This is a genomic window from Natranaerobius trueperi, assembly GCF_002216005.1.
Taxonomy (GTDB): Bacteria; Bacillota; Natranaerobiia; order Natranaerobiales; family Natranaerobiaceae; genus Natranaerobius_A; species Natranaerobius_A trueperi.
On sequence record NZ_NIQC01000004.1, the window covers coordinates 1 to 115,343 of the forward strand.

Annotated in this window: 134 protein-coding genes, 5 tRNA genes, 1 pseudogene, 2 riboswitches and 2 other annotated features (1 of these 144 running past the window's edge); of the genes and pseudogenes, 18 read left to right on the forward strand and 122 right to left on the reverse strand. The window is 34.8% G+C overall.

Features of this window, described 5'->3' with window-relative positions; genetic code table 11:
* Window positions 1–418 precede the first annotated feature (418 nt).
* The gene (locus CDO51_RS02655; protein WP_089022755.1) at window positions 419–937 is read right to left on the reverse strand and encodes a ferritin; all 519 of its coding nucleotides are present in this window, start codon (window positions 935–937) and stop codon (window positions 419–421) included.
* A 340-nt stretch (window positions 938–1,277) separates the two neighbouring features.
* On the opposite strand from CDO51_RS02655, the gene CDO51_RS02660 reads away from it, so the two are divergent.
* Window positions 1,278–2,048: an SIMPL domain-containing protein gene (locus CDO51_RS02660; RefSeq protein WP_089022756.1), complete on the forward strand. Its 771-nt coding sequence runs from the start codon at window positions 1,278–1,280 to the stop codon at window positions 2,046–2,048.
* 107 nt (window positions 2,049–2,155) lie between these two features.
* On the opposite strand, the gene CDO51_RS02665 is transcribed toward CDO51_RS02660, so the two are convergent.
* The 4 genes from CDO51_RS02665 to CDO51_RS02680 all read right to left on the reverse strand — a co-directional run bounded on the left by CDO51_RS02665 (window position 2,156) and on the right by CDO51_RS02680 (window position 5,760).
* Window positions 2,156–3,298 carry a THUMP domain-containing class I SAM-dependent RNA methyltransferase gene (locus CDO51_RS02665; protein WP_089022757.1) on the reverse strand — a complete coding sequence of 381 codons (1,143 nt, stop codon included), beginning with the start codon at window positions 3,296–3,298 and terminating at the stop codon, window positions 2,156–2,158.
* Between the two features lie 17 nt (window positions 3,299–3,315).
* Window positions 3,316–3,813, reverse strand: a complete 498-nt coding sequence (locus CDO51_RS02670; protein WP_089022758.1) for a GNAT family N-acetyltransferase — start codon at window positions 3,811–3,813, stop codon at window positions 3,316–3,318.
* A 22-nt stretch (window positions 3,814–3,835) separates the two neighbouring features.
* Window positions 3,836–5,059, reverse strand: coding sequence for a DUF418 domain-containing protein (locus CDO51_RS02675; RefSeq protein WP_089022759.1), 1,224 nt, complete (start codon window positions 5,057–5,059; stop codon window positions 3,836–3,838).
* Between the two features lie 134 nt (window positions 5,060–5,193).
* Window positions 5,194–5,760 carry a biotin transporter BioY gene (locus CDO51_RS02680; protein WP_240503468.1) on the reverse strand — a complete coding sequence of 189 codons (567 nt, stop codon included), beginning with the start codon at window positions 5,758–5,760 and terminating at the stop codon, window positions 5,194–5,196.
* 168 nt (window positions 5,761–5,928) lie between these two features.
* Here CDO51_RS02680 and CDO51_RS02685 point away from each other — a divergent pair, with 168 nt between their 5' ends.
* From CDO51_RS02685 to thiT, 3 genes are all read left to right on the forward strand, one after another.
* The gene (locus CDO51_RS02685) at window positions 5,929–7,179 is read left to right on the forward strand and encodes a Y-family DNA polymerase (protein ID WP_089022760.1); all 1,251 of its coding nucleotides are present in this window, start codon (window positions 5,929–5,931) and stop codon (window positions 7,177–7,179) included.
* 13 nt (window positions 7,180–7,192) lie between these two features.
* Window positions 7,193–7,456: a hypothetical protein gene (locus CDO51_RS02690; protein ID WP_089022761.1), complete on the forward strand. Its 264-nt coding sequence runs from the start codon at window positions 7,193–7,195 to the stop codon at window positions 7,454–7,456.
* A 36-nt stretch (window positions 7,457–7,492) separates the two neighbouring features.
* Window positions 7,493–7,595: riboswitch (TPP riboswitch) on the forward strand.
* A 107-nt stretch (window positions 7,596–7,702) separates the two neighbouring features.
* Entirely contained in the window at window positions 7,703–8,266 is a 564-nt protein-coding gene (thiT, locus tag CDO51_RS02695; protein WP_089022762.1) for an energy-coupled thiamine transporter ThiT, read from the forward strand.
* Here the strand turns inward: thiT and CDO51_RS02700 are convergent.
* Window positions 8,244–8,867 carry an O-methyltransferase gene (locus tag CDO51_RS02700; RefSeq protein WP_089022763.1) on the reverse strand — a complete coding sequence of 208 codons (624 nt, stop codon included), beginning with the start codon at window positions 8,865–8,867 and terminating at the stop codon, window positions 8,244–8,246. The two genes, thiT and CDO51_RS02700, sit on opposite strands and share 23 nt — an antisense overlap.
* Before the next feature lie 654 nt (window positions 8,868–9,521).
* Between CDO51_RS02700 and CDO51_RS02705 the strand changes: the two genes are divergently transcribed.
* Window positions 9,522–10,301: an FMN-binding protein gene (locus CDO51_RS02705; protein ID WP_089022764.1), complete on the forward strand. Its 780-nt coding sequence runs from the start codon at window positions 9,522–9,524 to the stop codon at window positions 10,299–10,301.
* A gap of 560 nt (window positions 10,302–10,861) precedes the next feature.
* On the opposite strand, the gene CDO51_RS02715 is transcribed toward CDO51_RS02705, so the two are convergent.
* The 10 genes and pseudogenes from CDO51_RS02715 to CDO51_RS13710 all read right to left on the reverse strand — a co-directional run bounded on the left by CDO51_RS02715 (window position 10,862) and on the right by CDO51_RS13710 (window position 19,298).
* Entirely contained in the window at window positions 10,862–11,383 is a 522-nt protein-coding gene (locus CDO51_RS02715) for a hypothetical protein (RefSeq protein WP_205842081.1), read from the reverse strand.
* 216 nt (window positions 11,384–11,599) lie between these two features.
* Window positions 11,600–12,187 (reverse strand): hypothetical protein, encoded by a 588-nt coding sequence (locus CDO51_RS02720; protein ID WP_143824668.1) that lies wholly within the window; start codon window positions 12,185–12,187, stop codon window positions 11,600–11,602.
* A gap of 881 nt (window positions 12,188–13,068) precedes the next feature.
* Complete coding sequence (locus CDO51_RS02725) at window positions 13,069–13,989, reverse strand: DUF4179 domain-containing protein (protein WP_089022767.1); 921 nt, start codon at window positions 13,987–13,989, stop codon at window positions 13,069–13,071.
* Window positions 13,979–14,509, reverse strand: a complete 531-nt coding sequence (locus CDO51_RS02730) for a sigma-70 family RNA polymerase sigma factor (RefSeq protein WP_089022768.1) — start codon at window positions 14,507–14,509, stop codon at window positions 13,979–13,981. The genes CDO51_RS02725 and CDO51_RS02730 overlap by 11 nt, the downstream gene beginning before the upstream one ends.
* 419 nt (window positions 14,510–14,928) lie before the next feature.
* Window positions 14,929–16,578 carry a sensor domain-containing diguanylate cyclase gene (locus tag CDO51_RS02735; protein WP_089022769.1) on the reverse strand — a complete coding sequence of 550 codons (1,650 nt, stop codon included), beginning with the start codon at window positions 16,576–16,578 and terminating at the stop codon, window positions 14,929–14,931.
* 969 nt (window positions 16,579–17,547) lie between these two features.
* Window positions 17,548–17,688, reverse strand: coding sequence for a hypothetical protein (locus CDO51_RS13705; protein ID WP_158212286.1), 141 nt, complete (start codon window positions 17,686–17,688; stop codon window positions 17,548–17,550).
* A 283-nt stretch (window positions 17,689–17,971) separates the two neighbouring features.
* Window positions 17,972–18,309: pseudogene (locus tag CDO51_RS13440) on the reverse strand (GGDEF domain-containing protein).
* Window positions 18,310–18,459: 150 nt separating this feature from the next.
* The gene (locus CDO51_RS02745) at window positions 18,460–18,642 is read right to left on the reverse strand and encodes a PAS domain S-box protein (RefSeq protein ID WP_089022771.1); all 183 of its coding nucleotides are present in this window, start codon (window positions 18,640–18,642) and stop codon (window positions 18,460–18,462) included.
* 60 nt (window positions 18,643–18,702) lie between these two features.
* Window positions 18,703–19,116, reverse strand: a complete 414-nt coding sequence (locus CDO51_RS02750) for a hypothetical protein (protein WP_089022772.1) — start codon at window positions 19,114–19,116, stop codon at window positions 18,703–18,705.
* Window positions 19,107–19,298 carry a hypothetical protein gene (locus CDO51_RS13710; protein ID WP_089022773.1) on the reverse strand — a complete coding sequence of 64 codons (192 nt, stop codon included), beginning with the start codon at window positions 19,296–19,298 and terminating at the stop codon, window positions 19,107–19,109. Before CDO51_RS13710 ends, CDO51_RS02750 begins: the two co-directional genes overlap by 10 nt.
* A 43-nt stretch (window positions 19,299–19,341) precedes the next feature.
* On the opposite strand from CDO51_RS13710, the gene CDO51_RS14895 reads away from it, so the two are divergent.
* Entirely contained in the window at window positions 19,342–19,914 is a 573-nt protein-coding gene (locus CDO51_RS14895; RefSeq protein WP_158212287.1) for a DUF5050 domain-containing protein, read from the forward strand.
* Entirely contained in the window at window positions 19,898–20,722 is an 825-nt protein-coding gene (locus CDO51_RS14900; RefSeq protein WP_089022775.1) for a DUF5050 domain-containing protein, read from the forward strand. The genes CDO51_RS14895 and CDO51_RS14900 overlap by 17 nt, the downstream gene beginning before the upstream one ends.
* A 1,847-nt stretch (window positions 20,723–22,569) precedes the next feature.
* Here the strand turns inward: CDO51_RS14900 and glmS are convergent.
* The 9 genes from glmS to CDO51_RS02810 all read right to left on the reverse strand — a co-directional run bounded on the left by glmS (window position 22,570) and on the right by CDO51_RS02810 (window position 32,357).
* Window positions 22,570–24,393, reverse strand: coding sequence for a glutamine--fructose-6-phosphate transaminase (isomerizing) (gene glmS, locus CDO51_RS02770; RefSeq protein ID WP_089022776.1), 1,824 nt, complete (start codon window positions 24,391–24,393; stop codon window positions 22,570–22,572).
* Window positions 24,394–24,630: 237 nt separating this feature from the next.
* Window positions 24,631–25,965, reverse strand: coding sequence for a phosphoglucosamine mutase (gene glmM, locus CDO51_RS02775; protein WP_089022777.1), 1,335 nt, complete (start codon window positions 25,963–25,965; stop codon window positions 24,631–24,633).
* A gap of 36 nt (window positions 25,966–26,001) precedes the next feature.
* Entirely contained in the window at window positions 26,002–27,183 is a 1,182-nt protein-coding gene (locus CDO51_RS02780; RefSeq protein WP_089022778.1) for a CdaR family protein, read from the reverse strand.
* A complete protein-coding gene (gene cdaA / locus CDO51_RS02785; RefSeq protein ID WP_089022779.1) occupies window positions 27,180–28,004 on the reverse strand; it encodes a diadenylate cyclase CdaA in 825 nt (274 codons plus the stop codon). The genes CDO51_RS02780 and cdaA overlap by 4 nt, the downstream gene beginning before the upstream one ends.
* Window positions 28,005–28,097: 93 nt before the next feature.
* Complete coding sequence (gene amrS, locus CDO51_RS02790; RefSeq protein WP_089022780.1) at window positions 28,098–29,123, reverse strand: AmmeMemoRadiSam system radical SAM enzyme; 1,026 nt, start codon at window positions 29,121–29,123, stop codon at window positions 28,098–28,100.
* Window positions 29,124–29,132: 9 nt separating this feature from the next.
* On the reverse strand, window positions 29,133–29,666 hold the full coding sequence (gene amrA / locus CDO51_RS02795) for an AmmeMemoRadiSam system protein A (RefSeq protein WP_089022781.1): 534 nt from the start codon (window positions 29,664–29,666) through the stop codon (window positions 29,133–29,135).
* Window positions 29,667–29,680: 14 nt separating this feature from the next.
* Window positions 29,681–30,484: a class III extradiol dioxygenase subunit B-like domain-containing protein gene (locus CDO51_RS02800; RefSeq protein WP_089022782.1), complete on the reverse strand. Its 804-nt coding sequence runs from the start codon at window positions 30,482–30,484 to the stop codon at window positions 29,681–29,683.
* A gap of 193 nt (window positions 30,485–30,677) precedes the next feature.
* Window positions 30,678–31,571 (reverse strand): arginase, encoded by an 894-nt coding sequence (rocF, locus tag CDO51_RS02805; RefSeq protein WP_089022783.1) that lies wholly within the window; start codon window positions 31,569–31,571, stop codon window positions 30,678–30,680.
* Window positions 31,572–31,592: 21 nt separating this feature from the next.
* Complete coding sequence (locus CDO51_RS02810) at window positions 31,593–32,357, reverse strand: N-acetylmuramoyl-L-alanine amidase (RefSeq protein WP_089022784.1); 765 nt, start codon at window positions 32,355–32,357, stop codon at window positions 31,593–31,595.
* Window positions 32,358–32,474: 117 nt separating this feature from the next.
* Between CDO51_RS02810 and CDO51_RS02815 the strand changes: the two genes are divergently transcribed.
* Both CDO51_RS02815 and CDO51_RS02820 read left to right on the forward strand, forming a co-directional pair.
* The gene (locus CDO51_RS02815) at window positions 32,475–33,023 is read left to right on the forward strand and encodes a chromate transporter (RefSeq protein ID WP_276206985.1); all 549 of its coding nucleotides are present in this window, start codon (window positions 32,475–32,477) and stop codon (window positions 33,021–33,023) included.
* Window position 33,024: 1 nt separating this feature from the next.
* Entirely contained in the window at window positions 33,025–33,543 is a 519-nt protein-coding gene (locus CDO51_RS02820) for a chromate transporter (RefSeq protein WP_089022785.1), read from the forward strand.
* 47 nt (window positions 33,544–33,590) lie between these two features.
* Here the strand turns inward: CDO51_RS02820 and rpsI are convergent, their stop codons facing one another.
* From rpsI to CDO51_RS03170, 70 genes are all read right to left on the reverse strand, one after another.
* Window positions 33,591–33,983, reverse strand: a complete 393-nt coding sequence (gene rpsI / locus CDO51_RS02825; protein ID WP_089022786.1) for a 30S ribosomal protein S9 — start codon at window positions 33,981–33,983, stop codon at window positions 33,591–33,593.
* Between the two features lie 37 nt (window positions 33,984–34,020).
* Window positions 34,021–34,452 (reverse strand): 50S ribosomal protein L13, encoded by a 432-nt coding sequence (gene rplM / locus CDO51_RS02830; protein ID WP_089022787.1) that lies wholly within the window; start codon window positions 34,450–34,452, stop codon window positions 34,021–34,023.
* Between the two features lie 109 nt (window positions 34,453–34,561).
* A complete protein-coding gene (truA, locus tag CDO51_RS02835; RefSeq protein ID WP_089022788.1) occupies window positions 34,562–35,314 on the reverse strand; it encodes a tRNA pseudouridine(38-40) synthase TruA in 753 nt (250 codons plus the stop codon).
* A 12-nt stretch (window positions 35,315–35,326) separates the two neighbouring features.
* Window positions 35,327–36,124: an energy-coupling factor transporter transmembrane component T family protein gene (locus tag CDO51_RS02840; RefSeq protein WP_089022789.1), complete on the reverse strand. Its 798-nt coding sequence runs from the start codon at window positions 36,122–36,124 to the stop codon at window positions 35,327–35,329.
* Window positions 36,117–36,989 (reverse strand): energy-coupling factor transporter ATPase, encoded by an 873-nt coding sequence (locus CDO51_RS02845; RefSeq protein ID WP_089022790.1) that lies wholly within the window; start codon window positions 36,987–36,989, stop codon window positions 36,117–36,119. The genes CDO51_RS02840 and CDO51_RS02845 overlap by 8 nt, the downstream gene beginning before the upstream one ends.
* Window positions 36,983–37,810: an energy-coupling factor transporter ATPase gene (locus tag CDO51_RS02850; protein WP_089022791.1), complete on the reverse strand. Its 828-nt coding sequence runs from the start codon at window positions 37,808–37,810 to the stop codon at window positions 36,983–36,985. Before CDO51_RS02850 ends, CDO51_RS02845 begins: the two co-directional genes overlap by 7 nt.
* 111 nt (window positions 37,811–37,921) lie before the next feature.
* Entirely contained in the window at window positions 37,922–38,263 is a 342-nt protein-coding gene (gene rplQ / locus CDO51_RS02855) for a 50S ribosomal protein L17 (RefSeq protein WP_089022792.1), read from the reverse strand.
* A 17-nt stretch (window positions 38,264–38,280) separates the two neighbouring features.
* Entirely contained in the window at window positions 38,281–39,231 is a 951-nt protein-coding gene (locus CDO51_RS02860; protein WP_205842082.1) for a DNA-directed RNA polymerase subunit alpha, read from the reverse strand.
* Window positions 39,232–39,283: 52 nt separating this feature from the next.
* Window positions 39,284–39,913, reverse strand: coding sequence for a 30S ribosomal protein S4 (rpsD, locus tag CDO51_RS02865; protein ID WP_089022793.1), 630 nt, complete (start codon window positions 39,911–39,913; stop codon window positions 39,284–39,286).
* A 38-nt stretch (window positions 39,914–39,951) separates the two neighbouring features.
* Window positions 39,952–40,347: a 30S ribosomal protein S11 gene (rpsK, locus tag CDO51_RS02870; RefSeq protein WP_089022794.1), complete on the reverse strand. Its 396-nt coding sequence runs from the start codon at window positions 40,345–40,347 to the stop codon at window positions 39,952–39,954.
* Between the two features lie 36 nt (window positions 40,348–40,383).
* Window positions 40,384–40,749, reverse strand: a complete 366-nt coding sequence (gene rpsM / locus CDO51_RS02875; protein WP_089022795.1) for a 30S ribosomal protein S13 — start codon at window positions 40,747–40,749, stop codon at window positions 40,384–40,386.
* Window positions 40,750–40,814: 65 nt separating this feature from the next.
* Window positions 40,815–40,928, reverse strand: coding sequence for a 50S ribosomal protein L36 (rpmJ, locus tag CDO51_RS02880; protein WP_089022796.1), 114 nt, complete (start codon window positions 40,926–40,928; stop codon window positions 40,815–40,817).
* Window positions 40,929–40,969: 41 nt separating this feature from the next.
* Window positions 40,970–41,188, reverse strand: a complete 219-nt coding sequence (gene infA / locus CDO51_RS02885) for a translation initiation factor IF-1 (protein ID WP_089022797.1) — start codon at window positions 41,186–41,188, stop codon at window positions 40,970–40,972.
* A gap of 28 nt (window positions 41,189–41,216) precedes the next feature.
* A complete protein-coding gene (locus CDO51_RS02890; protein WP_205842083.1) occupies window positions 41,217–41,507 on the reverse strand; it encodes a KOW domain-containing RNA-binding protein in 291 nt (96 codons plus the stop codon).
* A gap of 65 nt (window positions 41,508–41,572) precedes the next feature.
* The gene (map, locus tag CDO51_RS02895) at window positions 41,573–42,319 is read right to left on the reverse strand and encodes a type I methionyl aminopeptidase (protein WP_089022799.1); all 747 of its coding nucleotides are present in this window, start codon (window positions 42,317–42,319) and stop codon (window positions 41,573–41,575) included.
* Window positions 42,316–42,960: an adenylate kinase gene (locus tag CDO51_RS02900; protein WP_089022800.1), complete on the reverse strand. Its 645-nt coding sequence runs from the start codon at window positions 42,958–42,960 to the stop codon at window positions 42,316–42,318. The genes map and CDO51_RS02900 overlap by 4 nt, the downstream gene beginning before the upstream one ends.
* Before the next feature lie 20 nt (window positions 42,961–42,980).
* Window positions 42,981–44,240, reverse strand: a complete 1,260-nt coding sequence (gene secY / locus CDO51_RS02905; protein WP_089022801.1) for a preprotein translocase subunit SecY — start codon at window positions 44,238–44,240, stop codon at window positions 42,981–42,983.
* Window positions 44,241–44,681, reverse strand: a complete 441-nt coding sequence (gene rplO, locus CDO51_RS02910; protein ID WP_089022802.1) for a 50S ribosomal protein L15 — start codon at window positions 44,679–44,681, stop codon at window positions 44,241–44,243.
* Window positions 44,682–44,712: 31 nt separating this feature from the next.
* Window positions 44,713–44,898 (reverse strand): 50S ribosomal protein L30, encoded by a 186-nt coding sequence (rpmD, locus tag CDO51_RS02915; protein ID WP_089022803.1) that lies wholly within the window; start codon window positions 44,896–44,898, stop codon window positions 44,713–44,715.
* 13 nt (window positions 44,899–44,911) lie between these two features.
* On the reverse strand, window positions 44,912–45,418 hold the full coding sequence (gene rpsE, locus CDO51_RS02920; RefSeq protein ID WP_089022804.1) for a 30S ribosomal protein S5: 507 nt from the start codon (window positions 45,416–45,418) through the stop codon (window positions 44,912–44,914).
* Between the two features lie 29 nt (window positions 45,419–45,447).
* The gene (rplR, locus tag CDO51_RS02925) at window positions 45,448–45,810 is read right to left on the reverse strand and encodes a 50S ribosomal protein L18 (protein ID WP_089022805.1); all 363 of its coding nucleotides are present in this window, start codon (window positions 45,808–45,810) and stop codon (window positions 45,448–45,450) included.
* A gap of 35 nt (window positions 45,811–45,845) precedes the next feature.
* A complete protein-coding gene (gene rplF, locus CDO51_RS02930) occupies window positions 45,846–46,382 on the reverse strand; it encodes a 50S ribosomal protein L6 (protein WP_089022806.1) in 537 nt (178 codons plus the stop codon).
* Between the two features lie 29 nt (window positions 46,383–46,411).
* Window positions 46,412–46,810 (reverse strand): 30S ribosomal protein S8, encoded by a 399-nt coding sequence (gene rpsH, locus CDO51_RS02935; protein WP_089022807.1) that lies wholly within the window; start codon window positions 46,808–46,810, stop codon window positions 46,412–46,414.
* Between the two features lie 27 nt (window positions 46,811–46,837).
* Complete coding sequence (locus CDO51_RS02940) at window positions 46,838–47,023, reverse strand: type Z 30S ribosomal protein S14 (protein ID WP_089022808.1); 186 nt, start codon at window positions 47,021–47,023, stop codon at window positions 46,838–46,840.
* Window positions 47,024–47,060: 37 nt separating this feature from the next.
* Complete coding sequence (gene rplE, locus CDO51_RS02945; protein WP_089022809.1) at window positions 47,061–47,600, reverse strand: 50S ribosomal protein L5; 540 nt, start codon at window positions 47,598–47,600, stop codon at window positions 47,061–47,063.
* 29 nt (window positions 47,601–47,629) lie between these two features.
* On the reverse strand, window positions 47,630–47,953 hold the full coding sequence (rplX, locus tag CDO51_RS02950) for a 50S ribosomal protein L24 (RefSeq protein ID WP_089022810.1): 324 nt from the start codon (window positions 47,951–47,953) through the stop codon (window positions 47,630–47,632).
* Window positions 47,954–47,973: 20 nt separating this feature from the next.
* Window positions 47,974–48,342, reverse strand: coding sequence for a 50S ribosomal protein L14 (rplN, locus tag CDO51_RS02955; protein WP_089022811.1), 369 nt, complete (start codon window positions 48,340–48,342; stop codon window positions 47,974–47,976).
* 38 nt (window positions 48,343–48,380) lie between these two features.
* Entirely contained in the window at window positions 48,381–48,638 is a 258-nt protein-coding gene (gene rpsQ, locus CDO51_RS02960) for a 30S ribosomal protein S17 (RefSeq protein ID WP_089022812.1), read from the reverse strand.
* Between the two features lie 28 nt (window positions 48,639–48,666).
* Window positions 48,667–48,864, reverse strand: a complete 198-nt coding sequence (rpmC, locus tag CDO51_RS02965; RefSeq protein WP_089022813.1) for a 50S ribosomal protein L29 — start codon at window positions 48,862–48,864, stop codon at window positions 48,667–48,669.
* Window positions 48,854–49,288 (reverse strand): 50S ribosomal protein L16, encoded by a 435-nt coding sequence (rplP, locus tag CDO51_RS02970; RefSeq protein ID WP_089022814.1) that lies wholly within the window; start codon window positions 49,286–49,288, stop codon window positions 48,854–48,856. Before rplP ends, rpmC begins: the two co-directional genes overlap by 11 nt.
* Before the next feature lie 17 nt (window positions 49,289–49,305).
* The gene (gene rpsC / locus CDO51_RS02975) at window positions 49,306–49,968 is read right to left on the reverse strand and encodes a 30S ribosomal protein S3 (protein WP_089022815.1); all 663 of its coding nucleotides are present in this window, start codon (window positions 49,966–49,968) and stop codon (window positions 49,306–49,308) included.
* 4 nt (window positions 49,969–49,972) lie between these two features.
* Window positions 49,973–50,314, reverse strand: coding sequence for a 50S ribosomal protein L22 (rplV, locus tag CDO51_RS02980; protein ID WP_089022816.1), 342 nt, complete (start codon window positions 50,312–50,314; stop codon window positions 49,973–49,975).
* 30 nt (window positions 50,315–50,344) lie between these two features.
* Window positions 50,345–50,629 (reverse strand): 30S ribosomal protein S19, encoded by a 285-nt coding sequence (gene rpsS / locus CDO51_RS02985; protein WP_089022817.1) that lies wholly within the window; start codon window positions 50,627–50,629, stop codon window positions 50,345–50,347.
* A 29-nt stretch (window positions 50,630–50,658) separates the two neighbouring features.
* The gene (gene rplB / locus CDO51_RS02990) at window positions 50,659–51,483 is read right to left on the reverse strand and encodes a 50S ribosomal protein L2 (RefSeq protein WP_089022818.1); all 825 of its coding nucleotides are present in this window, start codon (window positions 51,481–51,483) and stop codon (window positions 50,659–50,661) included.
* A 37-nt stretch (window positions 51,484–51,520) separates the two neighbouring features.
* The gene (rplW, locus tag CDO51_RS02995; protein ID WP_089022819.1) at window positions 51,521–51,802 is read right to left on the reverse strand and encodes a 50S ribosomal protein L23; all 282 of its coding nucleotides are present in this window, start codon (window positions 51,800–51,802) and stop codon (window positions 51,521–51,523) included.
* The gene (gene rplD, locus CDO51_RS03000; protein ID WP_089022820.1) at window positions 51,802–52,425 is read right to left on the reverse strand and encodes a 50S ribosomal protein L4; all 624 of its coding nucleotides are present in this window, start codon (window positions 52,423–52,425) and stop codon (window positions 51,802–51,804) included. The genes rplW and rplD overlap by 1 nt, the downstream gene beginning before the upstream one ends.
* A gap of 48 nt (window positions 52,426–52,473) precedes the next feature.
* Complete coding sequence (rplC, locus tag CDO51_RS03005) at window positions 52,474–53,106, reverse strand: 50S ribosomal protein L3 (RefSeq protein ID WP_089022821.1); 633 nt, start codon at window positions 53,104–53,106, stop codon at window positions 52,474–52,476.
* Window positions 53,107–53,144: 38 nt separating this feature from the next.
* Window positions 53,145–53,456 (reverse strand): 30S ribosomal protein S10, encoded by a 312-nt coding sequence (rpsJ, locus tag CDO51_RS03010; protein WP_089022822.1) that lies wholly within the window; start codon window positions 53,454–53,456, stop codon window positions 53,145–53,147.
* A gap of 97 nt (window positions 53,457–53,553) precedes the next feature.
* Window positions 53,554–54,756 carry an elongation factor Tu gene (gene tuf / locus CDO51_RS03015; RefSeq protein WP_089022823.1) on the reverse strand — a complete coding sequence of 401 codons (1,203 nt, stop codon included), beginning with the start codon at window positions 54,754–54,756 and terminating at the stop codon, window positions 53,554–53,556.
* Between the two features lie 26 nt (window positions 54,757–54,782).
* A complete protein-coding gene (fusA, locus tag CDO51_RS03020) occupies window positions 54,783–56,870 on the reverse strand; it encodes an elongation factor G (protein WP_089022824.1) in 2,088 nt (695 codons plus the stop codon).
* 67 nt (window positions 56,871–56,937) lie between these two features.
* Window positions 56,938–57,408, reverse strand: coding sequence for a 30S ribosomal protein S7 (gene rpsG / locus CDO51_RS03025; RefSeq protein ID WP_089022825.1), 471 nt, complete (start codon window positions 57,406–57,408; stop codon window positions 56,938–56,940).
* 41 nt (window positions 57,409–57,449) lie between these two features.
* Window positions 57,450–57,818 (reverse strand): 30S ribosomal protein S12, encoded by a 369-nt coding sequence (gene rpsL / locus CDO51_RS03030; protein ID WP_089022826.1) that lies wholly within the window; start codon window positions 57,816–57,818, stop codon window positions 57,450–57,452.
* 73 nt (window positions 57,819–57,891) lie between these two features.
* Window positions 57,892–58,140, reverse strand: a complete 249-nt coding sequence (locus CDO51_RS03035) for a L7Ae/L30e/S12e/Gadd45 family ribosomal protein (RefSeq protein ID WP_089022827.1) — start codon at window positions 58,138–58,140, stop codon at window positions 57,892–57,894.
* Window positions 58,141–58,195: 55 nt separating this feature from the next.
* The gene (gene rpoC / locus CDO51_RS03040) at window positions 58,196–61,855 is read right to left on the reverse strand and encodes a DNA-directed RNA polymerase subunit beta' (RefSeq protein WP_089022828.1); all 3,660 of its coding nucleotides are present in this window, start codon (window positions 61,853–61,855) and stop codon (window positions 58,196–58,198) included.
* 66 nt (window positions 61,856–61,921) lie between these two features.
* Complete coding sequence (gene rpoB, locus CDO51_RS03045) at window positions 61,922–65,437, reverse strand: DNA-directed RNA polymerase subunit beta (protein ID WP_089022829.1); 3,516 nt, start codon at window positions 65,435–65,437, stop codon at window positions 61,922–61,924.
* A gap of 238 nt (window positions 65,438–65,675) precedes the next feature.
* The gene (gene rplL / locus CDO51_RS03050) at window positions 65,676–66,053 is read right to left on the reverse strand and encodes a 50S ribosomal protein L7/L12 (protein WP_089022830.1); all 378 of its coding nucleotides are present in this window, start codon (window positions 66,051–66,053) and stop codon (window positions 65,676–65,678) included.
* Between the two features lie 62 nt (window positions 66,054–66,115).
* Window positions 66,116–66,646, reverse strand: a complete 531-nt coding sequence (rplJ, locus tag CDO51_RS03055) for a 50S ribosomal protein L10 (protein ID WP_089022831.1) — start codon at window positions 66,644–66,646, stop codon at window positions 66,116–66,118.
* Window positions 66,647–66,667: 21 nt separating this feature from the next.
* Window positions 66,668–66,815, reverse strand: a sequence feature (ribosomal protein L10 leader region).
* A gap of 65 nt (window positions 66,816–66,880) precedes the next feature.
* Window positions 66,881–67,579: a 50S ribosomal protein L1 gene (rplA, locus tag CDO51_RS03060; RefSeq protein WP_089022832.1), complete on the reverse strand. Its 699-nt coding sequence runs from the start codon at window positions 67,577–67,579 to the stop codon at window positions 66,881–66,883.
* Window positions 67,580–67,650: 71 nt separating this feature from the next.
* Complete coding sequence (rplK, locus tag CDO51_RS03065; RefSeq protein WP_089022833.1) at window positions 67,651–68,076, reverse strand: 50S ribosomal protein L11; 426 nt, start codon at window positions 68,074–68,076, stop codon at window positions 67,651–67,653.
* Window positions 68,077–68,099: 23 nt separating this feature from the next.
* A complete protein-coding gene (gene nusG, locus CDO51_RS03070; protein WP_089022884.1) occupies window positions 68,100–68,624 on the reverse strand; it encodes a transcription termination/antitermination protein NusG in 525 nt (174 codons plus the stop codon).
* 44 nt (window positions 68,625–68,668) lie between these two features.
* Window positions 68,669–68,860 carry a preprotein translocase subunit SecE gene (secE, locus tag CDO51_RS03075; protein WP_089022834.1) on the reverse strand — a complete coding sequence of 64 codons (192 nt, stop codon included), beginning with the start codon at window positions 68,858–68,860 and terminating at the stop codon, window positions 68,669–68,671.
* A gap of 56 nt (window positions 68,861–68,916) precedes the next feature.
* Complete coding sequence (gene rpmG, locus CDO51_RS03080) at window positions 68,917–69,066, reverse strand: 50S ribosomal protein L33 (RefSeq protein WP_089022835.1); 150 nt, start codon at window positions 69,064–69,066, stop codon at window positions 68,917–68,919.
* A gap of 185 nt (window positions 69,067–69,251) precedes the next feature.
* Window positions 69,252–70,454, reverse strand: coding sequence for an elongation factor Tu (tuf, locus tag CDO51_RS03085; protein ID WP_089022823.1), 1,203 nt, complete (start codon window positions 70,452–70,454; stop codon window positions 69,252–69,254).
* A gap of 183 nt (window positions 70,455–70,637) precedes the next feature.
* Window positions 70,638–70,714 (reverse strand) — tRNA-Met (locus CDO51_RS03090).
* A 5-nt stretch (window positions 70,715–70,719) separates the two neighbouring features.
* Window positions 70,720–70,797, reverse strand: a tRNA-Thr gene (locus tag CDO51_RS03095).
* A gap of 19 nt (window positions 70,798–70,816) precedes the next feature.
* Window positions 70,817–70,893 (reverse strand) — tRNA-Met (locus CDO51_RS03100).
* Window positions 70,894–70,901: 8 nt separating this feature from the next.
* Window positions 70,902–70,975: transfer RNA gene (locus CDO51_RS03105), tRNA-Gly, on the reverse strand.
* A 4-nt stretch (window positions 70,976–70,979) separates the two neighbouring features.
* Window positions 70,980–71,067 (reverse strand) — tRNA-Tyr (locus tag CDO51_RS03110).
* Window positions 71,068–71,145: 78 nt separating this feature from the next.
* Window positions 71,146–71,787: an RNA polymerase sporulation sigma factor SigH gene (gene sigH / locus CDO51_RS03115; protein ID WP_169710419.1), complete on the reverse strand. Its 642-nt coding sequence runs from the start codon at window positions 71,785–71,787 to the stop codon at window positions 71,146–71,148.
* Between the two features lie 106 nt (window positions 71,788–71,893).
* Window positions 71,894–72,427 (reverse strand): NYN domain-containing protein, encoded by a 534-nt coding sequence (locus CDO51_RS03120; protein ID WP_158212288.1) that lies wholly within the window; start codon window positions 72,425–72,427, stop codon window positions 71,894–71,896.
* A 10-nt stretch (window positions 72,428–72,437) separates the two neighbouring features.
* Entirely contained in the window at window positions 72,438–73,175 is a 738-nt protein-coding gene (gene rlmB / locus CDO51_RS03125; protein WP_089022838.1) for a 23S rRNA (guanosine(2251)-2'-O)-methyltransferase RlmB, read from the reverse strand.
* The gene (thyX, locus tag CDO51_RS03130) at window positions 73,172–73,852 is read right to left on the reverse strand and encodes an FAD-dependent thymidylate synthase (RefSeq protein ID WP_089022839.1); all 681 of its coding nucleotides are present in this window, start codon (window positions 73,850–73,852) and stop codon (window positions 73,172–73,174) included. Before thyX ends, rlmB begins: the two co-directional genes overlap by 4 nt.
* A complete protein-coding gene (locus CDO51_RS03135; RefSeq protein ID WP_205842084.1) occupies window positions 73,842–74,282 on the reverse strand; it encodes a Mini-ribonuclease 3 in 441 nt (146 codons plus the stop codon). Before CDO51_RS03135 ends, thyX begins: the two co-directional genes overlap by 11 nt.
* A complete protein-coding gene (gene cysS / locus CDO51_RS03140; RefSeq protein ID WP_089022886.1) occupies window positions 74,279–75,676 on the reverse strand; it encodes a cysteine--tRNA ligase in 1,398 nt (465 codons plus the stop codon). The genes CDO51_RS03135 and cysS overlap by 4 nt, the downstream gene beginning before the upstream one ends.
* Window positions 75,663–76,328 carry a serine O-acetyltransferase gene (cysE, locus tag CDO51_RS03145; protein ID WP_089022840.1) on the reverse strand — a complete coding sequence of 222 codons (666 nt, stop codon included), beginning with the start codon at window positions 76,326–76,328 and terminating at the stop codon, window positions 75,663–75,665. Before cysE ends, cysS begins: the two co-directional genes overlap by 14 nt.
* Window positions 76,329–76,369: 41 nt before the next feature.
* Window positions 76,370–76,582: a binding site (T-box leader), on the reverse strand.
* Window positions 76,583–76,648: 66 nt separating this feature from the next.
* A complete protein-coding gene (gene gltX / locus CDO51_RS03150) occupies window positions 76,649–78,115 on the reverse strand; it encodes a glutamate--tRNA ligase (RefSeq protein ID WP_089022841.1) in 1,467 nt (488 codons plus the stop codon).
* A 68-nt stretch (window positions 78,116–78,183) separates the two neighbouring features.
* Window positions 78,184–78,657, reverse strand: a complete 474-nt coding sequence (ispF, locus tag CDO51_RS03155) for a 2-C-methyl-D-erythritol 2,4-cyclodiphosphate synthase (RefSeq protein ID WP_089022842.1) — start codon at window positions 78,655–78,657, stop codon at window positions 78,184–78,186.
* Between the two features lies 1 nt (window position 78,658).
* Entirely contained in the window at window positions 78,659–79,375 is a 717-nt protein-coding gene (gene ispD, locus CDO51_RS03160) for a 2-C-methyl-D-erythritol 4-phosphate cytidylyltransferase (protein WP_205842085.1), read from the reverse strand.
* Window positions 79,376–79,387: 12 nt separating this feature from the next.
* A complete protein-coding gene (locus CDO51_RS03165; protein ID WP_089022843.1) occupies window positions 79,388–80,482 on the reverse strand; it encodes a PIN/TRAM domain-containing protein in 1,095 nt (364 codons plus the stop codon).
* Between the two features lie 114 nt (window positions 80,483–80,596).
* On the reverse strand, window positions 80,597–81,082 hold the full coding sequence (locus CDO51_RS03170) for a CarD family transcriptional regulator (RefSeq protein WP_089022844.1): 486 nt from the start codon (window positions 81,080–81,082) through the stop codon (window positions 80,597–80,599).
* An 827-nt stretch (window positions 81,083–81,909) separates the two neighbouring features.
* Between CDO51_RS03170 and CDO51_RS03175 the strand changes: the two genes are divergently transcribed.
* Window positions 81,910–82,320 (forward strand): nucleoside triphosphate pyrophosphohydrolase family protein, encoded by a 411-nt coding sequence (locus CDO51_RS03175; protein WP_089022845.1) that lies wholly within the window; start codon window positions 81,910–81,912, stop codon window positions 82,318–82,320.
* Between the two features lie 44 nt (window positions 82,321–82,364).
* Here CDO51_RS03175 and pssA read toward each other — a convergent pair whose 3' ends face one another.
* The 7 genes from pssA to mnmM all read right to left on the reverse strand — a co-directional run bounded on the left by pssA (window position 82,365) and on the right by mnmM (window position 88,593).
* The gene (gene pssA / locus CDO51_RS03180) at window positions 82,365–83,018 is read right to left on the reverse strand and encodes a CDP-diacylglycerol--serine O-phosphatidyltransferase (RefSeq protein WP_158212289.1); all 654 of its coding nucleotides are present in this window, start codon (window positions 83,016–83,018) and stop codon (window positions 82,365–82,367) included.
* A 20-nt stretch (window positions 83,019–83,038) separates the two neighbouring features.
* Window positions 83,039–84,136: a DNA integrity scanning diadenylate cyclase DisA gene (disA, locus tag CDO51_RS03185; protein ID WP_089022847.1), complete on the reverse strand. Its 1,098-nt coding sequence runs from the start codon at window positions 84,134–84,136 to the stop codon at window positions 83,039–83,041.
* Window positions 84,108–85,490 (reverse strand): DNA repair protein RadA, encoded by a 1,383-nt coding sequence (gene radA / locus CDO51_RS03190; protein ID WP_089022848.1) that lies wholly within the window; start codon window positions 85,488–85,490, stop codon window positions 84,108–84,110. Before radA ends, disA begins: the two co-directional genes overlap by 29 nt.
* A gap of 172 nt (window positions 85,491–85,662) precedes the next feature.
* A complete protein-coding gene (locus CDO51_RS03195) occupies window positions 85,663–85,845 on the reverse strand; it encodes a small, acid-soluble spore protein, alpha/beta type (RefSeq protein WP_089022849.1) in 183 nt (60 codons plus the stop codon).
* A gap of 149 nt (window positions 85,846–85,994) precedes the next feature.
* Window positions 85,995–87,140, reverse strand: coding sequence for an RtcB family protein (locus CDO51_RS03200; RefSeq protein ID WP_089022850.1), 1,146 nt, complete (start codon window positions 87,138–87,140; stop codon window positions 85,995–85,997).
* A 32-nt stretch (window positions 87,141–87,172) separates the two neighbouring features.
* The gene (locus tag CDO51_RS03205) at window positions 87,173–88,015 is read right to left on the reverse strand and encodes a deoxyribonuclease IV (protein WP_089022851.1); all 843 of its coding nucleotides are present in this window, start codon (window positions 88,013–88,015) and stop codon (window positions 87,173–87,175) included.
* Complete coding sequence (gene mnmM, locus CDO51_RS03210; protein WP_089022852.1) at window positions 88,012–88,593, reverse strand: tRNA 5-(aminomethyl)-2-thiouridylate-methyltransferase MnmM; 582 nt, start codon at window positions 88,591–88,593, stop codon at window positions 88,012–88,014. The genes CDO51_RS03205 and mnmM overlap by 4 nt, the downstream gene beginning before the upstream one ends.
* A 100-nt stretch (window positions 88,594–88,693) precedes the next feature.
* Between mnmM and CDO51_RS03215 the strand changes: the two genes are divergently transcribed.
* Window positions 88,694–89,005, forward strand: coding sequence for an MTH1187 family thiamine-binding protein (locus tag CDO51_RS03215; protein ID WP_089022853.1), 312 nt, complete (start codon window positions 88,694–88,696; stop codon window positions 89,003–89,005).
* On the opposite strand, the gene CDO51_RS03220 is transcribed toward CDO51_RS03215, so the two are convergent.
* Entirely contained in the window at window positions 88,989–89,744 is a 756-nt protein-coding gene (locus CDO51_RS03220; RefSeq protein ID WP_089022854.1) for an NAD-dependent protein deacylase, read from the reverse strand. The two genes, CDO51_RS03215 and CDO51_RS03220, sit on opposite strands and share 17 nt — an antisense overlap.
* A 62-nt stretch (window positions 89,745–89,806) precedes the next feature.
* On the opposite strand from CDO51_RS03220, the gene CDO51_RS03225 reads away from it, so the two are divergent.
* On the forward strand, window positions 89,807–90,565 hold the full coding sequence (locus tag CDO51_RS03225) for an MBL fold metallo-hydrolase (protein ID WP_089022855.1): 759 nt from the start codon (window positions 89,807–89,809) through the stop codon (window positions 90,563–90,565).
* Window positions 90,566–90,604: 39 nt separating this feature from the next.
* On the opposite strand, the gene CDO51_RS03230 is transcribed toward CDO51_RS03225, so the two are convergent.
* Entirely contained in the window at window positions 90,605–92,830 is a 2,226-nt protein-coding gene (locus tag CDO51_RS03230) for a vitamin B12-dependent ribonucleotide reductase (RefSeq protein WP_089022856.1), read from the reverse strand.
* A 192-nt stretch (window positions 92,831–93,022) separates the two neighbouring features.
* Here CDO51_RS03230 and CDO51_RS03235 point away from each other — a divergent pair, with 192 nt between their 5' ends.
* Window positions 93,023–93,346 carry a YlbF/YmcA family competence regulator gene (locus tag CDO51_RS03235; RefSeq protein WP_158212290.1) on the forward strand — a complete coding sequence of 108 codons (324 nt, stop codon included), beginning with the start codon at window positions 93,023–93,025 and terminating at the stop codon, window positions 93,344–93,346.
* 38 nt (window positions 93,347–93,384) lie between these two features.
* On the opposite strand, the gene CDO51_RS03240 is transcribed toward CDO51_RS03235, so the two are convergent.
* The 6 genes from CDO51_RS03240 to CDO51_RS03265 form a co-directional block, all read right to left on the reverse strand.
* Window positions 93,385–94,422, reverse strand: a complete 1,038-nt coding sequence (locus CDO51_RS03240; protein WP_089022858.1) for a 3'-5' exoribonuclease YhaM family protein — start codon at window positions 94,420–94,422, stop codon at window positions 93,385–93,387.
* 103 nt (window positions 94,423–94,525) lie between these two features.
* On the reverse strand, window positions 94,526–96,973 hold the full coding sequence (locus CDO51_RS03245) for an ATP-dependent Clp protease ATP-binding subunit (protein ID WP_089022859.1): 2,448 nt from the start codon (window positions 96,971–96,973) through the stop codon (window positions 94,526–94,528).
* Window positions 96,974–97,002: 29 nt separating this feature from the next.
* Window positions 97,003–98,073: a protein arginine kinase gene (locus CDO51_RS03250; protein WP_089022860.1), complete on the reverse strand. Its 1,071-nt coding sequence runs from the start codon at window positions 98,071–98,073 to the stop codon at window positions 97,003–97,005.
* An 11-nt stretch (window positions 98,074–98,084) separates the two neighbouring features.
* Window positions 98,085–98,591, reverse strand: a complete 507-nt coding sequence (locus CDO51_RS03255) for a protein-arginine kinase activator protein McsA (protein ID WP_089022861.1) — start codon at window positions 98,589–98,591, stop codon at window positions 98,085–98,087.
* Between the two features lie 26 nt (window positions 98,592–98,617).
* Window positions 98,618–99,115 (reverse strand): CtsR family transcriptional regulator, encoded by a 498-nt coding sequence (locus CDO51_RS03260; protein WP_240503473.1) that lies wholly within the window; start codon window positions 99,113–99,115, stop codon window positions 98,618–98,620.
* Between the two features lie 181 nt (window positions 99,116–99,296).
* Window positions 99,297–100,028, reverse strand: coding sequence for an MgtC/SapB family protein (locus tag CDO51_RS03265; protein WP_089022862.1), 732 nt, complete (start codon window positions 100,026–100,028; stop codon window positions 99,297–99,299).
* Between the two features lie 43 nt (window positions 100,029–100,071).
* Between CDO51_RS03265 and CDO51_RS03270 the strand changes: the two genes are divergently transcribed.
* Entirely contained in the window at window positions 100,072–100,263 is a 192-nt protein-coding gene (locus tag CDO51_RS03270; RefSeq protein WP_089022863.1) for a hypothetical protein, read from the forward strand.
* 37 nt (window positions 100,264–100,300) lie between these two features.
* Here the strand turns inward: CDO51_RS03270 and ligD are convergent, their stop codons facing one another.
* On the reverse strand, window positions 100,301–101,194 hold the full coding sequence (ligD, locus tag CDO51_RS03275; RefSeq protein WP_158212291.1) for a non-homologous end-joining DNA ligase: 894 nt from the start codon (window positions 101,192–101,194) through the stop codon (window positions 100,301–100,303).
* Between the two features lie 45 nt (window positions 101,195–101,239).
* Here ligD and CDO51_RS03280 point away from each other — a divergent pair, with 45 nt between their 5' ends.
* Complete coding sequence (locus CDO51_RS03280) at window positions 101,240–102,184, forward strand: ATP-dependent DNA ligase (RefSeq protein ID WP_089022865.1); 945 nt, start codon at window positions 101,240–101,242, stop codon at window positions 102,182–102,184.
* Here CDO51_RS03280 and ku read toward each other — a convergent pair.
* From ku to CDO51_RS03295, 3 genes are all read right to left on the reverse strand, one after another.
* Window positions 102,181–102,972, reverse strand: a complete 792-nt coding sequence (ku, locus tag CDO51_RS03285) for a non-homologous end joining protein Ku (RefSeq protein ID WP_089022866.1) — start codon at window positions 102,970–102,972, stop codon at window positions 102,181–102,183. The genes CDO51_RS03280 and ku overlap by 4 nt on opposite strands.
* A 95-nt stretch (window positions 102,973–103,067) precedes the next feature.
* Window positions 103,068–103,391 (reverse strand): thioredoxin, encoded by a 324-nt coding sequence (gene trxA, locus CDO51_RS03290; protein ID WP_089022867.1) that lies wholly within the window; start codon window positions 103,389–103,391, stop codon window positions 103,068–103,070.
* 125 nt (window positions 103,392–103,516) lie between these two features.
* Complete coding sequence (locus CDO51_RS03295; protein ID WP_089022868.1) at window positions 103,517–104,137, reverse strand: YigZ family protein; 621 nt, start codon at window positions 104,135–104,137, stop codon at window positions 103,517–103,519.
* 131 nt (window positions 104,138–104,268) lie between these two features.
* Here CDO51_RS03295 and CDO51_RS03300 point away from each other — a divergent pair, with 131 nt between their 5' ends.
* The 3 genes from CDO51_RS03300 to CDO51_RS03310 are packed head-to-tail and all read left to right on the forward strand — an operon-like array spanning window position 104,269 to window position 106,611.
* A complete protein-coding gene (locus CDO51_RS03300; RefSeq protein WP_089022869.1) occupies window positions 104,269–104,844 on the forward strand; it encodes a flavodoxin family protein in 576 nt (191 codons plus the stop codon).
* A 46-nt stretch (window positions 104,845–104,890) separates the two neighbouring features.
* Window positions 104,891–105,451, forward strand: coding sequence for an RNA polymerase sigma factor (locus CDO51_RS03305; RefSeq protein WP_158212292.1), 561 nt, complete (start codon window positions 104,891–104,893; stop codon window positions 105,449–105,451).
* Complete coding sequence (locus CDO51_RS03310) at window positions 105,448–106,611, forward strand: hypothetical protein (RefSeq protein WP_089022871.1); 1,164 nt, start codon at window positions 105,448–105,450, stop codon at window positions 106,609–106,611. The genes CDO51_RS03305 and CDO51_RS03310 overlap by 4 nt, the downstream gene beginning before the upstream one ends.
* Window positions 106,612–106,955: 344 nt before the next feature.
* On the opposite strand, the gene CDO51_RS03315 is transcribed toward CDO51_RS03310, so the two are convergent.
* The 8 genes from CDO51_RS03315 to CDO51_RS03350 form a co-directional block, all read right to left on the reverse strand.
* Window positions 106,956–109,151, reverse strand: a complete 2,196-nt coding sequence (locus CDO51_RS03315) for an anaerobic ribonucleoside triphosphate reductase (protein ID WP_169710420.1) — start codon at window positions 109,149–109,151, stop codon at window positions 106,956–106,958.
* 125 nt (window positions 109,152–109,276) lie between these two features.
* Window positions 109,277–109,798, reverse strand: coding sequence for a 4Fe-4S cluster-binding domain-containing protein (locus tag CDO51_RS03320; RefSeq protein ID WP_089022872.1), 522 nt, complete (start codon window positions 109,796–109,798; stop codon window positions 109,277–109,279).
* 257 nt (window positions 109,799–110,055) lie between these two features.
* Window positions 110,056–110,526 (reverse strand): 6,7-dimethyl-8-ribityllumazine synthase, encoded by a 471-nt coding sequence (gene ribH / locus CDO51_RS03325; protein WP_089022873.1) that lies wholly within the window; start codon window positions 110,524–110,526, stop codon window positions 110,056–110,058.
* Between the two features lies 1 nt (window position 110,527).
* Entirely contained in the window at window positions 110,528–111,748 is a 1,221-nt protein-coding gene (locus CDO51_RS03330; protein WP_089022874.1) for a bifunctional 3,4-dihydroxy-2-butanone-4-phosphate synthase/GTP cyclohydrolase II, read from the reverse strand.
* A 19-nt stretch (window positions 111,749–111,767) separates the two neighbouring features.
* Window positions 111,768–112,457, reverse strand: coding sequence for a riboflavin synthase (locus tag CDO51_RS03335; protein ID WP_089022875.1), 690 nt, complete (start codon window positions 112,455–112,457; stop codon window positions 111,768–111,770).
* A complete protein-coding gene (gene ribD / locus CDO51_RS03340) occupies window positions 112,458–113,558 on the reverse strand; it encodes a bifunctional diaminohydroxyphosphoribosylaminopyrimidine deaminase/5-amino-6-(5-phosphoribosylamino)uracil reductase RibD (protein ID WP_089022890.1) in 1,101 nt (366 codons plus the stop codon).
* Window positions 113,559–113,692: 134 nt separating this feature from the next.
* Window positions 113,693–113,815: riboswitch (FMN riboswitch) on the reverse strand.
* A gap of 101 nt (window positions 113,816–113,916) precedes the next feature.
* Window positions 113,917–114,849 carry a glycine betaine ABC transporter substrate-binding protein gene (locus CDO51_RS03345; RefSeq protein WP_158212293.1) on the reverse strand — a complete coding sequence of 311 codons (933 nt, stop codon included), beginning with the start codon at window positions 114,847–114,849 and terminating at the stop codon, window positions 113,917–113,919.
* A 39-nt stretch (window positions 114,850–114,888) separates the two neighbouring features.
* On the reverse strand, window positions 114,889–115,343 hold the 3' portion of the coding sequence (locus CDO51_RS03350; protein ID WP_089022877.1) for an ABC transporter permease. Its footprint extends 364 nt past the window's final position; the window shows 455 of its 819 coding nt (coding positions 365–819); its start codon lies beyond the right edge, outside the window; the stop codon is at window positions 114,889–114,891.

Consider the following 115,343-nt stretch of genomic DNA (forward strand, 5'->3'; position numbering starts at 1 on the left):
CGGTACTATGACCTCGGCTGACTTCTTACGGTTCAACCGTGCATCACTGCACGATTTGTCGCTGTGGGTTGTTGGTTAAACCCTCTTGTCGGCAACCCCCGTAAGACCTCCCCTGTTAAGAACGGTAACTTTCCTCTCATATATCTGCCACATTTACACCGTAGAGCTCGGGTGGTATCGGATTTTGTGTTGTTCAGCACACTTGTCCGCTCTAAATATGCCTTGTATGTGGTTTCTGTTCGTCAGACCGAGATTTTGCATTAGGCTTCCTTCAGACTCCACCTCACGATGGACGCCCTTGCCATTTGCTAACAGTTCCTGCCACCAAGCCTGTAGCGGACTTTCACCGCCTAGCTACCGCCCATGCAGGGCAAACTAAAAAAACCTGTAGTTATATAACTACAGGTTTTAACTAATACTAATTTTGTTCTCCTTCATTAGGTGGAGTAAATGTCCTTTGAGCAAGTTCCTGATCTAGCATTAAAATACCAGAACCATCATTTCCAACACGCTTAACTTTACTTAAAATGTTATCCATAGAAGACTCTTCTTCTACCTGTTCATCTACAAACCACTGTAAAAAGCTAATTGATGCATGGTGTCTTTCTTCTTGAGCAATATCCATTAAGTTATGTATTAGCTTTGTCACATGTTGTTCATGTTTTAATGATAGCTCAAAAACCTCTTGTAATGAAGAAAAGTCATTCTTTGGGTCTTCAAATCCTGTAATAACAGGAGTTTCTCCATGCTCATCAATAAAATTAAAAAACTTCATAGCATGAAATCGTTCTTCTTCAGCTTGCACCATAAAGAAATTAGCAAAACCATCTAAATCCTCTGATTTACAATAAGCAGCCATGGCTAGATAATAATGAGCGGAATAAAATTCATGCTTGATTTGTTCATTTAACTTATCTAAAAGCTTCTCAGGTATCATAAATTAGCCTCCTCATTTTTCATAATATAAATAGTTACTAATATTATACATTACAAATTGATTCTTGGCAACTTTTTCTATAACGATTATATTCTACCTCATTCTATAGAAAAGTCGTATTCTCTCCTATATATAATCTACTATAATGACTGTTCATATATTCGTGCGAACTACTTTTTCTAATACTTGGATCTACTTTTTTCTGACTTCTTTCACTAGTGCGACATGTGATGTAATAGCTATTTTGTATGAAAAATATGTAAAAATACTTTTGTTTTCATTACTTTTAAAGAACAGGTTCGTCCTACAAAATAGAAACTTTTAATGAGAGGTTGATTTAATGTTATCTAAAAAGTCTAGACCTAATTTAACCATGGGAGTTGTTATGGCTATTGGATTAATGTTAGCTTTCTCACCTGTAACTTCTTATGCTATCGAAGAAGAAGTATTAGATCTTAACGGAGAAACCAGTATAGTAACTGTCAAGGGTGAGGGGATTGTAGAAGTTGAACCTGATTTAGCTTATCTAACACTTGGTGTTGAAACTAGTTCTGAAAGTGTAAGAAATGCTCAAGAAGAGAATATTGATAAAATGGAATTGGTTGTAGATACCTTACACGATATAGGATTAGATGAACAAGATATTAAAGTTGGACAATATAGTATCGGTCAACAATATGTACATCCTGAAGATGATGAAGACCCTGAATACGAAGTCTCAAACCAAATTGATGTCACTGTAACAGATTTAGAACAAGTAGGACCTATTTTAGAAGCTGGTGTAGAAAAAGGCGTAAACAATGTTATATCCCTCGAATACGGAGTTGAGAGTGAAAAAGAGTATGAACTAAAAGCACTAGATAAAGCTATGGAAAAGGCAAAGAATAAAGCAAAAAGAATTGCAGCATTTTACAAAAAGTCACTGGGGGATGCTAGGCAAGTAAACGAAGGGAGCACATCCATAGGTTATACTGAAATTGATTTCTCTTCTGATAGATCAGTAGCACTAGAAGAAGCAGAAATGGATGCTTATGGTACTGCTGGTTTAGCTGCAGAACCAGGAGAAGTCACTTTTGATGCTAGTGTAGATGTGTTATATAAAATTGAATAATGTTTTAAGACCCATATTATTACTATGGGTCTTAAAACATAAAAGGCCTCCCTAGACTATTTTCTCTTAGGGAGGCATTATTTCTCATAAAAAGTTCTAATAACATATTATCTTTGTTTGGGTGGCTTTGGCCCAAAATATTGGTAATAATCTACTTTAATTCGACCATTAAACAGTTTACGTCTTTTAGTTGCTTCTTCACCAAACAGTTTTTCAAAATTATTGTGAGCAGTCAATATATAGAATGACCAACTAGGAAGTCTTTTTCTAAATACTTTACCCATTTCACGATATAATTCATCAACTTCTGGTTCTTCACCTAGTCTTTCACCATATGGTGGGTTGCAAATAATTTTCCCGTATTCTTCTTTAGAAGTAAGATCTTCAACTGAAAGTGTATGAAATTCTAGGGTATTTTTACCTAATACTTTTTTTGCATTCTCTTTTGAAAGTTGTACCATATTATCATCAATGTCATAACCTTTTATCTTTAATTTCTTATCAAACTGAGCTATTTCCATACCTTCTTCTTTAGCTTGTTCCCAAGTTTTATTAGAGATATTTGGCCAAGAAGTGGCAGTAAAATCTCTTTTTAACCCTGGGGGAATTTTACAACCTATCATCGCAGCCTCTATCGGAATTGTTCCAGAACCACAAAAAGGATCAACTAACGCAGTATCTGGCCACCAACGTGCTAATAAAATTAGTCCTGCAGCTAAAGTTTCTTTTAAAGGTGCATAGCTCTGCAAAGCTCTATATCCTCGTTTATGTAATCCTGCTCCGGTGGTATCTATAGTTAAAGTTGCAGTATCTTTTAAGAGAGCTATCTCAATTTTGTAAAGTGGACCATCTTCGTCAAACCATTGTTTATTATATTTTTGTTTTAAGCTTTCTACTACTGATTTTTTTACAATTGCTTGACAATCTGGAACACTATATAATTGTGACTTAACAGATTTCCCTTCAACAGGAAAAGTTGCATTTGGCGGTAGTATCTCACCCCATGGAAGTTCTTTTGTTTTTTCAAACAATTCCTCAAAAGAAGTAGCTTTAAACTCACCTACTTTTATTTTAACTCTATCAGCAGTTCTTAACCATAGATTAGTTCTACAAATTGCTTCATTATCTCCTTTAAAAGTTACTTTCCCATTTTCAACAGAAATAATGTCATAGCCTAAATCCTTAATTTCTTGTTTAACTAGTGCTTCCATCCCAAAAGTAGAAGTAGCTATTAATTCATAATGCTCCATAACATACCATCCTTTTTTTAATTAATTAAATATTTTAAATATAGTTCAATTGAATTGTCTACAAAGTTTGGGTTTCCATAACTATCAAAATTATGATGATCAACATCCTTTGTTTTTATAAGTTCTGTGAAACCCCATTTTTTATACATTTCTCTTATTTCAGGGCGATCACTCTTAACTCCAATAGTCACTTGAGTTTTACCCGCTTCCTTAACACGTTGTAAAACTCTATCCTTTAATTTTCTACCTAATCCTTGGCCTCTATATTCAGGATGTATTCTGAATGCACATATATATGCTCTAGATAGGCCATCAGCTTCATATGGATCAAAAGAGTTCCAGACAATGTGAAACTCTCCTAATAATTCTTCATGTTCAGAAGATTCTACTACCCAAAACTCTTGTTTACCTTCTAAAATTCTATCCTTAAAGATTTTTTGAGTTGGTATATTATCTTTTCTCCACGCCCAATTTAACCTTTCAAAGTCAGAAATAACCCCCTGTCTTATAAGCATTCTCCATCACCCTTTCAGGTAGTTACTTTGTTATTGATTGTAATTCTCCATATGTATAGCTTCGCCATAGCCATTCAAATGGTCCAAATTTAAATCTAGTCATCCAAAGCTTACTCCATATTATTTGTAGTATAAATATAGATATTGTTATTACAACACCTATAAAAAGCGAAACTCTCCCAAATAACCCTAAACCATAACCATAAAAGACCAAAACACTAATAATAGATTGAGTTAAATAGTTTGTTAGAGCTAATTTACCAACATATGACAATGGGTGCAGTAAATTATAAAATTTCTCTTTTTGCGATAATATTACAATACCTGATATGTATACTGATGCTAAAGCAATTGAATAAACATAAAAAACAATTTCTTGTATCGGAAGTTTAAGTTCTCGAGGAAGTAATATTACATCCTGTAGAATTAAAACATAAACAATTAACCCTGGAATTGCTACTAAAGCTCCCCACTTTAAAACATTTTTAAATATAAAAATATTCTCTTTTATATTATAAAAAATTTCTTTTTTACCTGCATACATTCCCAGTAAAAATAAAAACAAAATATCAGATATACTTATTAAAACATTAGCCAAAACAAATGGCAACTCCTCTTGAACACGAAAACTAAGAATTTCACTAAAACTCCCTTCTTGATAAACTTCTAAAGCTTGTATTTTTAGCATCTTTCTTTCTTCTAAAGGATCTACTTCCGCATCAATCTGATCTTCAATAATTAATGACTCTGAAAGAAATAATCCACCTTGTACTAATATGGCTAGAACAAAAAAACCTAAGATAAACTTTTTTATAATTGTTATTTTAAAATCATTAAATAATAATAAAGTTAAGCCACCAATAGCATATAAATGTAAAATATCTCCTGACCATATAAACACTAAATGAATTATTCCAAACATAAACAGTCCTAAAATTCTTCTCCGATAAAGAGATACTACATTTAATCCTTTTTTCTTAGCCCTCGTAGTAAAAAAATAAAATCCTAAACCAAATAAAAACGAGAAAATGGGATAAAACTTCCCTTCCGCAAATAGTTCTATAATCCAAGCAAAGAGAATATTTAACTCTCCTACATACTCTCCTGGCGTTTTTTCTAAATAAAATAAAGTTGATTTAAATAACGTCATATTTACGAGTAATACCCCAAATAAAGCAAAACCTCTTATAATATCTACTACTTCAACTCTTTTTTTCGGTTCTGTTGGAAAAACGTACTTGGTCATCTAACCCCTCACTTTTACCAAATTTTTTATGGATGTTCTACACTATTATAATATATCAAACTAACCATATTAATTTCAAAATTTTATATTAAAAAATAAACACACTTCAACAAGAAGTGTGTTTAATATTTCTATTATAATGAAAACCGTTCTTTTACAGCTAGAGCATGACAACTTCTTACTACAAATGCAGTTGCGATTACTTTTGCAATATCACCAATTAAAAACGGAACAACTCCTTCAAGTATAGCTAAACTGATAGGAATTTGAGTAATTAAAGCCATCTGTATCACACCGGGTATATAGATAACTATCATTCCACCTAGTGTTAAAGTTGAGATTAGTAGTGTCCAATAATGAAATCCAATTTTATTTTCAACTCGTTCAACTAAAATTCCAATAATATAGGCTGCAAAAGGATATGACAACAGATACCCTCCAGTAGGGCCTACAAGAGTAGTAATTCCTCCAAAGCCTCCTGCAAACACCGGAAAACCTGCTATCCCTATTAATAGATATACTATCTGACTAATAAACCCTTTCTTTGCACCTAATAATGCACCTGCAAGCATAACTCCCATAGTTTGTCCAGTTATTGGGACAGGGCTGATGGGAATAGGTAAATAAACATAGGCGAGAATTGCAGTTAAAGCAGCAAATAAAGCTATTAGAGCTAATTCTTTAATACTCATTTTACTCATATTAATGCTCCTTTCAGGTTTTAATAACTTCCATATTTTACAGATTACTATATAGCAAAATTGTTGTCAACCTTCATTCTTGTTATGGTTGACATGTTTTAAATTATTTAATCATGACTTTACCTCGAACGTTTGTTCTAGTATAATCATTTTAGAGGTGGTCAACAAATGAGTTCTCGAACAATCTTTCATATCGATGTTAATTCTGCCTATTTGTCATGGGAAGCAACTTCAAGGCTACAAAAAGGAGAACAGTTAGATATTAGAACTGTGCCATCGGTTATTGGTGGTGATAGTGATAAGCGCCAAGGTATTGTACTAGCAAAATCTATTCCTGCTAAACACATATACAATATTCAAACTGGTGAAACTCTAAACAGTGCCTGTAAAAAGTGTCCTAATCTATTAATTGTTCCTCCGAACTATTCATTATATCTTCAATGTAGTAACGCTATGGTTGAACTTTTGACAAATTACTCTCCGATAATCGAGCGTTATTCTGTCGATGAAGTTTTCTTAGATTTTACTAATATGGAAAACCACCATGGACATTATCTAGAAGCTGCACAACAAATGAAAGAATCCATTAAAAATGAATTAGGGTTCACTGTAAATATCGGGATCGGATCTAACAAACTTTTAGCTAAAATGGCCTCTGAATTTAAAAAACCTGACCAGATACATACATTATTTCCAGGCGATCTTTCTAGGAAATTATGGCCTTTGCCTGTTAATAATCTTTTTATGGTAGGTAAAGCAACAGAAAAGAAATTACGTGATCGAGGTATTTCAACTATTGGTGAACTAGCTAACACCTCGCGTGAAAAATTAAAACTATGGTTAAAAAGTCATGGTTTATTAATATGGAATTATGCAAATGGAATCGAGCAATCCCCTGTACGATCCGAAGGAATTCCCATTAAAGGTCTAGGTAACTCAACAACTACACCAAGAAATATTACTGAAAGGGAAACAGCAGAACTTTTATTATTATCTCTAACTGAGAAAGTAGCAACTAGACTTCGTAAAATTAATCAATCTACAAAACTAATTTCTATATCTATAAAAAATGATCAGTTTAATATGTATTCTAAACAAAAAAAGTTATCTATCTCAATAAATTCAACCCTAGATATATTTAAAGTAGCTAAACAAATTTTTGAAGAGTTATGGCAAGGAGAACCAATTAGACACATGGGAGTTTCTTTATCATCTCTATCAAATAATGATTTTTATCAGTATTCTTTATTTGATTATCACTCTAGTTCTCATAATCTTGATAAGGTTATAGATCAAATCAGAGATAAACATGGTGAAACTTCAATAATCCGCTCTTCTTTTTTATATTCATCAATACCTCCTTTTTCAGGTGGAGTTGATACTGTTGAGGATTATCCTATGATGTCAAGCTTATTGTAGAGGAGAGTATAATATGAAAATTATCATGAAACCGATAGAAATGATTGCATGGTTTACAGATAACGACATACCAAAACCTTTAAGGTATCGCATTTCTACTAAAGAGGGAAGTAAACAAGTTATTCGTATAGAAAAAATTATATCTGTAGAAGAAGAAAAACTTGCTGGTAATAAAATGTTTGTTTATACATGTCAAAGCACTATTAGAAATCAGACTAGAGTTTTTGAACTAAAATATGAATTGTCCACATGTAAATGGTACTTGTCGAAAATGTAATAATCTGTTATTATAAGAATTGAACAAAAAATAATGAAAAGCCAATAGGGGTGCCGAAAATCGGCTGAGAAGGACTCAAGGTCCTACCCTTGAACCTGACCTGGGTAATACCGGCGTAGGGAATTGGCTTTTAGTATACAGGCCACGTATAACCTATATCTTATGGCCATTAGTACGCTAAAAGCGCAATTCGCTACGAATTGCGCTTTTTGTATTATATATTAATTTTTATTAGGAGGTATTTACATGACTAACACATCAACAAATGTAAGAATGATAGCTGAGCTTGGGGTAGCTCTAGCTCTCGCACTAATTTTGAACATGTTCAAATTATTCCAAATGCCCTATGGCGGATCAGTTAGTTTAGAAATGTTACCAATCGTTATTATGGCATTCAGATGGGGCATAAAGTCAGGTATACTAGCAGGAGCTGGCTATGGGCTCTTACGTTTGGCTACCGGTGCAACTGCTATTCATTGGGTTCAATATCTTCTCGATTATCCAGTGGCATTTGCAAGTTTAGGATTAGCAGGTATATTTGCATCTTGGGTTAATAAAAGTGATAATAAAGTTCCGCCAATAGTCTATGGAATACTTGTTGGAACTTTAGCACGTTTCGTTGCTCATTTTACTTCCGGATTGGTGTTTTTTGGGGAATATGCTCCGGAAGGCCAAAGTGAATTTATGTATTCTTTAATCTATAATACAACTTTTCTAGCTCCAGAGGGATTAATCACAATGATAGCTGTTAGTTTACTCGCACTTAACAAAAGTTCTAGTGAGTTTTTTACGACTTCAACTTATAGCTAATAGTGACACCATCTCCCACAGGAAGAATAGTACTATAAAGTCGATTATCATCAAATACTAGTTTATTGTATTCATCCATTGAGGCTCCCAAATTTCTGGGAGCCCCCTTTATTTTAAATAAAGTATCATCAGCTATTATTAACCCTCCGGGTTTAGTTAGCTCAATTGTTTTATCTAGTAATTTCGGATATAGAGATTTTTGCGAATCTTGAAAAATAATATCATACGGACCTTGTAAATCATAAATTACTTGGGATACATCACCTAATAAGAGTTCAACATAGTTTTCTAATTTTGCCCTTTCTATATTCTTTTTCGCATCTTGATATAATTTAGAGCCCCTTTCAATAGATAGTACTTTTCCATTAGTACTTTTAACTGCTTCACCTAACCAAATAGTTGAATAACCAAGACAAGTTCCTAATTCCAAAACATTTTTTGCATCCATTAGCCTAGCTAATAAACCTAAAAGTTTCCCTATTTCTAATTCAATACTAGGCTGAGTATCATCTCTTTGTTTCTCCTCTGTTTCTATTAATTTTAAATTTTCATTATCTAGAGTAATAAATCCACTAATATATTTCAGTATATTTTCGTCCATTATTATTCCTCCTAACTATTTCCTCATAACACCTTTATTTTGAATAATTTCTACTTCTTTGTCAAATATGAATATATAATAAAAAATTTCAAACTAGATCATAATAGAGATAAAATTGTGAGTGATTCAGGAATGAAATTTACTGAAAGTAATAAGGATCCTCAGAAACCCCATGATAGTAACTTTAATTTACAGACCGCTGGTTTGGATACTAATCTGCCCAGTCATTAAAATAAGCATTCAATGCAAACAAGGCAACAACCAAGAACAAAAAAGAGCATAAAGAACTAGGTGCAAGAATTAACCCTCGTTTAGTAGTTGTACCTTCAGCTCATCCTGTAACTCAACATCAACTTTCTTATATCAAACATGAAGTGAAGGACGCTATTCAATGAGAGCTTCTCTTAAAAATGACTTATAATAAGAAAAACAATTTAAACAGCTCATAAGCTCATCACTTATTTAGTGTACTTGAATATGACACTCTAGTACAACAAAAGCCCTATAATACTAAAAAGAATCAACCCTTTGCTTGTCGAAGGTCTAGCTTATACTAAACTATCGACAAGCTTTTTTATTCCATTTTTTTAATAGCATATCAGTTTTTAAAAAAGGAATATTAAAAATGGAATCACAACAAATGGAGGGATTTAATTGCATAAAAATATACTAATAGTTGCAATAGTTACAATGTTAATGCTTAGCTTAATTGCTTGTCAACCTGATGAAGATAATGACCCAAATGGTGATAATAGTGTCGCTGATAACGGTGAAGGAATAACGGGTACATACCATGCATCGTCAGAGGCTGATGATAGTGGGTTTGTACTCGCTGAAGTAACTTTTGAAGACAATGAAATTACAGATGTAGAATTAGAAGAATACACAGATAAAGGTATTACCAAAGGGGACGACTATGGCTGGGAGCCATTTCATGAAGCAATGCAAGAACTTCCGGATAGATTTGTAGAAGCAGATTCTGCTGATATCGAAGCTTATAGTGAAGCCACAGCCACTTCAAATAAAGCTATGGGAGCTGTTGAAAAAGCGATACAACGAGCTGAAGGAGAAACGGAACCATTTGATGGAACTTTTATGGGGATATCAGAAGAAGGCGAAGATGGCTGGGGTATCACATGGGTCACCCTTGAAAACGATGAGATCCAAGAAGTACAATTAGAAGAAGTGCAGGTAGCTGATGAAGAAGATAATGAATATGAATTTAAAGATGATGACTACGAGTGGGAGCCATTCCACGAAGCTCAAGATGAAATGCCAGAAAGGTTTGAAGAAGAAAATTCACATGAAGTAGATACATATTCTGAAGCTACTGAAAGCTCGGAATTATGGAAAGATGCGGTACAGGATGCACTTAACAGAGCTGGGAGAGAAAACGGTGAAGAAGAAGAAGAGGATGATGAAAATGGTGAATAAAACATACCATAAATATAGATAGGATCAAAAAAACACCTTTTAAATACTTAAAACTCCTATCCCCGTCTAATTTGAGTTATTAGTTTTTATAAAAAATACTTGAAATTGAAACAACAAAATGAAAAAAATAATAAGTGTAATAGCCATAAATGACGGGATAGGAGGAACTTTATTGGAAGCTTTTCTTTTGTTTTTGTTTATAGGATTATTAGTTTTAAGTTTAATTTGGGTCTTTAAATATGCTGAACAACGTGGGAAGTCAGGCTGTTTAATAGCTTTCCTGGTTTTTTTAGTTTCATGGCCCTTAAGTTTACTGTTGTGGCTAGCATCTCGACCCGACAAATATTATGATGAGTATTGACTGGTTTCATACCTATCAACAAGAAATCCACTCTGCAGAGGTTAATTTTAATATAATTTAGACTATGAATTATCACTTTGAGTGTGGTTTTTTTGGTATTGAAAACTATACCAAAAAGTATTTACCAACTTATCACTAAATACATTAAAAATAATTTGTCATTGTTTATGATTTCTCTTACACCACAAATTAAAGATTATCATAGAACTAACAATGAATCTTTATCTGGTAAAAATACAGGGAGATTGTTTTCATCCCTCACAATAACCTTTGTATTTACCCTTGACTTATTTACAATACGGTTAATAATCTCATCTTTTTTTTCAATTTGTCTTGCTATTAAAATTGCATTGTATCTTTCAAACTCACAGTCTTTACCACACATGCAGTAAGGAAAATACGAGTCTCGATAATATTTCTCGTGTAATGCCTTTGCACATTGATATGCATGAGTGTCACTATCTACCACATCAACTTTAGCTCCTGTAAGTTTATTAATTAAAACTGCCGTATAGGGGAGTGCACCTCCACCAATCAATAGAACCCTATCATTAGAAGAAATTTCGGCTTTGCTTATCTCTCTTGCTACAACTCTTTGGTATAGCTTACATGTTATTATCATAAATGAAACTACAACAAATGACTGTGAAATGACTTTTTCAAACTTACTGGTTATAATTCTTTTTAACCTAACACATATGTTTAAAGTAATAAATATCACCCCTTTTCTTAACACTCAATACTTTCAAATATTTTTTATTTGTCGAATTTCTAAACCGAAAATTGACTATTATCACATACACAAAAAACATAATGATTGAGTTTGATAATCATTCTCGCTCATTATGTTTAAATTATACTATTTTCGATTTCGTGTCAAGGGATTTTATTTAAAGTTAACACCGATTATATTAGTAATACTTAACTACTATTTACATTACCACAATGTTAAGGCAAAATCTTCAAGGCTGTAATCTTTAATCAAGACTTCACTCTCATCATCGTATAACTTATATTTAAAAGTCATCTGATCAGAAGAATTCTCTACTAAATCATCAACAGAAATACCCTCTGCAAGCTTAAGAGAAATCTCCTCTTGAATATCATTAACATTACGATGGCCATATGTGAAATACGGGGGGCGTTCTAGATCATAATACTCTTTTTCGAAAAAAACCTGCCATTCTTCTGGGAAATACATCCTAATTTTAAATTCTTGCTTACTAGTACCATAATCTATTAATTCCAAATTCAAAGTCAGGGTAACTTCTTTTTCATCAATCCGCTTCTCAGTATTAGCTTTTTCTAAGTCTACTGAACTTAATGGATTAGCCCTAACCCAATAATACGAAGTCCTGATTATGTCTATAGAACTTCCCATTACACTTATTAATAGGAACGCACCTATGATAATCAACAATTTATTAGTATGTTTAAAACGTTCAAGATTAAAAAGGCCTTTTATTGCAATAATAAATAAGATAATCACCACTACCGCTGATAAATATATTACTCCGTTATTCAATTTAACGGGTCTAATAATATATTCTAATATACTATAAGAACGGTGGGGAAGTTCATATATAAAGAACGCTATTAAGAACAAAATCCCGATATGTTTAATAGTCTTTTATTATCTTCGTTGATTTTTGAAAAGTTCAAGTCGCTCCCTCCTATACCTCCCTATGAACTGCAACAGATTTATTTTCTAAAAAAATATATAAGCTTATCAGAAACCTTTATAAGAATATCCGCAAAGCCAAATTCCTCACCTATACGCGCTGCTATTATTCTCGTTATTTTTGTGATTATTAAAAAGATAAATAAAAAAGCCAACACTCTTAAAATAAATTGAAGGTCCAACACAATCACCTCAATATAACAATTTTACTATTTATCAACTTGTTTCTGTTTTTTTACTGATAAACTACCATGCCTGTTAAAACACTACAGCCAAACCTTCAAAAAAGTTATTGCCTCAACAGACTGAAGCTCAATTACACATTCTCCTTTTATGTCTATATACCCCTATTATCCTGATTTACTGGAGTAAGATTACAATGTAAAAGTTAAGAAATTATATTAGTTCCTAATCTAAAATATACATGAAATATAAGCTGTGTCAAATCAATCTAATGATGTGCCAAAAAATCTGTTCCTTTTAACTAACCTACCCCATTAGTCTTAAACTAACCATCAACGAAAAACTCTAGTTTTTAACTCGTCTGCGAGGTGATTTTGCTTAGCATAACTTCTATTTATCGACAAAAAAACCACCCAGAGGTGATATTCTACAGCTTAGAAGCATCATATCATCACCTTAAGGGTGGATTTAGAATTATTATTCTAATTTTCACTTTAAATTTCTTTAGTTTTTGTCGCGCTTTTTAGAGGACAAGTATATTCTTAATAGTTTTTAGGAATATCACTGGTTCCTCTTTTTTCTATCACAAAATCAGAAACTACTGGGTATTCTTCTGTTAAGCTATTCTTTTTTTCTTCTGCTTTTTCTTTACTATTAAACTGGTCTACTTCTATTAAAAATTCTCCATCTTCATCTTTCAGCATCCTTCTATTGTCAAGTGAAAATATCTGTTCTTCGACTATTCCAATCTTTTCACCATGAGGATATGACTCACTTCTGATTGAATATATAGCGTCTTCTTTACTTTCTTGTTTTTCTTCTAAAGTGACTACTAACTGTCCTGGTTCTTTATATTCTGTCACTTGATATGAGAAAGGTTTATCCATAGTTATTGAAAATCTTACCATAGAATCGTCAAGCGTCATTTGTCTATATATATCCTTTATCATGTTTCCATCTTTCATCTTTTCAAACTCATCCTCAGCAGAAAATTCTCTAACACCTGAAATTTTAAAATCTAAAGTGTGTGGGTATTCACTATGATCAATTTCATAGTGACTTGCAAACTCCTCTTCTTTTAAGTCTTGAGAAAAGTTTATTACTATATGCTCTTTATCGTCCTTTTCGACCAATGAAATAAACTCTACGTCACTTCCATCAGTAATTTTACCACCTTCCTGAGGTTCTTCACTAAAATGTAGCACCCTCACTAACTGGCCTGCTACTGGGATATCATGCATAGCATTTGCAAAAGTAGGCATTGTATTAATACTAACTGTAAAAAGCAACATAACTGAAGCGGCAACACTTATACCTATCTTTTTAATTTTATGATTTTTTCTAGCTTTTTCATGCATTCCTTTCTCAACTCCTTTCATTAAATAATCATCAATTTCTTCAGGGATGTCAATACTGTTGTAATAATCTTCTTTAAACTTTTGAAGCTTACGTTTAATCTTCACAATTATAACCTCCTTCCAGATTATCTTTAATTTTCTTTAAACCTCTATAAAATTTTGTTTTAACAGTATTTAATGGATAGCCTAATATTTCTGATATTTCCTTGAACTTAAAACCTTCAAAGCTCTTTAATATTATAATTTCTTTGTATTTTTGCTCTAAATCATCTAAAGCATTATTTAAGTCTATCATCTCAACTAGCTCATCTTTATTATATTGACTATCTCTAACCTCTTTGTTCTCTTCCATAAAAACGTACTTCTTATTTGATCTAATATAATTCACTGCAGTATTGATAGTTATTTTGACGAGCCAAGTGTCAAAGTACTCTGGTTGTTTTAGTTTATCTATTGAAATGTACGCTTTATATGTTGCTTCTTGAACTACATCTAGAGCGTCTTCTTTATTTTTTACATATGAAAATGCTATGCGATAAATTTTTTCTTTTCTCGATTGTATTAGGTTTACAAAACTATCTTCATCTCCTTTCACTGCTTTTTGAACTTGTAGTTCTATTGTCAAATCTATCTGAGCCTCCTTTCATTTTTTACTTTTGTGTTAGTGCACCAATTAGACAATAGATAACAACAAAAAGTTTCATTAAAAAGAAATACTTTACTAAAATGGTATAATATATTAAGATTTATTGGATTTTAAGCTGATTAAGTATCATTTCACTAGGAATTTTGAGAGGACTTAAAAGGTTTAATTGGCCCATATTTGTCAACACTCTAGTCAATAAACAAAAATCTACCCTCAATAGTTAACTAATTTATGATCACAGAAGATCATTTCAGCCACCTAAGAGGGTAGATTTAGACTTTTTTGCCCTATTTTTTTACTTATTATTTATCCTAGAGTTTTTCACCATTTTTTTAACTAGGTTTTTATTGAAAGACAGATACTTCCCATTAACGAAATCGCAACAGAAGGTAAGTGAGTTAATCTGGCTTTCTCTTTTTTCTGTTTTGTTTGTGTTTATACATATTTTTATCAGCTTTTTTAAACACTTGTTCTTTAGTTTGCTTATTATTTTCTTTCGTAGCTACTCCTACAGATAAACTGATTTGAGTATTATTAGTTTTCATTTGTTCACTTATTATTCTGCCAGCAATGTCTTCTACTGTTTTAGAGTCAGTTTTAGGAAGTAATATAACAAATTCATCCCCGCCCCAGCGTGCGATAATATCTTCTCTCCTACATACACTTTTAAGTAAATTTGCCGCTTCAATTATTAAAGTATCTCCTGCATCATGACCATGCTCATCATTTACTAATTTCAAACCATCTATATCAGCAATAATAATACTAATAGGGTACTGCCTGTCCACATCTATCCTTTTAAATTCCTCTTCAAAGTAAGTACGATTATACAAACCTGTCAAAGTATCATGAAAGCTCAAGTATCGCACTCGCTCTTCAGTTTGTTTTTTATCTGTAATATCTCTAACAAATTCTACTACTCCTGTGGGCTCATCATAACCTTCTTCAAATAATGGATAGCTGTAAAGTTCAATCCACATTTCCCCTATATCTGTTTGAACATTTATCTCCTCTACCTCCACCTTGCCAGTCTGTAAACATTTTATAGAAGGACAAGGATCACAAGGTACCTCTCGTTTATGATAAGCTTGATAACATTTTTTACCTTCTAAAGGTAAGTCACTTTCATACCAAGTTTTAATAGTTTTATTGGTATAACGAATAGATAAGTCAAAATTAAGTACACTGATTCCGTCCTGAATACTCTCAAATAAACCTTCTAAGAGATTTTTGGTTTGATGTAATTTTTTTTCGTCTTGTTTTTGTTTAGTTACATCACGTGTGATCACAAGTATAGTGTTAACTTTTCCATTTTCATCTACTTCAGGCACTATTCTACTGTGTAAATGTTTTCCCATTAATTCATAATAAACCTCTTGCCCTTCTTTAGTTTGAGCTGATTGTTTTATCAAATTCGTCTTTTTCTTGAATTGCTGGTATAAATGATCATTTATATCTATTTCACCTTTTAATTTCTGATAAGCTTCATCATAAGTTTTGCCAATCAGAAAGTCTTTTGATATACCTAATTCCTTTTCTATGACAGAATTTGCATAAATAAGTTTTGAGGTAGTATCATGCCGTACCACCATATCTGGAGAGTTCTCAACCAGGTTGATAAAATCCCTTTCTGCCTTTTTTCGCTCGGTAATATTATCATGGGAAATTACAACTTTTCTTTTAGTAGTATTCTTTAAATCACTATAAGGTGCTACCCTAGCTAAATACCAGCGCTCTATTGAAGGAGAATGGCAGGGATACTCTATTTCAAATTCTTCTTTTTCCCCATTTATAACAGAACGTATCCCTGCAGCAACTTGTTTTGCTGTATCTTTATCACTACCTTTTGCATTATCACAAACCTCAAGATAATTATAACCTTTACTAACTTTTTCGATTTCTGCATTATTGTCCTTAGCAAAAGATAACCATAAAGTATTCACATATTCTATATTCCCTTCTTCATCTAATAGACATATATTACTTTTTATTGAATTCAAAATGGTTTGAACATCGTAAGAAGTATTTTTTGATATACTGATGTTCACATAAAACACCTCTTCCTTCTCTAAAGATTCTCTACCTATCAAATTTTCAATAACTATCTTTTTTTCATAGAACCCATCATCTTCTTAATTAACCGTTCAGATCTGTTTTTTTAAGATCTAATTTCTCTAAAACATAAAAAGATAAAAACATATTAAGTGTGCTTTCTTATTATTTTATTAATTATTTTCTATTATGTCTAGAAAGATATCAACATCCACTAATTCAGGATCAAATTGACTACCTGAACAATTTTTAAATTCTTTAATGATACCCTTTACCATCCCAACGTTCATGGTGTGAAAATATACTGATGCCATATCTTTAAAAAACACTATAAAAAATAAAAAGTATCATTTGTATTGTATTAAAATCCATATTTATTTAATATTATTCTAGTTCAACTCAAAACTACCGCTAATGACCATCACTTATCCTCAAACCCACTTTAAAATGCTTATTTATTAACATATTTATCAACACCGTTGTCTACAAAATATCTACCCAATAGTGAACTTTTATGATCACAGACGATCATTTAAAACACCTAATAGGTAGATTTAGACTTTTCGCGCCGTATTTTCACTTGTGAATTACTCTATATTTCCCTCTATTAATTTTCCGTTTTTTAATAGAGGACACAACAAAAATTCACAATTTATCTACCAATTTTAGCTTGATTGGCTTTTTTATCAGCACATTTAATTAGTTCTTCATATATTTTAGATTGAATACACTCAAACTACATTCTCCAAGACTTAAATTATATGTATAGTTTTCCCATCATATAAGTACTTTTCTCTTTCTGAACGCTTCTCTATTTGATCAGCTATTGTGAAAGCAACACATTTTATTAATGTTACTCAAGCATATCAGAAACTTTCTTCACCAACCTGGCTACCCAATTCTTTTCAATCCTAATATTCTCCTTTAGTAGGTAAGCATATTCATATTAATCTAATATAATTTAGTTAGCTTGCTACTATTTCTACAGTAAACCTCTCCATTATAAAACTCTTATAGTAACTCCCTGTCAATTCATCTGTTACTGCCTTATAGTTTGTCTCTTCTAGAGGTCTTTTATGTCCATATATTACCAAATGACACGTCATTCATAATTATGCTTGCTGTAACATCTTTAAGAATACTACAACTTTCTCATTTTTAACTTCTACTGGTATAGCCATTTATAAATTTTTCTAGAATATATTCTAGCTTTATTATGGTGTCATCTTCGATATAATCTCTCACTGGAGATACAATAAGCACATATTCCTTGGTTTGCCCATCCTTTGTGACAAATTTTCTCTGTTAAAACCAAGCTACCTTCTTGGTAATGTATCACCCTTTTTTAATGGCTCAATAACTCTCATTTAGACTCTTTACTTTAATACTTTATGATAGACAGATTCTATTATTATTGACTTCTATTCGCCTATTCTTTATCCGTTCAGCAATTTTTTCTGCTGTTTTTCGATTTGTATTTGGAAGTAATATAACAAACTCATCACCGCCCATCTTGCAATAATATCTTCACTTCTACATACATTTTTAAGTACATCTGTTGCTTCAATTATTAAATTATCTCCTTCCGTATGACCATCTTGAACATTTATCTCTTCTATCTCCACCTTACCAGTCTCTAAACATTTTATAGAAGGACACGGTTCACAGGGTTTTCCTCGTTTATGATAAACCTGATAACACTTTTTACCTTCTAAAAGGGTTTTCATTTGTTTTAGTTCACTTTCGACTTGCTTTTGTTTTGTTATATCAAGGGTAACTACCAGTAATGAATTCACTTCCCCATTCTCATCTATTTCAGGTACAATCCGACCGTGAAAATGTTTCCAAACAACTCATGATAAACCTCTTGTTCTTCTTTAGGTCTTACCGAGAAAAAAATCTTTTGATATGCCTAATTCCCTTTCTACAGCCGTATTTGCATAAATATGTCTTGAAGAAATATCGTGACGTACCACCATGTCTGGGGAATTCTCAACCAAATTGATAAAATCTTTCTCAGCCTTTCTCTGTTCTGTAATATCATCTGCATAACATACCACAAACTCTACTTCCTCGTTTTGATCTAGTTTGAGGGTTTTATTAATAGCTAACAGTCTTTTTTATCCTCCTCCATTTATTACTAGCCCTTCCGTTAGAACCTTACTTTTCTCTTCAAAAACTCTCTTATTGTCTTCTATACAGATCTCTGCTTCTTTCTTCGTAGCCAGCATTTCCCACAGTGTTTTATGCTCTAATTCACTTTTTGAAACACCGAAAAAATCCGCATGAGCTTTATTAACTTTTCCATAAGTCTCTACGTCTTTCAAATACCACACCTGTGCTTCAATATTATCTAGAATCATCTCCTTTTCATTAGCCTTATTGATTAATTTATTTTCAATTTGGAGCCTTTTTAACGTTGCAGAGACCTGGTTAATATACATTTCTATAAGTTCTTTATATTTTAAGCTAACACCTTTAGGCATGGTAATTGATACAGAACCCAAAACATCACCTTCCGAACTCATTTCCATATATGTAACTCACCCAAAGGTGACACTTTGTCCAATTGTTTAAGTACTTTTTCTAAAAATGGCTTATCACTTACAAATGCAAATAAATCTTTCACAGAAGTCAATTTATCTTTTTCCCCAAAGCTTTCGTAATTTGTTTGCCATTTCGCTCCCTCAGGTTGAAAACCGAATTTATTAAGCAATTTCCTTGCGTCTCAGAAATTCCACTAACGGATTTGGTCACAGTTGTATCCTTATCGTTGTCACGAAGAAGAAGGAATTAATACCGAAAGAGGAAATACAACAGGAAACATAGTAAATAGAGGTATAGTTAGTAAATATGATGATAAAGTCTTTTTTAGCAATCTAAATGAAAATGGGCATTTGTACAAAAAAGAAGTTGATGGTAGTACAGAATTGCTAGTTGATGAACCTGTAGAGTTTATTAATGTTTTAGATGGTTGGGTTTACTATTGGGTAGCCGATACTGATGATGGTAAGTTATTTAAAATCAGAACAGATGGTACTGATAAAACTTTAATTAATGATGATCATGATCACTATATTAATGTAGTAGATGATCACATCTACTACAGTGACTATCTGGATGAGGGTACCATCTATAAGGTGAAAACTGACGGTAGTAATAAAACTAAAATTACAGATGCAGAGTTTCCATCAGATTTAAGTGTTGTAGATAATTGGATTTACTACTATAACCCTCACGGTGAGAATCCTGGAATTCATAGAATACAAACAGATGGTAGCAATCACAGTAAACTAATATGTAAGAGTGAAGAGCATGAACGTTGTAGATGATGATATATATTATTCAAACAATGATGGCATCTTTAGAGTAAACACTGATGGTGTAAGTAAAGTGCAACTCAGTAAACACCCTTCAAACAGCATTAATGTTACGAATGATTATATTTTCTATATTAATGAGTCTGATGGCTGGTATAACGTTTACAGAATGAACAAAGATGGCAGCGAAGAAGTTCGTATTATTGATATCAGGTCTTTTGATCTTAATATTGCTGAAGGTAAAATTTATTTTCAAGATTCCGAAGGAAATATTCAAACAATACCCAAAAACGCTCCAGAAATAACAGAATCTAGGGAAAGAGAAAATGTTAATCGAGAAGATGTTCAAAACAAACTGAAGGAAATAGCTGTAAATATGCTGGGATCAGCACCTAAAAGCGAATCCGAATTACCTTGGATTCAAAACACTAGTGGATCAGGGATCAACAGGGTGACTTACGACCACACCGTACCTTATGCTCAAATTCAATATAAGTTCTTACCAGATGGCGAAAATATACATCAATACACGAGAGAAGAACTAGTGAATTTAGCAGAAAAAGATATTCTGAACTTACTAAATGAATTAAGTAAAGTACAGGACATCGATTATTTAATAGATCGATTGATAATTTATGTCGATACTCCTATTGAAACAGATGAGTTTAAGGATGAAACAGACGATGATTTAGTAGAGATTTGGAGATCACAGTTTAGTGTAAGTATCAGCGGAAAAAGCCTTGCAGAAATTGACTGGGAAAGTATTTCAGTACGTGAGTTAGAAAATCAATCAAACGTTGAAATAAACTTGTTTAACTGATATCTTATCTCTCCATTCAAGTAAAAAATCACAACTTGTAATATTGAATGTACTGATCAAAAGAATATATCATTAAGCGGTGGTTCTTTACCTGGCCACCGCTTTTTTATTTCTTCTAAATTAACACTACTATAGTAAAACAAAAATTTTCACCCTCTCCTTGTTACCTCAGAATAAAAGTGGAAAAAGCCAACTCCTAAAACCCCATTCCCAACGTACTCTAAATTTTTCCTTGATAATAAAAGTAGAAAATTTGGAGTTGATTTTTAGGTGATTTGATAGGTTTTAGGTGATGCTGCTTAATAATTTTTTGGATGCGAATAGAAAGATAATTTTGGAATATATTGGTGATGTTTTATTAGAATTTGGGGGATATGTGGGATTATTTTATTCGAGGTTGGGGCATAGTTGCTAAGTCACTGGAGAGTGACAAAGGATTGATTAAATAGGCTTAAAGGGGTCTCTTATGTTCCTGAAAGGGTTTTCAATAAGGGGTGATTTTCTTAAAATTTTGATGGTAGCACGACCGAAAATGCGGGTTTATACGAGGATCATAAAGGATCTGGCATAGTCTATAAAAGATGATGTGTCAGGGGATAAGAGAAATTTTAAGACGTACTAAATACTAACTCAATAAGACACCATCAGAACATGCACTAATAATCACCACTTATCCTCAAGTCTATTTTGAAAACGCCTGTTTACCCCCATGTTTATCAACAATATTCTCCACACTTATCAATAAAAAATATCTACCCCCAGTAGGTGAATTTTTGATCCAGCAAGGTTGTTAGGATCATTAGGATCATGATCATTTATGTTACTTCGCATCACTTTTCACCTGAGGGGGTAGATTTACACTTTTAACATCCTAATTTTTTACTTGTAAATTCTTCCTCTGTGTTTTCCACTTTTTTTATTGGGGGACAACTCTGTTACATGAGAATAAAAGTGGAAAATACCAACTCCCAAAACCCCCATTCCCAAGGTATCCCAAAATTTTCCTTAATAATAAAAGTGGAAAATGAGCAGTAAATTTATTCCTATTTATTCTAAAAAGTTCCATAAAATTTCCAGCTCAAAGCGAATTTTGAATAATAAAAGTGGAAAATCAGGAGTTAAATTTTAGGTGATTTGGTAGGTTTTAGGTGATGTTGCTTAATCATTTTTTGGGTGAGATTTTCGGAGAAATTATTGGCAGATTTTAGCATGATTTTATTAAAATTTGGGGGATATGTGAGATTATTATATTTGAGGTTGGGGCATAGTTGCTAAGTCACTGGAGAGTGACAAAGGATTGATTAAATAGGCTTAAAGGGTCTCTTATGTTCCTGAAAGGGTAGGTAAGTTAGAAGTGATTACCTTAAAATTTTGATGGTAGCACGACCGAAAATGCGGGTTTATACGAGGATTATAAAGGATCTGGTATAATCTATGAAAGCTGATATGTCAGGGGGTAAGAGAAGTTTTAAGACATACTATTTACTAACTCAAGACACCATCAGGACATGCAAATAATAATCACCTTATCCTCAAGTCTATTTTGAAAACGCCTGTTTATCCCCATGTTTATCAACAATATTCTCCACACTTATTAATAAAAAGATCTACCCCCAGTAGGTGAAGTTTTTGATCCAGCAAGGTTGTTAGGATCATGTAGGATCATGATCAGATTTATGCTACTTCTATTCACCTAAAGGGGGTAGATTTACACTTTTCATCCCCTAATTTTTTACTTGTAAATTCTTCCTCTGTGTTTTCCACTTTTTTTATTCATTTTCCTGATTTATTATTCATTTTCCACTTTTTTTATTCGGGGACAAACTCTGTTTTTTCTCTTTTATTCTTTACTCTACTGTAACACTTTTAGCTAAGTTTCTTGGCTTATCAACATCTGTACCTCGTGCAACTGCTGCATAATAAGACAAGAGTTGAAGAGGGATTACACTCAAGATTGGACTTAATAATGGATCAATATTTGGGATTCGTATTATTTGATCTGATTCATTATTAATTTCAGTATCATCTTCATTAACTACAGTTATACACTGTGCACCCCTTGCTTTAACTTCTTGTAAGTTAGATATAGTTTTTTCGTATACATGAGGTTGTGTAGCTAAGGAAATCACAGGTACATTATCTACAATTAAAGCAAGGGTTCCATGCTTTAACTCACCAGCAGCATAAGCCTCTGCATGAATATAAGATATTTCTTTTAACTTTAGAGCTGCTTCTTCTGCTACTGCCCAGTCTAAAGATCGACCAATAAAAAAGGCATTTTCATATTTGGAAACTTTTTTAGCAATGTCTAAAATCTCATCTTCATATTCAAATATTCTTTCAACATGTTCAGGTAAACTGTTTATAGTTGTAACTAATTGGTCTAAACGTTCACTAGTTATTGTCTTTTTGGTTTGAGCGAAATAAGTCGCTAATAAAGAAAGAGCTACTAGTTGTGTCACATATGCTTTCGTAGATGCAACAGCAATTTCAGGACCAGCCCAAGTATATATTACTTCATCAGCTTCACGAGAAACTGAGCTTCCCACTACATTTGTAATAGCTAGAACTTTTGCTCCTCTTTTTTGCGACTCTCTTAGAGCTGCAAGAGTATCAGCTGTTTCACCAGATTGACTTATAACTATTACAAGATTATTGTTTGACAGTAAAGGATCACGGTACCTAAATTCCGAAGCTATAGAAACCTCAACTGGAACTCGTGCTAAGGATTCAAATAAAGATTTACCAATTAATCCTGCGTGATAAGCAGTACCACATGCGACAATATCAATTTTATTAAAAGAAGAAATTTCTTCTTTAGTAAGTGATAACTCTTCTAGATCCACTGAATCCTTTTGCACACGGCCTCTCACTGTCTCTTTAACTGCTTTTGGTTGTTCATGTATCTCTTTTAACATAAAGTGGTCATAACCACCTTTTTCAGCTTCTTCAGTATTCCAGTTAATTTCCATAGTTTCTTTTGTTACTTCTTTAGCATTCTCATCATATATAGTAACTTCATCCTGTTTTACTAAACCAGTCTCACCATCATCTAGAATAATAGCCTCTCTAGTGTAATCCAAAATAGCTGGTATATCTGACGCAATTACATTTTCATTTTCTCCAACACCAACAATTAATGGACTGTCTTTTCTAGTACATACTATCTTATCAGGTTCTTTTTGATGTAGGACTCCTAGAGCATAAGAGCCCTCTAATTTTTCTTGAATATTGATAACAGTTTTTAATATATCACCATCATAATTCTCTTCAATTAAGTGAGCTATTACTTCTGTATCAGTCTCTGAATTAAAGGTATGACCTTTTTCTTGTAACTGTGCTTTCAAAGATTGGTAGTTTTCAATTATACCATTATGAACTATAGAAATATTATTAGAGCAGTCTTGATGCGGATGTGAATTAGCATCAGATGGCTTACCATGTGTTGCCCAACGAGTATGCCCAATACCTATTGAACTTGTGAAATTTTCTTTCTCTAATATATCAGTTAAATCATATAAACGTCCCTTTGTTTTAACTGTCTTTAAATTATCTTCTTCTATAACTGAAATACCTGCAGAGTCGTATCCACGGTATTCTAGTTTTTTTAATCCTTTTTGTAAAACATCAACAGCTTTTTTATATCCAATATATCCTACAATACCACACATAATTAACTTCCCTCCAATTTCACTGGATCATGTCTTTATTCTGTTGTCTCTTATCACCCAGCACCTTTTGTCCTCGAGATTAATCTCGAGTTTTGTTATATGCCTTTAACGGTGGTGATAAACACCGGGAGGTATCCGCCGATTACTCGATTAACCTCCAACCTCGTCAACATTTTTCTAAGCGAAAAATGTCCTGGCGCTTTTAAGCATTTTTTTAGTAAATACCACCTCCTTAAATTAATTCTCTCCTGCCTCTTCTTTGATGACTTGGGTTATATCATTTGCAACCTGATGTAATAGTTCACGATCTTTTCCTTCAACCATCACACGAATTACTGGTTCAGTCCCAGACGGTCTCAATAATACACGTCCGGTTTCACCAAGCTTTTTTTCTGCATTATTTTTGGCATTTTGAACATTTTGTGAGTTACTAGCTCTTTTTTTACCTGAAACTTTCACATTTACAAGTACTTGTGGTAATTCTTTCATTATTGAAGCTAAACTTTTTAATGATTCTCTTTTAGAAGTTATTACTTCCATTAACTTTAACGCCGTTAAAACTCCATCACCAGTGGTATTATCAAGTAAATTGATAATATGACCTGATTGTTCTCCCCCTAATATACTATTACTTCTTTTCATCTCTTCTAATACGTAACGGTCACCAACTTTCGTTTCCTTTACTATAATTTCTTTCTCTTCTAATGCTAGTTTTAGACCTAAATTACTCATTACTGTTGTAACCAGGATATTATTTGATAGCTTATTTTGTTCTTTGTAATATGACGCCAATATTGTCATAATTTTATCTCCATTTGTCTGATTACCTTCTTCATCAATAGCAATTATTCTATCACCATCACCATCAAAAGAAAACCCTAGATCAGCTTTATGATCAATCACTGCTTTAGAAGCTAATTCAGGATCAGTTGAACCACATTCTACATTAATGTACTCTCCTTTTGGTTGAGTGTTTAAAGCTATAACTTCAGCTCCAAGATCTTTAAATATTCTAGGAGCAACTTTGTACGTGGCCCCAAAAGCACAGTCTAATACGATTTTATAGTTAGTTAAATCTAATGGGTGATTTTTTAATAATTGAAATATATATTCCTCATCATAATCTTTATCTATCTTAGAAATTTTCCCGACCTCTATACCAGTTGGTCGTGATAATTCTCTATTAAGTAGATCTTCAATAGTGATCTCATGATCTTCAGATAACTTATATCCTTTATCATCAAAAAATTTAACCCCATTGTCAGGTACAGGGTTATGTGAAGCTGATATCATTGCACCACCTGCAACATCTTTTTTATTTGTAAGATAAGCAACCATTGGAGTAGATACTATTCCTAATAATTCAACGTTTAAACCCACAGAAGTTAACCCTGCAGCTAAGGAAGCCTCTAACATGGTTCCTGAAAGACGAGTATCTCTACCTATTAGAACAGTATCACCGCGTTCTTTTAAAAATTCACCTGCCGCTCTTCCTAGTTTCAAACAAAAATCTGGTGTTAAATCTTTATTTGCTATACCTCTTATACCATCAGTACCAAATAATTCTGGCATCTAGTTCACTCCTTTTGAACATTTTAATATATTTTATTAATCTTTTTGGTCATAAATAACCTTTGATGGATTAATTTCTAAAAGCTCTACATCAGAAGGCAAATCTACTGTTATCTCTAACTCACTAGTCTCATCATTAAGAGATTCTTTTAGCGCATAAGCTTTCACATCTTGCTTATCTAAATTTTCTAGTGCCTGTGGATTTCCCATTACCACTACTTCCACATAATCTTGTGTTATTTTATCTGAGGTCATATCATCTGAAAGCTCTAAAGGTACATCAAAGGAAACCTCTTCTAACTCATCTAGTTCACCAGTTACTACAACTTTACTTTCTGATAATTCTTTTACACCCTCTATCTGTTTTAAACTTATCACAACAGTTTCTTCCTCAAGTAACTTTGTCAATTGTACTGGTTCTGTTTCTATATAGTTGAGTTCATTTAAAACACTTTCCCATCCACCAACAGTTACAACCTCAGGTGATACTTCAACATTTTCTAAATTATACCCAGATAAATCATCTTCTATATTAACATTAACATCTACCTCTTTTTGTGGAAACTCCATTGGAACAGAAACTTCTACCATTCCAGGAGAGACCTCAACATCTTCGATAATTTCATTTTCATCATTTAAGATTTCTACTGCTATTCCCTTTTCCAAAGATTCTTTAGCTTCATTAATATTTAAAGAGGCAACCACCCTATCAATTTCTTCAACTAATGATTTAGCTCCTGAAACTGTAACATTTTCAGGAGTTATTATAGTTTTTTTAGGTGATAGTCCTTCATCCGGTTGTCCAATAATTTCTGGTTCAACAGGGAAAATTTGTTCAGTTACCTCATCAAGTTCAACCTCCACTTCACGTGGATGGATTTCAGTTACTTCAAACTGTGGAATACTAGATAATACAGAGACACTATGCGCACCAGGTCCAAGGTCTTGTAAATCAACATAAAACATTAATTCATCTTTTTGTACTTGATCTAACATAGGTCTTGTACCTCTAATTGTAGCAGACACAGGTTGAGGTTCTTGGACTAAAATTAATTCTGGATCCTGGTTTCTTATAGAAGGTTGGATATTATCATATGTCTTTGACACTTCACGAACAGAGACATCACCGGTATCATTAGAAACAAATAACCACAAAAGAACTGCCAACGCGAGTGACAGTAATTTAATAAAACCATTCTCTGAAAATATTTTAGTCAATTTCCTAACCTCCAGTGCCAGAAACTCTTTGACCTTTCCTCATTACCACCCCATAGTTTGATCAAAAAACTTTCTAACTCATCTTCATCTAGATACCGACTGAGCTTTCCATTTTCAGCTAAAGAAATAGCTCCCGTTTCCTCACTAACTATGAGACTAATTGCATCAGAGTTCTCTGTAATTCCAATAGCAGCGCGGTGACGTGTCCCTAGTTCTTTTCCTAAATTAGGTTTTTCTGTTAATGGTAAATAGCAACCGCCAGCCTTAATTAGGTTATTATTTATTACAAGGGCCCCATCATGTAAGGGGCTTAATGGCATAAAAATATTTATCAATAATTCCGCACTAATTTCTCCATTGATTTTTATTCCGGTTTCTACTATATCATTTAACCCTGTTTCTCGTTCTATAACTATTAACGCTCCTATTTTTCGAGTTTGGAGCACCTTTATTGATTTCTTAACTTCTTTAATAGTAGCTTCTCTTTCATCTCCTTGATTTGAAGAGAATATGCCCTCACCAAAAAACTTTCCACGACCTAACTGTTCAAGAGCACGACGTAATTCTGGTTGAAAAACGATAGGTATAGCAACAATACCAATGGTCATTATCTGAGTCAACAACCAATTTATTGAACGAAGTTCTAATCTATCACTAATAACCATAGCTACTAGTAAAACTAATAGTCCTTTTAAAAGCTGAATTGCCCTCGTACCACGAATTAATAAAGTCATTCTATAAAAAAGAAAGGCAACTAACGCAATATCTATTATGTCTATCAAAGTTATCTGAGAGAATATGTCAGTGACTCCCTCCCACATTTTTGCCACTCTCCATTCTATAACTTTTATAACACACCAATCAACATACGTAAATAATTCTACATCATATATATTTAATCCTTCTTATCATTTTTAACGGAAAATACCATAAAGGTATTCTCTACAGTTCGCACACCTATTCTTAATTATCTGGTTTTCTACCTGTAAGTTATTTCGCTTAATGATAGGTGATTTGCAATTTGGACAATAGGTAGTCTGATAATCATGATTCAAAATATTACCTATATAAACATGATTAAGTTTATCTTTTGCTATGTCATAGGATTTAATAAGTGTTTTTAATGGTGTTGGTGAATTATATGCCTTAAAACTCGGAAAATATCTAGTAAAATGAATCGGTATATTTACATCTGAATCTTGTACCCAATCAACAAAGTTTCGAATCTCATCTAAATCATCATTAAGTTCAGGAACTACAAGATAAGTTAGTTCTATATGAACCCCTGTTTGATATAACCTTTTGATTGTTGTTAAGACTGTTTTAAGTTTTCCACCTAATGAATGATATGTTTTTTCTTGAAAAGATTTAACATCTATATTTGCAACATCAATAAACGGTAGTAAACTATCTAGAGCTTTTTGTGACATCATCCCGTTAGAAACCACTATATTATTATAACCCGCCTCTTTTACTTTTGTAGCAATAGGGTACATAAATTCTAACCAAGTAGACGGTTCAGAATAGGTGAAAGCAACACCTATTATTTGATTATTCTTATTATAACTATCTAACATATTAACAATATTTCGTGTATAATGATTATTCTCATTATATAAATACCTAAACTTCAATCTATCATGAGATAGTTTAAAGTTTTGACAATAAAAGCACTCCATATTACATCCAGTTAGTCCTAATGATAAGACCGAATGTCCGGGATAGAAGTGATACAGAGGTTTCTTTTCAATAGGGTCAATATTAAAAGCTTCAATTTTAGATACTTCTCGAAAGACTATCTGCAACTCATTAGAGACAGTCTTTGCCATTTTATTACCACAAAAGCCTACTTCACCATCTTTTAATCTGCATCTTCTAGAACATATTAAACATGAAATAAAACCATTTTCTTTTAGATATATGTTTGGAGGTAAACTCATTTAGTTTTGTCACCCCTCACTAAATCTAGTTACTTTAAAACGATATATCTTAATACCTTGTTCATCTAAGGAAAGATCTACTTTTTGACTTGCAATTCTAAGCTGGTTAAAAACAGTGTCTACACCTTCTAAGTCAGGTAATAATACTCCACGGCGATAGTCTTTTTCAATAACAACACCATATTTTTGTGCATCTAGTTGGTTTGTATCAGATACGTATTCTAAGGGTGAAATAACATCTACAGAAAATTGAAGCTTATTAATTTCAGAAATTAGCACTTCGGGAAAACGGGGATCATTTGTACCGGCACTTACTGCATTTTGAATTATTTCATAAGCCAAGTTTTCTTTTGTTGGCTCTAAAGTACCAATACAACCTCTAAGATTACCATCAATATCTTTTATTGAAACAAACGCTCCCCTAGGGTTGTAAAAGAGCTGGGGTAAATTTTTAGGCGGTAAAATAAACTTTTCTTCTTTTACATATAAGGTTAAACTATCTCTTGCTAAAGTGAGAGCTGTTTCTCTCTCTGTATTACTCATTGTATATCCTCCTATCATAATAGTCGTGCTACTAGATAGCCTACTCCAAAAGGTGCTTCATATGACATCACCTTTTTACTACTATCATAATCTGTTAACATTCCTGCACCCAATAATAAAGGTCTATACCCACATTCCCCGGCTTTTTCACGTAGTTCAAAAGGGATATGCTTTAGATCATTAAATGTGTCTTCTTGCAGGATTCTTTGAATTTCATTATCAAATTTAAAGGCTTGTTGGTAATAACCACCTGGTGCACTTTTAGTTAGTCTATGGGATAGATCCCCACTTATGATCACACCCACTCTCTTATTAAGTTTTTCTAAATAATCAGCTATCAATTTACCTGATTTCCATATTTGATCACAATCCGCAAAAGCTGGGTTCATTATTATTAATTCTGGTTTATATTCTAAATTTTCCATAGCATAGTAGAGTGGCACATATGAACCATGATCAAGCGTTTCTGATTTTTCAATAATATCACAATCAGAAACCGCTGTTGTTTTTATATTGTTACTTACCAAAATGTTTTTAATATCTAGTATTGACTTCCTATCAAGAGAAAAACACAAATTTCTAGCTCCACCAAAATCAATTAAGTTACCTGTAACTTCATCAAAATTATAAAAAGTGATCTTCTTTCTACTCGCAAACCCATGCGGGGTTACTACAAATAATGTATCAATACTATTTGTTACATCTTCAAATACTTTTTTTAAACCATCTTTTGTTGTTTGAACTTTACTAATCATTTCTTTTCCGATTTCAGGCACAAGAAGAGGGGGGTGGGGCGATAATACCATCCATTCAATCATTATATCTCCGTTACAGGAAGGTGGTTTCAGGGACTGTTCTTCTTAGGTCATTCCTGGAACGGTTTTCACCTCCTTGCTCTAGTTCTCTGTTACTTAATATTGTTCTTTGTTTTGGATTGGGTGAGATTTTTATAAAAGATTTAAATATCGTTACCTCCACCCAACTACCTTATTAATATTTATTAGCCATCTACTATAATACTCTATCTCCAAAGGCAGAAGCGATCAATTCTACAGCTAAGTTAGCAGTACTATTTCTATGATCTAAAATAGGGTTTACTTCAACAACTTCAATTGAGCTCAAGCATTTTTTTTCTGCTAACAATTCCATTGCTAAGTGTGCTTCACGATAGTTTATTCCACCCTTAACAGGTGTTCCTACACCAGGTGCTTCCATTGGATCCAAACTATCCATGTCTAAACTAACATGTACACCATCAGTTCCTGATGTCACAATTGCTAATGCTTCCTCCATTACACGATTCATTCCCAGTTTATCCAAATCATACATTGTAAATACCTTAACCCCAGTATTTTCTATTAACTCTCTTTCACCAGGATCTATCTCTCTAGTACCTATTAAAACAGTATTCTCAGGTTTTACTTTTTGCCCCTTTTCTAAACAGTCTTTTAGATTACTTTCTCCACAGCCCATAGAAAAGGCAAGTGGCATACCATGAATATTTCCTGATGGGCTTGTCTCAAAAGTATTTAAATCAGAATGGGCATCAATCCAAATCACACCCATCTCTCCTTTAGCCTTTTTCATACCAGCAATACTTCCCATTGCTATACTATGGTCACCACCTAAAACTATAGGTATGGAACCCTCTTGTGCTTGATCTGCTACTTGCTCAGCTAATAAGGTACATGCTTCATAAATCTGTTCTGGATATTTGATAGTTTTTCCAGTCATATCATTTCGTTCTGGAATTGAAACAGGAATATTACCTTTATCTTCTGATTCAACTCCTATTTCTTCTAGTTTTTTATTTAAGTTTGCATACCTAATTGCACTTGGTCCCATATCAACTCCACGTCTGTTTTGCCCTAAATCCATAGGAACACCAATTATTGTTGCTTTCAATTATATCCCCCCTGTATTACTTTATTGGTCATTTAAAACATAATTTATAACACCTAGATAAATTGACCATGCAACTCTCTCTTGATATCTAGGATTAGTTAATAACTTTCTTTCTTGAGGATTAGATAAAAATCCTGCTTCGATTAATGCACCTATAGAGTCTGATTCACTTAAAATGTAATACTTACCAGGAAGTATCGGACGATCAGTATTTTCTAATACTCGTTCTAATTCATTTTGTATAGTCCATGCTAGTTGTCGACTATCTTCATCATCAGGATAATAGAAAGTTTGAGCCCCACGCCACACTGAACTCGGTATACTATTAGCATGGATACTTAAAACTAATTCTACTTCGTGGTCCTTAAATAATTGTAGCCTATTATCTAAATCATGTCTTTTTGCCATTTTATCTCTATAATCCCAAAGATCTGCATCAGTTTCTCGTGTCATCACAACATTTGCACCTGCTTGTTCTAATAGCCTTCTAAGCTTAAGCGATATTTCAAGAACTATATCACATTCTCTAATATCATCACCATTAGTAAAAAAACCTGGATCATATCCACCATGACCAGGATCTAGGCCAATAACTACATCCTGTAGTGGTAATGAAGAAGCTATTTCATCTACTATTATACCTTTTTGACTATCAAAAGAATAGTCTTTTGAGCTGTCTATAGATAAATTAAAATTAGTAATAATAAACAGTGTAACAATTGTTATAACACCTAGTAGAATAAGGGTATATTTAATTTTACTAAATGAAAAATATATTATCTTCATATTATTCTCCCTCCTGATTAAACTATATGTATAGTTAAGGGAGTTAAGACCTTTCTTGTGTAACAATTAGTTTTATTTTATACTGAGAAGTATCATAATAATTAGGTGTGAGATATCTTGTCAATTTCTGAAAGAACTTACTTCAAACTTTTTACGGTATTCCTAAGAATTGGTGCATTTACCTTTGGGGGAGGGTATGCAATGCTCCCCATAATAAAAAGAGAGATCGTTGACATAAATTCTTGGTTAGATGAAGATGACTTTTTAAATACTATAGCTGTAACACAGTCTGTTCCTGGTGCTTTAGCTGTTAACACAGCTATTTTCGTGGGCTATAAAATTAAAGGGATGACTGGAGCGATGTGGTCACTAGCTGGAGTTGTATTACCTTCTTTTTTAATAATTCTTACTATAGTAGCTTTTCTTTTGAATTGGAAGCACCACCCAATTGTAGAGGCTGCCTTTAATGGAATTAGACCGGGTATTGTTGGGCTCATTATAGCTTCTGCATTTCAGATAGGTGCCCCTTTCTTAAAAAACAATATCAAAGCAATAGTTATTTTTTTAATAGCTTCTATTCTTTCACTATTGGGCGTACACACTTTTTTGATCATTATAACTTTTGGAATAGCTGGGATCTATACTTTAAATGAAGGAGAACACTAATATGATTATAGTTCAATTATTTTTTAGTTTCTTGAAAATTGGATTTTTCAGCTTTGGTGGTGGGTATGTTATGATCCCTCTAATCAAAGAAAAAATCATTACAGATAAAGGGTGGCTTAGTTCTTCAGAATTTATAGATGTTATAGCTATTGCTGAAATGACTCCAGGACCTATTGCGATAAATTCCGCCACCTTTGTTGGATATCAAGTTGCTGGACTTTCTGGTGCAATAAGTTCTACACTAGGAGTTATAACACCATCTGTTATTCTAATCTTAATTTCTGCTAAATTTTTACTTAAGTATTATCAGAAACCTTATGTTAAGAACTTTTTTCAAGGGGTTAGACCAGCAATTATTGGTTTGGTATTATCAGCAGGTATTATTATTGGTAGGTCTGCAATAATTGATTTTAAAGGACTTATAATTGCAAGTATTGTCTTTTTTGTTATGGTTTTTAAAAAACCTAATCCGATTATGATGATCATGGTTTCTGCAATAATAGGAATTATTGTGTATTAAAAAAACCTCCAAAATTAATTGGAGGTTTAATTTGAAACACAATTTTATTATCTCTTGGAGAACTGAGGTGCTCGCCTTGCCTTTTTGAGTCCATATTTCTTTCTTTCTTTCATTCTTGGATCTCTTGTTAAATAGCCTGCTTTTTTAAGAACTGGTCTCAGCTCTTGATCTGAATTAATAAGTGCTCTAGCAATTCCATGTCTAATCGCTCCTGCCTGACCAGAATGGCCACCACCTTGAACATTTACTAATACATCAAAATTATCTTCCATCTCAACAGATTGTAATGGTTGTCTTACAATTGCCTTAAGTGTTTCAAGTCCGAAATACTGATCAATATCTTTATCGTTAATTATAATTTTACCAGAGCCAGGAACTAACCTTACTCTAGCTACAGAAGTCTTTCTTCTTCCTGTGCCAATATATTGTACCTTAGCCACCTTAATATCCTCCCTTCATCACCATTTTTTATACAAATTAGCTTTCCCAAGAAATCGGTTGTTGTGCCTGATGGGGATGCTCTTCTCCAGCATACACTTTTAATTTTTTAACCATTTTTCTTCCTAAACGGTTCTTTGGTAACATTCCTTTTACTGCAAGTTTAACAGCTTTTTCAGGGTCAGTAGACAGTAATGTATCGTAATTTACTGCTTTTAAGCCACCTGGATAACCAGAGTGGCGATAATGATGTTTTTGAGTACGCTTCTTACCTGTTAGAAGTACTTTCTCTGCATTTAAAACAATCACATAATCTCCTGTATCTACATGGGGAGTATAAATCGGCTTATGCTTTCCACGTAATATCTCCGCAATTTCAGTCGCTAAACGGCCTAAAGGCTTGTTAGTAGCATCAATTGTATACCATTTTCTTTCAACTTCTTCAGGTTTAGCCATATATGTGGTACGCATTCTTTTCCCTCCTCTTCATAAGGTTCTAATATCCTAGTTAATGTGCATATTTCCGGGGCTTATACACACAAATTCATAAGTGTATTCTAATATAGATACCTGTCAACTGTCAAGCATACCATATCTTTTCTAAAAATAATCCATGGGGCTTTGCTGTAGGGCCAACAAGGGATCTATCTTGATTTCTTATAATACTATCTATTATTGTTTCATCTAATCTTCCTTTACCAATTTCAAGAAGTGTCCCAACAATAATTCTAACCATCTTATATAAGAAACCACTACCTATTATTTCAAAAACTATTAAGGGATGCTCAGTATCATTTATTTCACAAGAAAAAATTTCTTTAATAGTGTCAATGTCAGGATCTGTACCCTGTATAGCTTGAAAGGGATAAAAATCATGAGTTCCTATTAATGATCTAGCTGCTCTTTTCATTTTTTTGATATCTATAATATCGCCTCGAAGATGTAGAGCGTAGTTTCTCCAAAATGGATTCATGAATTGGGAATGATATATATAATAACAGTACTTCTTTTTTTTAGCATCACGTCGAGATCTAAAATCTAATGAGACCTCTTGTGCATCAGCCACGACAATATCATTAGGTAGGTTTGTATTTAATGCCACTGGTATTTTTTTGACGGGAATATTTTTATTTGTAAAGTAATTAATTGTTTGAGCCTTTGCGTGTACTCCAGAATCTGTTCGAGATGCACTATATGCCCTTATTTGTTCTGGTCTATAAACATTATTCAAAGCATTCTCTATCTTTTCTTGTACTGTAACTGCGTTTTCCTGTAATTGATATCCATGATAATTTGTTCCATCATAAGCTACAGTTAGTTTTATATTTTTCATGGAATCACCCTTTTATATTCCAAGTAATATGATAAATATCATCAATAGTAATACAAAACCAAGAGCAAGATAGTCTCTTAAAGCTGCTTGTAATTGTTTTAATCTAGTACGTCCTGTGCCACCACGATAGCACCTTGCTTCCATCGCAAGAGCTAATTCATCAGCTCTTCTAAAAGCACTAATAAATAAAGGTACTAAAAGAGGTACTAAGTTTTTAGCTCTTTCAAATATATTACCCGATTCAAAATCAGCACCACGAGCTTTCTGTGCTTTCATTATCTTTTCAGTTTCTTCCATTAGTGTGGGGATGAATCTTAGAGCAATTGTCATCATCATTGCTAACTCATGTGCTGGAACACCTATTCTTTTAAAAGGTGATAATAAATGTTCTATCGCATCTGTTAAGGCTATAGGTGAAGTTGTTAAAGTTAAAAGTGAGGTAGTCATAACTAAAAGTACTAACCTAACAGCCATGAATGCACCTGTATATACACCTTCAGTTTCTATTGGAATTGGACCTATTTCAAAAAGTGTCTCTCCACCACTAGTCATTAATGAGTGCAAAATAAAAGTAAATGATATAATAAAGAATATTGGTCGAAGCCCTTTTAAGATAAGCTTAATTGGTAGTTTATTTCCTAATATTAAAAATACTATAAAAAGAGCTAATACGCCGTAGCCAACAAATGTATTTACTAAGAAAAGTGTTATCAAAAATATAATTATTAAAATTATTTTCATTCTGGGGTCAAGTCGATGTAGCAGTGATTCACCTGGTAAATACTGTCCAATAGTGATACCTTTAAACATTGTTACCATCCCACTTTCTTTTCACTAAAGACAATAAGAGCTCATGTGCTTGTTCTACTGAAAATACGTTATTAGGTACATCCCATCCCTGTTTTTGCAATTGCTTCATTAAAGTTGAAACTTCTGGTACTCCTAACCCCAATTCTTTTAGGTAGTCACTATAATTAAATATTTGTTCAGGAGGTCCTTCAAGCTTTATTTCTCCTCCATGCATCACAAGTAACCTCTCAGCCAGTTTAGCAACATCATCCATACTATGAGTCACTAATATTATTGTCAGACCTAATTCCTTATGAAATGAACTAACTTGTTCAAGAATTTCTCTTCTTCCTTGAGGATCAAGCCCTGCAGTAGGCTCGTCTAATATCAATACATCAGGTTTCATTGCAAGAACACCAGCAATCGCTACTCGGCGCATTTGTCCTCCGCTCAGCTCAAATGGAGAATGCTCTTTATAATCTTCATAAGATAAGTTTACAACTTCTAACGCTGCTTTAGTTCGTTCTTCAACCTCTTCTTCTGATAATCCAAGGTTTTTAGGCCCAAAAGCAACATCTTCTCCAACAGTCTCTTCAAACAATTGGTGTTCAGGGTATTGAAAGACTAAACCAACTTGTTGTCTTATTTTGTGTAATTGCTTTTTATTTTTCTTAGTATCTATTCCTTTAACTAATACTTCACCATCAGTCGGAAGTAATAAAGCGTTAAAATGTTGAATTAAAGTTGATTTTCCACTTCCTGTATGACCAATAATACCAATGAATTCACCACTATCAATTTCTAAATTAACATTTGAAAGTGCTTTTTGTTCCATTGGAGTACCTTGTGAGTATATATGGTTTAGGTTTTTAGCTTTGATTAACATAAGGCATTCACCAGCTCTTCTACTGTTAGTACATCTTCAGGGATTTCAATTCCCGACTTCCTCAACTTGAAACCTAACTCAACAATTTGTGGTACATCTAAACCGATCTCTCTGACTTGATCTACATGCTGAAAAATCTTTTGTGGTGTACCAGAAAGTTTTATTTCTCCTTGATCCATAACTACTATTCGATCAGCTGATACTACTTCTTCCATGAAATGAGTTACATAGGCGACTGTAATCCCCTCGTTGTTAAGTTTTAAAACAGTTTCCACAACTTCATTTCTACCCTTAGGATCTAACATAGCAGTAGGTTCGTCAAAAACTAAAACTTCTGGACGCATTGCTATAATACCTGCAATTGCTATTCTCTGCTTTTGTCCACCACTAAGCAGGTGTGGAGGATATTCACGATATTGTTCCATACCTACACTACTTAATGCTTCACCAATTCGTTGCTTCATAGTATTAGAGTCAATCCCTAAATTTTCTAGACCAAAAGCAACATCTTCTTCCACTGTTGTAGCAACAATTTGATTGTCAGGGTTTTGAAAGACCATACCAACCTTTTGTCTAACATCCCAAATATTATCTGAATCACTCGTATCAATACCATTAACAAATATTTGCCCATCTGAAGGTAATAAGAGACCATTTAGTAATTTTGATAGTGTTGATTTACCTGAGCCATTTCTACCAATGATTGCTACAAATTCGCCTTTAGAAATTTCTAATGAAACATTGTTTAAGGCCAAATGTTCTTTATTACTACCTTGGTTATATAGATAAGATACGTTTTGTAAATCGATTATTGTTTCCACATTTATCCCCTCCCTACAACTGGGGAATTTACATATAAAAAAGGACAGGAAGATGGCCCAACAAGGGCCGCTTACTTCTTGTCCTCAACCCAATAGCATCCAATCAATCTGTTACTCAACTAATTCTATAATGGCGATAGGTGCACCATCACCATCGCGCGGGCCTTTTTTGAGTACTCTAGTATACCCACCTTGGCGCTCCTGGAACTTAGGACCAATATTTTCAAATAGTTTTGTCACTACATCCTCATCAGTCAAATAAGAAAGCGCCTGTCTTCTTGAAGCTAAAGTGTTCTTTTTTGCTAAAGTAATCATTTTCTCCGCAATCTTTCGAACTTCTTTAGCCTTTGCCTCTGTAGTTTCAATTTTTTCATCACGCAAAAAAGAAGTTGTCAGGTTTCTTAAGAGGGCTTTTCTTTGATCCTTGTCTCTACCAATTTTTCTATAAGACATTCTAATTCTCCCCTCCTTTACTCGTTAGCGTTCTTTAATGACAGCCCAAGCTCTGTCAGTTTATATTTTACTTCTTCTAATGATTTACGACCTAAATTTCTAACTTTCATCATATCTTCTTCTGTTTTTTGAGTTAATTCTTCTATGGTATTAATTCCTGCTCGTTTCAGGCAGTTATAAGACCTAACAGATAGATCAAGTTCTTCTATACTCATTTCCATGATCTTCTCTTTATTGTCTTCTTCCTTTTCAACCATAACTTCTAAATCATTTGCTTTTTCAGTCAGGTTAGTAAATAAATCTAGGTGTTCTTGCATAATCTTAGCGGCCATACTCACTGCTTCATCCGGACTTTCACTACCGTCTGTATCAACTTCCATAACAAGCTGATCATAATCTGTTATCTGGCCTACTCTTGTATCATGTACTTGATAGTTAACTTTGTTTACGGGAGTAAAGATTGAGTCTAATGGAATCAAACCTATTGGTTGTTCAGCTTCTTTGTTTTTTTCAGCTTTCAAATAACCACGGCCGTTTCTTGCAGTAATCTCCATATACAATCTTGTATCTTCTGATAAGGTTGCGATATGAAGATCATGATTAATAATCTCAACATCCGAACCAGCTTGGATATCTCCCGCTGTTACAGGGCCTTCTCCCTCTTTTTCAAGTGTTAATACCTGACTTTCCTCAGAGTGAATCTTTAACACTAAATTTTTTAAGTTTAAGACAATATCAGTAGTATCTTCAACAACCCCTGGAATTGACGAGAATTCATGAAGAACCCCATCAATTTTGACACTAGTTACTGCAGCGCCAGGTAATGAAGATAACAAGATACGTCTTAAAGAGTTTCCTAAAGTGATCCCGTAACCCCTCTCTAAAGGTTCAACAACAAACTTCCCATGAGTGTTGTCTTCACTTATTTCCTGACATTCAATTTGGGGTTTTTCAATTTCAATCGCCACTGAGTAACCCTCCTTTTGATAAAGGCTAAGTTCCTATTAAGTTGAGGGTTTATTAACGGGAATAAAGCTCAACAATTAGATGCTCTTCTACTGGTACATCAATTTCTTCCCTAGCAGGAACTCTAACCATTTTAGCTGAATAGTTTTCATGGTCAGCTTCTAGCCATTCAGGTACTTTATGCCCTTCAGCTAATTCCTTTAACTCCTGCACCCGCGGAATATTTCTACTTTTCTCACGGATAGTAATTTCATCTCCTGGTTTTACTTCAAAAGAAGAAACATCTACTCTTCTACCGTTAACTATAATGTGTCCATGATTAACTAGTTGTCTAGCTTCATCACGACTACTGGCAAAACCCACTCTATAAACAACATTATCTAACCTAGTTTCTAATAGTTGTAGTAAAGTTTCACCTGTAATACCTTTTTTTCTATCAGCTTCTTTGAAGTACTTTCTAAACTGATTTTCTAAAACTCCATAAATCCTTCTTGCTTTTTGTTTCTCTCTAAGCTGCATCCCGTATTCACTTTGTTTACCTCTTCTTGTTGGGCCATGTTGACCTGGTACATAAGACTTTCTATCTATTGCACACTTATCTGTGTGGCATCTCTCACCTTTAAGGAAAAGTTTTGATCCTTCTCTTCTACATAACCTGCATACAGGTCCTTGATAGCGAGCCATCCTTTAATACACCTCCTGTGTAAATCTTTCTTTATATACTATACTCGACGTCTTTTTGGTGGACGACATCCGTTGTGTGGAATTGGTGTCACATCTTTAATTGCATTAATTTCTAGACCGGCAGCCTGTAATGATCTAATAGCAGCTTCTCTTCCTGAACCCGGTCCTTTTACTCTAACTTCTACACCTTTTAGACCATCCTCCATAGCCGTTTTAGCTGAAGTCTCTGCAGCAATTTGTGCAGCGTAAGGAGTGCCCTTTCTTGATCCTTTAAATCCGCAAGAACCAGCACTAGACCATGACATCGTATTTCCATCACTATCAGTAATATTAACTACTGTATTATTAAAAGTGGAATTTACATGAGCTATTCCATTTTCAATATTCTTTTTAACTTTTTTCTTTCGGGTTGCAGCCCTTTTCTTCTTGACCATGACAGTATCCCTCCCTTTCGTTTGAATTAGGCCTTATTATCTCTTAGCGCCTACTGTTCGCTTCGGTCCTTTACGAGTTCGTGCGTTGTTTTTAGTACTTTGCCCTCTCGCAGGAAGATTTCTCTTGTGACGTAACCCTCTATAACTACCAATCTCCATTAATCTCTTGATATTCATAGAAATCTCTCGTCTAAGGTCACCTTCTACTGTGTATTCATTATCGATTACGTTACGTAACCTGTTAACTTCATCCTCAGTAAGGTCTTTAACACGTGTCTCAGCTGGGACTTCAGTCTTCTCTAAAATCTCATTCGCTTTAGAGTGCCCTACTCCGTAAATATAAGTTAGTGCAACAGACACTCTTTTGTTACGGGGCAAATCAACACCGGCAATTCTTGCCATCCATTCCACCTCCCATTAAACTAAATAAATATATTTCCCAAATTTAGTGATTTTATTCATACCAGTTAGCCTTGTTTTTGCTTGTGTTTTGGATTAGAGCAAATAATCATAATTCTTCCTTTACGTCTAATCAACTTACACCGCTCGCAAATTGGCTTTACTGAAGGTCTGGTTTTCATAGGTAAACCTCCTTCTTGTTCTAATTGCTAATTTCTTGCATTTACTTATATCTATAAGTTATACGACCACGACTGAGGTCATATGGAGACAGCTCAACTTTAACTTTATCTCCAGGTAAGATTCTAATGTAATTCATCCTAATCTTACCGGATACATGAGCCAATATTTTGTGTTCGTTTTCTAACTCCACCCGAAACATAGCATTCGGTAACGGTTCAATTACTGTCCCTTCAACCTCAATTGCTTCTTTTTTGGACATAGGGATTAAATCTTCCCTCCTTTTATCATTAATCCAGTTTATCTGAATTAATCTTTTCCTTCAAATGATTAAGCTCTTCTTTAACTTCACGATCACTTGCTCTTTTTACATTTAATTTATGAATCAAATCTTCTGTAGCTTGTTGGTTGATTTTTTGCAAGTGACTAATATTCTTTTTTTTAGGTTTAGATAAAGGTCTTTTTTTACCATCTGAAACCCTTACAAAATCTTCATCAAGAATTTCTATAACAAGATAGTAACGGCCTAAATCCCTTCCTTGAGTTGACACTGCTAGTTGGCCTACTTGTAACTTATTCAAACAGTATCTCTCCTTTCTCAAAATAGAAGAGAAAGGTTCAATCTCTTCAAATAATATCTATAAATTTAAAGTTGGGTTAAAATTTTAGGACCGTCCTCTGTTATTAAAACAGTATGCTCATAATGAGCAGAAGGTAGTCTATCTGCCGTTACCACTGTCCAATGATCATCTAATGTATCTACTTCATGAGATTTAAAATTAACCATTGGCTCTATGGCAAAAACCATTCCTTTTTTTAACCTAGGCCCTTTATTAGGGGGGCCAAAGTTTGCTATCTCCGGTTTTTCATGCAATTCACTACCTATACCATGGCCCACATATTTTTTAACAACTGCCAAATCATGATCTAAAACATGTTTTTCAATTGCATGCGAAATATCACTCAGTCTATTCTTTGGACGCGCCTGTTCAATCCCTTTATTAAGCGATTCTTCAGTCACTTGCATCAAATATTCTAATTTATCCTCTATTTTCCCAACAGGATAAGTTTTAGCTCCATCCCCGTGATAACCCTTGTAATTAGCTCCGACGTCGATACTTATAATGTCCCCTTCATTCAGGTGTCTTATTCCAGGAATACCATGTACAACCTCATCATTAATTGAGGTACAAATACTTGCGGGAAATCCGTGGTAACCTTTAAAAGAAGGGGTCGCTCCATGATCTCTAATGCACTGTTCTGCTAGTTTATCTAACTCTACTGTAGTTATCCCAGGTTTAATAGCTTTAGCTAATTCTTGGTGGGTTTTAGCTACTATTCTACCTGCTTCTCGCATCAATTCGATTTCTTGGTTGCTTTTAATCACTATCATAGTTTTTCTCGCACTTCCTTTACAATATCGTGAAACACATCATCTGGTGACTGAGAACCATTGATCCTTTTCAAGATTCCACGCTCTTCGTAGTATTCAACAAGGGGTTTAGTGTTTTTCATATAAACTTCTAAACGTTCTTTAGCGGTTTCTTCATTATCATCATCACGTTGATAAAGTTCCCCCTCATCATCATCGCAAACCCCTCTTACCTGTGGTGGATTAAACTTTATATGATAACTTTTACCACACTTTCTACATATTCTTCTACCAGATAATCTTTCAACAAGTTCATCGAATTCAACATCTATATATACAGCCGCGGATAAAGGATCATCTTTCAAAACTCCATCTAAAGCTTCAGCCTGGGGGACAGTGCGCGGAAAACCATCTAAAATAAAACCTTCTTGACAGTCTGGTTTATATAGTCTTTCCTCTACTATCCCAATAACGACTTCATCCGGAACTAATTGACCTGCATCCATATATGATTTAGCTTTTTTTCCTAATTGAGTACCTTCAGATACCGCTTTTCTGAAAATATCTCCGGTTGCTATATGGGGGATATCCAGTTCTTTAGCTAGTTTTTCCGCTTGAGTCCCTTTCCCTGCTCCCGGGGGGCCCATTAATATGATGCGCATACCTTACCCCTCCTAAATTATCACTTCTTCATGAAGCCTTGATAATGTCTCATTAACATCTGACTTTCTATTTGCTTCATTGTTTCTAATGCTACACCTACCATAATGATCAAAGCTGTTCCTCCGAACATGATGTTCATCTCTATAAAGTTTTCTAAAAGAATCGGAAGTATAACTATAGCTGCTAGAGCTAAAGCCCCAGCCAAAGTTATTCGATCCATTATTTTACTTAGATACTTGGCAGTAGGACGCCCAGGTCTTATACCTGGTATAAAACCACCATATTTTTTCATATTATCAGCCATATCTTGTGGATTAAATTGAATTGCAGTATAGAAATAAGTGAAGAAAATAATTAAAATTAGATACAACACTGTATTTAACGGACTTCCAAAACCTATTATACTCGCTACCGTGGCCGCCCAATCAGCTTGAATAAATTGAGCTAACGTTTCAGGAAACATCAAAATTGATGAAGCAAATATAACTGGTATAACACCAGCTTGGTTTACCTTTAGCGGAATATGGGTAGATTGTCCGCCGTACATTTTTCTACCAACAACTCTTTTTGCATACTGTACCGGAATTTGTCTACGACCTTCTTGTAGAGCAACTACACCAACAATTGCGCCTACAATAAGTGCTACAAGTAATAACACTAGTAAAATTGAAATTTCACCTACTCGTACTAAATGAAAACCTTGTGTAATAACTTGTGGTATTCTTGAAACTATACCCGCAAATATAATTATTGAAATACCATTACCAATTCCACGTTCATTTATTTGCTCACCAAGCCACATTAAAAAAGCAGTTCCGGCAGTTAAGGACAATATAATTACCATGTAAGAAGCAAATGACGGGTTATCAATGGCAGGGCCTAAAAGGCCTAGGGTCATTCCAATAGCTTGTAAGAAAGCTATGATAACCGTTCCATACCTAGTATACTGTGCTAATTTTTTCTTTCCTTCTTGACCTTCTTTTGACCATTCTTCGAACTTTGGAATAACAACAGTCAGAAGTTGCATTATGATCGATGCATTAATATAGGGCGTGATACTCATAGCAAAGATTGAAAGCTGACTTAAAGCTCCCCCTGCTATAACGTTTAGGAACCCAAATAAATCCTGTCCTTCAAACATGTCTTGTATCCGAGATGCATCTATTCCAGGTACTGGAACATGGGCACCTAGGCGATATACAAATAACATCGCCAAGGTAAATACTAACTTACTACGTAAGTCCCTAATCCGCCAAGCATTTACTAATGTTCCAAGCACCTAAATCACCTCAACCTTTCCACCGGCGCTTTCAATTTTTTCTTTAGCTTGTTGTGAGAATTTGTGAGCTTTGACAGTCAAAGGCTTATCTAATTCACCTTTACCTAAAACTTTAACTCCATTCCTAATACTTTTCACTAGACCTTCTTTTAGCAATAGCTCCGGAGTTACTTCTGTATCTTTATCAAACTCATTTAGTGACTTTATATTTACTTCACTATACTGTTTTTTAAAGACATTGGTAAAACCTCTCTTTGGTAGGCGCTTTTGCATAGGAGTTTGGCCACCTTCGAAACCTGGACGTACACCTCCACCTGAGCGTGCATTTTGTCCTTTATGACCTTTACCGGACGTCTTTCCAAGTCCAGAGCTCATGCCTCGCCCTCGTCTCTTACGAGATTTTTTTACTTTAGACCCAGCTGTTAATTCATGAAGTCTCACCGTTTCCACCTCCTTATCCTAAATCCTACACTTAAATCTCCTCAGCTTCTATAAGATGAGTAACTTTATTGATCATCCCTCTAATTTCTGGAGTATCATTTTTTACTACGGAATCATTGATTTTTTTAAGCCCAAGCGCAGCAATTGTACCTTTCTGTCGTTCAGAAACTCCAATTAAACCACGCTTTAAGGTTAATTTTACTTTTTTATCAGCCATCCTGGTATCCCTCCTAACCAAGTAGGTCTTTAACTGATTTGCCTCTTAACTTGGCAACTTCCTCAGCTGTTTTTAATCTACTTAATCCTTCGATGGTAGCATTAACCATACTTTTAGCATTATTAGAACCTAGGGATTTAGACAGGATATCACGAATACCTGCCTGTTCTAGTACCGCACGAACTGGTCCTCCGGCAATAACACCAGTACCTTCGTATGCAGGTTTTAATAAAACCTGTCCGCCTCCATCTTGACCAATAGCTTGATGCGGTATTGTAGTACCTACAAGTGGCACTCTAATTAAGTTCTTTTTAGCATCGTCAATACCTTTTCTAATAGCCTCTGGTACCTCAACCGCCTTTCCAGTTCCAACACCTACATAGCCATTTCCATCTCCAACTACAACAAGAGCACTGAAACTGAAACGACGACCACCCTTAACAACTTTTGTGACACGACTTATTTCAACAACTTTTTCACTTAAATCTAATTTGTTTGGGTCAAAGTCCTTTCTTTGCAAAACCTTTTCCCTCCTTCTTTTAACAGTTTCTAAAAGTTTAGCCCCTCTTTACGAGCAGCTTCTGCTAATGATTTTATTCTTCCATGATATTGATATCCACTTCTATCAAAAATAACCTCTTCTACACCTTTATCTTTAGCTCTCTGCGCTACTAGTTTTCCTACAGCCGCACTAGCCTCAACATTACTCTTGCCTTTATAACCGTTTAGCTCAGAATTAAGCGTTGATGCCTGTGCGATAGTATGGCCATTCACATCATCAATTATTTGAGCATGGATGTTTTTCAAGCTCCGATAAACATTAAGTCGCGGTCTTTCCGGAGTGCCAAATATTTTTTTTCTAACTCGTCGATGACGTTTTTTACGAGCCTGATTTCTTTCAAAGCGCGACATTACAATTCACTCCTTTCTCTCTAGCAACAATTTACCTATTTACCAGACTTTCCAACTTTAGTGATAACTTGTTCATCAGAGTATCTGATACCTTTACCTTTATATGGTTCTGGTGATCGAACAGCTCTAATTTTAGCAGCCGTTTGTCCTACTTGTGCCTTTTCAGTCCCTTTAACTATTATCTCGTTATTTTTTTGAACGTCTAATTCAATTCCTTCTGGGGGCTCAATAGTAACTGGATGAGAATATCCTACATTAAGCACTAAGCTTTTACCTTGCATCTGAGCACGATAACCCACACCTACAATTTCTAGACGGCGCTCAAATCCTTTTGAAACTCCCTCTACCATATTGGCAATCAAGCTTCTATACAGTCCATGTAATGATTTATGCTTTTTTGAATCAGTCGGACGTTCAACAAAAAGTTCACCATCTTCTTCCCTGACATTTATATCATGGTGAATGGACTGACTAAGTTCACCTTTCGGTCCTTTTACTACAACTTCTTGAGAATTAACACTCACTTCAACGCTCTCCGGGAGCTTAATAGGTTTTTTTCCGATCCGAGACATCCCTTACACCTCCATTTCCACCATGTTCTTTACCAAATATAACAGAGTACTTCTCCACCTACACCATGATCTCTCGCTTCACGATCTGTCAAAAGACCTTTTGATGTAGATACTACAGCAACTCCTAATCCTCCAAGAACTTTTGGAATTTCTTCTTTTTGTGCATATACTCTAAGCCCTGGTTTACTTATTCTCTTTAAGCCTGTGATAACTTTTTCATTATTATCACCATACTTAAGTTCAACTCGTAAAATCCCTTGCTTATCGTCATCTATATATTCAAAATCCTCGATATAACCTTCTCGTTTGAGGATACTTACTAATTCATTTTTTAATTTAGATGCCGGTACTTCAACCCTTTTGTGTGTAACATTTTGTGCATTACGTATACGGGTTAGCAAGTCGGCGATAGGATCTGTCATTGTCATTTTTAGCGACCTCCTTCCTTCCTCTTTTTACCAACTGGCCTTTTTTACACCAGGTAATTTACCTTCGTGAGCTAAGTCTCGAAAGCAAATTCGGCACATACCAAATTTTCTAATATACCCATGTGGGCGTCCGCAAACTTTGCATCGATTATATGCTCTAGTCTTAAACTTTGGCTTTCTTTTCGCCTTAGCAATTAAGGACTTTTTAGCCATGTTATATACCCTCCTTAAATGTTTTTCCGCTTAGCGGTTAATTACTAAAGGGCATCCCCAAGTTTCTCAACAATTCTTTTGCTTCCTCATCAGTCTCTGCTGTTGTGGTAATAATGATATCCATACCTTGAACACGTTCAACATCATCATACTCAATTTCAGGAAATACCATTTGCTCTTTTAAGCCCATCGTATAGTTCCCACGACCATCAAAAGATTTTGGAGAAACACCTTTGAAATCTCTAACTCGCGGAAGTGCCACATTAATCAACTTATCTAGAAAGTGATACATGCGTTCTCCTCTAAGTGTAACCTTACATCCAATAGGCATTCCTTCTTTTATCTTAAAACCAGCAATTGCCTTTTTAGATCTTGTAATCACAGGTTTTTGACCTGCAATTTGAGTTAAGTTTTCTATAGCAGTATCAAGAATTTTACTGTTATCTTTAGCATCACCTATACCCATATTGATAACAACTTTTTCTAGTTGAGGCACTTCCATTACATTTTTATACTCTAATTCTTCTTTTAGCTTTGGTTTTACTTCATTTTTGTATAATTCAAGTAATCGAGCCACTTTTGCTTGCCCTCCTTTCCTAAAAACCTTTACAATTTAACTTCACACTTCTTGCAGATGCGTTGTTTATTTCCGTTCTTATCGTCTTGCTTCGCTGTCCTAACTGGTCTTTGACATTTAGAACAGTAAAGCATAACCTTGTCGGCATAAACAGGACTTTCTTGCTCTACAATTCCACCTTGTGGATTATCTTGAGAAGCTCGAGTGTGCTTTTTTACCAAGTTTACGCCCTCAACAAGCACTTTGCTCTCGGAAGGAAAGGCCCGAAGAACTTTTCCTCGTTTTCCTTTATCTTTACCGGAGATAACAACTACGGTATCGCCTGTCTTAATATGCATTTTTGCCTGAGCCATGTATCTTACACCTCCTTCAGCTACAATACTTCAGGTGCCAGTGAAATAATTTTCATAAATTTCTTTTCTCTTAACTCACGAGTAACAGGTCCAAAAATTCTAGTCCCGCGTGGGTCCTTTGTATCACCTATAATCACACAAGCGTTTTCATCAAATTTGATATATGAACCATCAGAACGTCTGATACCGCTTTTAGTTCTAACAACAACGGCTTTGACGACTTGACCTCTTTTAACAACTCCCCCTGGCGTTGCTTCTTTTATCGTACCTACTATAATATCACCGATATTTGCATATCGTCTTTTGGAAGCACCGAGGACTTTTATACATTGTAATTCTCTTGCTCCGGAGTTATCCGCCACTCTGAGGGTAGACTCGGTTTGGATCATCTGATAGGCCTCCTTTCTCTCTCAGCAAAATAATCAAATTACAGTTTTGCTTTTTCAACTACTTCAACAACTCTGAATCTCTTATCTTTAGAAATTGGTCGAGTTTCCATGATTTTTACTAAGTCACCTTCTTGACTTTCGTTTTGCTCATCATGAGCTTTAAACTTCTTAGTACGTTTAACTGTTTTGTCATATAAAGGATGTTTTACAAATCCTTCTACTAAAACAACACGAGTTTTTTCCATTTTATCACTTACTACTCGACCCGTTCTTATTTTACGGTTACTTCGTTCCATAGGGGAATTCCCTCCTCTCTTACGAAACTTAGCTAATGTTTAGTTCTCTTTCACGCATAATTGTCTTGATCCGCGCTATATCTTTTCTAACTTGCTTTAGTCTCATTGGATTTTCAATTTGCCCTGTTGCAACCTGAAACCTTAAATTAAACAATTCTTCCTTTAATTCATCTAACTTAGCATCAAGTTCTTTATTTGTTAGGTTTCTGATCTCTTTAGTTTTCATCGGCGTCACCACCCATGTCTTCGCGTTCTACAAACTTCGTTTTAATCGGAAGTTTGTGGGAGGCCAATCTCATTGCTTCTCTAGCAGTTTCTTTTGGCACTCCTGCTACTTCAAACAAGATTCTTCCCGGTTTAACTACCGCAACCCAATATTCAGGGGAGCCTTTACCACTACCCATTCTTGTCTCAGCTGGTTTTTGCGTAGCAGGTTTATCCGGGAAAATCTTGATCCATACTTTTCCACCACGTTTAATATATCTTGTCATCGCAATACGCGCAGCCTCTATTTGTCTACTTGTTATCCAAGCAGGTTCTAATGCTTGGATACCGTATTCACCAAAAGCAATTTCTTTACCGCCTTTAGCCTGACCTTTCATTCTTCCACGCTGTTGACGGCGAAATTTAGTTCGCTTAGGCATTAACATGGTTACCTGCCTCCTTTTTACTCACTCTTTTCCTCTTTCTGATCTTGGTTTAGCTCTGGTAGTACTTCACCTTTATAAATCCAAATTTTTACACCGATTTGCCCGTAGGTTGTACTAGCTTCTACCATTCCATAGTCAATTTCAGCTCTTATAGTCTGTAAAGGTACATTTCCTTCTGTATACCACTCTACTCTACTCATTTCAGCTCCGCCTAAACGGCCGCTGCACATCACCTTAACACCTTCTGCTCCTTGTCTCATTGCTCTACCAACCGCTTGTTTCATAGCTCTTCTAAAAGCAACACGTCTTTCTAAGGCTAAAGCAATATTTTTTGCTACAAGGTTTGCATCTAATTCTGGTGTCTTGATTTCCATAACATTAATGTGAACTTTTTTATTCGTAATATTTTCTAATGACTTTCTCAACTTTTCAACTCCACTACCGCCTTTACCGATTACCATCCCTGGTTTAGCAGTGTGAAGTGTAACCTTAATCCTATTAGCAGCTCTGTCAATTTTTATTGAGCTGACATCAGCGCTTGTCAAAGTTTGTTCAATATGATCTCTAATCTTAATATCTTCATGAACAAGCTCTGTATAATCTTTATCAGCATACCAGTTTGACTGCCAATCCTTTATAACTCCGATTCTTAACCCGATAGGATTTATTTTCTGACCCAAGTCTTTATCCCTCCTTTTGTTCTTTTACAACAACAGTCAAGTGACTAGTTCTTTTATTTATTTGAGTAGCTCGCCCCATAGCTCGTGGACGAAACCTCTTTAATGTTGGTCCTTCATCAACATAGCATTCAGAAATATATAAACTGTCTGGATCTAATTCAAAATTGTTCTCAGCATTTGCTTGCGCTGATTTAACAAGTTTTTCTATTGGTTTTGTTGCACCCTTAGGAGTTAATTGTAAAATACCTAAGGCTTCATCAATGCCTTTACCTCTTATCATATCTATAACTTCTCTAGCTTTACGTGGAGATATACGCACGTATTTAGTCGTTGCTTTTGCCTCCATCAGAACTAAACCTCCCTTCGTAACCTGGTTTTACTTCAAGGCTGTTGATCTTTCCGTATGATCGCCGTGTCCTCTGAAAGTCCGTGTTGGAGCAAATTCACCTAATTTATGGCCTACCATATCTTCAGATATGAAAACTGGTACATGCTTTCTGCCATCGTGAACAGCAATTGTCTGTCCAACCATTTCAGGTAAAACAGTTGATCTTCTTGACCAGGTTTTTATCACTTTTTTCTTTTTATTTTCATTGTTCTCTCGAACCTTTTTAAGCAAGTGGTCATCGACAAAAGGTCCTTTTTTGAGTGATCTAGGCACTTGTAAACGCCTCCTTTCTAATAAAGCTATTAGTTTCTTTTCTTAACAATATAGCGATCTGATTGTTTAGCTTTTCGGGTTTTTACACCTGCTGATTTTTTACCCCAAGGAGTATATTGCGTTTTACGGCCTACGATAGACTTACCTTCACCACCACCGTGAGGGTGATCAGCAGCATTCATTGATACACCTCGTACTGTAGGTCTTTTACCTAGCCATCTTGATCGACCAGCTTTACCTAAATCAATATTTTCGTGATTTAGATTACCTACTTGACCTACTGTAGCACGACAGCTTAAATTAATCAAGCGAACTTCTCCAGAAGGAAGTTTTATATGACCGTATTTACCTTCTTTTGCTACTAACTGGCAATGTGCCCCAGCTGATCTAGCTAATTGTCCACCTTTTTGAGGTTTTAGTTCAACATTGTGGATAGTAGTACCAACTGGGATGTTTCTTAATGGTAAAGCGTTTCCAGGTCTGATTTCTGCATCAGGACCATTTTCGATTTTATTACCTACTTCAACTCCTAATGGCGCTAGGATATAACTTTTTTCACCATCAGCATAGTTTAGCAGAGCGATATATGCAGTCCTATTTGGATCGTATTCAATTGCTGCTACCTTTGCTGGTACACCGTCTTTATCTCTTTTCCAATCAATAATACGATATTTTCTCTTATGACGGCCGCCCTGGTGTCTAGTTGATATTCTCCCTTGATTATTTCGCCCAGCTTTAACCTTTAACGGTTCTAGTAAGGACTTTTCAGGCTCATCTTTAGTGACTTCTTGTTTATCTGCAACAGTCACATATCTTTTCCCAGGAGAAGTGGGTTTAAATTTTTTAATTGACACCTTATTTCCCTCCTTCTTCGATCATAACTTTCAATTATTAGTCAAATAGCTCAATAGGCTTGGAATTTTCAGTTAACTTAACAATAGCCTTTTTCCAACTAGGAGTTCGACCTTGATAAATCCCTAACCTTTTAGGCTTGCCCTTCATGTTCATTGTGTTAACCTCTTCAACTTCTACATCAAACAAACTTTGAACAGCTTCTTTAATTTGAAGTTTACTTGCTTTTTTATTTACAACAAAAGTATACTTGTTATCTTCCATCTGATCAGTTGTTTGTTCAGTTATCCAAGGTTTAATGATTACATCACGAGGGTCCATTAGCAGAACACCTCCTCAATTATAGATACAGCATCTTTAGTGATAATTAATTGATCATGATTTAAAATCTCATAAACGTTTAGATTTTTTGCAATCATTGAACTTACACCAGGAATATTACGTGTAGAACGATATACATTTATATCTGACTCCGCAGTAACCACCATTGCTTTATTGTTCACCTTCAAGTTTTCTAGCAATTTAATGATCTCTTTAGTTTTTGGAGCCTCCATATTTATTTCCTCTAATATAAGCAGCTCTCCATTTTGTAGCTTAGTTGAAAGCGCTGACTTGATAGCTTTCTTTTTAGCTTTTTTAGGCATTTTCAGAGCGAAGTCACGAGGTTTAGGACCGAATGTAATTCCTCCACCTACCCAAATAGGTGAACGGATACTTCCGTGTCGGGCTCTACCAGTACCTTTTTGTCTCCAAGGTTTTTGGCCGCCTCCTCTAACTTCACCTCTTTGTTTTGTCGAAGAAGTCCCTCTTCTCTGAGAAGCTAAATACATGTTTACTGCGTCATGCATCAACTTCTCATTAATATCTGTGGCAAAAACAGAATCCTGCAGGTTTACTTCTCCTACTTGACTGCCTTCATTATTATATAACGCCACTTTAGGCATGACAAATCCTCCTTTCTTTACACATCCTCACCTTTACCGAACCCTCTGTTATGATTTAGCTTTTACAGAGTCTACAATTTTCAAAAGTCCTTTTTTAGGACCTGGTACGGCTCCTTTGATGAGAAGTAGATTGTTATCTTTATCAACTTCAACAACTTCTAGTTTTTGTACAGTGACAGTATCTCCACCCATTCTACCAGGTAAAGTCTGCCCTTTAAATACTCTCGCAACATTCATTGCTCCTAAAGAACCTGCTCCTCTATAATATCTTGAACCGTGAGTTTTAGGACCAGTACCCTGGTTATGACGCTTCACTGCTCCTTGGTATCCTTTACCTTTAGAAGTACCAGTAACATCTATGATGTCTCCAGCTGCAAATTGTTCAACAGTTAGTTCGCTTCCTACTTCTAACCCTTCTACATTATCTAAGTTAAATTCAACTAAGTGTTTTTTAGGAGCAACTCCAGCTTTGTCAAAGTGTCCTTTTTCAGGCTTTTTAGTTCTGTTTTCTTTTTTATCTTCAAAACCAACTTGAACAGCTGTGTACCCATCAACCTCTTCAGCTCTTTTTTGCACTACTGAACAAGGTCCTGCTTTAACTACAGTAACTGGAACAACTTCACCTTCATTTGAGAAAATTTGAGTCATACCTACTTTTCTACCCAAGATAGCTTTTTCCATTATCTCTTGCCACCTCCCTCAATAAAACTAACAATACTTTACAGTTTAATTTCGATGTCTACTCCAGATGGCAGATCCAACCTCATCAGTGAATCTACTGTCTTGGAACTAGGGTCTAGAATGTCAATCAGTCGCTTATGAGTCCTCATTTCAAATTGCTCCCTAGAATCCTTAAACTTATGAGGAGCTCTAATTACTGTATACACATTTTTATCTGTAGGCAACGGAATTGGACCGCTGACATTCGCCCCTGTTCTTTTAGCCGTTTCTACAATCTTATCTGCAGACTGGTCTAAAATCATATGATCAAAGGCTTTTAACCGGATGCGAATCTTTTGCTTATTGGCCATTAATTTTCCCCTCCTTGCCAGCCGTTTTCTTAATAAAAGCTTAACACATAAAAAGATGAGGAGAGATAGGCTATTTTAGCCTAACTCCTCATTATATTTACTCAACAATGCTAGCTACAACACCAGCACCAACAGTTTTACCACCTTCGCGGATAGCAAACCTTAAACCTTCTTCAATAGCGATCGGAGTAATCAACTTAATTTCCATCTGTACGTTGTCTCCTGGCATTACCATCTCTACTCCTTCTGGTAGTTCAATTACACCGGTAACGTCTGTTGTTCTGAAGAAGAACTGAGGCCTATAACCTGGGAAGAATGGAGTGTGACGTCCTCCCTCTTCTTTCTTTAGTACATAAACCTCTGCTTTAACATGAGTATGAGGATTGATACTTCCTGGCTTGGCCAATACCTGACCTCTTTCTATATCTTCTCTGTTTACCCCTCGTAGTAATGCTCCAATGTTGTCTCCAGCTTCTGCTGAATCCATTGACTTTCTGAACATCTCTACTCCAGTAACAACAGTCTTCTTAGGCTTATCTGCCATACCTACAATTTCTACTTCGTCGTTTACTTTAACGTCTCCTCGCTCTACTCTACCTGTTGCAACTGTCCCTCGTCCTGTGATACTGAACACGTCTTCAATTGGCATGATAAATGGCTTATCTACATCACGCTCTGGAGTTGGGATGTAGTCATCAATTGCATCTACTAGCTCCCAAATTGGTCCACAGCTATCACATTCGCGATCTCCACATCCACATTCAGTAGCTTTTAATGCTGAACCTGTTACAACTGGAGTATCGTCTCCTGGGAAGTCATATTCACTTAATAGATCTCTTACTTCCATCTCTACTAGTTCTAATAGTTCTTCGTCATCCACCATATCTGCTTTGTTTAAGAATACTACAATATGAGGAACCCCTACCTGACGACTTAGTAGGATGTGCTCTCTTGTCTGTGGCATAGGTCCGTCTGCTGCACTAACTACTAGTACCGCACCATCCATCTGTGCTGCACCAGTGATCATGTTCTTTACATAGTCTGCGTGTCCTGGGCAGTCTACGTGTGCATAGTGACGATTGTCTGATTCATACTCAACGTGGGAAGTACTAATTGTAATTCCACGCTCTTTCTCTTCTGGAGCACGGTCAATCTTATCATAATCCATTCTCTCTGCTCCACCAGCTGATGAAATACAAGTAGTCATTGCTGCTGTTAAAGTCGTCTTTCCGTGGTCAACGTGACCAATGGTTCCTATATTAACATGCGGTTTCGTTCTTTCAAACTTTTCTTTACCCATCTTAACTACCTCCTCACTAGATTGTTTTAGCTTTCGCCTTCAATAATTTCTTTTGCAATGTTATCAGGAACTTCTTCATAATGAGAAAATTCCATTGTATATGAACCTCTACCTTGAGTGGTAGATCTTAATTCAGTAGCATAACCAAACATTTCAGATAAAGGAACAAAAGCACTGATAAGCCTTGATCCAGAACGCTCTTCCATTCCTTCTATTCGACCTCTTCGTGAATTAACATCACCCATTACGTCCCCCATGTAGTCTTCTGGAACGACTACTTCAACTTTCATGATAGGTTCTAAAAGCACAGGGTCGGCTTTTTTCACCCCATCTTTAAAGGCCATTGATCCTGCAATTTTAAATGCAGATTCGTTAGAGTCAACCTCGTGATAAGAACCATCGTAAAGTGTAGCTTTAATATCTACTACTGGATAACCTGCTAAAACACCATTCTGCATTGCTTCTTGAATACCATTGTCAACAGACGGAATGTATTCTCTTGGGATAACTCCCCCAACAATCTTATCAACAAACTCATACCCTTCGCTTCTATCTTGAGGTTCAAGTTTCATGACGGCGTGTCCGTATTGTCCTCGACCACCTGACTGTCGAATGAATTTACCTTCTGTATCAACTGGTTTTCTAATAGTTTCTTTGTAAGCAACTTGAGGTTTACCAACATTAGCTTCAACTTTGAACTCTCTAAGTAACCTATCAACAATAACCTCTAGGTGTAGTTCTCCCATCCCTGAGATGATTGTTTGACCAGTTTCTTCATCAGTCTTAGTCTTGAATGTAGGATCCTCTTCAGCTAGCTTTTGTAATGAAACTGAAAGCTTTTCTTGGTCTGCTCTTGTTTTAGGTTCAATCGCAACATCTATAACAGGTTCAGGGAACTGCATGGATTCAAGAACAATATGATCATCTGTATCACATAAAGTGTCTCCTGTGCTTGTGTTCTTAAGACCAACCGCAGCCGCGATATCACCAGTATATACTACATCACGCTCTTCTCTGTGGTTAGCATGCATTTGAAGAATTCTTCCAACCCTTTCTTTTTTACCTTTAACTGGGTTGTAAACATATGAACCTGCTTTTATTGAACCAGAGTAAACTCTGAAAAAGCAAAGTTTACCAACATAAGGGTCTGCTACAATTTTGAAAGCCAATGCACTAAATGGTTCTTCATCATCACTGGCCCTTTTAAGCTTTTCAGCCTCTTCATTTTCTTCTTCACCAGGTTTTACACCTTCAATAGGTGGAACATCTGTAGGAGCTGGTAGATATTCAATAACTGCATCTAAAAGGAACTGTACACCTTTGTTTTTATAAGAAGAACCACACAACACAGGTGTCAAGTTGTTATTCAAACAACCCTCTCTAATAGCAGTTCTTAACTCATCAGATGTCACTTCTTCTCCTTCTAGGTACTTCATCATAAGTTCTTCATCTTGTTCTGCTGCAGCTTCCACCAATTTTTCTCTATATTCTTCTGCTAAATCTACCATATCTTCAGGAATGTCAATTGTCTCCCATTCAGTTCCTAGATCATCCTTATAGATAACTGCAGTGTTCTCAATTAAGTCTATGATACCTTGGAAGTCTTCTTCTTTTCCAATTGGTAATTGAATAGGTACAGGATTTGCTTGTAATCTTTCATTCATCATATCCACAACATTGTGGAAGTCTGCGCCCATAATGTCCATTTTATTAACATAAGCAATTGTTGGTACTTCATATCGATCAGCCTGATGCCAAACAGTCTCTGACTGTGGCTCAACCCCACCTTTAGCACAAAATACACCAACAGCTCCGTCTAAGACTCTAAGAGAACGCTCAACTTCAACTGTGAAATCCACGTGCCCTGGCGTATCAATAATGTTAACTCTGTGATCTTGCCATTGACAAGTAGTCGCAGCAGAAGCGATAGTGATACCACGTTCCTGTTCTTGGTCCATAAAGTCCATAACCGAAGCCCCGTCATGCGTCTCACCTAACTTATGCACACGGCCTGTGTAAAACAATATCCTCTCGGTAGTAGTTGTTTTCCCAGCATCAATGTGGGCCATTATACCGATATTCCTTGTCTTTTCCAAAGGAAATTGCCTTGTCATTTAGCATCCCCCCTTTTTTATTGCGTCACTAATTGTTACTTGCATACAATTGTTTTTTGGTATCAAATTACCATCTGTAATGTGCAAAAGCTTTATTGGCTTCTGCCATTTTATGAGTGTCTTCTTTCTTCTTAATAGCGCCACCAGTATTGTTGTAGGCATCTACTAACTCACCGGCTAACCTATCCCCCATGGAACGTTCTCCTCTTTCTCGAGAATAGTTTACTAGCCATCTAATAGCCAAAACTTGCTTTCTGTCAGGGTCCACTTCAACAGGCACCTGGTAAGTAGCCCCTCCGACTCTACGAGCTTTAACTTCTAATACAGGCATCACATTATTTACAGCTTCTTCAAAAACGTCTAAAGAATTTTCATTTGTTCTTTCCTCTACTATTTCCAAAGCTCTGTAAAAGATTCTCTGAGCAAGCCCTCTTTTTCCATCAACCATAAGGTTGTTAATAAATTTAGTAACCATTTCACTGTTATATATTGGATCTGGGGTCACTTCTCGCTTTGGAGCTGGTCCTTTTCTACTCATCGGCAATTACCTCCCTTCCCTATGCAGAATCATCCAGCAAACTAAGCTTTCTTAGTTCCATACTTAGAACGTCCTTGCGCTCTATTTTCAACTCCAGCTGTATCAAGTGCACCGCGGACAACTTGATATCTAACACCCGGCAGGTCTTTAATCCTACCTCCTCTGACTAAAACTACAGAGTGCTCTTGCAGGTTGTGACCAATACCTGGAATATATGCTGTAACTTCCATTCCGTTTGTAAGTCTTACCCTTGCAATTTTACGTAGAGCTGAGTTCGGCTTTTTGGGAGTAGTAGTGGATACTCTAGTGCAAACACCTCTTTTTTGAGGGCACTTTTCTAGGGCCGGAGCGTTCCTTTTCTTTCCGACTTGATCTCTTCTCTTTCTAATCAGTTGGTTTATAGTTGGCACAAAATCCACCTCCTTTTTCTCTGCTATTAAACATACAAATCCCCGAGAGGGTATAACCCCTCCCGAGTTTAGACTAATCTCTAATACAGGCAGATGTTGCTTTCACTTCTATGCCAGCAGCTTCTCCTAGTTCTTTCATAGAAGTTACTTGCACAATATCAATCTGCTTTTCTTCACATTTTAGTTTTAAAGGTTTTACAATGTTTTCATCAGCATCTTTTGCAATATAAATAGTTTTGGCCTCACCTTCGTCAATTGCACGAAGTGTTTCTTTAACACCAACAACTTTTTCTTTCGCTTGATTTAATTTTTCAAGGGACATGGCGATCCCTCCTATTATAACAGTTCAAAATACACACTTAAGTATTCTAACAGCATTACTCAGTTGTGTCAACTGTTATCTCATCATCTTTTTCGATTTGTTCATTTTCTGTATTCGTGAATTCTTCTAAACCATTACTTATTTTAGATTGAACCTGTTGATACTTTGGTGTACCAGTTCCAGCTGGTACTAATTTACCAATAATAACATTCTCTTTTAAACCTATGAGTGGGTCAACCTTACCTTTTATCGCTGCCTCTGTAAGCACTCTAGTTGTTTCTTGGAATGATGCTGCTGATAAAAAGCTATCAGTAGCAAGCGAAGCCTTAGTAATTCCAAGTAATAAAGATTTTCCTTTAGCAGGTTCGCCACCCTCAGTTTTAACTTGTTCATTTATCTTTTCAAATTCATAAAAGTCCACATAACTACCCGGTAACATATCAGTGTCTCCAGCTTCCTCAATTTTAACCTTTTTTAACATCTGTCTAATGATTACTTCAACGTGCTTATCACTGATATCAACACCTTGCATTCTATATACTTTTTGAACCTCTTGTAAGATATATAGTTGAACACCACGAGCACCTTTAACTTTCAATAGTTCATGAGGGTTAATAGAACCTTCTGTTAACTCCTCGCCTGCTTTTACTTCATCACCGTCTTTTATTTTTAATCTAGCACCGTAAGGAATATTATAGATTTTTTCTTCTCCTTTTTCAGGAGTAACTATCGCCTTACGTTTGTTGTTTTCAGTTTTCAGACTAACTGCTCCAGCTATTTCTGTTATTACAGCTAAACCTTTTGGTTTTCGCGCCTCAAATAGCTCTTCAATCCTTGGTAAACCTTGTGTAATATCATCCCCAGCAACTCCACCTGTATGGAAAGTACGCATTGTCAGTTGAGTACCTGGTTCACCTATAGATTGTGCTGCAATGATACCAACAGACTCTCCAACGTTTGCAATGCCACCTGTTGCTAGATCTCTACCGTAGCATTTCACACATACACCGTGTTTAGTTCTACAGGTTAGAACTGATCGTATGTGTATGCTTGTTCTTCCCGTTGCTAAAATTTTGTCTGCGATATCCTCTGTGATGTATTCTTTTTCACCAACTATAATTTCGCCTGTTTCAGGATCTTTAACGTCTTCTGCTGAAAATCTACCTATAATTCGGTCATATATTCCTTCTATGATTTCGTTTCCATTTCTAATATCCTCTACTTCAACACCTTGAACATCTCCGCAATCTTCTTCTCTAACGATCACATCTTGACTTACATCAACTAATCTTCTAGTCAAGTAACCTGAATCTGCTGTTTTAAGAGCGGTGTCAGCTAACCCTTTTCGGGCACCATGTGTTGAAATAAAGTATTCTAAAACTGTCAGTCCTTCACGGAAGTTCGCTTTGATCGGTAGGTCAATGATTCGACCAGTTGGATCAGCCATCAACCCTCTCATACCGGCAAGCTGAGTAATCTGAGAAACATTACCACGAGCTCCTGATGTAGCCATCATATATATCGGGTTAAATGTTTCAAGGCTGCCCATAACAGTATCTGTTACTTGATCTTTTGCATCGTTCCACGTTTCAATAACACGATTGTATCTTTCTTGATCTGTAATCAAACCTCTACGGAACTGTTTTTCTACTTTTTCTACTTCACCTTCAGCAGACTCGATAATATTTTTCTTTTCCTCAGGGACAACAACATCATCTACACCAATTGTTACTCCTGCTTTTGTTGAGTAGTAATAACCGTATTCTTTCATTGCATCTAGGATTTCAGCAGTTCTAGTACTTCCGTATTTGCTGTAGCAATGTCCAACAAGATCTCCTAGTGAACCTTTTTGTACTGCCTCTTTGATACCCCGTTCTTTTAATTTTTCTGATAACTGCTCACCAGGCAGTAACCAATCTTTTTCAGTTAATCCCGGTTCAGCACCATTTACAAATGGAAATTCTTCAGGGAAAATTTGATTAAATATTATCTTACCTACAGTTGTAATTAATAAATGACTATTTGATGGTTTGTTGTTTTCAGGCAGGTCAAAGTTTTTACCCTTATATTTTCTAATATCAACAGCTACTAGAGTGTGTAATCCAATATCTTTTGATTGATAAGCCATTATAGCTTCATCTGGGCCTGTAAAGTAATAATCTCTTGTTTCCTGATTTTCCTTTTCTAGTGTCAAGTAATAACTTCCTAGTACCATGTCCTGAGTTGGTGTTGCTACAGGGCTTCCATCTTTTGGGTTCAAGATGTTTTGGCTTGCTAGCATTAATATTCTAGCTTCTGCTTGTGCTTCAGCTGATAGTGGAACATGGACTGCCATTTGGTCACCATCAAAGTCTGCGTTGTATGCCGGACATACTAATGGGTGAATTTGTATAGCTCTTCCTTCGATTAATACTGGTTCGAAAGCTTGAATACCAAGTCGATGCAGTGTTGGAGCTCTGTTTAAAAGTACTGGGTGTTCCTTAATAACTTCTTCTAAAACATCCCAAACTTCTGGTCGTATTTTTTCTACCATTCGTTTAGCACTTTTAATATTGTGAGCAGTTTCTTTTTCTACTAGTCGTTTCATGACAAACGGTTTAAACAACTCAAGGGCCATTTCTTTAGGAAGCCCACATTGATATATTTTTAATTCAGGACCTACAACGATCACTGACCGTCCTGAATAATCAACACGTTTACCCAATAAGTTTTGACGGAACCTACCTTGCTTTCCTTTTAGCATATCACTTAATGATTTCAAGGGTCGATTACCAGGGCCTGTTACAGCTCTACCTCTTCGTCCGTTATCAATTAGTGCATCAACCGCTTCCTGTAACATGCGTTTTTCATTACGTACGATAATATCAGGTGCACCTAGGTTAAGTAGTCTTTTTAATCTGTTGTTTCGATTGATAACACGTCTGTATAAATCGTTAAGATCTGAGGTAGCAAACCTGCCTCCATCTAGTTGAACCATAGGGCGAAGATCAGGTGGGATAATAGGTATAACATCCATTATCATCCACTCAGGTTTGTTATTTGAGTTTCTAAAAGACTCAGCAACTTCTAATCGCCTTACCGTTCTAACTTTCTTCTGGCCTTTTGCTGTTTTTAAATCCGTTCTTAATTCTGATGCAAGTTTTTCTAAGTCTATTTCTCTCAGGAGCTCTTTGATTGCCTCTGCACCCATTAACGCTTTGAATCCTGTGCCTTTTTTAAATTGAGTTTGATACTTTTCATAGTACTCCCGATATTCTGTTTCAGTTAGTAGCTGTTTTTTAGTAAGAGCTGTCTCGCCTGGATCTATTACCACATATGAAGCAAAATATAGCACCTTTTCTAATGCACGAGGAGACATATTCAGTAATAACCCTAATCTACTTGGTATCCCTTTAAAATACCAAATATGACTGACCGGGGCAGCTAATTCAATGTGCCCCATCCTTTCTCTTCGAACTTTAGACTGAGTCACTTCAACTCCACATCGATCACATACAATCCCTTTATACCTTACACGTTTGTACTTACCGCAATGACACTCCCAATCTTTTTGCGGTCCAAAGATTTTTTCACAAAATAACCCTTCTTTTTCAGGTTTTAACGTTCTGTAATTAATCGTCTCAGGTTTTTTAACTTCACCCTTAGACCAAGATCTAATTTGTTCAGGTGAAGCTAAACCTATTTTTAAAGCATTGAAACTATTAACATCTATCAAGGGGCCATCTCTCCCTTCTTCGCCGATTGATGGTAAAGTCATAAACATTAAGGTTTAATTTTCTTTTCATTCGTCAACATCTTCCGTGACATCTTTCAAGTCTAGGTTTAACTCATCGACAGATACAACTTCTTCATTTCCTTCACCATCTTTAACAGAAACTAATCCTTCTTCCTCATTGAGAACTCTAACATCCATACCTAAACTTTGTAGCTCTTTTATCAGAACTTTAAATGACTCAGGTATCCCGGGTTCTGGGACATTTTCGCCCTTGACAATTGATTCATATGTTTTAACACGACCAGAAACATCGTCACTTTTTACAGTTAATAGTTCTTGTAAGCTGTAAGCTGCACCATACGCTTCAAGGGCCCAAACTTCCATTTCACCAAATCTTTGGCCACCAAATTGAGCTTTTCCTCCAAGAGGCTGTTGTGTAACAAGTGAATAGGGTCCTGTTGAGCGTGCATGGATTTTGTCATCTACTAGGTGTGCTAACTTTAACATATACATATACCCTACTGTCACTTCGTTATCAAAAGGTTCTCCTGTTCGACCATCAACTAAGGTGGTTTTACCATTTGCAGAAAACCCTGCCTCTTTTAATACTGATCTTATTTCTTCTTCATTAGCACCATCAAACACTGGTGTAGCCATTTTTATACCTAAAGCCTTTGCTGCCCAGCCTAGATGAACCTCAAGCACCTGTCCTAAGTTCATACGTGAGGGTACACCTAAAGGACTCAATACAATTTCAAGCGGTGTCCCATCAGGTAAAAAAGGCATATCTTCTTCTGGAAGAATCTTTGCAATTACACCTTTGTTACCGTGGCGACCTGCCATTTTGTCACCTTCTGATATTTTTCTTTTCTGAGCAATATAAACTCTAACAAGTTGGTTTACCCCTGGTGGTAATTCATCTCCATCTTCCCTGTTAAATACTTTAACATCAACAACGATTCCTTTTTCACCATGGGGAACTTTAAGTGAAGTATCTCTAACTTCACGCGCTTTTTCACCAAAGATAGCTCTTAAAAGTCTCTCTTCAGCTGTTAATTCCGTTTCACCTTTTGGTGTAACTTTACCTACTAATATATCACCAGATTTAACTTCAGCGCCTACCCTTATAATCCCTCTTTCATCTAAGTTTTTAAGAGCGTCTTCTCCTACATTTGGAATGTCTCTTGTGATTTCTTCAGGACCTAGTTTAGCATCACGTGCTTCAGCTTCATATTCTTCAATATGAATTGATGTGAAGGTATCATCTTTAACTAGTTTTTCACTAATTAAAATAGCGTCCTCATAATTATAACCTTCCCAAGGCATAAAAGCTGCTAATACATTTCGCCCTAGAGCAATCTCACCATTCTCAGTCGAAGGCCCATCTGCGAGGACATCACCAGTTTTTACCTCGATACCCTTTCTTACAAGTGGTACTTGATTCATACAAGTTCCTTGGTTAGAACGCTGAAACTTTTGTAGAGTGTAAATATCGTAACCAGTTTTTACTTCTCCGATTTCACCTTCAAAAACTTCTCCTGTACGACCATTAATTTTACGCCCTTTACCATTATCATGTCTTTTTATCCAAATTTCGTTTGACTGAACTTTTTCAACAATACCATCAGCCTTACTTTTAACCACTGCTCCTGAATCATAGGCGGTTCTATATTCAATACCAGTCCCCACAAGTGGAGAATCACTCTTAAGTAACGGAACTGCTTGTCGCTGCATGTTACTACCCATTAAAGCTCTGTTAGCGTCATCATTTTCTAAGAACGGTATCTGAGCTGTAGCAACACTTACAAGTTGTTTAGGTGATACGTCCATATAATCTATCTTATCTGGAGTCGTTATTACAGTCTCATGACGAAGTCTTGCTGTGATACGATCTGTCGCAAATTCACCCTCTTCATTTAAAGGAGTGTTTGCCTGAGCTATAACATATTTATCTTCTTCATGCCCTGTAAGATATTCAATGTCCTCAGTTACTTTATTAGTCTTTTTATCAACTCTACGATAAGGTGTTTCAATAAAACCAAATTCATTTACTCGACCATAAGTTGATAAAGAGTTTATTAACCCGATATTCGGCCCTTCAGGTGTCTCAATCGGACACATACGTCCATAGTGAGAGTGGTGAACGTCACGCACTTCAAATCCTTCTCTTTCCCTACTTAAACCGCCTGGTCCAAGGGCACTTAACCGCCTTTTATGAGTTAATTCAGCTAATGGATTTGTTTGATCCATAAATTGTGACAATTGACTGCTTCCAAAAAATTCTTTAATTGATGCAATAACAGGTCTAATATTGATCAATGCAGAAGGAGTTATACTCTCAACATCTTGAATTGTCATTCTTTCTCTAACTACTCTTTCCATACGAGAAAGTCCTATTCTAAACTGGTTTTGTAGCAATTCTCCAACACAACGGATCCTTCTGTTTCCTAAGTGATCAATATCATCTACATAACCTAAACCATCAATTAAATTTAACATATATCCGATAGAAGCTATAATATCATCTCTAGAGAGATTTTTTACATTATTATCTATCTTACCGTTTGAAAGAACAACGCCTTCACGATTTTCATCCTCTAGCGCAATTCTAACACGTTTAATCCCTGCTTCTTGTAATCTTTCGATGTCTTCTCTTTCTAATACTTGGCCCTCGTCTACTAGAACTTCGCCTGTTTCTTCATCAGTTATTGTTTCATTGACTTTTTGTCCTTGTAAACGATCAGATAATTCAAGTTTTTGATTAATTTTATAACGGCCTACCTTTGCCAAGTCATATCTCTTAGGATCAAAGAATAATGATTCGAAAAGACTTTTTGCATTTTCAGTATTTAAAGGTTCTCCTGGCCGTAGTTTTTTATATATTTCTAAAATCCCTGACTCATAGGAATCTGTATGATCTTTCTCTAATGTTGCTCTTATTCGTGGGTCTTCTCCAAAAAGTTGGAAAATGTCATCATCTGTACCATATCCTAAGGCTCTGATAAGTACTGTAACAGGAAGCTTTCTAGTCCTGTCAACTCTTACTGAAATGACATTTTGTGCATTCATTTCAAATTCTAACCAAGCACCTCTATTAGGTATAATAGTTCCTGAATACAAGGTGTTTCCATTAGTATCAATCGCACTATTGAAATACGTACCGGGGGAACGAACCAACTGTGATACAATGACTCGTTCAGCACCATTAATTATAAATGTTCCATTTTCAGTCATTAATGGAAAATCACCCATGAAAACTTCCTGTTCTTTAACTTCACCAGTTTCCTGGTTTACTAAACGAACTTTCACTTTCAATGGAACAGAGTACGTAACATCTCTTTCTTTACACTCTTCAACGGAGTACTTAGGTTCTCCTAATGAATAATCCACAAATTCTAATACCAAGCCACCTGTAAAATCTTCAATTGGTGAGATGTCATCAAACATCTCATGAAGACCTTCTTCAAGAAACCACTGGTAAGAACGTTTTTGGATTTCAACAAGATCAGGCAACTCATAAACTTCATCAAGCTTTGAAAAACTTCTACGCTGCTCAATAAGTTCAGATGCAGGTTTTGCCATAGTTCGTTTCACCCCTCACACCCAAAATTTAGCCCATACATAAAAACTTACAGTCTATCTAAATTATGATACCCCTAATAAAAAAAAATATTCTAACTTAAATTATATAAGTTAGAAAATATTTAGTCGTATTATCTCATAGCATCTTTAGATATTAACATAACATAGACATAAAGTCAATATTTTTTTCAGATAAATAAGAGCACCTTGTCTTCTCACAAGGTGCTCATTTTTCAGATTACTTAATTTCTACATCTCCACCAGCTTCTTCAATCTTAGCTTTTAAGTCTTCAGCTTCTTCTTTACTAACTTTTTCTTTAACTGCTTTTGGTAGCTCATCAGCTAAAGCTTTAGCTTCTTTTAGACCAATGCCAGTAGCTTCTTTGATAGTTTTGATAACTTGGATCTTTTTCTGTCCAGCATCGTTTAATACAACATCAAATTCAGTCTGTTCAGCTTCAGCAGCACCAGCATCTCCACCTGCTGCAGGCGCTGGAGCAGCTGCAGGTGCAGCAGCACTAACACCAAATTCTTCTTCCATTTCCTTAACCAGTTCTGATAATTCTAAAACAGTCATTTCTTTTACAATATCCATAATTTCTTGTACTTTAGACATTTTTGTATACCTCCTCATGATTTTTAATATTCAAATTTTAGTATAGTTAGTTGACAAGTGAATTAGCTTGCCTCTTCTTTCTCCTTGCGAACAGCTTCAACCGCATATACAAACTTGCGAATAACTCCTTGGCAAGTGCTTGCAAATCCAGTAATAGGAGCCTGGAATGTACCTGCAACTTTTCCAAGTAGTTCTTCTCGGCTAGGTAGTTTGGCAAGCTCTTTAACTTTATCTTCACCGATCACAGAGCCCTCTAAAATTCCAGCTTTTAACTCTAGTTCTTCATTATCTTTAGCAAAGTCATTCAAGATCTTAGCAGGGGCTACTGGATCTTCAAAGCCAAACGCAATTCCAATTGGTCCTTCTAGGTGACTATCTAGATTTTCAATCCCCACTTCTTCTGCGGCTATTTTAGTCAATGTATTTTTAACTACTTTGAAATCTACTTCTGCTTCTCTTAACTTTCCTCGAAGCTCTTCCATCTGGGAAACATCAAGCCCACGATAGTCAACTAGTACGGCACCTTGTGAATTAGAAAGTTTTTCAGTAAGTTCTTGTACCAATTGTTCTTTTTGTTGCCGAGTTTTTTTCAAGCCTTTCACCTCCTATAGCTCATTTAAAACAAAAAAGTCTCCAACCGTAAGACAGGTAGAGACTTTTATATAGGTATAGTGAATACACTTCACCTAAAAAATTCTCTAACCTCGGTAGGGTTTTAAGCCAAAGGGCACCTACTGTCTACGGTTAGTCGAAGGACTTTATTTAGTTTAACGACAAGATTATATTATCATAATCGTGTTTCTTTGGCAAACACTTTTCAATTAAGTTTAACCAGTCACTTGTTGAGGATTTATTTTGATACCTGGTCCCATCGTAGTAGAAACTGAAACGCTTTTCAAATACTGCCCTTTTGCAGCAGCAGGTCTTGCTTTAATAATAGCATCCATAAGAGCTTCAAAGTTTTCTTTTAGCTTTTCAGTTTCAAATGATGCTTTTCCAATAGGAACATGTACATTACCTGCACGATCAACTCTGAACTCAACTTTACCAGCTTTAGCATCTGTAACAGCTTTTGCTACATCATTGGTAACTGTTCCTGCTTTCGGGTTAGGCATTAACCCTTTAGGCCCTAATACTCGACCTAGTTTACCTACAAGACCCATCATATCGGGAGTGGCAATAGCAACATCAAAATCTAGAAAGCCTTCTTCAACCTTACTCACAAGATCTTCAGCACCTACTACATCAGCACCAGCGTTTTCAGCTTCTTGTGCTTTTTCACCTTTTGCAAACACAACAACTTTCATTGATTTTCCGGTTCCATGAGGTAAGACGATTGCACCTCTAACTTGCTGGTCATTGTATTTAGGATTAACACCCAATCTACATGCAGCTTCAACCGTTTCATCAAAGTTAGCCTTACTTACTTCTTTAGCTAAATTAAACGCTTCTTCTGGTGCATATAGAGTGCTTCTATCTATCTTTTCAGATAGTTCTAAATATCTTTTCCCTCTTTTATTGGCCATAATACTAACCTCCTTGTGGTTTTAGCGGGATCACCCTCCCACGAAACTTTTATTTTAATTATCGAAGGTGATTAACCTTCGATAACAATACCCATACTGCGAGCTGTACCTTCAACCATTTTCATGGCTGCTTCTAAATCAGCTGCATTCATATCTTGCATTTTAATTTCTGCAATTTCTTTTACTTTATCTTTACCAACTGTTGCTACTTTATTAAGATTAGGCTCACCACTAGCTTTATCAATACCAGCAGCCTTCTTTAATAAAACAGCAGCAGGTGGTGTTTTAGTGATAAAGGTAAATGAGCGGTCCTCGTAAACAGAGATCTCTACCGGAATTAACATACCTGCTTGATTAGCAGTTTTGTCGTTAAATTCTTTACAAAAAGACATTATATTAACACCATGCTGACCTAAAGCAGGACCAACAGGTGGAGCAGGCGTCGCTTTCCCGGCTTCGATTTGTAGCTTTATTACTTGAACAACCTTTTTAGCCATGATCTCACCTCCTATTTTCTCTTTTACACTTGTTTAACTTGGTCAAAATCAAGTTCTACAGGCGTCTCCCTACCAAACATAGAAACAGTCACTTTAATTTTCTCTTTATCAGGATATACCTCTTCAATTTTACCATTAAAGTTTTCAAATGGACCTTCTAGAATCTTAACTTCATCGTTTACTTCTAAGTCAACATCTTTTCTCGGTTCTTCATACCCCATCTGTTTCATAATACCTGCAACTTCATCTTGGCTAAGGGGTACAGGTTTAGTGCCAGAACCGACAAACCCTGTCACTCCTGGAGTATTTCGAACCACATACCATGAATCGTCATCTAATACCATTTCAACTAATACATACCCTGGGAAAACTTTTTTCTCTTGTTCCTTTCTGCGACCGTCTTTAATGTTAACTTGTGTTTCAGTAGGAACTATCACTCGGAAAATCTTGTCGTTCATACCCATGGAGTCGACTCTTTTTTCTAAGTTAGTTTTAACTTTGTTTTCATACCCAGAATAAGTATGAACTACAAACCAATTGTTTTCCATAGTATCAGGGACCACTAGATCCCTTCCCTCCTATTTGAAAAATTTTAGTTGATTATAAGCTGAATTATACCTAAGAATCCTGTATCTAGGATCCAGAAATATACACCAACTAATGCAACAGTCATAAATACTACACCAGTATATGTTATCAACTGTTGCTTATTAGGCCAATTTACTTTTTTCAGCTCGGACTTTGTTTCTTTTAAGAACTTTTTAGCCTTCTGAAAGAAACCCATACCACTCCCACCTTTTTAAATGACTCAGTAATTAACATACGATCTTGATTGAATTGTTATTTGGTTTCTTTGTGAAGTGTATGACGATTGCAAAATCTACAGTACTTGTTCAATTCAACTCTGTCCTGATCGTTCTGTTTATTTTTATAGCTCTTGTAATTTCTCTGTTTGCATTCAGTACACTCAAGAGTTATTTTAACTCGCATCTTTAGCACCTCCTGGTAGAAACACTGCTTATAGCCAGTTTATCACTTTTACAAATCTATCACAACATAAACTGTATGTCAACAGATTAACTAACAATGATTGTTACATTTTTTAGTGTAGTATACTTAATCTAATATACATTAAAAGAAATCGAAAGGCCAGGGACTATGCCCTGGCCTCTATCCTACTCAACAATGCTAGCTACAACACCAGCACCAACAGTTTTACCACCTTCGCGGATAGCAAACCTTAAACCTTCTTCAATAGCGATCGGAGTAATCAACTTAATTTCCATCTGTACGTTGTCTCCTGGCATTACCATCTCTACTCCTTCTGGTAGTTCAATTACACCGGTAACGTCTGTTGTTCTGAAGAAGAACTGAGGCCTATAACCTGGGAAGAATGGAGTGTGACGTCCTCCCTCTTCTTTCTTTAGTACATAAACCTCTGCTTTAACATGAGTATGAGGATTGATACTTCCTGGCTTGGCCAATACCTGACCTCTTTCTATATCTTCTCTGTTTACCCCTCGTAGTAATGCTCCAATGTTGTCTCCAGCTTCTGCTGAATCCATTGACTTTCTGAACATCTCTACTCCAGTAACAACAGTCTTCTTAGGCTTATCTGCCATACCTACAATTTCTACTTCGTCGTTTACTTTAACGTCTCCTCGCTCTACTCTACCTGTTGCAACTGTCCCTCGTCCTGTGATACTGAACACGTCTTCAATTGGCATGATAAATGGCTTATCTACATCACGCTCTGGAGTTGGGATGTAGTCATCAATTGCATCTACTAGCTCCCAAATTGGTCCACAGCTATCACATTCGCGATCTCCACATCCACATTCAGTAGCTTTTAATGCTGAACCTGTTACAACTGGAGTATCGTCTCCTGGGAAGTCATATTCACTTAATAGATCTCTTACTTCCATCTCTACTAGTTCTAATAGTTCTTCGTCATCCACCATATCTGCTTTGTTTAAGAATACTACAATATGAGGAACCCCTACCTGACGACTTAGTAGGATGTGCTCTCTTGTCTGTGGCATAGGTCCGTCTGCTGCACTAACTACTAGTACCGCACCATCCATCTGTGCTGCACCAGTGATCATGTTCTTTACATAGTCTGCGTGTCCTGGGCAGTCTACGTGTGCATAGTGACGATTGTCTGATTCATACTCAACGTGGGAAGTACTAATTGTAATTCCACGCTCTTTCTCTTCTGGAGCACGGTCAATCTTATCATAATCCATTCTCTCTGCTCCACCAGCTGATGAAATACAAGTAGTCATTGCTGCTGTTAAAGTCGTCTTTCCGTGGTCAACGTGACCAATGGTTCCTATATTAACATGCGGTTTCGTTCTTTCAAACTTTTCTTTACCCATACTTAATCCTCCTTACTTATGTTTGATTGATAATGCCACCGTCCATAAACCTTTAAACGTGATCTTTGAAATTTTCTGACATGTCCACTTCAATTATAATCGAATCGTTCATAAAAATCAAAAAATATAGCAGTTTCAATTAAAAACAAAAAAAATATGCGTTTCACATATTTAAGGTTTAAATGGTAGCGGCGCAGGGATTCGAACCCCGGACTCTGCGGGTATGAACCGCATGCTCTAGCCAACTGAGCTACGCCGCCATGTATGGAGCTCACGACCGGATTTGAACCGGTGGCCTCATCCTTACCAAGGATGCGCTCTAACCTAGCTGAGCTACGCGAGCTCGCTCCATAATATTCAAATGGTTGCGGGGGCAGGATTTGAACCTGCGACCTCCGGGTTATGAGCCCGACGAGCTACCAGGCTGCTCCACCCCGCGTCGTTTGCTGGAGCGGGTGATGGGAATCGAACCCACGCAACTGGCTTGGAAGGCCAGGGCTCTACCACTGAGCTACACCCGCTCGCTGGTGGAGAGAGAAGGATTCGAACCTTCGAAGGCTAACGCCAGCAGATTTACAGTCTGCCCCCTTTGGCCAAACTCGGGTATCTCTCCATAATTTTTACGCTGTCTCATCAATGACATGTGTAATTATACATTTATTCTAAACAAAAGTCAACCCTTAAGTTGAAATTAATCAGCTCTAATATTTAGATAACGTTCTAACTTTCTTTTCACCCTTTGCAAGGCATTATCAATCGATTTCACATGTCTATTAAGCTCTATAGCAATTTCTTGGTAACTTTTACCCTCTAAGTAAAGCATAAGAACTTTCCATTCAAGGCTGCTAAGGATTTCTGTCATCTTTAACTCGATATTATTATATTCTTCCCGATTTACCATTAGATATTCAGGGTCAGTTATTCTAACGCCAGAAATCACATCTAATAAAGTTCTATCCGAATCCTCATCATAAATTGGTTTATCCAAAGAAACATAAGAATTTAGAGGAATATGCTTTTGTCTGGTAGCAGTTTTTATTGCCGTTATTATTTGACGTGTTATACATAGTTCTGCAAAGGCTTTAAACGACGATAGCTTGTCCCCTCGAAAATCCCTTATTGCCTTATATAAACCAATCATACCTTCTTGTATAATATCTTCACGGTCCGCTCCAATTAAAAAGTATGACCTCGCTTTAGCTCGAACGAAATTTTTATACTTGCCAATTAAAAACTCTAATGATTCATGACAACCATCTCTAGCTCTTCTAGCCACATCTTCATCACTTTTGAGATCATACTTCTGGAAAATATCCTGAGCGCCTTGACTCACATGCATCGCCTCCGGTTTATATTCTCGGGTAACAAGCTTATATTAGCTTAACACATAATAATTATACATTAACTAAAAAGAAATCGTCAAGTAAAAGAAGGGAAAACTAATCACTTTGTCGAAAGCTATTAAGTTTTTCTTTCATCCTCTCATCTAAAAGATTCCCCAAAGTATTTTTACTATCATCTTTATTGATATAACGTTTACGTATACGTTGCGTCGTCGCATTAGTAATATCTTTTAGGTTTCTAGCCGACAATCTAGCGGCTCCTTTACCTAAAATCACTCGTTGTTCCTGCCAATCAGAAGTAGCTACTTCTACATTTCCTTGGGTCACCAGTTCATATACTAGTGCTTCAATAAGGCTGTCAGCTGTTTCCCCTTCTTGGGTAAAGATTACCATAACGCCAGAACTTTCCTCTGTGTGACGTTTTTTTTCTTTAGTTAAATGTGCATCAAAAACTACTATTATTTGTTTCCATAAAATGTTTTTGAATTTAGCAAGTTCTTCGATAAGTTCCAAACGGCTAATTTCAAGACTTTCCTCGGCAGTTTGTTTGAGATTTGTCCAAGCATTTATGATATTGTAACCGTCTACAATTAAATAGTCAGTCAAAAAATCACTCCATTTCTCCTGCAACCCAAGCTCGCTACCCTTCTTGTCTAAAGCGTTCGTATAATAGTAATGCAGTAGCAACACTTACATTAAGCGAATTAACATTCCCAACCATAGGTATGTTTACTAAAAAATCACAATCATTCTTTAGTTTTTCACTTATTCCAAAACCTTCACTTCCCATCACTAAAGCAAGTGGTCCTTTGAGGTCTGATTCATAATATACTGTGTCACCATCCATATCAGCACCAACAACCCAAATCCACTTTTCTTTCAACTTAGACACTACTTGGCGAAGATTAGAAACTTTAATAACTGGTACATATTCCGATGCTCCACTAGAAGCTTTGATTACATTAGGTGTGATATCAACACTTCGCCGTTTTGGAATAATTACACCATCTACTGCTACAGCATCAGCTGTTCTTAGTATTGCGCCTAAATTTTGAGGATCTGTTAAATGATCTAAAATCAGGAGAAAAGGAGCTTTATTCTTTTTTTCTGCATTATCTAATACTTCTTCTAGTGTGTGGTACTTAAATGGCTCTACTTCTGCAGCAACACCTTGGTGCTCACCTGAAGGAACCTTCTGTTCAAATTCTTCTCTAGAAAGTTGTTGTAAAGTTATGTTGCTTTTCTTTGCACTATTTACCAATTCATTTCTGGATTTAGGGTGCAACTCTTTATTAACATAAACTTTATATACTTTCCTTGTTCCTTGAATAGCTTCTTTCACAGAATTTTTCCCAATGATTAGCTCTTTTTTACTCATAATTCTTTTTTTGCCACTCCTTTATACTTACCACAACTTTTACTACCTTCTGGACATGTACCGTCAACGTCACATTGAGCACCCTCTTTTTCAAATATTACAGGAGCAACTTCTTTAACCTCATATAACATTTGTTTAGCTAACTTCCTAATTTCCCACTGCGCTCTATTACAACATCTTAGTCTAAAAAAGTTAAATAAGCTACGGGCATTAAAAGTAGCTACTAGCTGAGTCTCACAAGCATTAGGTAGTAAGTATCTTGCATCTTCTTTTGGCACCGTCTTTTTTAACTTTCTATAACTGTCATTGAGTTCTGACATGGCCTTAATAAACTGTTCCTTCGCATTAGGATCTGATTCAATAGACGGTGGTATAACATAATCAAAGTTATCTTCAGAAACGTACCTTTGTGATTTTTGTGAATAACTAGCAATTCTATGGCGAACAAGTTGATGTGATAAAGTTCTACTAACACCATCTATGGTAAATGTGAAATTAACATGCTCAAAAGGGGATTGATGATCCATATCTTTTAGTTTTTTTATCAATTTAAACGCTTTATCTGTATCAAGTCCATTCCATAATTGTTCAGACCCTTTTGGTGAGTAGCATAACCGAGCTGCAGCAGCGACAGTTCTATCTGGCTCTTGGGAAAAATTAACTAGTTTAACCTTCATTCTTAGCGCCCCTTCCAAATAACAAATCTGGTTGCAATAATTCTATTATCCTTTCTTTCTGATTACATAGATACAAATAACCTATTAAAGCTTCAAAAGCAGTAGATTGCCTGTATTCATAAAAATCTGCCCCTTTAGGAGGCTGATGCATTTTAGCATTTTTGCCCCGTCTAATAATTTGATACTCTTCTTCAGTCAATTCAGGAATCAGCTTCTCTAGAATCTTAGCTTGTGAAGTCGCAGAGACCACCTGTACAGTTTCTTGGTGTAAATTTTTCAAAGAGTTATACGGTGTTTGTGCATTCAAAGTTCTTACATAGAGTTCAAATACAGCATCACCAAGATAAGCTAAAACTTGAGGAGAATACTGCTTAGCTTCATGTGATGTTAAGTTAGGATGTTCACCGGAAAAAAACAATTGATCATTCAAGCCCTTTTCCACCTCACTCCATGGGGCGTATCTTCAAGAATAATACCCTGTTCCTTTAATTCATCTCTTATTGCATCAGCTTTTTGGAAATCTTTTTGTTTTCTAGCTTGTTCTCTTTCTTCAATTTTCTTTTCTATTTCTTCACTTAATAGTGTATCATCTTTTCGGGGTAAAATTCCTAATACAAGATCTAGCTCTATAAGCAATTCACGAATCTTTTCTAAAACTTTAGCATTACCTTGAGCTTGCATATAGGCATTAGCTTCTCTAACAAGCTTAAATAAGGCTGATAAAGCACCCGCTGTATTAAAATCATCGTCCATAGAATCTTCAAATTCTTTTCTTATTACAGGTAAATAATCTAGCATCTTAGTATCTTTTTCCGACATTTCTTTTTCTTCATAGCTATCTATATAAAATTTTAACTTCTCATAAAAGTTATCTAAACGTTCTAGACTACTCTTAGATTGATCAATCAAATCTTCTGTATAATTTAGAGGACTTCGATAGTGTGCATTTAATAAAAATAGCCTGAGTATCCGTGGATCGTAATATTCTCTGAAGTCTCTTACAGTCATGAAGTTACCCATAGATTTAGACATTTTTCGATTATCAATCTCTAAGTAACCTACGTGAAGCCAATATTTGCAAAACTTGTCGCCTGTAGCTGCCTCACTTTGAGCGATTTCGTTTTCATGGTGTGGAAATACTAGATCAGAGCCTCCAGCATGTATATCTAATGGTGTATTTAAATATTTCATACTCATAGCTGAGCACTCAATATGCCAACCTGGTCTACCAGGGCCAAATGGACTTTCCCAATAAGGCTCACCCTCTTTTCTTGCTTTCCATAACACAAAGTCTGTAGGACTTTTCTTTCTATCGTCAACTGATACTCTGGCTCCTGACACTAAGTCTTCAGGGGCTTGTTTGCACAATTGTCCATATCCGTCAAAAGACTCAGTATCAAAGTAAACATCGCCATTCGATTGATAAGCATGACCTTTTTCTAACAATTCTTCTATTATATTTATAATCTCACTAAGGTGCTTTGTTGCTCTCGGATGAACATCAGCATCTTTTATTCCAATGGCTCTTGCATCTTCAAAATATTTCTCTGTATATTCTTCTGCTAATTCGAAAATTGTTATCCCTTTTTCATTTGCTCTTTTTATCATTTTATCTTCAATATCCGTTATGTTTTGAATATAATTTACATTATACCCCTTATATTCTAAATACCTTCTAACCACATCAAAAACCAAAAAAGCACGAGCATTCCCTACATGAAAGTAATCATATACTGTTGGGCCACAAACATACATGTTCACTTCATTACCACGTAATGGAACAAATTCTTCCTTTTGTCTCTTTAAGGTATTATAAAGCCTTATGGTCATCATTATCACCTCGCTTTAAATTTTCCATTTGAAATCGTAACTTTTCAATCCTACGTTCTAACTGTTTTATTTGACTTGCTACTGGGTCTGGTAGGTCATGATGATTTAAATCTACATTATCAATTTTTTTACCCCTACGCACAACTATTCTGCCAGGAACTCCCACTACTGTAGAGTCACAAGGAACATCGTCTAAAACTACTGATCCGCCACCTATTTTAACATCATCTTCAATAGTTATTGGACCCAAAACTTTAGCACCAACACCAATAACTATCCTATCCTTTAATGTGGGATGTCGCTTACCTTTTTCTTTCCCCGTTCCGCCTAAAGTAACCCCTTGATATATAGTTACATCATCACCAATCTCACAAGTTTCTCCAATGACAATTCCCATACCATGATCAATGAATAATCGTTTACCAATTTTAGCTCCTGGATGAATTTCAACCCCTGTTAAAATTCTACTTATTTGTGATATAACTCTTGCCAAAAGAAAAGCTTTTTTATTATAAAGAAAGTGCGCTAGTCTATGAGTCATGATAGCATGCACTCCTGGATAACATAAGAGTACCTCAAACACTGACTTAGCCGCTGGATCCCTTTCAAACACAGCTTTAACATCTTCTCTTATAGTTGTAAACATTTACAACCCTCCTTTATTAAAAAAACCGCCTCAAGCTTTACGCCAGAGACGGTTGGACCGCGGTTCCACTCTGATTAATGTAACTTAAAATAAATTACATTCACCTCACACCTATAACGGGGTGACCGGCTCTTCCTACTATAAGTTCAGAAGGCAATTTGGAGGGGCAGTTCACCAGAGTTAACATCCTTTCAGCCGCGGGATATTTCTCTGTTATATGTTTCTGGTTACTCGATCCTCCGCTCTATTGTTAAGCTTAAAATAATATGTTTTTGATAATTATATCCCTTAGTTCTAAGCATTGTCAACAATATATTAATTTATTTCTGAATTTGTTCAATAACACTGTCTATTCTTTTTTCTATCTTGTTACGACCTAATAATGATATCAACTGATCAATTTCCGGACCATGTGTCTGACCACTAACAGCTACTCTCACTGGCATAAACAGTTGTTTCCCTTTGACACCGACCAATTTCCCTGCTTCATTTATGGTCTTTTTAATAGATTTAGGATCAAATGATTCGAGTTCTAGTAATTTATCTTTTACTGTTTTAAGAAGCTCAACAACATTGTCTCCTGATAAAACTTGTAACTCCTTGTCCTCTAGTTTAAGTGTATCACCTTCGAATATTTTCATTTGTTCAGGTATTTCTGAAAGGATGTAAACTTTCTCTTTGACTAAATTAAGAGCCGAGATATACCAGTCTTTATTAGCTTCTATCTCATCTTGTTCATCTACTACATTTGATTCAAGTAAATATTTTTTTGATAGCTCTAAAAGTCGCTCACCTTCTGTATTTTTTATATAATGAGAATTCATCCAGTTTAGTTTACTAACATCAAAAACAGCAGCACTTTTAGCAACTCTATTTATATCAAATTTCTCAACTAATTGCTCTTTAGCAAACAACTCTTCCTCCCCTTCAGGAGACCAACCTAACAGAGCCAAGAAATTCATTATTGCTTCTGGTAGATAACCTTTTTCTTGATAATCACCAATAAATGTATCCCCGTGTCGTTTACTTAGCTTTGCTTTATCATGCCCTAGTATTAATGATAAGTGACCGAAGTATGGTAGATCGAATCCAAGAGCATTATAGACCATAACTTGTCTTGGTGTATTAGATAAATGATCTTCTCCCCGTAATACATGAGTTATATCCATCAAGTAATCATCAATTGCACAAGCAAAGTTATAAGAGGGCAACCCATCACTCTTAATTATTATAAAATCCCCGATACCATCACTTTCAAAGTTTACATTGCCTTTCACAAGGTCACAGACTTGTATATCTTTTCCCTTTGGAACTTTAAATCTAATGACAGGAGTTCGACCTTCATTTTCACACCTTTGTCTCTCTTCTTCAGTTAACTCTGCGCATCTTCCATCATAACGAGGCATCTCACCTCGAGATTTTTGTTCTTCTCTCATTTTTTCTAAATCTTCTTCAGAGCAGTAACAGTAGTAAGCATCACCAGATTCTAAAAGTTTATCAGCATATTCACGGTAGATATCTTTTCGTTCACTTTGACGATAGGGACCATAATCCCCCCCTGTTTGAGGTCCTTCATCCCAGCCTAACCCTAACCATTTCAAGGCATCGAAAATTATTTGTTCATATTCTTCCACAGACCTAGCGGCATCAGTATCCTCAACTCTAATTATAAATTCCCCGTTTATATTTCTAGCATATAACCAATTAAACAACGCAGTACGTATATTTCCAATATGAATTTTCCCCGTAGGGCTCGGTGCAAATCTTAAACGTGGTTTTGTAGACACAATCATTCCTCCTATGCATATATCATTATAAAATAATCTTTTATGTAGCTCTCGTAATTTTACCACAATTATTCTTTTTGTAGCAAAACAATTGTTTGTGCCATAATACCCTCTTTTTTTCCGACAAAGCCTAACCCTTCAAAGGTAGTTGCCTTCACACTTATTTTTTCAACTTTAACATCAATCACTTCAGAAATCTCTTTTCTTATTTGTGGTATATAAGGTGCAAGTTTTGGACGTTCTGCCATAATTGTACTATCTAAATTAACTAGGGTATACCCATGAGACTTTATTTGTTCATAACACCTTTTTAATAACACTTTACTATCTATACCTCGGTACTGTTCGTCAGTATCCGGAAAGTGTTTACCAATATCTCCTAAAGCTAATGAACCAAACAAAGCATCCATGATAGAGTGAATTAACACATCTGCATCAGAATGGCCTACTAAACCATATTCACTTGGTATTTCAATACCACCAAGCACTAACTTATCCTCTGACGAAAGTTTATGTACATCTATTCCCTGTCCAATGCGCAAATTAAGACCCCCGTTCTTTCAATATTTCCTTTGCAACAATTAAATCCTCTGGTGTAGTTATTTTGATATTCTGATAGTCGCCTTGAACAACATCAACATTATGCCCTAACATTTCCACCAAATAAGAATCATCTGTACCAATCATTCTTTTTTTAAAGGCATTTTCATAAGCTTTAATTATCAACTCTTTATCAAACACTTGCGGTGTTTGAACATATACAAGCTGGTCTCGAGAGAGTGTTTTCTCAACTGTATTGCTATTTTTATTTATCATTTTAATAGTATCCTTAACAGGTACTGCTGAAATAGCGCTTTTACTTTCACTTGCAACACCTATCGTTTGATATATAACATCTTCAGAGACGAGAGGTCTTGCTCCATCATGGATCACAACCATTTCTACCTCCTCCGATACTAATTTCAACCCTTCAAAAACTGAATGCTGCCGTTCTTTTCCACCAGAAATAACCTTGACTTCTGGGTGTTTTTCTGAAATATAAGGTTTAACAACTTCGTCTTCACAAAATTGTTGTTCTCCATCAGCTACCACTAGTATAATTTCTTTAATAAAAACACAAGTAAGGCGGGCAAAAACCCGCCATGTGTGACTCAATATTGGTTCCTCATTTAACATGAGATATTGTTTGTTTTGTGATGATTTCATCCGTTTTCCCTGTCCTCCGGCAGGAAGCACTACAGAAATTATTTTGTTATCCATAACGCACTCTCCCTAAGCATGACTTCTATCTAATTGATATTTAGGTTTCGCAAATATCATTCTGCCAGCTGCTGTTTGTAACACACTTGTGACCATAACTTCTAATTGTTCACCAATATGTCTCCTTCCACCATCTACAACAATCATTGTACCATCATCAAGGTAAGCAACACCTTGACCTGCCTCTTTACCGTCTTTTATAATTTTAACATCCATTTCTTCTCCTGGTAATACAACTGGTTTTACTGCATTAGCCAATTCATTTATATTAAGAACTGGTACACCTTGAAGCTCTGATACTTTATTTAGATTATAATCATTAGTAATAACCTTTCCATCAAGTTCCCTGGCTAACTTTACAAGTTTACTATCTACTTCTGTTTCATCAACATCACCATCGAAAATTTCAACATCGATTGATTCTTCTTTTTGCATCTTATTTAAAATATCAAGACCTCGTCTCCCTCGATTTCTTTTTAACAAGTCAGATGAGTCAGCTATATGTCTTAATTCTTCTAAAACAAATTCAGGTATTACTAAAGTCCCTTCTAGAAAGCCTGTATTGCATACATCATAAATACGTCCATCAATGATAACAGAAGTATCTAATACTTTCTTTGTAACATTGCTGTGTGATTTTTCTTGGACCCTTTTATCTGAACGATTAAAAAAATCTAACAAAGATAAAAGTTCATCTCTTCTATTATAGGTTACTAATATGCCAAGATAACCCATTATTAAGTTTACTGCTAAGGCAAGGTAAGTACCTATCCAGGGAATTTCATATATAAAAATACCTAATAAATACCCTAATAGTAAACCAAGTAACAAGCCAAAAGAACCTAATATAATATCCCAAGTTGGAATAGGACGCATCTTTGTTTCAATCCATTTAGTCAGTTGAATAACATTATCTATTATGATAGGAGCAATAACATACAAAATAAGTCCAAATACGGCTCCCCCAACTAAAGCTGCTCCTATAGTTGTTGCAGACCCTAGATCTAAATCGGCTAAAGCATCTAAAGTTGTCAATTCGCTAACTAATTGATGTCCTGCAATAAAGCCTATGACTGTCATTAAAATCCGTACTAATCTTCGCAGCACATTGTCACCTCCTTATATCTACTTATTATACCCCATTTTTAAAATAATTTTCAACAATTTTAAATATTTTTGTAAGTATTTTTACGTGAACTCTAAATAGAAAAAACGTCATTTTCATGACGTTTTTTCTAGAGTGTCTTCCAGTTCTTCTAACGCTCTATCCTCATCAATTTCATCAGCTAGTACCAGCTCACTAATGAGTATTTGTTTCGCATTATCTAACATTTTCTTTTCCCCTGTAGACAAACCTTTTTCAGTATCACGAATCACTAAATTTTTGACTACTTCCGCAACTTCAAAAATATCCCCTGTTTTAATCTTTTCTAAATTCGCTCTATACCTTTGGTTCCAACTAGCACTCATAGCACCTTCTTTATCTTTCAAAATTGCCCAAACTTTCTGTATTTTCTCTCCTGTAACAATTTCTCTAAGCCCTATCTTATCTATTTTTTCCTTGGGAATCATTACTTTCATATCACCAACAGGTATCCTCATAATATAGTAGACATGCTTCTTACCTAAAACTTCTTTTTCTTCTATATCTTCAATTACACCTGCCCCGTGCATAGGGTAAACCACTTTGTCCCCTTTTTTAAACACAGGAATCCCCCTTTCCATTTTACCATGAATCTATAATAACACATCCAATAATTTAAGTCAAATTTTAAAAGTTTATCATAAAACCACAGTTCTTGTCAAATAAACAACACAAAAGTTTACACTGATAAGTTTTAAACAACTAAAAGAAACCCTCCCGGATAGTATTAGTTTAATAAACCCAAAAGGAGCTAACCTGTTAATTTATTCTGTTCACGAACGAGAAGAAATGTATCGAGAGTTTCGAAATCAAGCTAATCAATTATCAGAAACTGTAGAGACACTAAGTGCTACAATCCAAGAAATTAAAGTTTCAATGGAGGAGTAGCTACAGGAACAGCGATCTATCTAACCCTAAGACTGTAATGCTAAAGGAGTTTATTGATTTTATTCAAAAAATCCAAACAAACGAGAATTACAGGACTAAATGCTGTTATAAAGGCTGCAAGACTAGAAGAACAAGGTCGTGGTTTTGGTAGTAGCTACTGAGGTCAAAAGGTTCCGCTGATAATAGTAGTGAATCTATTAAAGAAATCGAGGAAACTCTAACCAATATTATAAAGCACATAGGGTCAATGAATGATAAAATTCAAGTTACAACTGATGTTTCTAAAAGCTAAGCAGCTTCTACTCAACAAGTTCTTGTTAATGTTCAAGAAATAACTAATATAAGCGATAACCTTCAAAGCGCGGCAGAAAAAATAGCTGAAACCCAAAAAATAGAAATAATTGAACTCCGTGTCGCGTTGACAAAGGCAGTGCTTATTTTTATAATTAACTTAATACTTACTTTGTTTTGAATTACAATCGTAGAAAGCGTGGTGACATAAATGGATACCAATGAAACAAAGTGTCAAGAATTACAAAAAAAAGTGTCTGGATTATTACTAAGACACAAAAGTGTTTTAGATAGTGTCACAAAGTTTCAAGAATCAACTGCACGAGTAAACCGTGCTGCGGTTAAGTCTGCAACAAACTGTGGGTGTATACAAATTAATGCCAAAAAACAAACTATTCCAGAAAAAGTGTCTGAATCTTCAATTGAAGACTACCACGATTTTTTAAGTACACATATGCAAGGAGAACTCTGTGAAAATTGTAAAGAAGTAGTGGTTAGAGAAATCGGTAATCACTTCTTTTATTTAGCAGCCCTAGCAAATTCTTTAGATATAAGCTTAGAAGAGGCATTAGAGAAAGAAACAGATAAAATTGATACATTAGGCTTTTTTAATCTTTCTTAATTACATAATGTAAAATATTAAAAACCGGCTCTTAAGAGCCGGTTTTATAGTATCTCATTCGCTATACCACTAAATAAGTATACAATTAACACAATTAAAAAAGTATACGGTAACAATATGAATAAAAATGTTATTAAAACAGGGATAAGATACCACCAATAACTTCTAAATTGTATATGAGATCCTTTGAAAGAAGAGTAACTAATATCACTGATCATAAGCAAAGCTAAAAATATAGTAAAAATTATTAGAATAAGTGTATTTAACATTACAGCATAGTATGATACTAAAGCTAGAAGTCCACCAGCAATAGTAATAGGTAATCCAGCGAATCCTTTAGTTGATGTTTCTACATTAAACCGAGCTAAACGATAAGCTCCACAAATAATAAAGAAAATTAATGCTAATACCATTATAATTTCGTAAAACAACCCAGCTTCATTCATATGCCAAGTATAAAAAGCTGGGACTAAACCAAATGAAGCTATATCACATAAAGAATCTAGTTCTTTTCCAAAGTCACCTGATACTTGCAATTTACGCGCTAATTTACCATCTAACCCATCAAGGACCATTGCTATTATTATAAGAGATAGAGCATGCCGATATTCACCATTTGAAATTAATAATAAAACTATAAATCCAATTGAAAGATTAGCAAAAGTTAATAAACTTGGTAAGATCTTTTTAATATTCAATAAAACTCCTCCCATAATATTTATACATATCTATCAATTAAAGCCTGTTCTCTTATTCTCCTTAAACCATCTTTAATTACTCTTGCTCTAATCTCCCCTATTCCTTCTACTTTATCTAGATCCTCTATTGAAGCATTAACTATCCCTCTTAAATCACAAAATCTGTTAACTAAATTCTCTACTACATTTATAGGTAATCTTGGTATTTTGTTTAATATTCTAAAACCTCTTGATAATATTTTTTGCTCTAATAAACTAGCTTGTTTAGGGTACCCTAAAGATTCTAGAATTTTTTCTGACTCTAATAATTCGTCTGATTGAAGACTGGAAATAATTCGAGAAATTTCAGAAGGTGACCGATCTGATTGGCTGTTAAAATAATCTTTTATAAGTAAATAACTATCATCTTCAACATTAACTATTAACTCATCAAGTTGCATTTTGACTAATCTACCTTCTGCTCCAAGTTCTGTAATATACTTTTCTATTTCTTTAACAATTTTCATCACCATTTCCGATCTTTGAATTACTTTAACTACATCTGACAAAGTGACAGATTCTTCAAATTCTAGAGCTGTTAAGTTAGTAAGGTCTTGATCTAACACAGATCGGTATTTATCTAAAGTTTGTATTGCTTGATTGGCCTTAGTTAATATTACTCCAATGTCACTCATAACATATTTCCAATCTTTCTGATATATAGTTATAATATTTCGTCTTTGAGATATGGCAACAACAGTTGTGTTAGTTTGTTTCGCAACTCTTTCTCCTGTTCTATGGCGAATACCGGTTTCACTTGATTTGATACTCGGATCAGGGTTAAGGTGGGCGTTTGCATAGATTATTCTTTTAGCATCACCGCTAAGAATTAAAGCACCATCCATTTTCGATAATTCATACATATTACTAGGAGAAAAAGGTGCTTCAATTTGAAATCCACCTGTTATTATATTTCTCACCTCTTCAGTAGCTCCAAACACAATTAAACCACCAGTTTTAGCTCTTAAAACATTCTCCAGTCCAGCTCTTAAATCCGTACCAGGGGCTAGCATTGCCAAGGTAGCTAAAAAATCGGTGTTGTCATTTAATTTAGATAAATGTATCACCAATTTCACCATCCTCAAAAATAAAATTAAAGGCTTCGGTTAAATGCCTAACTAAATACAACTCCAAGTTTTCAACTGTGTTACTATTTATATCAGTATAAGGAATTAGAGCTTTTCTAAACCCCATTCTTTCGGCTTCTTTAAGTCTTGCCTCAATTTGATTACAAGATCTCACTTCACCGGTTAAACCAAGTTCTCCTAGTACTATTAGATCTTCAGGTAGTTTTTTTTCCTTAAAACTAGAGACTAAAGTCATAGCAATAGCTAGATCTGCTGCTGGTTCAGATATTTTAACACCACCAACTGCATTAACAAATATATCTTGTCCCACAAGGTTTAGACCACCTTTTTTTTCTAACACAGCAGTGATTAAGGCCACTCTTTGATTATCTATACCAGTAACTACCCTCCGTGGGGTACCTAGGTGACTGTCACCTACAAGAGCTTGAATTTCTACAAGAAATGTTCTTGTCCCTTCTAAGCTTGGCAGGATTGTTGAACCAAAGGATGATTTTGGTCGTTCCCTTAAAAATATTTCAGAGGGGTTATTGACCTCAACCAATCCTTTATACTGCATTTCAAATACACCTAATTCATTAGCACCAAAACGATTTTTCAATCCCCTAATTATTCTATAACTATGATGTTTATCACCTTCAAAATGAAGGACTGTATCGACTATATGTTCTAATACTTTAGGCCCCGCTATATTACCATCTTTAGTTACATGTCCTACTATAAAACAAGCTGTGTTATTTTCTTTAGCAAAGCTTTGTAGGTATAAAGCACATTCTCTTACTTGAGTTAAACTCCCTGGGGTTGATTGAATATCAGGATGATACAAAGATTGAATGGAATCTATAATTAGAATTTCGGGTTGAATACTCTTTAATTCATTTATTAATTCTTGTAGATTAGTACCTGAAGCAAATTGCATATCTGTATTTAGTTCTAATCTATCACACCGTATTTTTACCTGAGAAAGAGATTCTTCCCCAGACACATAAACCACTGATTTTTTATTTTCGAATAAATTATTAGCCACTTGTAACATCAAAGTGCTCTTACCTATCCCAGGACTTCCGCCAACAAGGACAACAGATCCTGGTACTACTCCACCTCCAAGAACTCTATCAAACTCTGCTATTTTTGAGCTTATACGGATCTCAGCATTAAAAGGCACTCCTGATAAGGATACAACTTGCGGGGAATTATTTGAATGTGATCGCTGGGTATTACTTTTAGGTGAAGTTTCTTCTTTTTTTAAAAATGTATTCCAATTATCACATTCAGGACACTTACCTAACCACTTTAGATCAACATGTCCACATTCATTACAAATATAGTGGATTTTCGCTTTTTTCATAATGCTCTCTCCCCTCTTTTAAGATTATACCACATTTTAACTTATTAAAAAAACAGCAGGCGATGGTAAGAACCACCGCCTGCTAAAGGCATATTGCTATAAAGGGAGAGGAGTTAGCCTGCCTTCATTTTCTAGTTTGTTCACTCATTAGGTGAAATATACTAAAAAGACCTTAAAACCTACCATCTCTCATCATTTCTTCAGCTTTTTGAATTGCTAGCTTCGTTAAGTTACCACAATCTCTAGATGGAACACTTCCCCAACCCTCTTGTGAAACCTTATCATAAACACCTAACTCTTTGGCTAATTCTTCCTTTAAAGTTTCACTCATAACACCTTTTCTTTTACGTGCCATAAAAGACACCTCCATTGAGGGAATTTAGGTTTTAAGGCTATTATTATTTTCCCCACTATTGTACTTTAAATAACGGTAATTATATGGATGTTAAACAAGGTTTTACAAGGTACATATTTTATATAGAATTTTGTAAATAATAAAATTAATTACCCTTTCATTACAGCTAAAGGTGTGAGCTTAACTATTGGGGTTATTAGATCTTTTTGGTTTTTGATCACTCTTTCTATATCTTTATATGCCATAGGTGCTTCAGATAAGTCATTACCCCAATCTTTAAAAACAATGTCCCCCATTGCTAAGTTTGCTTCTTTCTTAGTAAACTGTTTATTGGCTTTTTTTCTACTTATAACTCGCCCGGCACCATGAGAACATGACATAAAACTATCAGGATGACCAAGCCCCTTTACTATATATGAAGGAGTTCCCATAGACCCAGGAACAACCCCAAGTTCCCCTTTTCTTACTCTTGTCGCACCTTTTCTATGTACGATAACTTCTTTTCCGAAATGGCTCTCTTTTGAGGCATAATTATGATGAATATCGATTTTATTTAGTAAATCTTTTGCTCCTGTGACCTTAGAAAAAATAGAATAAAACAAAGTGAAAATTCGCTCTCTGTTTCCTCTAGAAAAGTCTAAACAATACTTCATAGCCTCAAAATATTCTTCTCCAACATCAGAGCTTAACAGTAGTGGGGAAAGGTTATACTCTTTTGGTACATAACCCTCTTTTGCATTAATGCGATCGGCCTCTTTATTATAGTAATCTGCCACTTTAAATCCTAAATTTCTACTACCAGAGTGAACCATAATCCAAATATATCCCTCGTCACCCTTCTCAATACTACAAAAATGATTCCCTCCTCCAAGAGAACCTATTTGATGTTTTGCTGATTTTAATTCTTTTTTAATAATTTTTATATCTGGCGGATTATTAAAGCCACTCCATTTTTGTGGCTTTTTATGATGTTTAAAACCTGTCGGTATTACCTTATATGACTCATCAATGATTCTTTTCAGTTGCTTTTTATTTATTTCCTTAATATCCGTTTTCGCGGCTATCAACCCACATCCAATATCAACTCCAACAGCATTTGGTATTACAACATCTTCAGTTGCCATAACACCACCTATCGGCATCCCAAAACCCTGATGAGTATCTGCCATAAGTGCAATATGGCTATAAATGAAGGGTAGTTCAGCTAAATTAGTAGCTTGTTTCATAGCACCCTCTTCAATATCATCAGCCCAAGATAAAATAGGTGTATTATTATGATAAAACCTTTTTAGCATCTAATCCCCCTCCCAACAAAAATAACAAACTTTTATTTCCCTAATGCTTCTTTTAAATTATCAAGGTTCTTTTTATCATGTTCAGAGCCGATTTTTGGCGTTTCCATTATCACAGCTTCAGGGTTAAACTTTTCGTTAGTTAAAAGCTCTGAAAATCCCTTGATTCCAATATAACCTTCTCCAATATGTTGATGTCTATCTTTATTAGAACCGATTGTGACAGAAGTATCATTAGCATGACAAACTTTAATTGAGTTTAAACCAATCTCTTTATCAATCTCATCGAGAGTGTTTTTTACTCCTTGTTTATCGGAAATATTATACCCCGCACCCCAAGCATGAGCGGTATCAAAACAGCATCCTAATCTTTTTCTATCACTAACATTTGTTAAAATGCATTTAAGATCAGAAAAACTTCCACCTAAGGTCTTACCCGCACCAGCAGTATTTTCTAGCAATAACATTACACCATCAGGCCATTTTGAAAATGATCTTTCTAAGCATTCACATATATTTTCAATTCCTTGTTCTTTTTCAATATCTACATGACTTCCGACATGTGTTACAACATACGGTGCTTCGTAAATACTAGCTTTGTTTAAAGCTGCCTCTAGTAATTTAATGGACTTTTCTCTAATCTCTTCTTTTCCGGAAGCCAAGTTTATTAGATACGGAGTATGAAATACTAATGGTTTAATATCTAGCCTCTCTTGTTCTTCTAGAAATTTTGTTTTAGTTTTTTCATCTATCTTACCTGGTTTCCATGCTGTTGGATTTCCAGAGAAAATCTGTACTGTCTCCATCCCTAAATCATGAGCTCGTTGTAACTGTTTTTTAATTCCCCCAGATAACGGCATATGAAACCCAAGTCTCATTTTTTAGCCTCCTTTTTATGTATCCCTATTAAATAAGGTGGGTTATTTCGATAGTTGAGTATATTAATTTTTCTAACATCAAACATTTCTTGAGAAATCGTAGAAATAAATTGTTCAACACTAACAGCTTCTTTATTCCCTGTTTCATGTCCAGGGTAAACAACAATTGTCATTAAACCTGAAGGTTCTAATAAATCCAAACCATGTTCAATTGCTTGAATTGTACTTTTCGGTTGTGTAACAACTTTTTTATCACTACCTGGAAGATAACCTAAATTAAACATTATACAAGTCACTTGCTCATCAACAATTTCTTTTATATTTTCATGCCCTTGATTTACTAATTTAACTCTATCACTTAACCCGTTATCATATAAACGTTTGTTAGTTGTTTCAATAGCTGAACTTTGAACATCAAAAGCATATACCTTACCACTATCACCAACCTTTTCAGCTAAAAAAAATGTATCATATCCATTACCACAAGTAGCATCTATTACTATATCCCCTTCTTCTATAACACTAGCTAGTAATTCTTTATCCATAGAAGTAGGTCTATTAAAAGGACTTAATTTCATTTTAGCACCTCCAAAAGATAGTTCAATCTAACAGGAAAAATCATATAATAAAGCGAACAATACTAAAATAGTGACACATACTTTATAAGGAGGGGATTGTATGGCTATAGTTGAAGTAACTGTAGCTCCTTTAGGGACTGAGTCTACTAGTATAAGTTCATATGTTGCAGGGTGTCAAAAGATTCTCGAAAAACAAGACAAGGTAAAATATACTTTAACCCCCATGGGAACAATACTTGAGGGTGACCTCAATGATTGCATGAAATTAGTTAGAAAGATGCATGAAACACCTTTTCAAGTAGGTGCTGAAAGAGTTACAACTCAAATAAAAATTGATGATCGAAGAGATGTAAATGGCACTATGGAACAAAAACTTGACTCAGTTAAAACAAAAATTAATAAAGATTCTTAATTATTAATTCTTTTAATTTAGATAACGTCTCACCACAACTATCGTTAATTACTACTTCAGCTTGTAAATCAAAAGGAGTTTCATCTAAATTTATAATAATTAATGAGTCAACTAGCTCAGCAAGTGCAGCTACAGGGTATACTTGTAGACTTGTACCCACGACTATTAATAAATCGCATTGCTTTTTTAGTACTTCAGCTATTTCAAAAAATTCCTCAGGCATTGAATCACCAAACAATACAATATCCGGTCTTAAAATGCCGCTACAAGATGAACAAACAGGTAATTCTTTATTATAACCTTCTAACTGATTTACAATTTCTGAAAAGGGGTATTCACTGAAGCATTCAAGACAGTGACAAGTTTTTGTACTACCATGAACTTCAACCACATTTTTTGAGCCAGATTTTTGATGGAGTCCATCAATGTTTTGTGTAATAATACCTTTAATAATTCCTTTACGTTCAAGTTCAGTTAACGCATAATGCCCTTGATTAGGTTTTTTATCTAACAAATCTCTAAATCTAGGAAACCCATATTGATAAAATTTCTTGGGTGAAGTTATTAGCACTTGCCTTGTAGAATACTCCATAGGATCAATCGTATTCCATAAGCCATCTTTACTTCTAAAATCAGGAATACCACTTTCGGTACTAATTCCTGCTCCTGTTAGAACATATGGATTTCTAGACTCCATAATAAAATCTTTAAGCTGCTCTATGTTGTTATAGTTATCCATAACTTACACCTCCTGCTAATATTAAGAAATAATCCTAAAAAAACCAAAAAGAGGGGTCTCACATGAAAATAACTTTTTTAGGAACTGGGCCATCCCATGGGGTTCCAATAATTGGATGTTCATGTCCTGTTTGCACTTCGCATGACATTAGAAATAAACGATTTCGTGCAAGTGTTTTTATAGAAACAAGTAATACTAATATCTTAATAGATACTCCACCTGAATTTAGGTTACAGGCTATAAATAACTCAATTAATCATATTGATGGTGTATTATTTACACACCAACATGCTGATCATGTACATGGCTTTGATGATTTGAGAAGATTTAATGAAATGCAAAGAAAACAAATACCTTGTTATGCAAATCAAGATACAGTCTACGGTTTAAAAAATATGTATGATTATGTTTTCAGAGGTGGAGATCTATATGCTAGCAGTCCTCAAGTAAGTCTTCGACCCATATCAGGAGATTTTTGTTTTAAAAATATAATTATAGAACCGATCCCTATTTTACATGGTGCTAATAAAATATTGGGATACAAAATAGATAACTTTGCATATTTAACTGATTGTTCTTTCATTCCTCAAAATTCTTTTGAAAAACTGAAAGATCTAGAACTATTAACAATTGGTGCTTTAAGGTATAAATCACATCCCAATCACTTTAACCTAGAACAAGCCGTTTCTACTATTAAAGAGCTTAATCCAAAAAAAGCCTTTTTAACTCATATGACTCATAGTTTTGATTATTACCAACTAGAAAAAGAACTGCCACCAAATATCTCTCCAGCTTATGATGGGTTGATTTTTGAATTATAAGTTATTATAAGAGGCAGATTTAACTGCCTCTTATAATAACTAACTGCAGCGAGAATACCCGCAATAGTAACATGTAGTACAACCACTCTCATGAGAAATTGGGCTTCCACAGTCAGGACAAGCCCCCATCATCAAGTCAAGTTTATCTATTCCATTATCAGATGGTTTTTGTTCACTATCTTTTCCATATTCTTTTTTATTTAAATAGCGATCCAAAACTATTCCTATAGCATCAGGACAACTTAAAACCATACCACCACCTTTATTCCAAGCAGGATTAGGGCAACGTATCCCTCGTACTTCTTTAATAATTGAATCAACTTTTAGCCCAGAACGTAAAGCTAGACTTACTAGACGTGCTGTGGCTTCTGACTGACTTGCAGCACAACCACCTGATTTACCCATAGATGCAAACACTTCACAAAGACCTTCTTCATCTTCATTAACTGTAACATATAAGTTTCCACAACCTGTTTTAACCTTTTCAGTAAAACCTTTAGTTGTATCAGGTCGTTTTCTTGGTTCTATATCATTAATGTTTTTCTTTGTTACTTTCTTCGGTTTATTAGTTTGTAATACCTGGCTTTCTCTACTCCCATCTCGATAAACTGTTACTCCTTTACAGTTTAAATCATAAGCAGTGTTGTAAATCTGATACACATCTTCTAGGGTTGCATCATTAGGTAGGTTAACAGTCTTACTAACAGCATTATCTGTATATTTTTGAAAAGCTGCCTGCATTTTTAAATGCCACTCAGGAGCTATATCATGAGACGTGACAAAAACCTCCTTAATTTGGCCTGGAATTTCATCTATATTTTGAATACCCCCACTATCAGCAACTTTTTCCATCAATTCAGTACTATAACAACCATGCGTTATAGTTGCTTCTCTAAAAATGGGGTTTACTTCAACTAATTTATCCTCATTTAATACATTTCGTGTAAAGGCTAATGCAAATAGGGGCTCTATCCCGCTTGAAGTACCAGAAATAATTGAAATAGTCCCTGTTGGTGCGATTGTTGTAGTAGTAGCATTTCTAATAGGGCTTTCACCTCGTTTTTCATAAACACTATTCTTAAAGTTAGGAAATGCTCCTCTTTCTTTAACAAGCTCTCTTGATTTCTCTTTAGACTCTCTATCTATAAAACTCATTATTTGTTCTGCTAAATCTAGAGCTTTTTGAGAGTTATAAGGAACTCCAAGCTTATATAACATGTCACCATAACCCATTACACCTAAACCAATTTTTCGATTATTTTTAGACATTTCTTCAATTTTTTTAAGTGGATAATTATTTGCATCAATAACATTATCTAAGAAGTGAACCGCTTTTCTAACTGTTTCTTTTAATAATTGATAATTAACTCCTCCTTTTTGTGTAACCATTTTTGATAGATTAACTGAACCTAAATTACATGCTTCATATGATAACAATGGTTGTTCCCCACAAGGGTTAGTTGATTGTATTTGTCCAACTTTTGGGGTAGGGTTTTGTTCGTTTATCCTATCGATAAATACAATGCCAGGTTCACCGTTACTCCAGGCCATTTCAACTATTTTATCAAAAACATCCCGAGCTCTTAATTTATTAGTAACCTCATTAGTATTAGGATTAACCAATGAATAATCTGTATCCTGTTTCACAGCTTCCATAAATTCATTGGTTATACCCACTGATATATTAAAGTTATTTATTTCCTCATTATCCCTTTTACAAGTAATAAAATCTAAAATATCGGGATGATCTACTCTCAAAATTCCCATATTCGCCCCTCTTCTAGTTCCACCTTGTTTAACTGCTTCAGTTGCTGAATTAAATACTTTCATAAAAGATACTGGCCCACTTGCCACACCACCAGTTGTAGAAACAATATCATTTTTTGGTCTTAATTCAGAAAAGGAAAATCCAGTCCCTCCACCACTTTTATGAATTAAAGCTGCATTCTTTATTGTTTCAAAAATACTTTCCATAGAATCCTCAATAGGTAATACAAAACATGCGGCTAGCTGTTGTAAGTTCTTTCCTGCATTCATTAGCGTTGGTGAATTAGGCATAAAATATTGATTATTCATTATATCAAAAAAGTCTTTTGCAACTAGGTCAACTCTTTCTTCATCATGTTTGTATACATCACTTTCAACTTGGGCAATATTATTAGCAACGCGTTTAAATAGCTCTTCAGGAGTTTCTTTTTCGCCATTATCTTTTATCTTTAAATATCTTTTTTCTAAAACCCTTTGTGCATTATCTGATAATTCCATACTACTTCCCCCTTACTAATATGGTTTTTAAAATATTTCAACAAAAGCTGATAATATCCTTGCAATAAGTATTGAGAGATTAATTTAGTCAGAAAACTAACTCTTTTCGCTTTACAAAGCTTTTTAGTTTCGCTACAATGGTATAAGTGAAATAAAAGTAAACTAACTGATTGAAATGTGGAGGTGTATTTTTTGAGTTTAGAACAAAAAGCCAAAGATTTGGCGGCAGCTATTAAAGAAACAGAGGAATTTGAAACATTAAAAAGTGCAGAAAACAGATTAAATTTAGACCCAACAGCACAGGACCTACTACAAAATTTCCAGAATAAGCAGCAAGAATTACAAGAAGCACAACAGCAAGGTCAGCAAATCGAACAAGAAGAAATCCAATCAATCCAAGGTATGCAACAACAAATGCAGAGCAATGAAACAATTAAAAATCTAATGGACGCACAACAAAAATTTGATCAAGTATTACAAGAAGTAAATCAAACTGTACTTAGTGAACTTCAATAAACATTTGAAATTAAAACCCCGTTTAAAACGGGGTTTTTTTAATTATTCCCAAAACACTCAAATGAAATTTGTTCTTCTTGAGAAAAAACTTCTTTTGAAGATTCAACCTCTGAAAAATAAAAAGCTCGTTTTAACAATGGATCATAGTTTGTCCAACTTATTTCCTCACTTGAATTATCTGCTTCAGAAAACAATTTATTAACCTGATTTAACCTACTACTTATTAAGTCACCATAAAATAAACAAAGAGCATTGAAAGTTTTTGGAACCTCTGGTGACCCCCATTCTTTTTCTCCATGATGACTCAACATCATATGTCTTAGTTCCATTGCTAATTCACTTGGAAAACCAGGTATCTCTGAAATTTTTTTTCGTATAAGCTCCTCACCTAATGATATATGCCCTATTAATTTACCTTCATCAGTTAATTGAAAACTAGGACTACTTAAGTCATATTCATAAATTTTACCGATATCATGTAGCATGCCTCCCGCTACTAGCAGATCCCAATTTAGACGATTTGGATATTGCTGATAAAATGATGTTACTAAATCAAGAATTTCAATAGAGTGTTCTGCAAGCCCACCCAAGTAATTATGATGAACTTTCTTACCGCCGGGTGCCTTTAAATAAGCGGAAAAAATTTCTTTATCATTGTAAATATTTGTTAATAGCTGTTTAATAAAATTATTTTCAACTGTGTGTATCTTTTTCTGAATTTTCGTAGACAACTCTTGAGGAGAGTAAACACTGACAGGAACAAATGGTGTCAGGTCTATATTTTGATCAGCTATTGGTTTAATTTCATCAATAATTATTTGAAGACCATTATATTCTTGTGTTTTTCCTGTTATCCAAACAACAGAATCCTCATTAATATAAGGTGCTACTTGTTCAGCATTATCCCATAAAACAGCCTTTATAGTTCCTGTATTATCACGTAACCTCAATAGCATAAATTGTTCTCCGGCGCGTTTATGTGTTGAAAACTCCATCATCTTTTTTTCAACTACTACAAATGAAGTATCTATTCGATCTCCCACTATAACACTTTTTATAAATTGTTCTTTATCCATATATATTCCTCCTCTATAAACTCCCGCTATATGACTTATATACTTTCTATAATATCAGTTTACATTCCTGCAAAAAAGCGGAGCTTTTATGCTCCGCTTTTACTTATTTTTTATAAAATGCTAACTTATCATCTTCTAGATCAACCTGAACTGTTTCCCCATGCTTAAACTCTCCACTCAACATTTTTTCAGATAATACATCTTCAACTTGTTTTTGTATTACTCGTCGTAATGGTCGAGCACCATAGGTAGGATCATATCCTTGATCAGATAAAAACTTTTTAGCTTGGTCTGTAAATTCTAAATTCATATTAAATTCAGCCATTCTCTCTTGTAGTTCATTTAACATAAGATCTACTATTTCTACTAAATGCTCCTTTTCTAGAGCATGGAAGACAATTACTTCATCTATACGATTTAAAAACTCTGGTCTAAAACTAGTTTTTAATTCACTCATCACATTATCTTTCATTTCCTTATAGGAATCTTCGCTTGTTTCAGTTTTAAAACCTACCCTACTTTCATTTCTAATTAAGTTTGCACCCACATTTGATGTCATTATTATAGCTGTATTTCTAAAATCAACTGTTCTTCCTTTAGCATCTGTCAATCTACCATCTTCTAATACTTGTAACAGGGTATTAAACACTTCCGGATGAGCTTTTTCAATTTCATCGAATAAAACAACTGAGTACGGTCTTTTACGTACTTTTTCTGTCAACTGGCCAGCTTCATCATAACCTACATAGCCAGGTGGTGAACCTACTAATCTAGAAACAGTATGTTTTTCCATATACTCTGACATATCTATTCTAATCATAGCATCTTCTTCACCAAATAACACGTCAGCTAGTGCCCGAGCTAGTTCTGTTTTACCTACTCCTGTTGGACCCAGGAAAATAAATGACCCAATAGGACGTTTAGGATCTTTCAATCCTGATCTAGCTCTTCTGATAGCATTAGATACTGACTCAACAGCTTCATCTTGCCCTACAACCCTTTCATGTAACACTTCTTCCATCTTCAAAAGTTTTTGTGTTTCTTCTTCAGTCAATCTTTCTACTGGTATACCAGTCCAATCAGAAACTATTCTAGCTATGTCTTCTTCTGTTACTTGCGCTTCATCAGATAATTGTTTTTTCTCCCAGCGCTTTTCTAGATCTTCTAACTCATCTTTAATCTCTTGTTCTTTATCTCTAAGCTTTGCTGCTTGCTCAAAATCTTGGCTCTTTACAGCTGCTTCTTTTTCTTTTTCTATTTCTTCTAATTCCTCTTCTAATTTTCTCATATCAGGTGGTGCTGTATTAGTTTTAAGTTTTACATTAGATGCTGCTTCATCAATTAAGTCTATACCTTTGTCTGGTAAAAATCTGTCAGTGATATAACGATCAGATAACTTAACACTAGCTTCAAGAGCACCGTCTGTTATTTGAACTCTGTGATGAGCTTCATACCTATCTCTTAATCCTTTTAAGATTTCAACAGTTGCATCTTTAGTTGGTTCATCAACTGTGACTGGTTGAAAACGTCTTTCTAAGGCAGAATCTTTTTCAATATATTTTCTATATTCATCTAAAGTAGTTGCTCCAATACACTGTAGCTCTCCTTTAGCTAAAGCTGGTTTTAAAATGTTTGATGCATCAATTGCTCCCTCTGCAGCACCTGCGCCAATCATGGTATGAATTTCATCAATGAAAATTATTACTTCTCCACTTTCAGTTAGTTCATCTATGAGCTTTCTTAACCTTTCTTCAAACTCCCCTCTATATTTAGTACCAGCAACAACTGCAGATAGTTCTAAAGTTACAACTCGTTTGTTTTCTAATATTTTAGGTACTTGGCCATCAATTATCTTTTGCGCTAAACCCTCAGCTATCGCTGTTTTCCCAACACCTGGTTCTCCTATTAAACACGGATTATTCTTTGTTCTTCTACTTAGTACTTGGATAACTCGTTCTATTTCTTTTTTACGACCAATGACCGGATCTAACTTTCCTTCCTCTGATAACTTTGTCAAATCTCTACCAAAATTATCAAGTGTAGGTGTTTTATCTCCTCTCATTTTAGAGTTGTTATGTTGCCCAAAGTTTTGCTGTGGCTTATGTTGGTGGTATTGACCACCACCTATAATTTTTAATACTTCTTCTCTTGCTCTATTAAGGTCAAGGCCTAACTCTTGGAGCACCTTAGCAGCTATACCTTCTCCTTCTCTTATAAGGCCTAATAAAAGGTGTTCGGTTCCAATATAGTTGTGTCCCATTTTTCTTGCTTCTTCTGTTGAAAGCTCAATTACTGTTTTAACACGTGGTGTATAACCTACATTTCCTTTTTGTTCTACTTCACCAGTTTGAACTAGGTTTTCTACTTCTCCCCTTACTTCATTTAAATCAACACCTAAGTTCACAAATGTCTTAGCAGCAATGCCTTCTCCTTCTCTTATAAGACCTAGTAAAAGGTGTTCGGTTCCAATATAATTATGTTTTAGACGTTTAGCCTCTTCCTGTGAAAGAGCCATTACTTTTTGTGCTCTTTGTGTAAATCTAGCAAACATATTTTTTCACCTCTCTTAGAAATATCTCTTTAACCTTCTTTGTTGGTACTTAAATCTATTCTTTTTCGAATTATTTCAGCCCTCTTAATATCACGATCTTGCGGATTCAAATCTTTTCTAGCATACTTTTGTAAGTTTGCAGGTCTAATTAAAACCATTAAGTCATCTAAAATTGTTGGATCTACATTTTCTAATAATCCTAAATCAACTCCTAAACGCACTTGGCTTAATAGTTCTAAAGCTTCTTTTGAGCTAATAATTCTTGCATTGCTTAATTTACCAAAAGCTCGACCAGATTTATCAGCAAGTCTAATTTTACTTTCATTTAATAAGTTCTGTCGAGCTTGTTCCTCTTGTTCCACTAATTGTTTTGTAACACCTAAGAGATTTTTAATCATATCTTTTTCTGATTGGCCTAAGGTAATTTGATTTGAAATCTGAAATATATTACCAACAACTTCAGACTCTTCACCGTACAAACCTCGTACTGCTAGACCTACTTGACCAATAGCTGATAAGATCCTGTTTATTTGTTTTGATAAAGCAAGCCCTGGAAGGTGTAGCATTACAGAAGCTCTCATTCCTGTACCGACATTTGTAGGGCAAGCTGTTAAAAATCCTAATTCTTCATCAAAAGCATAATCTGCAGATTCTTCAATTAAATCATCTAACTGATCTGCTAACTCATACGCTTTTTCTAATTGTAAACCTGGAAATAGACATTGAATTCTTATATGATCTTCTTCATTTAGCATTATACTCACAGCTTCATCTTCTCGTAACATCACAGCACTATTTCTATCTTCTTTTGCTAATAATGGACTAATCAAATGTTTTTCAACCATGACTTGTTTTTCAAGATTGTCTAGATCTTTCATCCAAGTAAGCTGATGTTTCCCAAGACCTGTTTCAGCTCGTTTAAGACTATCTTTAGTTGTATTAACAACTTTTTCAGTATCTTCATCACCAGCTAAAGAGGGGAACGGAATATTTTTTAAATTTCGTGCAAATCTAATACGACTTGATAGTACAATATTATGATAAGGCCCTTCTCCTTTCATCCATTTAGCACTAGCATTCTTTAAATATTCATTTAACATATAAACACCCCCTACTCAAGCTCCTCTTCAAGCTTTTTAATTTCGTCTCTGATTTCTGCAGCTTTTTCAAATTCTTCTCTATAAATACATCGTTGTAAACTTTCTTTTAACTCACTAATGCGTCTTTTAATTCGCAGCGTACCTCCTGCTCTTTTAGGAACTTTCCCAGAATGACTAGTACTACCGTGAATTCTCTTTAACATAGGCTTTAACTGTTCACCAAAAACTTCATAGCACTTACCACAACCAAACCTTCCCATTTTTGCAAACTGCTGATGAGTTAAACCGCAAGTGTCACACTGCACCTTCTTTTGATCAGATATCCTCAAGTCTTCAGGATCGCCCCCCATCAGTCCAGTTAAAAAGTTTTGTAGGGAAAAGCTTGAATCAATATCAAAATCAAATTGGTTAGATTCTTTTGCACATACTTCACAAAGATGCACTTCTGTTTTTTCATTATTAATTATCTTAGTCCAGTGAACAGTTGCTGGTCTTTTACTGCAATTTTGACACATCAAAATAACCACCTCCTGTCTGGGATCATCTATTTATGTTTTAAAATTTCCAAGAGGACATTTTTTAATAATGTCGCTCTAACTCTATCTCTTATCGGCAAAGGAATTGGTAGGCTTTCCCGTTCACAACAACTTAATAAAACATCTTTATCCTGCTTTGTAATTATTTCTTCTTCATAGAACCTTCTAATTAAACCACTAGCTTCATTTTGTGATATACTACTCCCTATGAGCTCTGTGATTTTGTATTCTGGATTATAATCAGAAAACTTTAATCTTTTTATCTCTATATATCCGCCTCCACCTCGTCTACTAGTTACTAAATAGCCATTATTTTCTGTAAATCTTGTACTTAATACATAATTGATTTGAGATGGTACACAATTAAATTTATAGGCCAATTCTTTTCTTTTAATACTAACGGATCTATCAGAATTTTTATTTATTAACTCTTTTAAGTATTTTTCAATATTATCAGATAAGTTACTCATACCAATCACCTCTGACCTTTTTTGACCTTCTGACAATATTATACTCTTATTAACCCTTCTGTATGCAAGCTACAATATTTTTGATTAATATTAATTATCTCTTCTGTACACGTATAGAGACTTAAATTCTCTTGTTTTCTTAATTTAATATAAAAATAACCGGGTTTTACCCGGTTAACACATATTATTATCTCCATTAATTCAAATTATTATCAAATCATCCTGTAATATCATCATTAGATCCTCCATTCTCAAAAAAGTCCCCTTCCCAATTAACCTCTAATACACCATCAATTTCCATGATGGATGTTATGAATTCATTATCATCAAATTTAGCTGGTAGTTTTAATAAAAATGTCACTCTCAATGCATCGGTTTGATATGATTCTAAAAATTCCGGTCCATTCATTTCAACTTTATTTATATTTATTTCTCTATTTGCAATAACATATGATATATTAGCTAACTGACCTGGACGATCAACTACTCGAACCCAAAGTTCTCGAACTCTTTTTCTGCGTGCTAAATATCGTTCCACATTTCCTAATAAGTATAAGCTTATCATAACTACTGAAGTTGCAGTGATGGCTCCTAAATAAAAACCTCCTCCAACAGCTAAACCAATTCCAGCGACAACCCATAAACTAGCAGCTGTTGTTAAACCTTTAATTGTACTTCCTTGTCTAAGTATAGTTCCTGCTCCAAGAAAGCCCACCCCACTTACAACTTGTGCTGCAATCCGAGCAGTATCTGCACCTCTACTTATTTCACCTTCAGGTCCTATAAAGGTATAAATTGACACTAGCATAATCAATGTAGCTCCTACACATACTAAAATATGAGTCCGAAAACCAGCAGGACGATTATGTTGTTCACGTTCAAAACCAACTAACCCTCCAAGTAATCCGCCTAAAACTAATCGAAGAATTATCTCAACAGAGCTTATCAAATTTTTCTCCCCCTCAAAAAAGATAATTAGGAGGTGAATGTAAGTGCATAAACATATAATACATAGGCATCCACCCTTTAAAATTAAAAAAAGTCACTTTTCCAATAAATTAGAACCGATTTGGTTTGATTACATGGATGATATGGAAGTCGCTTACCATCCTTTTGATCTACCAGCAACTGGTTGGTGGTCTAATCAGTGGGTGTCCTATGATAAAAGTGACGAAAAGAAATAGTGGTAATAATTATATCACACTACCTAACAGTTATCATTTAAAGACTATATTTTTCATTTAATACAGATTCAAATAAATCTCCAAATTGTTTCACTCTATCTACCACAGAGAATAGATCATAAGTTTTAGAAGTGGCTACATTTTTTTCTAATTCATCCCAAGTAACAGGAGCTGATACAAAAGCTCCTGAATTAGCCCTAGGGCCATATATAGTAGAAATAGTTTTCCCTTTAACATTTTGTAGGTAGTCTAAATACACTTTTTTTGAGTCACGTTTTCGTACACTCCGCTCTATAGTAGCTATTTTAAAGTTTTCTCTAACGATTTCTTCAGAAATGCTTTTAGCATATTCTCTAACTTGGCTGTAGGTATATTTAGGTTGTAATGGTACAAAAATCTGCAAGCCACTTGATCCTGTTAGTTTTAAATAGCCCTTTTGAGAATATTGTTCTATTAGCTTTTTAAATTCAAAGGCAAGTCGTTTTACTTTTGAAAATTCTGCGTCTGGCATCGGATCTAGATCAAACACAACGTAATCTGGTTTTTCTAAATTATTAATACGTGAAAGCCACGGGTGAAGTTCGATGGCTGCTAAATTTCCTAGCCAAACTAAAGTTGCTGGATGATCTACTATAACATATCTAATAGTTTCATCTCCTGAAGAAAGGTCTACTGTGGTGAGCCAGTCAGGAAGATTACCTATTTTACTGATATCTTTTTGATAAAAACCTTTGTTATTTATACCATCTGGATATCTTGTCATAACTAAAGGTCTATCTTTCAAATGAGGTGATATATAAGGGTATATATCTAATAAGTATTTAATTAAATGAAATTTTGTTAATTTTTTTTGGGGCCAAATAATTTTAGTTAAGTTTGTTAGATAAACTTCTTTTCCTTGGATATTAAGAACTTCACTTTTTTTTGTCAACTTAATAACTCCCTTTCTTTTTAGTGCTTTCAAAGGAGGTAAAAAATGGAACTAGATAAGCCCATTCAACCCATGGAACCTATAAAAACTGATAAACTACCCACTAATGAAAAATGGGTCTATCAAATTAAGTGGGATGGTATCAGAATTATTACATTTTATGATGGCCATAAATTATACTTTCATACAAAAAAAGGTTTTCAGCGTTCTTCTCAATACCCAGAATTGTCTAAGTTACACAAATTCGTTAATAATGATAAATGGGTATTAGATGGTGAAGTAATTGTTCAAACAGATGAAAAAGAAGGTGGAGATTTTTATAATATTCTTAAAAGAGACCGTACAAAAAAACCATCAAAAGATCTATTAAAAAACCTTTCAATTAGGTATAAAATTTTTGATTTATTGTATCTACATGATAGTTGGTTAACTAACCAAAATTGGCACGAAAGAATGACAATACTATCAAACCTCCTTACTTCTAATGACTTATATCACCCTGTTAAGTATACAGCAAAAGGTAAAGAATTATTCGAATATACAAAAGAACACAATTTAGAAGGTGTTATTGCAAAAAATATGTTTAGTAAATACGTCCCTGGAAAAGATCATAATTCATGGTATAAAATTAAACATAGTGAAACTATTAACGCAGTCTTAGGTGGAGTAGTCATGAATGGAAATAATATAAAAAGTCTTTTATTAGGTAAACAAAAAGATAATACATTACTTTATATCGGGCGTGCAAGTACTGGCCTTTCCCAAAAAGAACTGAATGAGTTAAGTAAATATGCTAGAAAGAACCATATAACTTCTTCTCCTTTTAGTGATTACCCTAATAACAGACCGTACAACGAACTTTTTTCTAAGGGAAGTAAAAATTCACAAATATTTTATCTACCCCCAAAACTAACTGTTAAGGTTAAGTTTTCTGAATGGACTTCTGATTACACTTTACGACATCCTGTTGTATTAGGATTTGTAGTTTAACCTGATTTTTCTTCAATTACATCAACACTTTTTTCTAAAGCATCCATCAAACTGACTACACGTTCATCAGTTTCTATTTTGGGTTCTGCAATTTCCCTATTATGAATTTTTGCTTCAATTAGATCAAGTAAAGATTTACGATATTCATCCTGAAATTTATCTGGATTAAAGCTATCTGTTAAGCCGTCTACTAATTTTCCTGCCATTTCTAATTCTTTGTCTGAAACTTCACCTGCCTCGTCAACAAATTCATCACTTCCTAGTTCTTCTACTGGGTTTCTGACCTCATCAGGATAATACATTGTTTCCATAGTTAAAGTAGAGTTATGTACTCTTATACATGAAAGCATCGACTTTGATCTTATTACCACCTGACATACAGCAACTTTGCCTTTTTCCTCTAATACTTGCTTTAATAATTGATAACCTTTTTCGCCTGTTTCATTTGGAGCTAGATAATATGTTTTATCATAATATACTGGATCAATTTCTTTAAGATCAATAAACTCTACTATATCAATAGATCTTGACTGTTTATCTGGTAAATTTTCAAAGTCTTCATCTTCTAAAACCACATATCTACCTGGCTCATATTCATACCCTCTTACAATTTCTTCTTTTGATACTTCCTTTGCACAACTAGAGCACACCTTCTTATATTCAATTGGAGCCTTACAATCATCATGTAAATATCTGAACTTTATATTCTTTTTTTCAGTTGCTGCATACATTTTAACGGGTACATTTACAAGTCCAAAACTAATAGCACCTTTCCACAGTGGTCTCATAATTTCACCTCTATTAATTTCTTTTATTTTAGCTTTTTCCTAAAATAAATAAAAAAATACAAAAAAGCTGCCTTTAAAAGGCAGCTTAAAGTATATTAGAGGTTTTCTTCAATTTTTTTAATTAAATCTTCTTTAGGTAGATATCCAACAACTTGATCTTGTACTTCACCATCTTTTATTAATAAAATAGTTGGAATACTCATCACACTGTACTCACCTGCTGTATCAGTATTTTCATCTACGTTTACCTTACAAACTTTAACTTTCCCATCCATTTCTTCTGCAACATCTTCTATTACTGGAGCTACCATTTTACAAGGTCCACACCACGGAGCCCAAAAATCAACTAATACAGGACCACCTGATTGAATAACTTCTTTTTTAAAATTATCATCTGTTAATTCTAATACCTTAGACATTAAGATTCCTCCTTTAATTTAATATAACTTCATACGTTCAACTGAGTTTTTATACGACTTAACACATTTGCAACATACCCTTGCGGGGTATATAAATTGTAACTCTAAAAGTATTCTTTGTCAAACTATAGATAAATTAAGCCTTTAAGAAGATAGCGCCCGCTACCAGAAGTTAAATTCTCAACATAATTTATTAAATAATCCTGGCCTTCAGGTACTGCAATTACAAGGCGTACATTCTCTTTATATTCGATGTCTCTAAGAAACCAATCATCTCTTTCATCAATTTCATTTTGTAGTTTACCAAGCTGAGGGTACTCTATTTCTATTTCATATTCTTGATATAAAGTTCTTTTAACTATTTTTGCTTTTTCTATACCTTCTTTTGCACTGTGGCTATATGCTCTAACTAAGCCACCTGCACCTAATTTTATACCCCCAAAGTATCTAGTAACAACAACAGCAACATTTCTAATTCCTTGATTTTCTATTACATCTAGCACTGGTTTCCCAGCTGTACCACTTGGTTCTCCATCATCACTTTGTCTTTTAAAGTCTGACTTAAGACCGACTCGAAAGGCAAAAACATTATGTGTAGCATCACTATGTCTTTCTTTTATTTGGTTAATAAAGTCAAAAGCTTCAGTTTCTGTGCTTACCGGAGCAACATAGGAAATAAACCGGGATTTTTTTATAAAAATTTCTTTATCAGTTTGCTTTTGAACGGTTACATATTCTTTAACCATGAAACTCCCCACCTCATTTCAAATCTACTTTTACTATAGATAGTACTTCCATAAAAATATTATTTATCCTTTAATATATTGGCGTTTTCTATACCATCAAAATATATTATACTTAACTTGGAGGTGTTATAATGAAATCTTTAATTTTAATTGGAAGTCCAAGAAAACACGGTAATTCTGGAATTGTTGCTAATGAATTACAAGAAAAATTATCTGCTCATAAAAACAATATAGATTGTGAAAAAATTTGGGTTGCTGATCTAGACATTAGGCCTTGTACCGCTTGTGGGTATTGTGATAAGGTAGGTAAATGCATAATTAAAGATGAAATGCAACCTCTTTATACTAAGGTTGAAGAGGCCGATATTATTACTTTTATTTCACCCATCTATTTTGGTAGTATTACTGCTCAACTAAAAACCTTTATCGATCGTTTTCAACCTTTTTATGCATCTAAATTTCTTTTAAATAACCCTAAAATCAAGAAGGGTTCTAATAAAAATGTTTCATTAATTACAATCTCTGGAATGGATAGAGACTATTTCTTTAGAAATGCTCAAGAAATTATAAATATATTTTGTATGAATCTTAATGTTGATTTAGGTCCAACACTTCATTTAAAAAATATTGATTACGCTTCAGAGATTACTGAAAAACCAGATCAATTAAATAAAGTTTCGGAGTTGGCACAACTTTTAATTCAATAGATTCGTCTTTAAATAGTGCCGTTCCATCAAGAAAGGATGACATATATTGGATCTGTCAAAAGAACGTCTGGCAGAGTTAGCCACAAAAGCCATACATGATGAACAGGCCTTTGAAGAATTATATAATTACTTTTTCCCTAAAGTTTATTATTATATTCTACAACGTGTAAATAATAAGGCAATAGCCGAGGATTTAGTATCAAATATTTTTCTTAAAGCTTTAAGAAACCTTACATCTTTAAAAAATTCTAGAGACTTTCAGGGGTGGCTATTTTCTATAGCAAGAAATGCTCTGATCGATCATTACAGAAAAGCTGGCCGTAAAAAGGAAGAAGCTTCTGAGGCTGTCTCTGACGATAAAACAATCCTTTATGAAACACCCGAGGATCAACTCTTAATAAAGGAACATAATAATCAAATTTATCAAGCATTAGATACTTTATCCCCTGAGCAAAGTGAAGTTGTGATATTAAGGTTTATGCATGAATTAAAACTAAAAGAGATAGCAAAGGTAATTGATAAAAGTGAAGGGGCAGTTAAAGGTCTCTTATATCGGGCATTAAAGAAACTATCTATACATTTTCAAGATAGGGAGGTGCAAAAATGAGCTCCAAATATGAAAAATATCATAACAAACAACAAGATACAGAAGAAATAGATAAACTTGAAAGAGAAATTAAAGAAGATTTAAAGCTAGGAGATGAGGAAGTAGATATAGCAAGACAGCTATTTAAAATCTCTCCACCCTCTCCTGACCCTAAGTTTCAACAAGAATTAAAAATTAAGTTACTCCAAGAACATCGCTCTCTAAATAATAAGTCTAAAAAGAAACTCTTCAACTTGCCGTTAGGGGGGGGGTATTCTAGGGCCATAGGAGGTCTAGCAGCTGCTTTCTTAGCTGGTATCCTTATTTATAGTTTTTCTTTTGGATCTACAACTGAAGAAACACCTCAATCTTTTGAAATATCTAAGGTTGAAGAAGAAACTGAAAATAATGCTAGAAATGAGGAGCAACCAACGTATTCGTCGGACGAATTAGACACTAAAACACAAGATAAAACTCTACCTGAAATAAAAGATGATTTTAATGAAGAAGAATCACAAGATGTTGAAACTGAAAATTCAGGTGAAGAACAAAAGAGCTATTCTGATATCTCACAAGCATCTTCTGATGAACCAAATATACTAAAAAGGTCTGAAAAAGATAATGATGACAAATTATCAAATTTTATCTCAAACCTAGATAATAGATTACCAATTTACGATATAGATATAAACTATGTAAACGAAAACGAGTTAGAGAATACACTTAAAAATATAAAAGAATCCGAGGATTTAAATAAACACAAAGCTTTTGATTATGTTAATAATCTAGTACAGTACTATGAAAAAAACCATACTAGCCTTAACCCTATTTATATAGGTTCAGAAACAAATGGCGAAACCAAGCTATTTCATTTTAAAATTAATTCAACATTAAAAAAAAATGAATACTCCCCTATAATCATTTATGATCAACAAGACTTTATTAAAATAACATCTAAAGGTGAAATTACTAAAGCTCACCTGAATATATTAGAAGATATTTCATTTGTAGAAAAAAAAGATATCAAAACAGAAAAAGAACTTCTAGAAAAAACAAAATACTCTAATTATCAACCGAATTTAGGATATAAGCAGTCAGAAGATGTTTTTTTGGTCCCTGTGTTATTCAATTTCGAAAATGATTTAATTAATATCGAAAGTATGATATCTTTACTCCCTTAATAACAAAACCCTGCTATATTAGTAACAGGGTTTTGTTATTAATTAGTTGCTTTTAGAAAATCTTCTACCTCTTTAACACATACAAGGATATTGCCTCAATATTTTTATAAGTACACCCATAAATACATGCTCCACATTCAACACATCTGGTATATTCGATAGTATTATTTGATCCTTCCAAGGTTCATATTTTTAAACATGAGTAAGGGTATGTATGGTGTTTTTTTATAAATATTAACTTAACAATTGTCTGGCTAAGTGATACGCCAGATTATTATCAAAAAGTGCACAGCTAATGTTAATTTTATATTAGCTGTGCACTTTTCTTTACTTAATCCCTTTATTTAGCTTTTAAATCCTTTTAGGTGGCTGACTCTGTTTATACATTCTTGGAACTTTCCATGATTAAATCCAGAAGTTTTTCCTTCACCAGTTTCCTCAGGTACTTCTTCTAATACTCCTAAGTACCCAGTAACTCTTCTTACTCTTTGTATCCTCAGTGAACCACAAACAGGACAAGTTTCATCATCTATTACTCCGTTGTTACCACAATGCAAACATTGATCTACAGGAAAATTAACAGAGAAATAACCACAATCATTATCTATAGAGGCGTTTACCAACTGTTCGAAAGCATCAATGTTACCTTTTGGAGCTGCATCTAATTCTACATAGTTTATGTGTCCAGCAGGAGTATATTTATTAAATGCTGACTCTTTTCTAATTTTCTCTGATGCACCTATTGAATATTCGACTGGTATATGGAATGAATTAGAATACCAATCTTTGTCAGTCACGCCTTCAATTTCGCCAAATCTCTCCCTATCAAGCTCAGTAAAACGACCTGATAGACCTTCTGCTGGTGTAGCCACAAGTGAATAATTCAGGTTATATTCCTTAGAAGCTTCTTTACATAAACCATCCATATATTTGATTATCTCTAGACCTAAATCAAAAGATTCTTCTGATTCACCATGATGCTTACCAGTAAGCACCTTTAGAGCTTCTGCTAGTCCAATAAAACCTATTGATAATGTTCCATGTTTCAATGCTTCTTCAAGGGTATCTTCAGAACTTAATTTATCACTATCTAGATATAAACTTTGACCCATTAAAAATGGAAACTCTTTAACTTTTTTGTTCTTTTGAATTTTAAATCTATCGTAAAGTTGTTCAACTACTAGTTGAACTGTTTCTTTTAACTGACTATAGAAGGAATCTATCTCTCTTGTTTCTAAAGCTACTCTTGGTAAGTTTATAGAAGTAAAAGATAAGTTTCCTCTACCTTCAGTAACTTCTTCTCCCCGTCTATTAGAAATCACTCTAGTCCTACACCCCATATAAGCTACTACTTGTGGATCTTCTTCTCTATAATAAAATGGTGCGTTATAGGATGCATCTTGGTTAGAATAATTAGGAAATAATCTCTCGCATGATACTTCATGAGCAAGGCGACGCAAATCATAGTTAGGATCTTCAGGTTGTTTATTAACACCTTGTGCAAGAGAAAAGATTAGGTTTGGAAATATCGGGGTTTCTCCCTTACCTAAACCTTTTTTATACACTTTTAATAGCATTTCAGTTACTAGTCGCCCTTCAGGGGTTGTATCTAAGCCAAAATTGATAGAAGTAAAAGGTACTTGAGCACCTGCCCGGCTATGCATAGTATTCAAGTTAAACACAAAAATTTGCATTGCTTGGTAGGTTCTTTTACGCACCTGCTTCCACGCTTTCTCTTCAAGATTTTCCTCTACCCCATATTCAACTAATTCTTTTTTAACCTTATCAAGAGTTACTCTCACATAAGGAGCTAATGATGAATCAAAAGTAGCAAAAGATTGCCCCCCATGATGATCATTTTGGTTAGATTGAAAAATTATACAACTAAGAGATGCTGCCGACTCTATAGAATTAGGTGTAGTAATCCAACCATGACCTGTATTAAAACCTTTTTCCAACAATCTATCTAATGGAATCTGTAAACAAGTAGTTGTTCCAATAGCTGCAAAATCTGCATCATGGACATGAATATACCCTTCTCTATGGGCATGTGCATGTTCTTCTTTAGCAAAGTGGTTAAAATATACTTCTTTCATCGCTTCTGATCCACCCTTTAACATTTTTCCCATAGGTGCATCACCATTAACATTTGCGTTTTCTTGATCTTTAGTCTCTAAGACATTTATTAACTCTTTCATTAACTTCGTATCAGCTTCTCTAATTCTATCTCGATCATTACGATAGATAACATAAGATCGTGCTACTTCATAATGTCCAGCTTCCATAAGAGTGTTTTCAACTTCTCTTTGTACTCTTGGAACTGTAGGCTTGTCTACTCCCTTTTCCGCTAGCTTATTAAGCACACGGTATGTAAGTGACAAAGCCAGTGAATGGTTGTCCTTATCTACAGCTGAGAAAGCTTTTTTTATTGCATGTGTTATTTTAGAAGGGTCAAAAGGTTGTTCTCTTCCATCCCTTTTAACTACTTTAGATGGCATTTTAGAAGGTTCTGTCACCAAGGCCACATCTTTCTTTTCCATAATTACACCTCTCCCTATATATAATTATAATTAAATTATATAATTTTCTTGATACTGAATAATTGTACCATAATGAAATCACACTTTCTCTTTTCAAAAAACCTTCAAACTTTTGTCTCATTAATTCATTTCATACTTTCATAATATTTCTTCATTATTACGGCTTGATTTTCTTCTATACTCTTCTTGACATCTAAAATCCGTTGATTGCGGGATCCTCTATAGTTTAAGTTCCTATCCTTCTGTTTTTGTAAAAAAGGACCATCGATCAAAATGTCTATCTCATAGAGGAGTTTTTTCCTAGCTCCATCTTTAATTAATTCTTCAAAATAAAATCCAGAATATGCTACTAATGTATACTGCTTTTCTTTTAATTTTTTAGCTAGTTCATAAAAACTATTTGGTTGAAAAAAAGCGTCCCCTCCGGTAAAGGCTACTATATTAGATAATGGATATTTTTCTATATCTATTAATAAATCTTTTACTTTCCACTCACGGCCACCATTAAAATCATGAGTCTCTGGATTATGACAACCAGGACAATTATGCTTACAACCTTGAGCAAAAATAACATAACTTATACCACCCGGTGCATTAACTACACATTCAGGTATAACTCCTGCAACCCTGATTGTTTCGTTCAACATTTTAAAGACCTCCCGTATCTATATTCAAAAAACCGTACAATGTATTTTAACAAAATAATGTACAAACCTTAACACTTTCTTAACTTTTTATTAATTTTTCCATATAACTGCTGTACAAGCATAAGTCTAAGTTATATAAACTCACTCACAGTGTGAAAGACCAATACTTTATTATAAAGGCAGAAGACAGGTGTTGATATTATCAAACATAAAAAATCCCCTTTAGGCGATCTATAATCTTCCTAAAGGGGTACGATTTATTTAGATAACTGATTATACAGGTTTGCCATTTCAATTGCAGAGTTTGCAGCTTCATACCCTTTGTTACCAGCTTTTGTCCCAGCACGTTCAATAGCCTGTTCAATCGTATCTGTTGTTAAGATACCAAAAATAACTGGTGTAGAACTTTCTATACCAACTTTTGCTACCCCTTTACTCACTTCACTTGAAACATAATCAAAGTGGGGAGTATCACCTCTAATTACTGCACCTAATGAGATCACCGCATCATATTTCCCTGACTCTACAGTTTTTTTAGTTGCTCCTGGAATTTCAAAGCTACCAGGTACCCAAATCACCTCTATATTATCTTCGCTTCCGCCATGTCTTTTAATAGAATCAAGAGCTCCCCCTAAAAGTTTGTTTGTTATTAATTCATTGAACCTTGAAACTACAATACCAAACTTCAAACCTTCTGCTAGTAGTTGACCTTCATAAGTTTTAACCATATTAATCATCCTCCCTATTTTCTTTAATTTCTAACATATGACCTAACTTTTCTTGCTTGGTTTTTAAGTAACACTCATTATGAGGGTTTACTTCAGGCTCTAAGGACATTCTTTTTTCTACTTCTAGTCCATATCCTTTCAACCCAATGATTTTTTTAGGATTATTTGTTAATAAGCTTATCTTCTTGAGTCCTAGTTCTTTAAGCATTTGTGCCCCTATACCATAATCTCTTAGATCTGCTGGAAAACCTAATAACTCATTTGCCTCTACTGTATCTTTTCCTTGATCCTGAAGTTCATAAGCCTTTAATTTATTAGCAAGTCCTATACCTCGTCCTTCTTGACGCATGTATAGAACAACCCCTACACCTTCTTCTTCTATTTTTCTTAAAGCTGTTGCTAATTGATCACCACAATCACAACGCATTGACCCTAATACATCCCCTGTAAGACATTCAGAATGTACTCTTACAATAACAGGTTCATCTGTTTTATGAAGATCACCTTTAACAATCGCTAAATGATGTTCTCTAGTAACCGTGTCTTGATATAATTTACCTTTGAATTGTCCATATCTTGATGGTAAATTTACATCTGCAACTTTTTCAACTAACTTTTCTGATTGTCTTCTGTATGATATCAAATCTGCAATAGAGATAATTTTTAGATCGTGTTCCTGTGCAAATTCTTCTAATTCAGGTAATCTAGCCATAGTTCCGTCATCTGACATAATCTCACATATTACACCTGCTGGATATGATCCAGATAGGTATGCTAAATCTATAGCAGCTTCAGTATGACCAGCACGTTTTAAAACACCACCAGACTTAGCGGCTAAAGGAAAAATATGGCCAGGACGTGTTAAGTCCTCTGGTCTCGTATTAGGGTCTATTAATTTAGATATAGTTAGGGATCTCTCATATGCCGAAATTCCTGTATGACACTCTTTAGCATCAACTGATACTGTAAAAGCTGTACCCATATCATCTGTATTATTTTCTACCATTAAGGGAATTTCTAGTTCATCAATTCTTTCATTTTTCATTGGCATACATATTAATCCTCGACCGTATTTAGCCATAAAATTAACTGCTTCCGGTGTAGCTTTATCTGCCGGGATTACAAGATCACCTTCATTTTCCCTATCTTCATCATCTACAACTATTACCATCTTTCCATTCTTCAAATCTTCTAAAGCTTCATGAATTGTATTTAAAGCCATATTTATTCCTCCCTAATATTTAATAACCTAACTCTCGTAATCTACTCATATCTAGTTGAGGAGAGACTCTTGTAGAAACTTCATCGTTATTAGGTTCTTTGTTATCATCTTTGCCTATTAACATTTTTTCTACATATTTACCAATAATGTCAGTTTCAACATTTACATAATCGCCTTTATCTTTAACTGCTAACACAGTGTTTTCTTTAGAATGTGGTATAATACTAACTGAAAAGTCACTTCCGCTACAATTAACAACTGTTAAACTTATACCATCTACAGCTATAGAACCTTTCTCGATAATATATTTATCAATATTAGACTCTACTTGCTCTACTATCTGAAAGCTAAAAACCTCCGCATTACCTTCCATTTTTCGTCCAACAATCTTAGCTAACCCATCAACATGGCCAGATACGATATGACCACCTAATCGATCAGCAAGTCTCATAGCTCGTTCTAAATTAACAGGCGTATTTGGTTTAGCATAACGTAAATTACTTCTACGAATAGTTTCTGGCATTACATCAGCTACAAAGAAATCTTTTCCTACTCTAGTTACAGTTAGACACACTCCATTTGTTGAGATACTGTCTCCTAGCTTAACATCGTCTAAGATAATATTTGCAGATATTGTAAGTTTAATTGAGTCTTTTTCCTGAGATACAGACTTTATTTTCCCTACTTCTTCAACTATGCCTGTAAACATTTAATCACCGTCCTTTTCTTCGGTGGGATACGAACTCACTTTCACTGTATCCTGTAACACTTCAACTGACATATCTTTAGTTTCAATACTATTATTCAGTGTTTCGTAACCTTTCCCACCTACTGGTACTGGCGCTTTTTTCCCACCTATTATTACATTCCCCATATATGTTATAAACTTATCAACTAACTTCAAATCTATCATCGTTCCATGAATTGTTTCTCCACCTTCAACCAATATACTATCTATACCTTGTTTTCCTAAACTTTCTAAAAGTTCGTTTAGATTAACTTTCCCTTGTAAGTCTGCAGATATAAACAACAATTCCCCACCTTGGCTTTTTATTTCTTCTACCTTTTTATTTGTTTTGTTTTTATCTAGAGTAGCAACTATAGTGTGCACTGAATTAGCTGTTCTCATAATCTTAGAGTCTAGTGGTATCTTAAGGGTCGTATCTACAATAATTCTAATAGGATCATGATCAGAATATTCTGGATGTCGGCATGTAAGTGAAGGATCATCCTCTAATACTGTGCCTATACCTACAAGAATACCTGCTACTCTTGCTCTGATTCTGTGAGTATCTAACCTGGCCTGTTTTGATGTTATCCACTTAGAATCGCCCGTACGTGTTGCTATCTTCCCATCAAGGCTCATGCCCCATTTTGAAATAACGAAAGGCTTACTTGTTACTATATATTTTCGAAAGATTTCATTTTGGATCTTAGCTTCTTTTTCCTTAAGTCCTACTTCAACTTCTATCCCTGCCTGTCTAAGAATTTCAACTCCCTTACCTGCAACCTCTTTATTAGGATCAAGGGCTGCTATTACTACTTTTTTTATCTCATATTCTATAATTTTATTTACACATGGTGGTGTTTTACCATAATGACAACAAGGTTCGAGTGTTACATACATTGTAGCTCCAGCAGCAAGTTTCCCAGCTTCTTCAAGGGCGTTAACTTCAGCATGAGGCCCACCCACTTTTTCATGATAACCTTCAGAGATTATCTTACCATCCTTATAAACAACTGCCCCTACTAAAGGGTTAGGATTTGTTCTGCCCCAGCCATTTAGTGCTAAATGTAAAGCTCGATCCATATAAGTATATTCTTCATTTGTCCAAGTAACCACTTAACCACCTACCTAATTCAAATTAAAAATAAAAAACTTCCCTTTGCCTCCAGGGAAGTTTAATTTCTATACAATATAGACTTCGCCTATATTGTATGAAAAATTACCTTCTCCCATCCAGACTTTAACTGTCGGCTCCGGAATTACACCGGATCAACCCTTCATTTGAAGAGTTCGCGGGCTCTACCGCCGGTCGGGAATCTCACCCTACCCTGAAGGTACATCTCACAACGTATTATTTTCTATCTTAAATTTTACTGAATTTTTTAGAAAAAGTAAAGAGAGACCCATAAAAAAATTAGGGCCTCTTGTTTTTATATCTATCTTATTTGGAAACTAACCCTTCTTCTTGTAAAAACTTTTCCGCTACTGTCTCAGGTTGATACTCTTCAATATCTACTTTCGCATTTAAAAGTTGCATAGTTTCATTGTCTAATAATTCACTCAATTTACCTAATATTTCTTCAAGTTCAGGATGTTCTTCAAATACTTCTTCTCTAATGTTAGGAGCCGCATTATAAGCTGGGTGAAAATCCTTATCATCTTCTAAGGTTACTAAATTATAACCTTCAATCCGACCATCTGTCATAAATCCCATACCTACAGGTAATTCACCATCTCTTAAAACTCCATAAATTATACCTGGTGACATTTGTTCAGCATTATCAAATTGAAATCCATAAGTTTCTTCGACTCCTTGCATTCCATCATCTCTAGTATAGTACTCTTGGTTTGTTGCTAAGGTCCATTCATCACCTGCAGGTGAATCTTCATTATTATTTATAGCTTCTGCTAAATCACTTATTGTTTCTATCTCAACTTGTTGTGCTTTTTCTTCACTCATCATTAAAGTGTAAGTGTTATCTAATTGAGCATAATCAAGCCAAACTACACCATTTTCTTTTAGATCTTCTTCTTTTACAACTTCGTAACACTGTTCACTATCTGTAATAGCTTCATCATAGCCTAAATGAGTAATTAATGCAGTCCCTGTATACTCCCACTTAACATCTACATCTTCAGTTAAAAGTGCCTCTCGCACTACACTTGTTCCTTCTAATCCAGTATTATCGATCACATCATATCCATGTTCTTCTAATAACTTTACGGTTAACTGACCTAGAATTAATTGTTCAGTAAATTCTTTCGACCCTACAGCTATCACATCACTTTCTTCACCTGTACCTGCTTCTTCTCCACACCCCACAGTTACTAATGTTAGACTTACAACCAAACAAAGTGATACTAAAAGCTTCAAGGTTAACTCCTCCTTTAAAGTTGTTAATACAAACAAGCTTTATCTTTTTAATGCTTGTTCTAATGTACCCAAAACATTATCTAGAAGCAATGCAAATAAGGCTGATAGAGTGGCTCCTAAATAAACTAATTGATACCGGTCTAAGTTTAAACCTGCACTAATGATATCTCCAAGACCACCTCCACCAATAAAAGTAGCTAATGTAGCAGCACCAGTACAAATCACAACAGTTGTTCTAATTCCAGCCATTATTACAGGTAGAGCTAAAGGGAATTCAACTTTGGTAAAAATTCTACAAGAAGTCATACCCATTCCCCTTGCAGACTCAATTATGTCGGGGGCAATTCCTTGAATCCCTATTGAAGTATTTCTCAAGATAGGGAGTAAGGAATATAACCAAAGTGCAAACAATGCGGTTGTCTCACCTATTCCTAAAATTGTATAAAAAAGACCAAGAATGGCTATACTTGGTACTGTTTGAGCTATATTTATTG

Bases quoted from the DNA above. Each gene is read 5' to 3' on its own strand.
- CDO51_RS02655 (WP_089022755.1), bottom strand. From the start codon at position 937: ATGATACCTGAGAAGCTTTTAGATAAGTTAAATGAACAAATCAAGCAT.
- CDO51_RS02660 (WP_089022756.1), top strand. From the start codon at position 1,278: ATGTTATCTAAAAAGTCTAGACCTAATTTAACCATGGGAGTTGTTATG.
- CDO51_RS02665 (WP_089022757.1), bottom strand. From the start codon at position 3,298: ATGGAGCATTATGAATTAATAGCTACTTCTACTTTTGGGATGGAAGCA.
- CDO51_RS02670 (WP_089022758.1), bottom strand. From the start codon at position 3,813: ATGCTTATAAGACAGGGGGTTATTTCTGACTTTGAAAGGTTAAATTGG.
- CDO51_RS02675 (WP_089022759.1), bottom strand. From the start codon at position 5,059: ATGACCAAGTACGTTTTTCCAACAGAACCGAAAAAAAGAGTTGAAGTA.
- CDO51_RS02680 (WP_240503468.1), bottom strand. From the start codon at position 5,760: ATGAGTAAAATGAGTATTAAAGAATTAGCTCTAATAGCTTTATTTGCT.
- CDO51_RS02685 (WP_089022760.1), top strand. From the start codon at position 5,929: ATGAGTTCTCGAACAATCTTTCATATCGATGTTAATTCTGCCTATTTG.
- CDO51_RS02690 (WP_089022761.1), top strand. From the start codon at position 7,193: ATGAAAATTATCATGAAACCGATAGAAATGATTGCATGGTTTACAGAT.
- thiT (WP_089022762.1), top strand. From the start codon at position 7,703: ATGACTAACACATCAACAAATGTAAGAATGATAGCTGAGCTTGGGGTA.
- CDO51_RS02700 (WP_089022763.1), bottom strand. From the start codon at position 8,867: ATGGACGAAAATATACTGAAATATATTAGTGGATTTATTACTCTAGAT.
- CDO51_RS13705 (WP_158212286.1), bottom strand. From the start codon at position 17,688: ATGACGTGTCATTTGGTAATATATGGACATAAAAGACCTCTAGAAGAG.
- CDO51_RS02750 (WP_089022772.1), bottom strand. From the start codon at position 19,116: ATGGAAATGAGTTCGGAAGGTGATGTTTTGGGTTCTGTATCAATTACC.
- CDO51_RS14900 (WP_089022775.1), top strand. From the start codon at position 19,898: ATGAACGTTGTAGATGATGATATATATTATTCAAACAATGATGGCATC.
- glmS (WP_089022776.1), bottom strand. From the start codon at position 24,393: ATGTGTGGTATTGTAGGATATATTGGATATAAAAAAGCTGTTGATGTT.
- glmM (WP_089022777.1), bottom strand. From the start codon at position 25,965: ATGCCAGAATTATTTGGTACTGATGGTATAAGAGGTATAGCAAATAAA.
- cdaA (WP_089022779.1), bottom strand. From the start codon at position 28,004: ATGTGGGAGGGAGTCACTGACATATTCTCTCAGATAACTTTGATAGAC.
- amrS (WP_089022780.1), bottom strand. From the start codon at position 29,123: ATGAGTTTACCTCCAAACATATATCTAAAAGAAAATGGTTTTATTTCA.
- amrA (WP_089022781.1), bottom strand. From the start codon at position 29,666: ATGAGTAATACAGAGAGAGAAACAGCTCTCACTTTAGCAAGAGATAGT.
- CDO51_RS02800 (WP_089022782.1), bottom strand. From the start codon at position 30,484: ATGATTGAATGGATGGTATTATCGCCCCACCCCCCTCTTCTTGTGCCT.
- CDO51_RS02810 (WP_089022784.1), bottom strand. From the start codon at position 32,357: ATGAAGATAATATATTTTTCATTTAGTAAAATTAAATATACCCTTATT.
- CDO51_RS02820 (WP_089022785.1), top strand. From the start codon at position 33,025: ATGATTATAGTTCAATTATTTTTTAGTTTCTTGAAAATTGGATTTTTC.
- rplM (WP_089022787.1), bottom strand. From the start codon at position 34,452: ATGCGTACCACATATATGGCTAAACCTGAAGAAGTTGAAAGAAAATGG.
- truA (WP_089022788.1), bottom strand. From the start codon at position 35,314: ATGAAAAATATAAAACTAACTGTAGCTTATGATGGAACAAATTATCAT.
- CDO51_RS02840 (WP_089022789.1), bottom strand. From the start codon at position 36,124: ATGTTTAAAGGTATCACTATTGGACAGTATTTACCAGGTGAATCACTG.
- CDO51_RS02845 (WP_089022790.1), bottom strand. From the start codon at position 36,989: ATGTTAATCAAAGCTAAAAACCTAAACCATATATACTCACAAGGTACT.
- rplQ (WP_089022792.1), bottom strand. From the start codon at position 38,263: ATGTCTTATAGAAAAATTGGTAGAGACAAGGATCAAAGAAAAGCCCTC.
- rpsD (WP_089022793.1), bottom strand. From the start codon at position 39,913: ATGGCTCGCTATCAAGGACCTGTATGCAGGTTATGTAGAAGAGAAGGA.
- rpsK (WP_089022794.1), bottom strand. From the start codon at position 40,347: ATGGTCAAGAAGAAAAGGGCTGCAACCCGAAAGAAAAAAGTTAAAAAG.
- rpsM (WP_089022795.1), bottom strand. From the start codon at position 40,749: ATGGCAAGAATTGCCGGTGTTGATTTGCCCCGTAACAAAAGAGTGTCT.
- rpmJ (WP_089022796.1), bottom strand. From the start codon at position 40,928: ATGAAAACCAGACCTTCAGTAAAGCCAATTTGCGAGCGGTGTAAGTTG.
- infA (WP_089022797.1), bottom strand. From the start codon at position 41,188: ATGTCCAAAAAAGAAGCAATTGAGGTTGAAGGGACAGTAATTGAACCG.
- map (WP_089022799.1), bottom strand. From the start codon at position 42,319: ATGATAGTGATTAAAAGCAACCAAGAAATCGAATTGATGCGAGAAGCA.
- CDO51_RS02900 (WP_089022800.1), bottom strand. From the start codon at position 42,960: ATGCGCATCATATTAATGGGCCCCCCGGGAGCAGGGAAAGGGACTCAA.
- rpmD (WP_089022803.1), bottom strand. From the start codon at position 44,898: ATGGCTGATAAAAAAGTAAAATTAACCTTAAAGCGTGGTTTAATTGGA.
- rplR (WP_089022805.1), bottom strand. From the start codon at position 45,810: ATGTCGCGCTTTGAAAGAAATCAGGCTCGTAAAAAACGTCATCGACGA.
- rplF (WP_089022806.1), bottom strand. From the start codon at position 46,382: ATGTCTCGGATCGGAAAAAAACCTATTAAGCTCCCGGAGAGCGTTGAA.
- rpsH (WP_089022807.1), bottom strand. From the start codon at position 46,810: ATGACAATGACAGATCCTATCGCCGACTTGCTAACCCGTATACGTAAT.
- CDO51_RS02940 (WP_089022808.1), bottom strand. From the start codon at position 47,023: ATGGCTAAAAAGTCCTTAATTGCTAAGGCGAAAAGAAAGCCAAAGTTT.
- rplX (WP_089022810.1), bottom strand. From the start codon at position 47,953: ATGGCTCAGGCAAAAATGCATATTAAGACAGGCGATACCGTAGTTGTT.
- rplN (WP_089022811.1), bottom strand. From the start codon at position 48,342: ATGATCCAAACCGAGTCTACCCTCAGAGTGGCGGATAACTCCGGAGCA.
- rpsQ (WP_089022812.1), bottom strand. From the start codon at position 48,638: ATGGAACGAAGTAACCGTAAAATAAGAACGGGTCGAGTAGTAAGTGAT.
- rpmC (WP_089022813.1), bottom strand. From the start codon at position 48,864: ATGAAAACTAAAGAGATCAGAAACCTAACAAATAAAGAACTTGATGCT.
- rplP (WP_089022814.1), bottom strand. From the start codon at position 49,288: ATGTTAATGCCTAAGCGAACTAAATTTCGCCGTCAACAGCGTGGAAGA.
- rplV (WP_089022816.1), bottom strand. From the start codon at position 50,314: ATGGAGGCAAAAGCAACGACTAAATACGTGCGTATATCTCCACGTAAA.
- rplW (WP_089022819.1), bottom strand. From the start codon at position 51,802: ATGGACCCTCGTGATGTAATCATTAAACCTTGGATAACTGAACAAACA.
- rplD (WP_089022820.1), bottom strand. From the start codon at position 52,425: ATGCCTAAAGTGGCGTTATATAATAATGAAGGCAGTCAAGTAGGAGAA.
- rplC (WP_089022821.1), bottom strand. From the start codon at position 53,106: ATGGAAAAAGCTATCTTGGGTAGAAAAGTAGGTATGACTCAAATTTTC.
- rpsJ (WP_089022822.1), bottom strand. From the start codon at position 53,456: ATGGCCAATAAGCAAAAGATTCGCATCCGGTTAAAAGCCTTTGATCAT.
- tuf (WP_089022823.1), bottom strand. From the start codon at position 54,756: ATGGGTAAAGAAAAGTTTGAAAGAACGAAACCGCATGTTAATATAGGA.
- fusA (WP_089022824.1), bottom strand. From the start codon at position 56,870: ATGACAAGGCAATTTCCTTTGGAAAAGACAAGGAATATCGGTATAATG.
- rpsG (WP_089022825.1), bottom strand. From the start codon at position 57,408: ATGAGTAGAAAAGGACCAGCTCCAAAGCGAGAAGTGACCCCAGATCCA.
- CDO51_RS03035 (WP_089022827.1), bottom strand. From the start codon at position 58,140: ATGTCCCTTGAAAAATTAAATCAAGCGAAAGAAAAAGTTGTTGGTGTT.
- rpoB (WP_089022829.1), bottom strand. From the start codon at position 65,437: ATGGCAAAACCTGCATCTGAACTTATTGAGCAGCGTAGAAGTTTTTCA.
- rplL (WP_089022830.1), bottom strand. From the start codon at position 66,053: ATGTCTAAAGTACAAGAAATTATGGATATTGTAAAAGAAATGACTGTT.
- rplA (WP_089022832.1), bottom strand. From the start codon at position 67,579: ATGGCCAATAAAAGAGGGAAAAGATATTTAGAACTATCTGAAAAGATA.
- rplK (WP_089022833.1), bottom strand. From the start codon at position 68,076: ATGGCTAAAAAGGTTGTTCAAGTAATAAAGCTACAAATCGAAGCCGGG.
- nusG (WP_089022884.1), bottom strand. From the start codon at position 68,624: ATGGAAAACAATTGGTTTGTAGTTCATACTTATTCTGGGTATGAAAAC.
- secE (WP_089022834.1), bottom strand. From the start codon at position 68,860: ATGGGTTTCTTTCAGAAGGCTAAAAAGTTCTTAAAAGAAACAAAGTCC.
- rpmG (WP_089022835.1), bottom strand. From the start codon at position 69,066: ATGCGAGTTAAAATAACTCTTGAGTGTACTGAATGCAAACAGAGAAAT.
- tuf (WP_089022823.1), bottom strand. From the start codon at position 70,454: ATGGGTAAAGAAAAGTTTGAAAGAACGAAACCGCATGTTAATATAGGA.
- rlmB (WP_089022838.1), bottom strand. From the start codon at position 73,175: ATGAGTAAAAAAGAGCTAATCATTGGGAAAAATTCTGTGAAAGAAGCT.
- thyX (WP_089022839.1), bottom strand. From the start codon at position 73,852: ATGAAGGTTAAACTAGTTAATTTTTCCCAAGAGCCAGATAGAACTGTC.
- cysE (WP_089022840.1), bottom strand. From the start codon at position 76,328: ATGTTTACAACTATAAGAGAAGATGTTAAAGCTGTGTTTGAAAGGGAT.
- ispD (WP_205842085.1), bottom strand. From the start codon at position 79,375: ATGGATAACAAAATAATTTCTGTAGTGCTTCCTGCCGGAGGACAGGGA.
- CDO51_RS03175 (WP_089022845.1), top strand. From the start codon at position 81,910: ATGGATACCAATGAAACAAAGTGTCAAGAATTACAAAAAAAAGTGTCT.
- disA (WP_089022847.1), bottom strand. From the start codon at position 84,136: ATGGTGAAATTGGTGATACATTTATCTAAATTAAATGACAACACCGAT.
- radA (WP_089022848.1), bottom strand. From the start codon at position 85,490: ATGAAAAAAGCGAAAATCCACTATATTTGTAATGAATGTGGACATGTT.
- CDO51_RS03195 (WP_089022849.1), bottom strand. From the start codon at position 85,845: ATGGCACGTAAAAGAAAAGGTGTTATGAGTGAAACTTTAAAGGAAGAA.
- CDO51_RS03200 (WP_089022850.1), bottom strand. From the start codon at position 87,140: ATGCTAAAAAGGTTTTATCATAATAATACACCTATTTTATCTTGGGCT.
- CDO51_RS03205 (WP_089022851.1), bottom strand. From the start codon at position 88,015: ATGAGACTTGGGTTTCATATGCCGTTATCTGGGGGAATTAAAAAACAG.
- mnmM (WP_089022852.1), bottom strand. From the start codon at position 88,593: ATGAAATTAAGTCCTTTTAATAGACCTACTTCTATGGATAAAGAATTA.
- CDO51_RS03215 (WP_089022853.1), top strand. From the start codon at position 88,694: ATGGCTATAGTTGAAGTAACTGTAGCTCCTTTAGGGACTGAGTCTACT.
- CDO51_RS03220 (WP_089022854.1), bottom strand. From the start codon at position 89,744: ATGGATAACTATAACAACATAGAGCAGCTTAAAGATTTTATTATGGAG.
- CDO51_RS03225 (WP_089022855.1), top strand. From the start codon at position 89,807: ATGAAAATAACTTTTTTAGGAACTGGGCCATCCCATGGGGTTCCAATA.
- CDO51_RS03230 (WP_089022856.1), bottom strand. From the start codon at position 92,830: ATGGAATTATCAGATAATGCACAAAGGGTTTTAGAAAAAAGATATTTA.
- CDO51_RS03240 (WP_089022858.1), bottom strand. From the start codon at position 94,422: ATGGATAAAGAACAATTTATAAAAAGTGTTATAGTGGGAGATCGAATA.
- CDO51_RS03245 (WP_089022859.1), bottom strand. From the start codon at position 96,973: ATGTTTGCTAGATTTACACAAAGAGCACAAAAAGTAATGGCTCTTTCA.
- CDO51_RS03250 (WP_089022860.1), bottom strand. From the start codon at position 98,073: ATGTTAAATGAATATTTAAAGAATGCTAGTGCTAAATGGATGAAAGGA.
- CDO51_RS03280 (WP_089022865.1), top strand. From the start codon at position 101,240: ATGGAACTAGATAAGCCCATTCAACCCATGGAACCTATAAAAACTGAT.
- ku (WP_089022866.1), bottom strand. From the start codon at position 102,972: ATGAGACCACTGTGGAAAGGTGCTATTAGTTTTGGACTTGTAAATGTA.
- trxA (WP_089022867.1), bottom strand. From the start codon at position 103,391: ATGTCTAAGGTATTAGAATTAACAGATGATAATTTTAAAAAAGAAGTT.
- CDO51_RS03295 (WP_089022868.1), bottom strand. From the start codon at position 104,137: ATGGTTAAAGAATATGTAACCGTTCAAAAGCAAACTGATAAAGAAATT.
- CDO51_RS03300 (WP_089022869.1), top strand. From the start codon at position 104,269: ATGAAATCTTTAATTTTAATTGGAAGTCCAAGAAAACACGGTAATTCT.
- CDO51_RS03310 (WP_089022871.1), top strand. From the start codon at position 105,448: ATGAGCTCCAAATATGAAAAATATCATAACAAACAACAAGATACAGAA.
- CDO51_RS03315 (WP_169710420.1), bottom strand. From the start codon at position 109,151: ATGGAAAAGAAAGATGTGGCCTTGGTGACAGAACCTTCTAAAATGCCA.
- CDO51_RS03320 (WP_089022872.1), bottom strand. From the start codon at position 109,798: ATGTTGAACGAAACAATCAGGGTTGCAGGAGTTATACCTGAATGTGTA.
- ribH (WP_089022873.1), bottom strand. From the start codon at position 110,526: ATGGTTAAAACTTATGAAGGTCAACTACTAGCAGAAGGTTTGAAGTTT.
- CDO51_RS03330 (WP_089022874.1), bottom strand. From the start codon at position 111,748: ATGGCTTTAAATACAATTCATGAAGCTTTAGAAGATTTGAAGAATGGA.
- CDO51_RS03335 (WP_089022875.1), bottom strand. From the start codon at position 112,457: ATGTTTACAGGCATAGTTGAAGAAGTAGGGAAAATAAAGTCTGTATCT.
- ribD (WP_089022890.1), bottom strand. From the start codon at position 113,558: ATGGATCGAGCTTTACATTTAGCACTAAATGGCTGGGGCAGAACAAAT.